At 69.3% G+C, this 115,343-nt stretch carries 85 protein-coding genes (2 of these 85 running past the window's edge); 50 read left to right on the plus strand and 35 right to left on the minus strand.

The window, feature by feature from the left end:
* The 9 genes from J5226_RS15885 to J5226_RS15925 all read left to right on the plus strand — a co-directional run.
* Positions 1-1,096, plus strand: the 3' portion of a protein-coding gene (locus tag J5226_RS15885) for an XVIPCD domain-containing protein (protein ID WP_215835414.1). The gene continues 911 nt to the left of window position 1, outside the view; only the last 1,096 of its 2,007 coding nucleotides appear in the window; the start codon falls outside the window, past its left edge; its stop codon occupies positions 1,094-1,096.
* Positions 1,097-1,277: 181 nt separating this feature from the next.
* Positions 1,278-1,994 (plus strand): hypothetical protein, encoded by a 717-nt coding sequence (locus J5226_RS15890; protein ID WP_215835415.1) that lies wholly within the window; start codon positions 1,278-1,280, stop codon positions 1,992-1,994.
* A gap of 61 nt (positions 1,995-2,055) precedes the next feature.
* Positions 2,056-3,267, plus strand: a complete 1,212-nt coding sequence (locus J5226_RS15895; RefSeq protein WP_215835416.1) for an XVIPCD domain-containing protein — start codon at positions 2,056-2,058, stop codon at positions 3,265-3,267.
* A gap of 380 nt (positions 3,268-3,647) precedes the next feature.
* On the plus strand, positions 3,648-4,157 hold the full coding sequence (locus J5226_RS15900) for a hypothetical protein (protein WP_215835417.1): 510 nt from the start codon (positions 3,648-3,650) through the stop codon (positions 4,155-4,157).
* Positions 4,158-4,193: 36 nt separating this feature from the next.
* Complete coding sequence (locus J5226_RS15905; RefSeq protein WP_255322815.1) at positions 4,194-5,312, plus strand: XVIPCD domain-containing protein; 1,119 nt, start codon at positions 4,194-4,196, stop codon at positions 5,310-5,312.
* A 391-nt stretch (positions 5,313-5,703) separates the two neighbouring features.
* A complete protein-coding gene (locus J5226_RS15910) occupies positions 5,704-6,261 on the plus strand; it encodes an XVIPCD domain-containing protein (RefSeq protein WP_215835418.1) in 558 nt (185 codons plus the stop codon).
* 34 nt (positions 6,262-6,295) lie between these two features.
* Positions 6,296-6,586, plus strand: coding sequence for a hypothetical protein (locus tag J5226_RS15915; RefSeq protein WP_215835419.1), 291 nt, complete (start codon positions 6,296-6,298; stop codon positions 6,584-6,586).
* A 37-nt stretch (positions 6,587-6,623) separates the two neighbouring features.
* Positions 6,624-8,300 carry a type IV secretory system conjugative DNA transfer family protein gene (locus J5226_RS15920; RefSeq protein WP_255322816.1) on the plus strand — a complete coding sequence of 559 codons (1,677 nt, stop codon included), beginning with the start codon at positions 6,624-6,626 and terminating at the stop codon, positions 8,298-8,300.
* A 264-nt stretch (positions 8,301-8,564) separates the two neighbouring features.
* On the plus strand, positions 8,565-9,362 hold the full coding sequence (locus tag J5226_RS15925) for an amidohydrolase (protein ID WP_215835420.1): 798 nt from the start codon (positions 8,565-8,567) through the stop codon (positions 9,360-9,362).
* Positions 9,363-9,577: 215 nt separating this feature from the next.
* On the opposite strand, the gene J5226_RS15930 is transcribed toward J5226_RS15925, so the two are convergent.
* On the minus strand, positions 9,578-10,732 hold the full coding sequence (locus J5226_RS15930; protein ID WP_215835421.1) for an NAD(P)/FAD-dependent oxidoreductase: 1,155 nt from the start codon (positions 10,730-10,732) through the stop codon (positions 9,578-9,580).
* 283 nt (positions 10,733-11,015) lie between these two features.
* Entirely contained in the window at positions 11,016-11,588 is a 573-nt protein-coding gene (locus J5226_RS15935) for a TetR/AcrR family transcriptional regulator (protein WP_215835422.1), read from the minus strand.
* Positions 11,589-11,712: 124 nt separating this feature from the next.
* Between J5226_RS15935 and J5226_RS15940 the strand changes: the two genes are divergently transcribed.
* Entirely contained in the window at positions 11,713-12,180 is a 468-nt protein-coding gene (locus J5226_RS15940; RefSeq protein WP_215835423.1) for a nuclear transport factor 2 family protein, read from the plus strand.
* A 388-nt stretch (positions 12,181-12,568) separates the two neighbouring features.
* On the opposite strand, the gene J5226_RS15945 is transcribed toward J5226_RS15940, so the two are convergent.
* The 4 genes from J5226_RS15945 to J5226_RS15960 form a co-directional block, all read right to left on the minus strand.
* Entirely contained in the window at positions 12,569-13,759 is a 1,191-nt protein-coding gene (locus J5226_RS15945; RefSeq protein WP_215835424.1) for a serine hydrolase domain-containing protein, read from the minus strand.
* Positions 13,760-14,080: 321 nt separating this feature from the next.
* Complete coding sequence (locus J5226_RS15950) at positions 14,081-15,721, minus strand: pseudouridine synthase (protein WP_215835425.1); 1,641 nt, start codon at positions 15,719-15,721, stop codon at positions 14,081-14,083.
* Positions 15,718-16,716: an SMC-Scp complex subunit ScpB gene (gene scpB, locus J5226_RS15955; RefSeq protein ID WP_215835426.1), complete on the minus strand. Its 999-nt coding sequence runs from the start codon at positions 16,714-16,716 to the stop codon at positions 15,718-15,720. Before scpB ends, J5226_RS15950 begins: the two co-directional genes overlap by 4 nt.
* A 124-nt stretch (positions 16,717-16,840) precedes the next feature.
* A complete protein-coding gene (locus tag J5226_RS15960; protein WP_215835427.1) occupies positions 16,841-17,782 on the minus strand; it encodes a ScpA family protein in 942 nt (313 codons plus the stop codon).
* A gap of 634 nt (positions 17,783-18,416) precedes the next feature.
* Here J5226_RS15960 and J5226_RS15965 point away from each other — a divergent pair.
* From J5226_RS15965 to J5226_RS15985, 5 genes are all read left to right on the plus strand, one after another.
* Positions 18,417-18,992 carry a hypothetical protein gene (locus tag J5226_RS15965; protein WP_215835428.1) on the plus strand — a complete coding sequence of 192 codons (576 nt, stop codon included), beginning with the start codon at positions 18,417-18,419 and terminating at the stop codon, positions 18,990-18,992.
* Positions 18,993-19,076: 84 nt separating this feature from the next.
* Positions 19,077-20,480 carry a peptidoglycan-binding domain-containing protein gene (locus J5226_RS25455; RefSeq protein WP_255322817.1) on the plus strand — a complete coding sequence of 468 codons (1,404 nt, stop codon included), beginning with the start codon at positions 19,077-19,079 and terminating at the stop codon, positions 20,478-20,480.
* Between the two features lie 97 nt (positions 20,481-20,577).
* Positions 20,578-20,817, plus strand: coding sequence for a hypothetical protein (locus J5226_RS15975; protein ID WP_215835429.1), 240 nt, complete (start codon positions 20,578-20,580; stop codon positions 20,815-20,817).
* 92 nt (positions 20,818-20,909) lie between these two features.
* Complete coding sequence (locus tag J5226_RS15980) at positions 20,910-21,209, plus strand: YciI family protein (RefSeq protein WP_215835430.1); 300 nt, start codon at positions 20,910-20,912, stop codon at positions 21,207-21,209.
* Between the two features lie 2 nt (positions 21,210-21,211).
* Complete coding sequence (locus tag J5226_RS15985) at positions 21,212-21,499, plus strand: BolA family protein (RefSeq protein ID WP_215840462.1); 288 nt, start codon at positions 21,212-21,214, stop codon at positions 21,497-21,499.
* 263 nt (positions 21,500-21,762) lie between these two features.
* On the opposite strand, the gene J5226_RS15990 is transcribed toward J5226_RS15985, so the two are convergent.
* Positions 21,763-22,653: an acyltransferase gene (locus J5226_RS15990; protein ID WP_215835431.1), complete on the minus strand. Its 891-nt coding sequence runs from the start codon at positions 22,651-22,653 to the stop codon at positions 21,763-21,765.
* A 468-nt stretch (positions 22,654-23,121) separates the two neighbouring features.
* Here J5226_RS15990 and J5226_RS15995 point away from each other — a divergent pair, with 468 nt between their 5' ends.
* The 7 genes from J5226_RS15995 to J5226_RS16030 all read left to right on the plus strand — a co-directional run bounded on the left by J5226_RS15995 (position 23,122) and on the right by J5226_RS16030 (position 35,868).
* Positions 23,122-24,180 carry a LacI family DNA-binding transcriptional regulator gene (locus J5226_RS15995; protein WP_255322818.1) on the plus strand — a complete coding sequence of 353 codons (1,059 nt, stop codon included), beginning with the start codon at positions 23,122-23,124 and terminating at the stop codon, positions 24,178-24,180.
* Positions 24,181-24,282: 102 nt separating this feature from the next.
* The gene (locus J5226_RS16000) at positions 24,283-27,342 is read left to right on the plus strand and encodes a TonB-dependent receptor (protein ID WP_215835433.1); all 3,060 of its coding nucleotides are present in this window, start codon (positions 24,283-24,285) and stop codon (positions 27,340-27,342) included.
* 157 nt (positions 27,343-27,499) lie between these two features.
* Positions 27,500-29,176 (plus strand): glucoamylase family protein, encoded by a 1,677-nt coding sequence (locus tag J5226_RS16005; RefSeq protein ID WP_215835434.1) that lies wholly within the window; start codon positions 27,500-27,502, stop codon positions 29,174-29,176.
* A gap of 28 nt (positions 29,177-29,204) precedes the next feature.
* Entirely contained in the window at positions 29,205-30,575 is a 1,371-nt protein-coding gene (locus J5226_RS16010; RefSeq protein ID WP_215835435.1) for a sugar ABC transporter substrate-binding protein, read from the plus strand.
* Positions 30,572-31,450 (plus strand): sugar ABC transporter permease, encoded by an 879-nt coding sequence (locus J5226_RS16015; RefSeq protein WP_215835436.1) that lies wholly within the window; start codon positions 30,572-30,574, stop codon positions 31,448-31,450. The genes J5226_RS16010 and J5226_RS16015 overlap by 4 nt, the downstream gene beginning before the upstream one ends.
* Positions 31,447-32,283, plus strand: coding sequence for a carbohydrate ABC transporter permease (locus tag J5226_RS16020; RefSeq protein WP_215835437.1), 837 nt, complete (start codon positions 31,447-31,449; stop codon positions 32,281-32,283). Before J5226_RS16015 ends, J5226_RS16020 begins: the two co-directional genes overlap by 4 nt.
* A 339-nt stretch (positions 32,284-32,622) precedes the next feature.
* Positions 32,623-35,868 (plus strand): discoidin domain-containing protein, encoded by a 3,246-nt coding sequence (locus tag J5226_RS16030; protein ID WP_215835438.1) that lies wholly within the window; start codon positions 32,623-32,625, stop codon positions 35,866-35,868.
* Positions 35,869-35,898: 30 nt separating this feature from the next.
* Here J5226_RS16030 and pgl read toward each other — a convergent pair whose 3' ends face one another.
* The 3 genes from pgl to zwf form a co-directional block, all read right to left on the minus strand.
* Positions 35,899-36,645, minus strand: a complete 747-nt coding sequence (gene pgl, locus J5226_RS16035) for a 6-phosphogluconolactonase (RefSeq protein ID WP_215835439.1) — start codon at positions 36,643-36,645, stop codon at positions 35,899-35,901.
* A gap of 511 nt (positions 36,646-37,156) precedes the next feature.
* Positions 37,157-38,146, minus strand: coding sequence for a glucokinase (glk, locus tag J5226_RS16040; RefSeq protein ID WP_215835440.1), 990 nt, complete (start codon positions 38,144-38,146; stop codon positions 37,157-37,159).
* Positions 38,143-39,564, minus strand: coding sequence for a glucose-6-phosphate dehydrogenase (gene zwf / locus J5226_RS16045; protein ID WP_215835441.1), 1,422 nt, complete (start codon positions 39,562-39,564; stop codon positions 38,143-38,145). The genes glk and zwf overlap by 4 nt, the downstream gene beginning before the upstream one ends.
* Before the next feature lie 717 nt (positions 39,565-40,281).
* On the opposite strand from zwf, the gene ugpC reads away from it, so the two are divergent.
* Positions 40,282-41,376 (plus strand): sn-glycerol-3-phosphate ABC transporter ATP-binding protein UgpC, encoded by a 1,095-nt coding sequence (gene ugpC / locus J5226_RS16050; RefSeq protein WP_215835442.1) that lies wholly within the window; start codon positions 40,282-40,284, stop codon positions 41,374-41,376.
* Between the two features lie 447 nt (positions 41,377-41,823).
* Here the strand turns inward: ugpC and J5226_RS16055 are convergent, their stop codons facing one another.
* Positions 41,824-42,612 carry a TetR/AcrR family transcriptional regulator gene (locus tag J5226_RS16055; RefSeq protein ID WP_215835443.1) on the minus strand — a complete coding sequence of 263 codons (789 nt, stop codon included), beginning with the start codon at positions 42,610-42,612 and terminating at the stop codon, positions 41,824-41,826.
* A 583-nt stretch (positions 42,613-43,195) separates the two neighbouring features.
* On the opposite strand from J5226_RS16055, the gene J5226_RS16060 reads away from it, so the two are divergent.
* From J5226_RS16060 to J5226_RS16075, 4 genes are all read left to right on the plus strand, one after another.
* The gene (locus tag J5226_RS16060; protein ID WP_215835444.1) at positions 43,196-43,744 is read left to right on the plus strand and encodes a hypothetical protein; all 549 of its coding nucleotides are present in this window, start codon (positions 43,196-43,198) and stop codon (positions 43,742-43,744) included.
* 122 nt (positions 43,745-43,866) lie between these two features.
* Entirely contained in the window at positions 43,867-45,309 is a 1,443-nt protein-coding gene (locus tag J5226_RS16065; RefSeq protein ID WP_215835445.1) for a DUF2235 domain-containing protein, read from the plus strand.
* Entirely contained in the window at positions 45,309-45,920 is a 612-nt protein-coding gene (locus J5226_RS16070; RefSeq protein ID WP_215835446.1) for a hypothetical protein, read from the plus strand. The genes J5226_RS16065 and J5226_RS16070 overlap by 1 nt, the downstream gene beginning before the upstream one ends.
* Before the next feature lie 166 nt (positions 45,921-46,086).
* The gene (locus J5226_RS16075; protein WP_215835447.1) at positions 46,087-47,118 is read left to right on the plus strand and encodes an aldehyde reductase; all 1,032 of its coding nucleotides are present in this window, start codon (positions 46,087-46,089) and stop codon (positions 47,116-47,118) included.
* Between the two features lie 12 nt (positions 47,119-47,130).
* Here J5226_RS16075 and J5226_RS16080 read toward each other — a convergent pair whose 3' ends face one another.
* The 5 genes from J5226_RS16080 to J5226_RS16100 all read right to left on the minus strand — a co-directional run bounded on the left by J5226_RS16080 (position 47,131) and on the right by J5226_RS16100 (position 58,222).
* Positions 47,131-49,194, minus strand: a complete 2,064-nt coding sequence (locus J5226_RS16080; protein WP_215835448.1) for a TerD family protein — start codon at positions 49,192-49,194, stop codon at positions 47,131-47,133.
* Positions 49,195-49,336: 142 nt separating this feature from the next.
* Positions 49,337-50,596, minus strand: a complete 1,260-nt coding sequence (locus J5226_RS16085) for an MFS transporter (protein WP_255322819.1) — start codon at positions 50,594-50,596, stop codon at positions 49,337-49,339.
* 216 nt (positions 50,597-50,812) lie between these two features.
* Positions 50,813-53,194 (minus strand): TonB-dependent receptor, encoded by a 2,382-nt coding sequence (locus J5226_RS16090; protein ID WP_215840465.1) that lies wholly within the window; start codon positions 53,192-53,194, stop codon positions 50,813-50,815.
* Positions 53,195-53,300: 106 nt separating this feature from the next.
* Entirely contained in the window at positions 53,301-56,318 is a 3,018-nt protein-coding gene (pgmB, locus tag J5226_RS16095; protein WP_215835449.1) for a beta-phosphoglucomutase, read from the minus strand.
* A gap of 890 nt (positions 56,319-57,208) precedes the next feature.
* Complete coding sequence (locus tag J5226_RS16100) at positions 57,209-58,222, minus strand: LacI family DNA-binding transcriptional regulator (protein WP_255322820.1); 1,014 nt, start codon at positions 58,220-58,222, stop codon at positions 57,209-57,211.
* A 305-nt stretch (positions 58,223-58,527) separates the two neighbouring features.
* Here J5226_RS16100 and smc point away from each other — a divergent pair, with 305 nt between their 5' ends.
* The 12 genes from smc (at position 58,528) to J5226_RS16160 (ending at position 75,915) form a co-directional block, all read left to right on the plus strand.
* A complete protein-coding gene (gene smc / locus J5226_RS16105; protein WP_215835450.1) occupies positions 58,528-62,031 on the plus strand; it encodes a chromosome segregation protein SMC in 3,504 nt (1,167 codons plus the stop codon).
* Between the two features lie 287 nt (positions 62,032-62,318).
* Positions 62,319-63,098, plus strand: coding sequence for a cell division protein ZipA (gene zipA / locus J5226_RS16110; protein ID WP_215835451.1), 780 nt, complete (start codon positions 62,319-62,321; stop codon positions 63,096-63,098).
* Between the two features lie 408 nt (positions 63,099-63,506).
* Positions 63,507-65,867, plus strand: a complete 2,361-nt coding sequence (gene ligA / locus J5226_RS16115) for an NAD-dependent DNA ligase LigA (RefSeq protein WP_255322821.1) — start codon at positions 63,507-63,509, stop codon at positions 65,865-65,867.
* On the plus strand, positions 65,864-66,859 hold the full coding sequence (epmA, locus tag J5226_RS16120) for an EF-P lysine aminoacylase EpmA (RefSeq protein ID WP_215835452.1): 996 nt from the start codon (positions 65,864-65,866) through the stop codon (positions 66,857-66,859). Before ligA ends, epmA begins: the two co-directional genes overlap by 4 nt.
* Before the next feature lie 104 nt (positions 66,860-66,963).
* Entirely contained in the window at positions 66,964-67,734 is a 771-nt protein-coding gene (locus J5226_RS16125) for a DUF3011 domain-containing protein (protein WP_215835453.1), read from the plus strand.
* Between the two features lie 204 nt (positions 67,735-67,938).
* A complete protein-coding gene (locus J5226_RS16130) occupies positions 67,939-68,730 on the plus strand; it encodes a DUF3011 domain-containing protein (protein WP_255322822.1) in 792 nt (263 codons plus the stop codon).
* A gap of 106 nt (positions 68,731-68,836) precedes the next feature.
* Positions 68,837-69,895 carry an S-methyl-5-thioribose-1-phosphate isomerase gene (gene mtnA, locus J5226_RS16135; protein ID WP_215835454.1) on the plus strand — a complete coding sequence of 353 codons (1,059 nt, stop codon included), beginning with the start codon at positions 68,837-68,839 and terminating at the stop codon, positions 69,893-69,895.
* 82 nt (positions 69,896-69,977) lie between these two features.
* A complete protein-coding gene (locus J5226_RS16140; protein ID WP_215835455.1) occupies positions 69,978-70,436 on the plus strand; it encodes a hypothetical protein in 459 nt (152 codons plus the stop codon).
* Positions 70,437-70,819: 383 nt separating this feature from the next.
* The gene (gene gyrA, locus J5226_RS16145; protein ID WP_215835456.1) at positions 70,820-73,522 is read left to right on the plus strand and encodes a DNA gyrase subunit A; all 2,703 of its coding nucleotides are present in this window, start codon (positions 70,820-70,822) and stop codon (positions 73,520-73,522) included.
* 408 nt (positions 73,523-73,930) lie between these two features.
* Positions 73,931-74,530, plus strand: coding sequence for a YceI family protein (locus tag J5226_RS16150; protein ID WP_215835457.1), 600 nt, complete (start codon positions 73,931-73,933; stop codon positions 74,528-74,530).
* A gap of 228 nt (positions 74,531-74,758) precedes the next feature.
* Entirely contained in the window at positions 74,759-75,331 is a 573-nt protein-coding gene (locus tag J5226_RS16155; protein WP_215835458.1) for a dihydrofolate reductase family protein, read from the plus strand.
* Between the two features lie 230 nt (positions 75,332-75,561).
* A complete protein-coding gene (locus J5226_RS16160; protein ID WP_215835459.1) occupies positions 75,562-75,915 on the plus strand; it encodes a DUF1428 domain-containing protein in 354 nt (117 codons plus the stop codon).
* A gap of 58 nt (positions 75,916-75,973) precedes the next feature.
* Here the strand turns inward: J5226_RS16160 and J5226_RS16165 are convergent, their stop codons facing one another.
* Together J5226_RS16165 and J5226_RS16170 are read right to left on the minus strand one after the other, a co-directional pair.
* Positions 75,974-76,864: a serine protease gene (locus J5226_RS16165; protein ID WP_215835460.1), complete on the minus strand. Its 891-nt coding sequence runs from the start codon at positions 76,862-76,864 to the stop codon at positions 75,974-75,976.
* 353 nt (positions 76,865-77,217) lie between these two features.
* Positions 77,218-79,122 carry a M4 family metallopeptidase gene (locus J5226_RS16170; RefSeq protein ID WP_215835461.1) on the minus strand — a complete coding sequence of 635 codons (1,905 nt, stop codon included), beginning with the start codon at positions 79,120-79,122 and terminating at the stop codon, positions 77,218-77,220.
* A gap of 360 nt (positions 79,123-79,482) precedes the next feature.
* On the opposite strand from J5226_RS16170, the gene J5226_RS16175 reads away from it, so the two are divergent.
* Positions 79,483-79,656 (plus strand): hypothetical protein, encoded by a 174-nt coding sequence (locus J5226_RS16175; protein WP_215835462.1) that lies wholly within the window; start codon positions 79,483-79,485, stop codon positions 79,654-79,656.
* A 248-nt stretch (positions 79,657-79,904) separates the two neighbouring features.
* Here J5226_RS16175 and J5226_RS16180 read toward each other — a convergent pair whose 3' ends face one another.
* Complete coding sequence (locus J5226_RS16180) at positions 79,905-81,455, minus strand: M4 family metallopeptidase (RefSeq protein ID WP_215835463.1); 1,551 nt, start codon at positions 81,453-81,455, stop codon at positions 79,905-79,907.
* A 776-nt stretch (positions 81,456-82,231) separates the two neighbouring features.
* On the opposite strand from J5226_RS16180, the gene J5226_RS16185 reads away from it, so the two are divergent.
* The 4 genes from J5226_RS16185 (at position 82,232) to pbpC (ending at position 91,985) form a co-directional block, all read left to right on the plus strand.
* Positions 82,232-87,226: an alpha-2-macroglobulin gene (locus tag J5226_RS16185; RefSeq protein WP_255322823.1), complete on the plus strand. Its 4,995-nt coding sequence runs from the start codon at positions 82,232-82,234 to the stop codon at positions 87,224-87,226.
* Complete coding sequence (locus J5226_RS16190; RefSeq protein WP_215835464.1) at positions 87,223-88,293, plus strand: hypothetical protein; 1,071 nt, start codon at positions 87,223-87,225, stop codon at positions 88,291-88,293. The genes J5226_RS16185 and J5226_RS16190 overlap by 4 nt, the downstream gene beginning before the upstream one ends.
* 80 nt (positions 88,294-88,373) lie before the next feature.
* Complete coding sequence (locus J5226_RS16195; protein ID WP_215835465.1) at positions 88,374-89,456, plus strand: hypothetical protein; 1,083 nt, start codon at positions 88,374-88,376, stop codon at positions 89,454-89,456.
* A 135-nt stretch (positions 89,457-89,591) separates the two neighbouring features.
* Positions 89,592-91,985, plus strand: a complete 2,394-nt coding sequence (gene pbpC / locus J5226_RS16200) for a penicillin-binding protein 1C (RefSeq protein ID WP_215835466.1) — start codon at positions 89,592-89,594, stop codon at positions 91,983-91,985.
* Between the two features lie 22 nt (positions 91,986-92,007).
* On the opposite strand, the gene J5226_RS16205 is transcribed toward pbpC, so the two are convergent.
* Together J5226_RS16205 and J5226_RS16210 are read right to left on the minus strand one after the other, a co-directional pair.
* Positions 92,008-92,394 (minus strand): hypothetical protein, encoded by a 387-nt coding sequence (locus J5226_RS16205; protein WP_215835467.1) that lies wholly within the window; start codon positions 92,392-92,394, stop codon positions 92,008-92,010.
* Positions 92,387-93,139, minus strand: coding sequence for a hypothetical protein (locus J5226_RS16210; protein ID WP_215835468.1), 753 nt, complete (start codon positions 93,137-93,139; stop codon positions 92,387-92,389). Before J5226_RS16210 ends, J5226_RS16205 begins: the two co-directional genes overlap by 8 nt.
* Before the next feature lie 244 nt (positions 93,140-93,383).
* On the opposite strand from J5226_RS16210, the gene J5226_RS16215 reads away from it, so the two are divergent.
* Positions 93,384-93,986, plus strand: coding sequence for an NAD(P)H-dependent oxidoreductase (locus J5226_RS16215; protein WP_215835469.1), 603 nt, complete (start codon positions 93,384-93,386; stop codon positions 93,984-93,986).
* A gap of 334 nt (positions 93,987-94,320) precedes the next feature.
* On the opposite strand, the gene J5226_RS16220 is transcribed toward J5226_RS16215, so the two are convergent.
* Positions 94,321-94,962, minus strand: a complete 642-nt coding sequence (locus tag J5226_RS16220) for a ferritin-like domain-containing protein (RefSeq protein ID WP_215835470.1) — start codon at positions 94,960-94,962, stop codon at positions 94,321-94,323.
* 109 nt (positions 94,963-95,071) lie between these two features.
* Complete coding sequence (locus tag J5226_RS16225) at positions 95,072-95,548, minus strand: peroxiredoxin (protein ID WP_215835471.1); 477 nt, start codon at positions 95,546-95,548, stop codon at positions 95,072-95,074.
* A 193-nt stretch (positions 95,549-95,741) separates the two neighbouring features.
* Between J5226_RS16225 and J5226_RS16230 the strand changes: the two genes are divergently transcribed.
* Entirely contained in the window at positions 95,742-96,638 is an 897-nt protein-coding gene (locus J5226_RS16230) for a DnaJ C-terminal domain-containing protein (RefSeq protein ID WP_215835472.1), read from the plus strand.
* 316 nt (positions 96,639-96,954) lie between these two features.
* Here J5226_RS16230 and J5226_RS16235 read toward each other — a convergent pair whose 3' ends face one another.
* The 7 genes from J5226_RS16235 to J5226_RS16265 all read right to left on the minus strand — a co-directional run bounded on the left by J5226_RS16235 (position 96,955) and on the right by J5226_RS16265 (position 105,524).
* Positions 96,955-97,326, minus strand: coding sequence for a response regulator (locus tag J5226_RS16235; protein ID WP_215835473.1), 372 nt, complete (start codon positions 97,324-97,326; stop codon positions 96,955-96,957).
* A 59-nt stretch (positions 97,327-97,385) separates the two neighbouring features.
* Complete coding sequence (locus J5226_RS16240; protein ID WP_215835474.1) at positions 97,386-98,378, minus strand: YhdH/YhfP family quinone oxidoreductase; 993 nt, start codon at positions 98,376-98,378, stop codon at positions 97,386-97,388.
* A 33-nt stretch (positions 98,379-98,411) separates the two neighbouring features.
* Positions 98,412-98,729: a GIY-YIG nuclease family protein gene (locus tag J5226_RS16245; RefSeq protein WP_215835475.1), complete on the minus strand. Its 318-nt coding sequence runs from the start codon at positions 98,727-98,729 to the stop codon at positions 98,412-98,414.
* Positions 98,730-99,139: 410 nt separating this feature from the next.
* A complete protein-coding gene (locus tag J5226_RS16250) occupies positions 99,140-99,733 on the minus strand; it encodes a TIGR00730 family Rossman fold protein (RefSeq protein WP_215835476.1) in 594 nt (197 codons plus the stop codon).
* Positions 99,734-99,855: 122 nt separating this feature from the next.
* Positions 99,856-101,280: a dihydrolipoyl dehydrogenase gene (gene lpdA, locus J5226_RS16255; protein WP_215835477.1), complete on the minus strand. Its 1,425-nt coding sequence runs from the start codon at positions 101,278-101,280 to the stop codon at positions 99,856-99,858.
* 101 nt (positions 101,281-101,381) lie between these two features.
* Complete coding sequence (sucB, locus tag J5226_RS16260; RefSeq protein ID WP_215835478.1) at positions 101,382-102,587, minus strand: dihydrolipoyllysine-residue succinyltransferase; 1,206 nt, start codon at positions 102,585-102,587, stop codon at positions 101,382-101,384.
* A gap of 105 nt (positions 102,588-102,692) precedes the next feature.
* Positions 102,693-105,524 carry a 2-oxoglutarate dehydrogenase E1 component gene (locus tag J5226_RS16265; protein ID WP_215835479.1) on the minus strand — a complete coding sequence of 944 codons (2,832 nt, stop codon included), beginning with the start codon at positions 105,522-105,524 and terminating at the stop codon, positions 102,693-102,695.
* 388 nt (positions 105,525-105,912) lie between these two features.
* On the opposite strand from J5226_RS16265, the gene J5226_RS16270 reads away from it, so the two are divergent.
* Together J5226_RS16270 and J5226_RS16275 are read left to right on the plus strand one after the other, a co-directional pair.
* Complete coding sequence (locus tag J5226_RS16270; protein WP_215835480.1) at positions 105,913-106,380, plus strand: hypothetical protein; 468 nt, start codon at positions 105,913-105,915, stop codon at positions 106,378-106,380.
* The gene (locus J5226_RS16275) at positions 106,377-106,880 is read left to right on the plus strand and encodes a hypothetical protein (protein ID WP_215835481.1); all 504 of its coding nucleotides are present in this window, start codon (positions 106,377-106,379) and stop codon (positions 106,878-106,880) included. Before J5226_RS16270 ends, J5226_RS16275 begins: the two co-directional genes overlap by 4 nt.
* A gap of 168 nt (positions 106,881-107,048) precedes the next feature.
* Here the strand turns inward: J5226_RS16275 and J5226_RS16280 are convergent, their stop codons facing one another.
* The 5 genes from J5226_RS16280 to purB form a co-directional block, all read right to left on the minus strand.
* Entirely contained in the window at positions 107,049-107,969 is a 921-nt protein-coding gene (locus J5226_RS16280) for a GNAT family N-acetyltransferase (protein ID WP_255322824.1), read from the minus strand.
* Complete coding sequence (locus J5226_RS16285; protein ID WP_215835482.1) at positions 107,966-109,213, minus strand: cupin domain-containing protein; 1,248 nt, start codon at positions 109,211-109,213, stop codon at positions 107,966-107,968. Before J5226_RS16285 ends, J5226_RS16280 begins: the two co-directional genes overlap by 4 nt.
* A 91-nt stretch (positions 109,214-109,304) precedes the next feature.
* On the minus strand, positions 109,305-109,703 hold the full coding sequence (locus J5226_RS16290) for a VOC family protein (RefSeq protein WP_215835483.1): 399 nt from the start codon (positions 109,701-109,703) through the stop codon (positions 109,305-109,307).
* A gap of 244 nt (positions 109,704-109,947) precedes the next feature.
* Entirely contained in the window at positions 109,948-110,874 is a 927-nt protein-coding gene (gene bla, locus J5226_RS16295) for a subclass B3 metallo-beta-lactamase (protein ID WP_215835484.1), read from the minus strand.
* 462 nt (positions 110,875-111,336) lie between these two features.
* On the minus strand, positions 111,337-112,713 hold the full coding sequence (gene purB, locus J5226_RS16300; protein ID WP_215835485.1) for an adenylosuccinate lyase: 1,377 nt from the start codon (positions 112,711-112,713) through the stop codon (positions 111,337-111,339).
* Between the two features lie 478 nt (positions 112,714-113,191).
* Between purB and J5226_RS16305 the strand changes: the two genes are divergently transcribed.
* Together J5226_RS16305 and J5226_RS16310 are read left to right on the plus strand one after the other, a co-directional pair.
* The gene (locus J5226_RS16305; protein ID WP_215835486.1) at positions 113,192-114,652 is read left to right on the plus strand and encodes a class II fumarate hydratase; all 1,461 of its coding nucleotides are present in this window, start codon (positions 113,192-113,194) and stop codon (positions 114,650-114,652) included.
* A gap of 544 nt (positions 114,653-115,196) precedes the next feature.
* A protein-coding gene (locus J5226_RS16310; protein WP_215835487.1) for a hypothetical protein crosses the window boundary here: on the plus strand, positions 115,197-115,343 show its 5' portion. Its footprint extends 33 nt past the window's final position; only the first 147 of its 180 coding nucleotides appear in the window; the start codon lies at positions 115,197-115,199; its stop codon lies off the right edge, out of view.

Below are 115,343 nucleotides of genomic sequence, written 5' to 3' on the forward strand. Positions count from 1 at the left end.
CGCCAAGGCCGGCCACACCGTGTTCTCCAAGGACGAGATGTTCTCGCCGGGCTACGACAACGCCGCAGCGCTGGTGCGCAAGTCCGAGCAGCGGTCGGGCGTGATGATCGAAGGCAAGGCGGTGACCGCCGCGGTGCTCAAGGAAGGCATGATCATCGGCGAGGACAACGGCCGCACCTCGTGGGACAAGGGCTTCTACAAGGGCATCGACCACATCACCATGGTGGTGCGCGATCCCAAGAGCGGCGATCTCAAGATCAGCCAGTCGCGCGGCGGCGAAGGCGTGGAGTTGAGCTCGGTCGACGATTACCTCAAGTACAAGCACGGCAAGGGCGTGCAGCTGTACGCGACCGACCCGCTGGCCGAAGCGCGCGAACTGCTCAAGGACCGCGGCCAGACCCGCGGCCAGGCGCCGCATGCCGAAGCCAAGCACGAGGCCAAGGCCGAGCCCAAGCACGAGCAGCCCAAGCCCGCCAACGCCGGCCACGGCGCGCTGGCCGACGGCGTGCTCGACCGCAACGAGAAGGGCCGCGACGTGCGCGCGCTGCAGGAAGGGCTCAACAAGCTCGGCTACACCGACGGCCACGGCAAGCCGCTGTCGGCCGACGCCAACTTCGGCCCGCGCACCGAGGAAGCGGTGCGCAAGTTCCAGCAGGCGCACGGCTTGAAGCCCGACGGCGACGCCGGCCCGCTGACGCTGGACGCGATGAAGAAGTCGCTGGCGCATCCTCAGTTGTGCGATCCCAAGCATCCCAACCACGGCATGTATCAGGACGCGACCCAGCAGTTGCAGAAGCTCGGCGGCTTCAAGTCGGCCGACGAACTGCACCGCACCGCCGCGGCGCTGACCTACGAAGCGCGCGTCGGCGGCATGGACAAGATCGCCCAGGTGCTGCCGAACAAGAGCGGCACCGGCTACTTCGCGGTCGGCGGCGAGCCGAGCGATCCGGCGACGTCGCGCGCTTACGTCGACAAGGCGTCGGCGGCGAACCAGTCGGTCGAGCGCAGCAGCGAACAGCTGCGCCAGGACGTGCCGGCGCAGGCCGCGCAGCAGCAGACCGAACAGCAGAACAAGGCGAAGACGATGGCGGCCTGATCGTCGTCGGGCGCGCCGCGCCACGCCGTTCGCGGCGTGCGCGGCGGCGCGGGGCAGGGCGCGTTCGCCGTCGCGACGGCGAACGCCGCCTCCCGCCGCGCATCGCGCCATCGCTTCACGCAACGCCTTGCGCCACCCGCATCACCGCAATCGTCTTTCCACCGAAATCCGGAACCGGCCGATGAATCTCCAACGCAACGCTCCGTCGCTCCTCGCCGTCGTGCTGTCGCTCGCGCTCGCCGCGTGCGGCCAGCAGCAGGCCGGCGCGCCATCGTCCCCCGTGGCGCAGCCCGACGGCTCGGCCGGTTCCACCTCTACGCCCGCGGCTCCTGCCGCGTCCGCCGACGCCGCGACCGCGGCGCCGTCCTCCCCGCAAACGCAGCCCGCCCCGATGACCACCGAGATCCCGCAAGGCTTTTCTTCCTACGCCTCCGAAGCGATCGGCGACAACCAGCGTTGCATCGCCGGCGCCGCCAGCGACGAGGACGGCATGAACCAGCACCCGGTCGCCTACCTCGCGCAAGCCTCCGGCAAGCCGATCTGGACGCGCACGCTGGACCTGCCCGCCGACACCTACCAAAGCCGCGCCACCCATTGCCTGCGTCAAGGCGATGCGCTGTACGTGCTGCTGCAGTCCGACACCCAGCCCGCGCAGGCGCTTTCGCAGACCTTGCTGCGCGTGGTCAAGCTCAACCTCGCCGACGGCGCGGTGCAGGCCGGCGCCGATGTCGCGGTCGGCGAAGGCGACGGCGCGTTCTCGGCGAGCGTCGCCGAAGGCGCCAAGCATTTGCGTTGGGAGAACGGCGGCGTGGTCGTGTCCGGCCAGTACTTCGCGCTCGACGCGCCCGATCAACGCAAGGATTTCTCCGCCGCGCTCAAGGCCGATCTGAGCCGCTGAGCCGCCACTCATCCCGTTCCATCGCCGCGGCCGCGAGCCGGGCGCAGACAAGGAGTTAGCCATGGGCAATAAGGAAGAATTCATCGCCGATCTGTATCCGGCGGCCGTGCGCGTGTCCAAGCAGACCGGCATGTCGGCCGAGCTGATCCTGGCCCAGGCCGCGCTGGAAACCGGCTGGGGCGAGAAGGTCCTGCCGGGCACCAACAACATCTTCAACATCAAGGACAGCAAGGGCTGGGACGGCCCGACCAAGAGCTTCAACGTGTGGGAGATCGAGGGCGGCAAGAAGGTCTGGAAGGACCAGGATTTCCGCGTCTACGGTTCCATGGACGAAGCCTTGACCGACCGGGTCAAGTTCCTCAAGGAAAACGGCCGCTACGCCAAGGCCGGGCTGTTCGACGAAGGCACGCTCGGCGATCTGAAGAAGGAAGCCGGCGCCTTGCAGAAGGCCGGCTACGCCACCGATCCGCATTACGCCGAGCAGCTGGCCAAGGTGTTCAACGGCCCGACCATGCGTCGCGGCATCGCCCTGGCCGAAAGCCGCGGCGCGCCCGAACTGCCCGAGCACAAGCCCGGCGAACACAAGCCGGGCGAACACAAGCCCGCCGCGCCGGCCAAGCCGGCCGACGCGATGGCCGACGGCCGCCTGCGCCAGGGCGAGGACGGCCCGGCGGTGAAGGCGATGCAGGAGCGCTTGAACGAACTGGGCTTCCGCGACGCCAAGGGCCATCCGCTCAAGCCCGACGGCGACTTCGGCCCGGCGACCAAGCACGCGCTGCAGCAGGCGCAGCGCGCCTACGGCCTGGACGACGACGGCGTCGCCGGTCCGAAGACGCTGGACGCCTTGAAGAAGGCGCCGCCCGAGAAGGCCGCGCCCGAAAAGGCCGAGCCCGGCGCGTTGCTGTCGGATCCGGCCAACCGCGACAACGGCATGTACAAGCAGGCGGTCGCGGGGCTGGAAAAGCTCGGCCCGAACGCGTTCGGCAACCGTCAGGAGCTCGAGCGCGCCGCCGGCACGCTGACCTACGAAGCCAAGGTCAGCGGCCTGAGCAGCATCGACAAGGTCGTGCTCAACACCAACGGCACCGGTTTGTTCGCGGTGCAGGGCGAGCTCAACGATCCGGCCGCGCGCCGCGTCCACGCCGACAAGGCGCAGGCCGCGAGCGTGCCGCTGGAACGCAGCAGCGAGCAGCTGCGCCAGGACGTGCCGCAGCAGGCGCAGACCCCGAACGCGCAGACGCAGGAGCGCGCGCCGAAGGTCATGAGCGCCTGATCGGGCCGCGAGGCACGGAGTAAGACGCGCGCCGCGGGGAGGCGGCGCGCGCGAAGCAAGGACGACAGCGCTGCGCCACCGGTCCGATCCGGTCGCGGCGCCGGCGCAGGATGCGCCGCCAAGGACGGCAAGCCGGGACGCGGAGTCAGGGACGGCGCAGCGCGGGAGCGGGCAGGTCGGGGAGGACCGGCCCGCGCAACGCGCAGCGACGCGACGCGGCCAGGGAGCGGACGCCAAGGACGGCGAGGCCGGGCGCCGGGGCCGAAAGGCCCCGGCGGGCCGGAAGCAAGGCGGATGCGAACGGCGTGCGGCCGTGCGCAGACGCGCGACAGGCTAGCTGCGACAGTGCGGCACGGCAGTTCGAACGAGGAAGACAAGGCATGAAATCGCAAAACACGCGTTGGACCGGAACCTTGCTGCTGAGCGCCCTGTTGGCGCTGGGCGGCTGCGACCTGGCCTCCAACAGCCAGCCGGCGGCGGCCGCGCCCGATCAGGCCGCGGCGGAAAAGCCGGCGCGGCCCGCGGCGGAAACGAAACCGGCCACGGCCTGCCCGTCGCAAGATTTCGACGCGTTCCTGGCGGCGTTCGCCGACGACGCCGATGTGCAACGCGCGTTCACCGAGCGCCCGCTGCGCAGCGAAACCGTCGACGCCAACGCCGACCCCGAGCCCAAGCCGGTGACCGCGATGCTCGACGGCGACGCGCTCACGTTCCCGCTGATGGCCAGCCGCGCCAAGCAGCAGGCCGAAGGTTTGGTGCTGAGCCAGACCGAGCTCAACGGCGACAAGCAGGTGCTGCTGGCCAAGCCCGACACCGATTACCAACTCTCGTTCTTCTTCCGCAAGGGCGAGTGCTGGACCTTGTACCGCATGCGCGACGACTCGCTGTAACCCTCTGGCGCGACCGGTCTTTCATCAGGAGCCGACATGTCTTACCAAGACGTCATGAACACCATCCTGCCGCCGCAGCAGGGGCGTTCGCCGCACATCACCGGGCACTACGGCGAGCACCGCGGCAACGGGCCGCACGGCGGTTCGGACTTCAACTACGTCGGCGGACAGGCCGGCGTGAACCTCACCCATCCGACCCTGCATTCGCCGGTGGCCGGCACGGTCGAGTTCGTCGGCGGCCGCTACGGCACCGTCACCATCGTCGACGGCGAGGGCAACCGCCATCAGCTGCTGCACACGCAGAGCCAGTCGGTCGTGGTCGGCCAGCGGGTCGAGCCGGGCACCACGATCGGCACGATGGGCGGGCGCGGCCCCAACGGCGAGGCGCAATACGCCCAGCACGTGCATTACCAAATGAAGGACGCGCAGGGCAACAACATCAACCCCGAAACCTTCTGGAACCAGCGCGAACACGGCGGCCGCACCGCCGCCGCGCCGGTCGCCGCGGGCGCCGACGGCGTGCTGCGCCAGGGCGAACGCGGGCCGGAAGTGCGCGCGCTGCAGGAAACGCTCAACCGTCTGGGCTATCGCGACGACCAAGGCCGCGCGCTCACGCCCGACGGCGATTTCGGCGAACGCAGCCGGCAGGCGGTCGCGCGCTTCCAGCGCGAGAACGGCTTGCACGAGGACGGCGTCGCCGGCCGCGACACGATGAAGGCGCTGCGCGACGCCGGCCCGCGTCAGGCCGGCGACGAACGCGCGCTGATCTCCAACCCGAACCATCCCGACAACGGCATGTACCGGCAAGCGCTGGCCGGTTTGGAGCGGCTCGGGCCCGAGGCCGGTTTTCGCGGCGCGCAGGATCGCGAGCGCGCCGCCGCCACGCTGACGTACGAAGCGCGCGTCAGCGGCATGAACCGGATCGACCACGTCGTGCAGAACGTCAACGGCAACGGCGTGTTCGCGGTGCAGGGTGGCTTGAACGATCCGGCCCATCACCGCGTATACGCCGACAAGCAGCAGGCGATGAACCAAAGCGTCGAGCAATCGAGCCAGCGTCTGGCCCAGGACGCGCCGGCGCAGCAGGCGACGCAGCAGCAGAGCCAGCAGCAACAACACCAGCAGCACCAGCCCCCGCGCATGACGCTGGGCTGAGGCTGGGCCCGGCTCGGCCGGGAACCGCCGCGCGGGAGGCGCGGCGGGTGTGGAAAGCGGGCGTCGGCCGGCAAGGAGGCCGCGACGGCGCCGCAGTTCGATCGGTACAGGCCGCCGCGCCGTCGGTGGAGGCGGCGGACCCGCGCCGATCGAGGAACCCCGCAGGCCAGGGACGGCGTCGAAGTCTCTGCGGGGTTCGCGACAAGGAGGTCCCGGCTTCGTCCGCGAGGGCGGGGCAGGCACGGCAGGCTCGATCGCTAGGGAGATCGAGCCTGCCGCTGCCGCTTGCCTCGGCCGCGCCCGGGTTCGACCGAACCGGCGGCTGGGGGTAGGCTGCCGGTGTACGGCGGCCAAGGATCGCGACCGGACCCGCTCCGGCAGGGAGACGACGATGAATTCGCAATCGCAAGACCAAACGCTGCGGGTCGGCACCGAAGCCAGCTCGCAAACCCTCGACGAGGTGCGCCGGGCGCAGCAGCGCAATCTGCTCAGCAGCCCCAGCCACCCGCAGCACGAGCAGTTCGCTCATGTGCGCGTGTGCCTCGACCGCAACGACGCGGCACGCCAATTCAGCCCCGGCGAACGCGACAACCTCGCCGGCGCGCTGCTGGCCGAGGCCACCCGCGAACGCCAGCGCGTGGACCACGTCGCCTTCAGCCAGGACGGCAAGCGCGCGTTCGCGGTCGAGGGCGACGCCCCGGCGCAGCGGATCTGCTACGTCGAGGCGCAACAGGCCGCGCAGCAATCGCTGCAGCGCAGCAGCGAACAGACCGATCAGCTGGTGCGCGAGCAGACCTTGCGCGACCAGCAGCGCCAGACCGAGCGCGAGCGCGAGAAGGAGCGCGAAACCGAGCGCCAGCGCCAAACCCCCGATCGCGACGACGAGCGTCAGCAGCAGCAACAGCAGCCGTCGGCCGCGGCGCGCGCGCTGACCCGCGAGCGCGACTGAGCGCGCCGTCGGCGCGCAGGCCCAGGAGGACCGCATGAGTTTGAACAACGAATACCAGCACCACGTCCGCACCAAGGGCAAGTACCAGATCGTCGCCCTGACCCGCGATTCGGATTTCGTCGAAAACGACGTCTACGGCTACGCGGTCCTGTCCTCGGACGGGGTCAAGCTGCGTCACGATCTGACCCTCAGCGACGCCATGAAGTGGGTGGACGAGGAAATCCTGCGGGAATTGTTGTCCAACGGCAGCCTTTCGCCGGATATGATGGCGCAATCGCGCCCGGCGGAGCGTTCCGGGCTCCGGGCAGGCCGGAAGCGACGCTGACCGACAGCGGGTTCGGGGATCAAGCAGGAAGTAAAACGTGAAAGGGAAGGCGATTGGCGCCATCGTGGCGCTGTTGGTGACCGCGGTTGCGGGTTTGTATCTGTCCGGCTACTTCACCCTGATGCTGCTCAAGCTCAGCGCGCCGCTGGCTTGGGACACCTATCTGCAATACGTCAAGGCGCTCGACCTGCCGCAGGTCAAGCCGTACGCCAACAAGATCAAGATCGGCGGCATGCTCGGCTTCGGCTTTCCCGGCGTGCTGTACCTGGGCCTGCTCTATCTGATCTTCAAGCCCAAGAAGCAGTCCATGCACGGCGACGCGCGTTTCGCCAACGCCGGCGACCTGGACAAGAAGGACATGTTCAAGTCGACCCCGACCTCGATCGTGGTCGGCAAGTACAACGGCAAGCTGGTCCAGCTCAGCGGCCAGCAGTTCGTGATCCTCGCCGCGCCGACCCGTTCGGGCAAGGGCGTGGGCATCGTCATTCCGAACCTGCTCAACTACCAGGCGTCGATGGTGGTGCTGGACATCAAGCAGGAAAACTTCGACCTCACCAGCGGCTGGCGCGCGGGGCAGGGGCAGGAGATCTACCTGTTCAATCCCTTCGCCGAAGACCGCCGCACCCATCGCTGGAATCCGCTGACCTACGTGTCCGCCGATCCGGCGTTCCGCGTCTCGGACCTGATGAGCATCGCGGCGATGCTGTATCCGGACGGCTCGGACGATCAGAAGTTCTGGGTCAGCCAGGCGCGCAACGCGTTCATGGCCTTCACCCTGTACCTGTTCGAGGCCTACGACGACGCGCAGAAGGTCGGCTTCCCGTTCGCCACCCAGCCGACCATCGGCGCGGTGTTCCGGCTGTCGTCCGGCGACGGCAAGAGCGAGCTCAAGCCCTTCCTCAAGGGCCTGTCGGAGCGTCCGTTCCTGAGCCAGAACGCGAAGGCCGCGTTCGCCAACATGCTGTCGCAGGCCGACGAGACCTTCGCCTCGATCCTGGGCACGTTCAAGGAACCCTTGAACCCTTGGATCAACCCGGTGCTCGACGCGGCCACCGCGACCGACGACTTCCTGCTGACCGATCTGCGCAAGAAGAAGATGACGATCTACGTCGGCATCCAGCCGAACAAGCTGGCCGAGAGCCGCTTGATCGTGAATCTGTTCTTCAGCCAGATCATCAACCTCAACACCCGCGAACTGCCGCAGAACAACAAGGAACTGAAGCACCAGTGCCTGTTGCTGATGGACGAGTTCACCTCCATCGGCAAGGTCGACATCATCGCCTCGGCGGTGTCGTACATGGCCGGCTACAACATCCGCCTGCTGCCGATCATCCAGAGCATGTCGCAGCTCGACGCGACCTACGGCAAGGACGTCTCGCGCACGATCATCACCAACCACGCGCTGCAGATCATCTACGCCCCGCGCGAACAGCAGGACGCCAACGACTACTCCGAGATGCTCGGCTACACCACGGTGCGCAAGACCAACATCACCCGCGGTAAGGACATCTCGCGCAGCGAATCCGAGGAACGCCGCGCGCTGATGCTGCCGCAGGAACTCAAGGCGATGGGCTTCGACAACGAAGTGTTCCTGTACGAAGGCATCCCGCACCCGGTGAAGTGCGACAAGATCAAGTACTACCAGGACAAGCTGTTCACCCAGCGCCTGCTGCCGAAGGTCACCGTGCCGATGCTCGACATCAAGATCGGGTAAGCGGGCAGGGCGCCAGCGCCAACGAAAAGCCGCCGGTCTCCGGCGGCTTTTTTTATGACCCCCGGTCGCGTCGCGACCCCGACCGCTCCCTGTAGGAGCGGCGTGAGCCGCGACCGCACCACCGCGCCCACGATGAACGTTCGACGTAGTTGTGTGCCCGCGGTCGCGGCTCGCGCCGCTCCTACAGGGACTGCGGCCGGTCCCGTTCCTAACTCGCTTACTCGGGCCATAATGCCCGCAGACCCGAGCCCGCCTTCCGCCCCCATGAACGATCTGCGCATCACCCTGATCCAAGGCGCCACCCGCTGGCACGACCCCGCCGGCAACCGCGAGTACTACGGCGAACTGCTCGGCCAGACCCAGGGCATCACCGACCTGGTGCTGCTGCCGGAAACCTTCACCAGCGGCTTCAGCAACGACGCCATCGGCAACGCCGAAACCATGGACGGCCCGACCGTCGCCTGGATCCGCGAACAAGCGGCCCGGCTCGGCGCCGCGATCTGCGGCAGCGTGCAGCTGCGCACCGACGAGGGCGTGTTCAACCGCCTGTTGTTCGCCACGCCCGACGGCGCGCTGCAGACCTACGACAAGCGCCACCTGTTCCGCTACGCCAAGGAACACGAGCGCTACGCCGCCGGCCACGACCGCCTCACCGTGGAATGGAAGGGTTGGCGGATCTGCCCGCTGGTCTGCTACGACCTGCGTTTCCCGGTGTTCTCGCGCAACCGCTTCGACGTCGAACGCCCCGGCGCGCTCGACTACGACCTGCTGCTGTACGTCGCCAACTGGCCGTCGGCGCGCGCCTACCCGTGGAAGACCTTGCTGCGCGCCCGCGCCATCGAGAACCTGTGCTACGTCGCCGGCCTCAACCGCGTCGGCACCGACGGCAACGGCCTGCATTACGCCGGCGACAGCGCCGTGATCGACTTCCTCGGCCACCCGATCAGCGAATGCACCGACGAGGAAGTGGTGGTCACCACGACCTTGCAGGCGGCCGAGTTGGCCGCGCACCGCGAGCGGTTTCCGGCGATGTTGGATGGGGATCGGTTCGAGCTGGCCTGAGCCGCGCGCTCGATTCCATTCCCCGTCATTCCGGCGAAAGCCGGAACCCATTTTGATCTTTCTCCACGTTTGCCAGCGGACTCGACGACGGCGAAAGCAATGGGTTCCGGCTTTCGCCGGAATGAGGGTTTGAGGGCGAAGCGTCGCCAAGCTATCGCCGTACCGACGGCGCTTCGCGCTCGCTGACTTCTAACGCCTGGTCAGTATTTCCCGCTTCAATAGTGCTCCGAAGCGCGCGACCGAGCCGCGCCTTCCGCGATCTCGTCCTCGCCCATCCCGCGCTTGTGGAAGTACACCTGCTCGGCCGCCCAGCGCAGCGGCGTGGAGTTCAGCAGCAGGTCGAACGGCCAGTCGAACTGGAAGCGGTCGAACGCCCAGCGCAGCGCGCGCTTGCGGCGGAAGCGCGGCGCGGCGTCCTCGGCGATGGATTCCGGCGCGGGGCCGATGCCGCGCGCGTGCAGGGCGATGGCTTGGCCCAAGGTTTCGCCGTGCGCCCAGGCCGAATGGATGCCGCCGGCGGTGACCGGCGAGACGATGCCGGCGGCGTCGCCGGTGAGCATCGCGCCGTCGCGCGCCAGCGGGAACACCGGGCCGCCGCAGGGAATCAGGCCGGCGCGGGTGTGCGCGGGCTGCAAATTTTCCGGCAAGCCGACCGCGCCGCGCACGCGCGCCAGGAAGCCGTCGATGTCGGGCACGCGCGCGTGTTCGGCGTCGTGGCGCAGCGCCAGACCGGCCTGCACGCCGGTCGGGTTCTGCGCGACCCAGCCGATGTAGCCCGGCGCGTAGCGCTTGCTGACGAAGCAGTGCAGGGCGCCGGATTCGGGCAGGCTGGCGCCGGGGAATTCGTACTCGATGCCGTACAGGAACTCCTGCGTGCGGCCCAGCCCGGTGCGCTCGGCGACGCGCGACTTGGCGCCGTCGGCGCCGACCAGGAAACGCGCGCGGCCGACGCCTTCGATGCGCCAGCCGTTGTCCTCGCGCTCGGCGTGGGTGAACGACGCGCCCAGGCGCAGATCCACGCCGTGGCGTTGCAGTTCCTGCGCCAGCCAACGCATCAGGCGCGGCGTGTCGGTGGTGAGGAAGTAATAGCCCGGCGCGCTCAGCGCCATGCTGCGCAGGTTCGGCGAATACAGCCGCACCCGCTCGACCCGATGCGTGCAGCTCTCCGGCGCGCGGCTCAGCCAGGTGCGCTCGGCCGCTTCCTTGACCACGATGCCGGTGGTGCGCAGCTTGTCGCCGGGATCGCGCTTGCGCTCCAGCACCACCACGCGCAGGCCCGCGCGCACGGCCGCGAGCGCGCAGGCGGCGCCGGCGAAACTGGCGCCGACCACGACCAGGTCGCAATCGAAACGGTCGGAATTCGGAAGCATGGCGCGGACCTCGGCTGGGGATTGCGCCGCAGTGTGTCCGCTGAAGGCGAAGCGCGTATGGGGTCTGTGTGAAGTGTCGGACTGGGTCACGCGCGAAGCGCTTACGCGGTCGGCGTAAGCGCTAAACAATCGTAAATCCGCGGTTGCGGGCGCGGCGCTCGATGGGGGAGGGCGCGCTTGTTCGACGACTGCGTAGCAGCGGGCGCGCGTGTCATGAAGGCGCTGACGGCGAGCGCGTTCGTCGCAGGTGCGCGATGCCGAAGGCGTGTTCGCCGAGGATGGATCAGCGCGCTTTTTTCGACGCGGGGGAATCGACGATCGCGCGCAAGGCCGCTAACGCGTCGTCCGGCGAACCGTCGCACACCGCGCGCACGATCGCCCCGTCGACCGCGACGGCCAAGGTGCGCGCGCGCGCTTCCCGCGTCGGCCCGGCCGGCAGCGACTCGGCGATGCGCGCCTGCATCGCGCGCTTGTGCGCGCGCGAGCGCTCCACCGCTTCGGGCAGCGTCGGGCCGAGTTCGGCGACGGTGTTGATGAAGGCGCAGCCGCGGAACTGCGGATGCGCGAACCATTCCGCCAGCGCCGGCGCCAGCGCGTCGGCGCCGTCGCCGTGGCGGCGCAGGGCCGCGTCGAACCACGCCATCCAGCGTTCGTGGCGGTAGTCGAGAAACGCCAGGATCAGATCGTTCTTGCTCGGGTAATGCCGGTACAGCGTGACCTTGGTCACGCCGGATTCGGCGATGACCCGGTCGATGCCGGTGGCGCGCACGCCTTCCAGGTAGAACAGATCGTGCGCGGTCTGCAGGATGCGTTCGCGCGCGCTCGGGGTTGGAGCCGGGGCGGTCTTGCCGTTCATGGCGCGATGGTAGACCGATCCGTCTACTGGCGCCAGGGGTGTAGACAGATCGGTCTACATGGCGTAGCGTGATGTGTAGACAGAGTTGTCTACACACGCTTCGCCCAACAACCGAGGACGTCCCATGGATACCCGCCCGCCGCTGCCCCCGTTCACCCGCGAAACCGCCGCGCAGAAAGTCCGCCTCGCCGAGGACGCTTGGAACACGCGCGATCCCGAGCGCATCGCCCAGGCTTACACGGCCGATACGCGTTGGCGCAACCGCGCCGAGTTCGTCGAAGGCCGCCAGGACGTGGTCGCGTTCCTGCAGCGCAAATGGAGCCGCGAACTCGAGTACCGGCTGATCAAGGAACTGTGGGCGAACGACGGCCACCGCATCGCGGTGCGCTTCGCCTACGAATGGCGCGACGATGCGGGGCAGTGGTACCGCAGCTACGGCAACGAGAATTGGGAGTTCGCCGAGGACGGCCGCATGGCGCTGCGCATCGCCAGCATCAACGACAAGCCGATCGCCGAGAGCGAGCGAAAGTTCCGTTGGCCGCAGGGCCGGCGGCCGGACGAGCATCCGGGTTTGAGCGAATTGGGCCTGTAATCCGGCCGTTCGCGTCGCAGTCGCGCGCGCTTCCTGTAGGAGCGGCGCGAGCCGCGACCGCGAAACCGCGCTTACGCCGCAACCCGCCTAACGCGGTCGCAGCTCACGCAGCTCCTACAGTCGGAAACGCCGCGTCGCAGCTCTGTAGGAGCGGCGTGAGCCGCGACCGAGAAACCACACTTGCGTCGTAAGCCGCCTGTCGCGGTCGCAGCTTGCGCAGCTCCTACAGTCGGCAATGCCGCAACGCAGATTCTTGTAGGAGCGGCGCGAGCCGCGACCGCGACACCGCGCTTACGCCGCACGCCGACTATCGCGGTCGCAGCTTACGCAGCTCCTACCGTCGGCAATGCCGCAACGTGGCTCCTACCGCGTAGACGAAACGTCGATCTCAAGCGTCGTCCAACCCCGCATACACCGCATCGCGCAGATCGAACACGAACGCCCCGTCCATCCCCTCGATCGCCGTATTGGTCAACGCCACCACGCTCAACGCGCGCTGCGGGTCGAGGAACCAGGAGTGGCCGTACACGCCGCCCCAGGCGAGGGTGCCGCGCGATTGCGGCGTGGCCGCGGCGACCGGGTCGGCCAGCACCGCGGCGCCGTAGCCGTGGCCCCAGCCCGGGTCGTTGCCTTCGACGCCGGCGGGCGTATGCGCCTGCATCAGGATCGCCGCCGCTTCGGGCGACAGCGCGCCGTCGCCGCCGCGGCGCAGCGCTTCCAGCAGCTTGAGCACGTCGCCGGCGCTGCCGGCCATGCCGGCGCCGCCGGAGGGGTAGGAGCCGGCCTTTTCGATCCGGCCCGGCGCGTAGCGCAGGACGCCGTCGAAGAACGGCAGCTCGCTGCCGTCGTGCATGCGCAGCGGCCGGCGCGAGCCGTCGGCGGCGCGGCCGTCGGTGTAGTGCGCGACCAGGCGCTTGTAATCGGCGACCTGGAAGCCGGTGTCGGCCATCGCCAGCGGCGCGAGGATCGTCTCCTCGATCAACGTCGGCAGCGGCGTGCCGGTCGCGCGCGCCATCGCTTCGCCGAGCACGTCCAGGCCGATCGAATACTTGAACCCGCGGCCCGGCGCGAAGCGCAGGCGGGTGCGGGCGAGGCGGCGCAGGTTTTCCTCGATGTCCAGGCCGGGCTGGTCGAAGCCGTCGGACACTTCGTGCGCGTCGTAATCGCCGCCGGAGGGTTCGCCGAAGCGATAGCTCAGGCCCGAGGTGTGGGCGAGCAGCTGACGCAGGCTGATATCCGGCGCGGTGCCGTCGGCGAGCTGCGGGCGGAACTGCGGCAGCCAGCGGGTCACCGGCGCGTCCAGGTCGATCCGGCCGCGCTGGGCCAGTTCGACCGCGGCCGCGGCGACGATGGGCTTGGTCACCGAGGCCAGCAAGAAGATCGCGTCCTCGCGCATCAGCCGGTCGGATTCGCGGTCGGCCTGGCCGGCGGCGCGGCGGTAGACGATTTGGCCGTCGCGCGCGATCAGCACCACCGCGCCGACCAGCCGGCGTTCGGCCAAGGCGCGGTCGAGCGCGTCGTCGACGCGGTCGCGCAGGGACAGGGCCGCGACGGGCGCGGCGGAGGCGGCAAGGTTCATGGCAGGCGCTCCTGCGGAGGGACAGGTGGAAAATGGCAGGAATTGTGCAATGCACAAGTGACCGTGGCGAAACACTGCGGTGTCGCCGGCCGGATTGCGCGCCGGGCCGCATGAGCGCAGGCGTTGGGCGCCGTTTGCCGGATGTTGCGGGTGGTTTTGCCGAGGTTGTGCGGAGCCTGCGCGGAAATGCACGGCCCCGCGCGCAACTCCGGCGGATCGGTTCCGGTCGTCCGCGCGGCTCAGATCCCGGATGTTCCCGATCCCGAAAACGACGAAGGGCGCTCGCGCGCCCTTCGCCGGAACCTCATTGGCTAAGCCCGATCAGCCGCGCGGACCGCGACCGCCGCCGGGACGGCCGCCGCCGCGCGGGCCGCCGGGACGCGGCGCGCCGCCCGGACGGGCGTTGCCGCCGGGACGCGGCGCGCCGGCGCGGTTGCCGCCGGGCTTGCCGCCGCCCGGACGGGCGTTGCCGCGCGCCGGACGCTCGCCGCCGTACGGATTGAAGCCGCCGGGGGTGGCGTGATCGGAGGGGAAGCTCGGGGCGTTGCCCGGGTGGCCGTAAGGACGCGCGGCGCGCTGACCCTGGCCTTGACCCTGGCTGCGGCCACCGCCGCCGCCACCGCCGTACGGGCTGTTGCCGCCCGCGCCGCCGCCGAAGCCGCCCGCGCCGCCCTGGGCGCGGCCGCGACCGGCGCCGGCACCGCGCGCACCGCCGCCGCCGGGACCGCCGGCGCCCGGACGGCCGCCGCCGCCTTTCTTGCCGCGGCCGTCGGGATTGCGGTGGCCGCTCGGCCCGGTTTCCACGCCCTCGGGCACGTACCAGGTGCGGAACGCCGCCGGATTGCCCTCGGGCAGTGGCTTGACGCCCTTTTCCTTGCGGGTCTTGAACGGCTTGTTGGACTGCTTGGCCGCGGCCTCGCCGCTGACCGTCAGGCCGCCGTGCTTGCGCGGACCGCCGCGGCCGCGGCCGCCGCGATCCTCGCGCACGTGATCGAAGCGGCGCAGTTCGCGGCCTTCGTCGGCGGTGTTGTGGCCGCCGACGTAGCCGTGCGAGCGCTCGCCGCCGGACAGGTGCACGGTCGACTTGGCCGCCTTGCGCTGGCCGATCACCGGCTGCAGGGTCAGCGCCGAGGGCGTGCCGTCTTCCAGGCCCAGCTCCTTGCGCAGCGCCTCGACCTTGTCGCCGGCCAGTTCCTGCGAATGGCCGCGCAGCAGCTCGCGCGGCAGCGCCACGCCGCCGTAGCGGATGCGCTTGAGGCGGCTGACCTGGCAGCCCTGCGATTCCCACAGGCGGCGCACTTCGCGGTTGCGGCCTTCCTTGACCACGACGCGGAACCAGTCGTGCGAATCGGTGCCGCCGATGCGTTCGATCTCGTCGAACTTGGCCGGGCCGTCGTCCAGCGACACGCCGCGGGCGAGGCGTTCGATCAGGGCGTCCGGCACGGTGTCCTCGCCCTCGGGAGCGCGCACGCGGCAGACGTACTCGCGCTCGACCTCGAAGGAGGGATGCATCAGCGCATTGGCCAGCTCGCCGTCGGTGGTGAGCAGGAGCAGGCCGGTGGTGTTGATGTCGAGGCGGCCGATCGCGATCCAGCGCGCGCCCTTGAGCGCGGGCAGCGAATCGAAGATGGTCGGGCGGCCTTCGGGGTCTTCGCGCGTGGTGACCTCGCCCTCGGGCTTGTTGTACATCAGCACGCGGGAGGGTTCGGTCAGGGCGCTGGCGACGAAACTGCGGCCGTCCAGCTCGATCTTGTCGCCGCCCTTGATGCTCACGCCGACCTGGGCGACATCCCCATTGACCTTGACCAGGCCGTCGGCGATGCGTTGTTCGAGTGCGCGGCGCGAACCCAGCCCCGCTTGCGCGAGCACTTTATGCAGGCGCTCTTCCAGGCGCGGCGCTTCGGGGGCCGTGCCGTCACCGCTGCGCTTCAACGAGAGCTTGCGGGGTTTTTCGTCAGTCATTTCTGTTGCTCCGGCCGGTCGTCTTCGGACTCGGCCTCAAGTTCCGGAACGGTCGTCGTCTCGACGGCGTGTTGGTCTTGCTCGTGATCGTTCGCGTCCGCCGCGCGCTCGCCCGGCGCGGCTTCGGGGTCGTCCGACAGGACGGTGTGTTCGGGGTCTTCGTCCGCCGGCGCGGCAGGCGCGTCGGCGGTTTGGGATTCGGGGGCGGCCTCGGCGGCGGAGTCGTCGCCGTCGGCCTGGGAGTCGGGGGCGGGCGCTGCGGCCGCGTCGCCGGTTTCGGCGTCCGCGTCCGCTTCGGCCTCGTCGCCGGCGGCCGCATCGGCTTCGGCGTCGCTGTTCGCGTCCGCGCCGGCTTCGTCGTTGGCCGCCGCTTCGGCGCCGTCGGCGGCCGCGGCATCGCCGTCGCCGTCGGCGTTCACGCCGGCCGGGATCGGCGCGCCGTCCAGCGGCAGCTGCGGTTCCAGCTCGCCGATGTCCTTGAGCTCCGACAGCGGCGGCAGGTCGTCCAGGCGCTTGAGGCCGAAGTAATCGAGGAAGGCCTTGGTGGTGCCGAACAGGGCCGGCTTACCGGGCACGTCGCGGTGGCCGACCACGCGGATCCACTCGCGCTCTTCCAACGCCTTGATGATGTTGCTGCTGACCGCCACGCCGCGGACCTGCTCGATCTCGCCGCGGGTGATCGGCTGGCGGTAGGCGATCAGCGCCAGGGTTTCCAGGGTGGCGCGGGTGTAGCGGGTCTGGCGCTCGGTCCACAGCCGCGCGACCCAGGCGTGCACGTCGGCCTGGACCTGAAAGCGGAAGCCGGAGGCGACCTCGACCAGCTCCACGCCGCGCCCGGCGCAACCCTCGCGCAGGGTCTGCAGCGCGGTTTCCACGCTGTCCGGCGGCGCCGGCTGGTCCTCCGGGAACAGCGCGTGCAACTGCGCCAGCGACAGCGGCTGGTTGGCCGCGAGCAAGGCGGCTTCGACGATGCGGGTGATGAGCAGTGGGTCCATTACAGCCGGGGGTCGGGAATGGGGGAAAGGGGGCGGTCGGCGACAGCGGCAGCGGGGCGGTGCGGGCGGAGCGGGGGTGCCGGAGCGGTCGGAGTCCGCGGCGCGGACGGGCCGGCGCGCAGGCTCACGCTTCGTCTTCGTCGTTGGCGGCCGAATCGAACTCGCTGCTGAGCTCGATTTCGTCCGGGTCCTTCATCAGCGCCAGCGACTTGACGTAGATCGGCGCCAGCGGAGCGTCCTGGACGATCTCCACCAGCTGCTCCTTGGCCAAGGTCAGCACGCCGAGGAAGGTCACCACCACGCCGAGCCGGCCTTCCTCGACCGTGAACAGCGACTCGAACCGGTAGAACGCGCCGTCCGCCATGCGCGTGAGCAGCTCGCCCATGCGTTGGCGCACGCTCAGCGCGTCGCGCTTGATCGCGTGCTGGGTGTACAGCTCGGCGCGCTTGAACACGTCGTGCAGGGCCAGCAGCAGTTCCTTGAGCTCGACCGGCGGCGGCAGCCGGACCGAGGCGCGGTCGGGCACGAAGGCCTGCACCGGCGCGTTGTCGCGGTCCTGGCGGGGCAGGGCGTCGATGTCCTCGGCCGCCTTCTTGTAGCGCTCGTACTCTTGCAGGCGGCGGACCAGCTCGGCGCGCGGGTCCTCTTCCTCGCCTTCCTCGTTGACCGCGCGCGGCAGCAGCATGCGCGATTTGATCTCGGCCAGCATCGCGGCCATGACCAGGTAGTCGGCGGCCAGCTCGAAGCGCATCTCGTGCATGGCCTGGATGTATTCGACGTACTGGCGGGTGATGTCCGCCACCGGGATGTCGAGGATGTCCAGGTTCTGCCGGCGGATCAGGTACAGCAGCAGGTCGAGCGGGCCTTCGAAGGCCTCCAGGATGACTTCCAGCGCGTCCGGCGGGATGTACAGATCCTGCGGGATCTGCAGCACCGGCTGGCCGTGCACCACCGCCAGCGGCATTTCCTGCTGCTGCGGCGCGGTCGGGGCCGGATTGGGCGCGGCGACGGGTCCGGCGGAGTCGTCCGCGGTGGGTTCGTCGGTGGGCGCGGCTTGGTGGGTCATCAGGAACCGGCCCCTCCGGGCCGTCGGCAAAGCATGTTGCGACGATGCGCGCGGCACGCGGCCGCGCCGGGCCTGCGTTCGGGACGCATGGGAACCAGGTTCCCAAGGCGGCGATCCCCAAAAGCGGGGCTCCCCTGCGTGCCGGACGAAGCGTCCCTACGGGTGCTACGGATCACTCAAAAAAGGTGTGCGCTTGGCCCGAACAACTCCGGCCGGCGCGCCGGTCGGAACCGGGCGGCTGGGGCGAGGAGGCTTGCGGGCGCGGGCCTGAGGACGACAGCGATGCACGCGTACCGGCGCACCGATGGTGTGCGTGGGAGTACGGGTACGGACGTGGCGACGGGCGTGGGGTTCCGGTCGCGACGGGGTTTGCTGCATCCGGCCTGACGGCAATCGGGGTTTAGGGTAAGGGCTGGGCGCGATGGTGTCCAGCGCCGGCATGAACGGCAAGCGGCCGACACCGGGGGCGGGGCGGGCGATCGGCGCCGTTCTAGAGCAATTGATCCACGCGCAGCGGACATCTTTATAGGTATGCGCGCGGCCGCCGAACGGTCGCCGCGCGTTGCCGTCGGGGGGCGGCATGCGGCTAGACTGGCGCCATCGCGGCATTCACGCACGTTTGGGGAACTCTAGGATGAAGCAAGCAAGGATCGCGGCCCTCGCGCTGGCCGTGGCATTGGCGGCCTGCAGCAAGCCGCCGGCCGCCGCGCCCGAAGCGGCGCAACCGGCGCCCGCCGCCCAGCCCGCGGCCGCCGCCGGCGCGACGCCGGCCCCGGCCGCCGAACCCGCCGCCGCGCGCCCGGCCCTGCCCGAAGGCGCCTGCGCCAAGACCGAGGACGGCTTCGACAGCTTCCTGGAGGCCTACATCGGCCAGCCGGACAAGCGCGCCGCCTACACCGCGCCGGACATCGAAGTGCGCGAGCTCAAGGACCCGGCCAAGCTGGTCGCCAAGCAAAGCGCGCAGCAGGCCGGCCCGTTCCGCATCGCCCTGGTCGATTCGCAGTGGTCCTACTTCGACCCGGCCAAGCCCGACGGCGAAATGGCCCGCATCGATCTGAACCGCAATCTCGACGGCGACCGCGTGCGCGTGGACTACGTCAAGGCCGAGTTCTCGCCCGACGAGGAAGTGGTCAAGACCCTCGGCGCGCCGGAAGCCTATGTGTTCGAATTCAAACAAGGGTGCTGGCAGCTGACCCAGCAGCTGCGCTGATCGCGCGCCCGCGACCACCGACGCGGGTCCGGCCCCATCACCCAGCGCGTTCGCGCGCATGAAACATCGACAAGGAGAAGTACGATGCCCAACTACAAGATCGTCGAGTCGGTCGGCAGCAAGGTCCAGAACGTCCACGACTTCGAGGACATCGAGCGTCACCATCCCAGCCGCGGCAACGAGAAGGGCCGCGTCTACGGCACCGTCAACGGCGAGCGCGAGGAACTGCTCGGCGACTACAACGGCAAGGTCACGGTGACCCGCGACGGCGATCATTTCGTGTCCAAGGACTTCGTCCTGCAGGTCGACGGCAACGCCTCGGTGAAGGTGCCGGCGGTGGCCAACGGCTACATCGGCAAGATCGACAAGTCCGACGGCATCGTCCAGATCTACGACAAGCCGGCCAACGACCCCAGCCGCGAGATGATCGCGCAGTACCGCCACATGGACCTGCGCAACACCACGCTGCGCGAAGGCCAGAAGATCGAGTACGGCGAGCCGGTCGGCATCCAGAGCGGCTTCAACAACGGCAAGTCGAACGCGTTCGGCAAGCACGTGCACATCGACATCAACACCAGCTACCTGCCGCAGATGGACCGCTACATCCGCGACATGGACCGCGGCGCGATCACCCCGGACAAGCACCCGCCGCATTCGGAGAACCTGACCGGCAAGGCCCAGGTCAGCGACATCTCGGGCAAGGGCAGCGTGGTGATGAAGCCGGGCGTGACCGCCGGCGAGGCGCACAACCACGACCACAAGCCGGGCGACAAGCACGACAAGCACGACAAGCACGACAAGCACGACGCGCCGGCCGCGCCGATGGCCGACGGGGTGCTGCGCAAGGACGAGCGCGGCCCGGAAGTGAAGGCGCTGCAGGACCGGCTCAACGCGCTGGGCTATCGCGACGCCGAGGGCAAGGCGCTGGTCGCCGACGGCAAGTTCGGCGACCGCACCAAGCACGCGGTCGAGCAGTTCCAGCGCGAGCATCCGGGCCTGGGCGTCGACGGCGTCGCCGGCCCGAACACGCTGCGCGAGCTCAAGACCGCGCAGCCGCGCCACGAGGCGGCCGCGCCGACCCGCGACGCCAACGCCGGCCCGCTGCTGTCGGATCCGAACCACCGCGACCACGCCATGTACCAGCAGGCGGTCAACGGGCTGGAGAAGCTCGGCGGCTTCAAGAACCACCAGGAGCTCGAGCGCGCCGCGGCCACGCTGACCTACGACGCGCGCGTCAGCGGCCTGACCAAGATCGACCACGTCGTGTCCAACGCCAACGGCAACGGCTTGTTCGCGGTGCAGGGCGGGCTCAACGATCCCAGCCACCACCGCGCTTACGTCGACCGCAATCAGGCCGCGAACCAGAGCGTCGAGCAATCGACCCAGCGCCTGCAGCAGGACGTGCCGCAGTCGGCGCAGCAGCAGGAACAGCGCCAGCAGGAACAGCAGCGCAGCCAGCAGCAGGCGCAGCCGACCAAGGTCGCCTGACGGGCGCGCCGGCCCCGCGCCGGCCGCGTCCCACGCGCAGCCCGCATCGCCCGATGCGGGCTGTTTTTTCGCCCGCCCGTGCACGCGGAGACTGCCGGTGGCGCAAACCCGAATTTTCGCCGAGTTCGACAACGCGGCGGCCGACGGCTGCGTGCGTCTGGACGCGCGCGCCACCTTGGACGACGTGCGCCGCCTGGGCGTGCGCTTGCGTCCGGGCTTGGTGCTGTCGTTGTACGACGGCGTCTCGATCGCGCTGGCGCAGGTGACCGGCTGCGACGACGGCGGCGCGCGCCACGCGCGCCTGCTGAGCGACCCGGTCGCGGTGGACGGCGGCTGAGGCCGCGCGGATCGCCGGGTTGGGCAACGACGGCGGGCCGGCGGCTGCCGCTACAATGCGCGATCTCCCACGCCGCTCCGCCGAGGTTCGCCATGTGGTACTTGATCGAGGGTTACGACGTCGCCGATGCGCTGCCCAAGCGCGGCCCGGCGCGTCCGGCGCATTTGCAGCGCTTGCAGGATCTGCGCGATCAGGGCCGCCTGCTGTTGGCGGGGCCGTGTCCGGCGATCGACGCCGAGGACCCGGGCCCGGCCGGTTTCAGCGGCAGCCTGGTCGTGGCCGAGTTCGAATCCTTGGAGGCCGCGCGCGCCTGGGCCGACGCGGATCCTTACGTCGAGGCCGGCGTGTACGCGCGGGTCGAGGTACGTCCGTTCCGCAAGGTGCTGCCGTGAGCCTGCCGCGCGAGCAGCGGGTCGACGCGATCCGCACCGCCATCGAAGCCGCGCTGGCGCCGCTGTCGCTGGAGATCGAGGACGAAAGCCATCGCCACGCCGGCCACGCCGGCGCGCAGGACGGACGCGGCCATTTCCGCGTCGCCGTGATCAGCCGCGCCTTCGCCGGCATGCTGCCGCTGGCGCGCCATCGCGCGGTGTACGCGGCGGTGGGCGAGTTGATGACGACCGATATCCATGCGTTGTCGATCGTGGCTCGTACGCCTGAAGAAGCGCAGACGCAGCAGTAGCCGGCGAGCGCAGGAGTCGGCGGACAGGAGTTAGGCGTTAGCGAGAGCGGCTGTTGCGCTGGCCGCTCCAGGCGTGCTCCATCGCCGGCACGTCGCCTCGTGCGGCTGCGCGGCGCCTACGGCATCGTCGTGGGCGCGTGCGGCCTGTTCGGGCCGAACTTGGTTGAGGCGGCCGCCGCGATCGTGGCGCATGGCGTTCGAGGCGGTCCGACTGGCGCCCGGGCGATGCGCCGCCCTCCGCGAGGCCTGCCCGCTTTCTCGGATCAGGACTGCGCGTCGCCCGCCAGCAACGCCGTCATGTCGGCGTCCTTCTCGCTCCACAACCCATTCATCCACTGCTGGAAGCGCACGCGGAACTCGCGGTCGTTCTGGTAATCGCCGCGCAGCAGTTCGGCGGGGATGGCGCGCCGGCGCACCCGCACGCGCACCTCGGGCACGCGGTCGGCCAGCAGGTCCAGCAGCGACGGCGAGCCGGCCGGGTAGGCGATGCTCACGTCCAAGATCGCGTCCAGCCCCTGGCCCATCGCATCGAGCACGAAGGCCACGCCGCCGGACTTGGGCTTGAGCAGGTGGCGGTACGGCGAACTCTGCGAGGCATGCTTGGACGCGGTGAAGCGCGTGCCCTCGACGAAATTCATGATCGACACCGGAATCTCGCTGAACTTCTCGCAGGCGCGGCGGGTGGCCTCGATGTCGCGGCCGGCCAGCTCCGGCCGCCGCGCGATCTGCTTGGGCGTGTAGCGGCGCATGAAGGGGAAATCCAGCGCCCACCACGCCAGCCCCAGCAGCGGCACCCAGAACAGTTGCTGCTTCAAGAAGAAGCGCATGAACGGCGCGCGGCGGTTGAACAGCTTCTGCAACACCAGGATGTCGACCCAGCTCTGGTGGTTGGCCAGCACCAGGTAATGGCCGTCGGGCGCGGGCGCGGCGTCTTCGCGCACGTGCAGGCGGGTGCGGGTGAAGCGGTCCCACATGCTGCTGTTCACGCCGATCCAGCTTTCCGCCAGGCCCGTCAGCGCCGTATTGCACGCCAGGCGCAGGCGCTTGCTCGGCATCAGCGCCTTGATCAGGGCGACCAGCAACAGCGGCAACACGTGCAGCACGGTGTTGAGCGCGATCAGCAGCGAAATCAGGGCGACTCGCAAAAACAGCATGGAGGCGGCAGGCTCGGGAGGAGCGCCATTGTCACAGGGCAACGCCGCCGGCGTCATCCCGGCGCTGCGTTGGCCGGCTTGGGTCCGTCTTCATTTCCGTGTCCGGGGTAGGGCTGGGCTGCGTCGCAGTGCGTTCGGTCGCCATGCGTTCGCGTGAGGCGGCGCTGCGCGTTCGCCGTCATGCCGCGCTCGCGCGGTGCCGTGCGCCCGCAGTGGCGCGTGCGCAGTGGGTGCGCCGTTCGCGCCGAGAGTCGCAGCGCGTCCTGCGTGCCGATCGGGCGATGCGGCGGCGAGCGGAATCGCGCCGCGCCGACCGCTGCGCGTTGCTGCGTCGCAGCATGGTTTCGCCGGCATTTTCGCCGCTTTCCAACCGGCTAACCGGTTTTCATAACAAGCGCTTTACACTCGTTCCTGAAAACGTTTACAGTCGTCGCACTTTCAGCCGCGAAGGGGCGGTCGAGGACTGTGGTGAGCGTGACGATCAAAGATGTCGCCCGCGCGGCCCAGGTGTCGGTGGCGACAGTATCGCGGACCTTGAACGGTCATGGCAACGTCGCCGAAGACGTGCGCCGGCGCGTTCTGGCCGTCGCCAACGACCTGCGCTACACGCCGCACGCCGCGGCGCGCAGCCTCAGCAGCCGCCGCACCCAGACGCTGGGCGTGGTGCTGCCGGACCTGCACGGCGAGTTCTTCTCCGAACTGGTGCGCGGCGTCGATCAAGTCGCGCGCGAGCATCGCCTGCACCTGTTGGTGTCGAGCTACCACGGCCAGCCGGAAGAGCAGGTCTCGGCGCTGCGCGCGATGCGCGGCCGGGTCGACGGCCTGCTGGTGATGTCGCCGTACGCCGCCGCGCAAGTCTCCATCGCCGAGGAGCTGGCGGCGACCTTGCCGACCGTGCTGATCAACGCGCAGGACGCCGCGGCCGACATGCCCTCGCTCAACGTCGACAACTACGGCGGCGCGCAGGCGATGGTCGAGCATCTCGTCGCCGCGGGCCATCGCCGCATCGCCTTCATCGCCGGTCCCGAAGACAACTTCGACGCCAACGAGCGCCTGCGCGGCTATCGCGAAGCGCTGGCGCGGCTGCTGCCGGACGCGCGCGAGTGGGTGCTGCCGGGCAAGTTCGACGAAGCCTCCGGCCACGCCGCCGGCAATGCCTTGCTGGCCGCGCGCGAACGCCCCGACGCGGTGTTCGCCGCCAACGACATGATGGCGCTGGGCTGCTTGTTCGGCCTGGTCCAAGGCGGGTTGCGCGTGCCCGACGACATCGCCGTGACCGGCTTCGACGACATTCCGCTGGCGCGCTACGTCCACCCGGCGCTAACGACCATGCGGGTCAATATCGCCGAGCTGGGCGCGCGCGCGGCGCGCATGCTGCTGGCCCGGCTCAATCCGGAACCGGCCGCGGACGCGGCGCAGGCGCCGGGCGAGGCATCCGAACACCTAGAAAAACCGCGGCAAAGCGAGCCGCTGCGGCCCGAATTGATCGTGCGCGAATCGGGGCTACGCCGAGGGGGCGGCGCCTGATCGCGGGCGAAAAAAATTTGGCCGCGCGTGTAAGCGATTACAAAACAGGCCGCTTCTCAACGCTGCACCGCAGCGACGTGCTCCTTGGAGGGAGGAACGCAGATGACCCACGACAATAAGACATCACGCCGACATCCACGGCTCCGTTTTCCCGGCGCGCCGGGCCGCAGTTTGCTGGCCTGCGCGCTCGCCAGCTGCCTGATGCTGTCCGCGCCGGCGGCGCTGGCGCAGAGCACCGCGGCGACCATCCGCGGCACGGTCAGCGGCAACGCCGGGCCGTCGGGCAACGCCAGCGTGACCGCGACCAACCTCGCCAGCGGCTTGGTGCGCAAGGTCCAGACCGGCGGCGACGGCAACTACACCCTGGCCGGCCTGCCGCCGGGCACCTACCGCATCGACGTCAACGCCGACGGCCAGAGCAACACTCGCAACGTCACCGTCGCGGTGGGCCAGACCGCGACCTTGAACCTGTCCACCGGCGGCGTCGCCGAGACCGCGCCGAGCGGGCAGTCCGCCACCGACATCGACAAGGTCACCGTGACCGCCTCGGCCCTGGCCGAGGTGCGCACCTCCGAGAACGCCACCTACATCTCGACCAAGCAGATCGAGTCGCTGCCGCAGGGCACGCGCAACTTCCTCGCCTTCGCCGACACCGTGCCGGGCGTGCAGTTCGTGCAGGCCTCCAACGGTTCGGCCTCGCTGCGCAGCGGTGCGCAGAGTTCCAACGGCGTCAACGTCTACATCGACGGCGTCGGCCAGAAGAACTACGTGCTGCCCGGCGGCATCTCCGGCCAGGACGACACCCGCGGCAATCCGTTCCCGCAGTCGGCGATCGGCGAATACAAGGTCATCACCTCCAACTACAAGGCCGAGTTCGACCAGCTCAGCTCCGCCGCGATCACCGCGGTGACGCGCTCGGGCAGCAACGAATTCCACGGCGACTTCTTCTGGGACAACACCTTCGAGAAGTGGCGCGCGCCGACGCCGGCCGAGGACAAGGCCGGGCGCAAGACCGACTCGAAGGAAGAGCAGTACGGCATTTCCTTCGGCGGCCCGATCATCCAGGACAAGATGCATTTCTTCGTCGCCTACGAGGCGAAGGAATACAACACGCCGTTCACGATCAAGCCCGGCGAAGGCGTCACCGCCGCGACCTTGCCGGCGCAGTTCCAGTCGCTGATCGGCGGCGTCAACGCGCCGTTCAAGGAAGACCTGTATTTCGCCAAGCTCGACCTGACCCTGGGCGAGAACCATTACTTCGAGTTGACCGGCAAGTACCGCGACGAAACCGAACTGACCGGCGTCGACGGCATCAGCACGGTTCCCTTCGGCACCGCCAAGGACAACCAGGACAAGCGCGCGGACCTGCGCTACCAATACACCGGCGAGGGTTGGCTCAACGACGCGCACCTCACCTACGAGGACGCCGCCTACAACCCGCGCGCCAACGCCTTCGGCAACGGTTATGTGCTGACCCGCGGCGACATCGGTTCCAGCGGCGACAAGCGCGTGCTCAACGCCGGCCCCGGCGAGAATTTCCAGAACAAGGCGCAGAAGGGCTGGTCGATCCAGGACGATCTGACCTTCACCGACCTGCAGTGGCACGGCAACCACACCGTCAAGATGGGCGTGAAGTACAAGGTCATCGACGTCAGCGCGGCCGAGCAGATCCCGTACAACCCGCAGTTCTTCTACGACATCGCCGGCGATCTGGCTTCGCCGTATCTGGTGCGCTTCGGCGCCGGCCTGCCGGGCATCGCCGACGGCAGCGTGGAGTCGCGCAACAAGCAGTTCGGCATCTACATCCAGGACGACTGGGAGGTCAACGACAAGCTGACCCTCAACCTGGGCGTGCGCTGGGACTACGAGACCAGCGACGTCTACACCGATTACCGCACGCCGGCCGACGTGGTCGCCGCGCTCAACAGCCAGGATCCGCGCGCGCCGGCCGGGCAGAGCTATCGGCAGACCCTGGCCAAGGGCGGCATCGATCTCAACGACTTCATCAGCGACGGCAGCCAGCGCAGCAACTTCAAGGACGCGATCCAGCCGCGCCTGGGCTTCTCCTACGATCTCAACGCCGACCAGCGCCACGTGATCTACGGCGGCGCCGGCCGCGCCTACGACCGCAACATCTTCAACAACCTGCAGCTGGAAACGACCAAGGGCACGTTCCCGACCTATTCGTACCGCTTCAACCAACCCGGCCACACCTGCACGCCGGGCGTGGGCGACTGTCTGGCGTTCAATCCCGGGCTGATGAACCGCGACGCGCTGGAAGCGCTGGTCGCAGCCAATCCGAACTTCGGCCGCGAAGTGTTCCTGCTCAGCAACGATCTGAAGACGCCGTACTCGGATCAGTTCAGCATCGGCATGCGCAACGCGGTGACCATCGGCGGGACCGAGTGGCAGACCGACGTGGGCGTCTCGCGCATCGTCAGCAAGGACGGTTTCGCCTTCCTGCTCGGCAACCGCAACCCGGACGGTTCGTTCTATCCGCCGGGCGCGAAGTGGGGTCCGCCGTGGGGCGCCGGCGTTCCGGGCTTCGGCCGCGCGCTGATCCTGGGCGTGAACGGCATCGAGACCCGCGCCAACGCGCTGCTGGTCAAGATCGACAAGCCCTACACCCGCGAGTCGGGCTGGGGCGTGACCCTGGCGTACACCTTCACCGACGCCGAGGAAAACCGCGAGACCGGCGAATCGTTCTCGCTCGATCATCCGAGCCTGGCCGGCTTCGGCTGGCACGATCCCAAGGGCGTGCCGCGTCATCGCCTGGTCGCCACCGGCATCTACGATGGCCCGTGGGGGCTGACGTTCTCCGGCAAGCTGACCTTGGCGAGCCCGACCGGCTACTACTTCGTCAATTGCTCGCAGTCGCCCAACGGCGACGACGCCGCCTGCTTCACCGATCAGTACAAGGAAGACCGCACCGTCGGCTTCAAGCAGCTCGATCTGGCGGTGAGCAAGGAGTTCGATATCGGCGCCGGCATCAAGTTCCGCATCCGCGGCGACGTGCTCAACGTCACCAACGCGCGCAACTACAACCAGTTCGACACCTTCGCCGGCCGTCTCGGCGCGCCGAATCCGAACTTCGGCGACCATCAGGACGGCATCATCCTGCCGACGCGCATGTTCAAGCTGTCGATGGGTTTCAGTTGGTGAACGCCGCGCGCCGGCCGCTCGCGCAGCGGCCGGCGTCGGCTTAGCAGGGCTTTCGCGCGCCGCGGGAACCAATCGCGGCGACGCGGGGACAAACCGAATGAGGAGTCCGCGCCCGGGGCGCGGACGGGTTCACGAAGACACAGGGGTCTTTGGCTTCATGCGACACGCACAAACGACAACGCGCGCGGTTTCCTTCGCTGTCCTGGGCACGCTGTTGCTCGCTTTGTCCGCGTGCAAGAAGCCGGAGACGCAATCGCAGACGCAGCCCATCGTCAATCCGGAGCCGGTCGTGGTCGAGCCGCTCAAGCAGGAGCGGCTGGAACTGCCGCCGCTGTTCCGCGATATCGAGAAGCGCACGTTCCAGTTCTTCTGGGACACCTCGAACGAGCGCAACGGCCTGACCCCCGACCGCTATCCGTCGCGGCCGTTCGCCTCGATCGCGTCGGTCGGTTTCGCCTTGACCGCGTACCCCATCGGCATCGAGCGCGGCTGGGTCAGCCGCACCCAGGCGGTGGACCGCACCCTGACCACGCTGAAGTTCCTGCGCGATCTGCCCGCCGGCCCGCAGGCCAGCGGCAAGGGCACCTACAAGGGGTTCTACTACCACTTCCTCGACATGCAGAAGGGCGAGCGTTACGACAGCTGGGTCGAGCTGTCGAGCGTGGACACCGGCTTGCTGATGATGGGCGTGCTGTTCGCCCAGTCGTATTACGACCGCGACGACGCGCGCGAGAAGGAAATCCGCGAGATCGCCGACACGCTGTACAAGCGCGTGGATTGGCAGTGGCTGCAGCAGAACAAGCCGCTGATCTCGATGGGCTGGTTCCCCGAATCGGGCTTCATCAAGCACGACTGGATGGGCTACAACGAGGCCATGCTGCTGTACGTGCTGGCGCTGGGTTCGCCGAGCCATCCGGTCGAACCCGAGGCCTGGACGGTGTGGACGCGCACCTACAACGACGTGTGGGGCGTCTACCAAGGCGAGGAATTCCTCGCGTTCGGCCCCTTGTTCGGCCACCAATACAGCCACGTCTGGATCGATTTCCGCGGTATCCAGGACGATTACATGCGCGAGCGCGGCATCGATTATTTCGAGAACAGCCGCCGCGCCGCCTACGCCCAGCGCGCCTACGCCATCGCCAACCCGATGAAGTGGAAGGACTACGGCCCCGAGCTGTGGGGCCTGACCGCGAGCGACGGGCCGCAGCAGACCTTGCAGGAATACCGCGGCGAGCAGCGCCAGTTCCGCCACTATTCGGCGCGCGGCGCCGGCCTGCGCGAGAACTTCGACGACGGCACCATCGCCCCGACCGCGGCGATCGCCTCGCTGCCGTTCGCGCCGGAGATCGTGATTCCGACCACGGTGTCGATGCACGAGCGCTACGGCGAGTACATCTATTCCAGCTACGGCTTCCTGGATTCGTTCAACCCCAGCTTCAACTACGACATCCCGCTCAAGACCGGACGGTTGGTGCCGAACCAGGGCTGGGTGTCGAGCGATTACATCGGCATCGACCAGGGGCCGATCCTGACCATGATCAGCAACTACCGCAACGAGTTCGTCTGGAACGTGATGAAGCGCAATGCCTACGTGCGCGCCGGACTGGAACGCGCGGGCTTCAAGGGCGGCTGGCTGGCGCCGCCGGAGAACAAGAGCAAGGACGGCAAGGACAAGGACGGCGGCAAGGACGCGGACGCGAGCAAGCCGGCCGAGGCCGCCAAGCCGGCGGCCAAGCCGGCCGGTCCGATCGATCCGGCCACGGCGCGCGCGCTCGGCGAGGCGGAGTCGCGCGCGGCGCGCACGCCGCCGAAGCCGGCGCCGAAGCCCGAATGACGGGGCGCGCGACGGCGGGACCGGCGGCATGAGCGCGCGCACGCCGCAGCGCGGCGGTTCGCCGCGCCATCGCGGCCCGATCTCGGCGGCGCGGCGCCTGTGCCGGCTGATCGCGCTGGCCTTGCTGGCGACGCTGCTCGGCAGTTGCTCCGGCAACCGCGACGGCCGCACCGTGGTGAAGTTCTGGGCGATGGGCTTCGAGGGCGAGATGGTCGCCCGCCTGATCCCCGAGTTCGAACGCCGCAACCCCGGCATCCGCGTGCAGGTGCAGCAACTGCCGATCATCTCCGCGCACGAAAAGCTGCTCACCGCGTTCGCCGGCGATTCGCTGCCGGACGTGTGCGCGATCGGCAACACCTGGGTCTCCGAATTCGCCTTGCTCGACGCGCTGGAGCCGCTCGACGGCCGCATCGCAGCGACGCCGTCGCTGCGCGCGCAGGACTACTTCGCCGGCGCCTGGGACACCGGCGTCATCGACGGGACGGTGTACGCGGTGCCGTGGTACGTGGAAACGCGTTTGCCTTACTACCGCCGCGACTTGCTGCAAAAAGCCGGCATCGCCGAGCCGCCCAAGACCTGGGACGAATGGAAGACGGCGATGGCGGCGATCAAGCGCGAGGTCGGCCCCGACCGCTACGCCACGTTGTTCCCGCTCAACGAGCCCGAGCCGCTGTTGAACCTGGGCATCCAGTCCGACGAGCCGCTGCTGCGCGACAACGGCCGTTACGGCAATTTCCGCAGCCCGGGCTTCAAGCGCGCGCTGGCGTTCTACCGCGAGGCCTTCGAGCGCCAGTGGGCGCCGCTGGCGAGCAATACCCAGATCGCCAACGTCTGGAACGAATTCGGCCGCGGCTATTTCAGTTTTTACGTCAACGGTCCCTGGAACATCGCCGAGTTCAAGAAGCGCTTGCCGGCCGATCTGCAGGACACCTGGATGACCATGCCGCTGCCCGGCGAACACGGGCCGGGCGCGTCGGTGGCCGGCGGCGCCAGCTTCGTGGTGTTCCGCGGCTCCCAGCGCCAGGACGCGGCGTGGAAACTGATCGCTTACTTGTCCGAACCGCGGACGCAGATGCAATTCCACGGCCTCACCGGCAATCTGCCGCCGCGGCGCGAGTCGTGGAACGCGCCGGCGCTGGTCGCCGATCCTTATGCGCGCGCGTTCCGCGATCAACTCGAGCGCGCGCGCCCGGCGCCGAAAGTGCCGGAGTGGGAGCGCATCGCGATGGAGATCAAGGTGGTCGGCGAGCAGCTCGCCAACGGCCGTTTGAGCGTCGATCAAGCCGCCGAGGAACTCGACCGCCGCGCCGACCGCATCCTGGAGAAGCGCCGCTGGATGCTCGATCACGCCGCCAAGCCGGCCGGCCAACCAGCGGCCGCGGCCGGGGAGGGCGCATGAAACCCTCCACCGCCGGCTGGGTGTTCGCCGCGCCCGCGCTGACCGTGATCGGCGTGTTCTTCGGCCTGCCGGTGCTGGCCGCGTTGGCGCTGAGCCTGACCGACTTCGACATCTACGCGCTGGCCCACATCGAGAACCTGCGCTTCGTCGCCTTCGACAACTACCTGGGCCTGCTGCGCAATCCGCTGTTCTGGAAGGCGCTGGGCAACACCTTGTACTTCGTCGCGGTCGGCGTGCCGCTGTCGATCGCGGTGTCGCTCGGCGCGGCGCTGCTGCTGAACTCCAAGCTCGGCGTGTTCAAGCCGTTCTTCCGCACCGCGTTCTTCGCCCCGGTGGTGACCACGGTGGTGGCGGTGGCGGTGATCTGGCGCTATCTGCTGCACACGCGCTACGGCCTGATCAATTGGGGCTTGTCGACGCTAGGCATCGACCCGATCGATTGGCTCGGCGACCCGCATTGGGCGATGCCGAGCATCATCCTGTTCGCGGTGTGGAAGAACTTCGGCTACAACATGATCATCTTCCTCGCCGGTTTGCAGGCGATTCCCGAAGACCTATACGAAGCCGCGCGCATCGACGGCGCCAGCGCGACCCGCCAGTTCCGCTACATCACCTTGCCGATCCTCGGGCCGGTGCTGCTGATGGTCAGCATCCTGACCTTGGCCGGCTATTTCCAATTGTTCGCCGAACCCTACGTCATGACCCAGGGCGGCCCGCTGCAAAGCACGGTCAGCGTGCTGTACCTGATGTACGAGGAAGGCTTCAAGTGGTGGAACCTGGGCAACGCCTCGGCGGTGGCGTTCCTGCTGTTCGTGCTGATGACCGCGAGCACCAGCGCGCTGATGTGGCTGGCGCGGCGCAAGGGGGTCGAATGAACCGCGACGGCATGCCGGCGTGGCTGGCCCGCGCTATCGTCAACGGCTTGCTGATCGCGCTGGCCGTGCTGAGCCTGGCGCCGCTGCTGTGGATGCTGGCGGTGTCGCTGATGCAGCCCGGCGAAGCGGCCGCGTTCCCGCCGCCGCTGTGGCCGGCCAATCCGACCCTGCACAACTACCGCGAGCTGTTCTCGCGCATGGGCATGGGCCGTTATCTGCTCAACAGCTTTTTGGTTTCGACCCTGGTCACCGTGATCGCGGTGCTGCTCAACACCTTGGCCGGCTACGCCTTCGCCAAGCTCGCCTTCGCCGGACGCGAGACCGTGTTCCGCCTGTTGCTGGCGGCGCTGGTGATCCCGGCGCAGGTGTCGATGATGCCGCTGTTCCTGATGCTCAAGCAGATGGGGCTGATCAACACCTACGCCGGCGCGGTGGTGCCGGGCATGGCCGGCATCTTCGGCATCTTCCTGGTGCGCCAGTACGCGCGTTCGATTCCCGACGAGCTGCTGGAAGCGCCGCGCATCGACGGCGCCGGCGAGCTGCGGATCTTCTTCCAGATCGTGCTGCCGGCGCTGCGGCCGATCCTGGTGACGCTGGCGATGTTCAGTTTCCTCGGCGCCTGGAACGATTTCATGTGGCCGCTGATCGTGCTCAGCGACGAACACCTGCAGACCTTGCCGGTGGCGCTGGCGTCGCTGTCGCGCGAGCACGTGCAGGACAACGAGATGATGATGGCCGGGTCGGTGGTGACCGTGGTGCCGGTGTTGCTGCTGTTCCTGGTGCTGCAGCGGTATTACCTGCAAGGGCTCTTGGTCGGCAGCGTCAAGGGCTGAGGCCGCGCCGGGCGCTCGCGGGCGTTCGGGGTTGCGATAGTCGCGATGGATGGGCCGCGAGCCGCGGCGGAAGGAGTGCGAGCGATGGCGATGTGGTTTTCCGGGATAGCGCGTTTCCTCCTCACCGTCGTTCCGGCGGAAGCCGGAATCCATTTTGATCTTGCTTCACCGCGCCTCGTGGTGGGGGATGCGGAAGCAACGGCAAAATGGATTCCGGCTTTCGCCGGAATGACGGTGTGGAGGTTCGGGCAGGTGTGGAGGTCTGGACAGGCGAGGAGGTCCCGACAGGTGTGGAGGTTCGGGCAGGTGCGGAGGGTCGGGCAGGCGCGAGGGAGCGCGATGTTGGCGGTGGGTTTGCTGGCGCTCGCCTGTTCCGCCCAAGCCGCTTCGCCCGCCGCTTCGCCGGTCTCGTCCGTCGCCGCGCCGCGCCTGCTCGACGACTTCGAATCCGCCGCGCCGTGGACGGTCGTCGTCTCCGATCAAGTCACCGCCAAGCTGCGCAAGAGCGAAGGCGCCGATGGCGCCGCGCTGTGCCTGGACTACGATTTCAACGGCGTCTCCGGCTACGCCGGCCTGCAGCGCGAACTGCCGCTGGATTACCCGGAGAATTATCAGTTCGCGTTCCGACTGCGCGGCGATTCGCCGGCCAACGACTTGCAGTTCAAGCTGGTCGACGCCAGCGGCGACAATGTGTGGTGGGTCAACAAGCCGCGTTACGACTATCCGAAGGCGTGGACGCCGGTGGTCTACAAGAAGCGCCACCTCTCGCGCGCTTGGGGCCCCGACCCGGATCCGAGCCTGCGCCGCAGCGCCAAGCTCGAGTTCACCGTCTACAACAGCGCCGGCGGCAAGGGCTCGGTGTGTTTCGATTCGCTGAGCCTGCAACCGTTGCCGGTCGATCCGGGCGGCCCGTACAGCGGCCGCGCCAGCGCCAGCGCGGCGTTGCCGGGCGGCGAAGCGGCCAAGGCCATCGACGGCAAGCGCGATACCGCGTGGCGCGCGAAGCTGGATCCGGCGAATCCGCCGCAACTCACCCTCGATCTGGGCCGTTCGCGCGAACTCGGCGGCGTCGTGCTGCGTTGGCTCGGCGACGCCTACGCTTCGTCCTACCGTCTGGCGTTGTCGGACGACGGCCGCCAGTGGCGCGATGCCGTCGCGCTCGGCGACGGCGACGGCGATTCCGATTTCTTCGCGTTGCCCGAAGCGCAGGCGCGCTATCTGCGCTTGACCGCGCAAGCCGGGCCGAAAGCGGAGATCGCGCTGGCCGAATTCGAAGTCGAGCCGCTGGCGTTCGCCGCCACGCCGAACGACTTCGTCCGCGCCGTCGCCGCGCAAGCGCCGCGCGGCCGTTACCCGCGCGGTTTCAGCGGCGAGCAACCGTACTGGACCTTGATCGGCGTCGACGGCGGCACCGATCAGGCGTTGATCGGCGAGGACGGCGCGATCGAAGTCGGCAAGGGCGCTTTCAGCCTGGAGCCGTTCGTGATCAGCGACGGCAAGCTGGCGACGTGGGCGGATGCGCAGACCTCGCAGAGCCTGCAGGACGGCTATCTGCCGATCCCCACCTCGCATTGGCGGCACCCGCACTTCAAGCTCGACATCACCGCCTTCGCCGACGACCGTCGCGACGCCGGCGGCGGTTCGCGGCTGATGGCGCGTTATCGCCTGAGCAACGACACCGCGCAGGAGCGCAGCTATCGGTTCGTGCTGGCGCTGCGGCCGTTGCAGGTCAATCCGCCGACCCAGTTCCTCAGCCAGGTCGGCGGCGTCAGCCGCATCCATGGCCTGCGCAGCGACAAGCACGGCTTCAGCGTCGAAGGCGCCGACGGCCGCTTGCCGAACCGGCGGATTCAAGCGAGCGCGGCCGACGCGAGCCTCGCGGCGACGTTCGATCACGGCGATGTGGTGAAGCTGCTGGCGCAGGCCGATTGGGACAAGGCCTGCGAGGGCTGCACGCCGGAAGGCGATCTTTTGCGCCGCTTCGGCGGCTCGGTCCGCACCGGCGTGGAGGGCGACCGCAACGCGATGGCGTCCGGCGCGCTGATCTACCAGATCACGCTCAAGCCCGGGCAGTCGCGCGAGTTCGTCTGGAGCAGCGCGCTGATCGGCGACGACGACGGCGGTTTCGCCGATGCCGCCGAAGTCGCGGCGCGGCAGGAGCTGGTCGCGCGGCAATGGCGCGAGAAGCTCGACCGGGTCAAGCTGCGCGTGCCCGCCGCCGGCCAGCACGTGATCGATACGCTGCGCACCGCGCTCGCGCACATGCTGATCAGCCGCACCGGCCCGCGTCTGCAGCCGGGCACGCGCTCCTACGCGCGCGCCTGGATCCGCGACGGCGCGATGATCAACGAAGGCCTGCTGCGCCTGGGCCGCGAGGACGTGGCCGAGCAGTTCCTGCGCTGGTACGCGCCGTACCAGTTCGCCAACGGCAAGGTGCCGTGCTGCGTCGACGACCGCGGCAGCGACCCGGTGCCGGAGAACGACAGCCACGGCGAGCTGCTGTTCGCCATCGCCGAGCAATACCGCTACACCCGCGACCGCGCGCTGCTCGCGCAGCTGTGGCCGCACGTGGTCGGCGCGGTGCGCTACATGGACGAGTTGCGCGCGAGCGAACGCACCGAGGCCAACAGCGCGCGCGATCCGGCGTTCTACGGGATGATGCCGGCCTCGATCAGCCACGAAGGCTATTCGGCCAAGCCGATGCATTCGTACTGGGACAATTTCTGGGCGCTGCGCGGTTACAAGGACGCGGTCGAGATCGCGACGTGGCTGGGCAAGGACGAGCAAGCGCGCGCGTTCGCCGCTTCGCGCGACCAGTTCCGCGCCGATCTGTACGCGTCCATCGATCATGCCGCGCGCCGCCACGGCATCGACTACATTCCCGGCGCCGCCGAACTCGGCGATTTCGACGCCACCTCGACCACCATCGCGTTGGCGCCGGGCGGCGAGCAGGGCTTGTTGCCGCAGCCGTTGCTCGACAACACCTTCCAGCGCTATTGGAAGGAGTTCGTGGATCGCCGCGACGGCCGCCGCGAGTGGAAGGACTACACGCCGTACGAACTGCGCACCGTCGGCAGCTTCGTGCGCCTGGGCTGGCGCGAGCGCGCGCACGAGGCGTTGGACTTCTTCTTCAAGGATCAGCAGCCGCGCGGCTGGAACCAATGGGCCGAAGTGGTTTCGCGCACGCCGCGCAAGCCGTTCTTCGTCGGCGATCTGCCGCATGCCTGGGTCGAATCGGATTACGTGCGCTCGGTGTTGGAGATGTTCGCTTACACCCGCGATCTGGATCAGTCGCTGGTGCTGGCCGCGGGCGTGCCGGCGGCGTGGCTGGACGGCGAGGGCGTGACGGTGTCGGGGCTGCGCACGCCGTACGGCGCGCTCGGGTATCGCCTGCGCCGCAGCGGGTCGCAAGCGGTGTTCGAACTGGAGCCGGGGCTGCGCATGCCGCCCGGCGGGGTGGCGTTGAAGTGGCCGCTGGCGACGGCGCCCGGGCGCACTCGGGTCGATGGCGTGGCGCGCGAATGGAAAGACGGCGAACTCAAGATCGAGCGCGCGCCGGCGCGGGTGGTGGTCGAGTTGAAGTAGCGGTGCGGCGAGCGGAACCCACGCGCGCCGTCACGGACACCAATGCACGTCCAGCGGCACCTCGCCCTGCATCGCCAGCAGGATCGGCCAACGCTTCACGTCGCCGTCGGCCAGCGCCTGCCGGAACACCTCGCGCTTGGCCTTGCCCTGGATCAGCAGAAACCGCGATTGCGCGTACGCCAGGCCCGCCGGGGTCAGGCTGATGCGCTTGCTCCATTGCTTCGCGCCGGGCGAGCCGCCGGCGTCGATGGCGACGTAGGGCTGCTTCGACGCCAACACCCGGTCGAGCGCGGCCATGCCCGGGAACAGCGAGGCGGTGTGGCCGTCCTCGCCCATGCCCAGCACCGCGGCGCTGGCGGCTTGGCGGGCGTGGGCGTTGGCGAAGGCGACCGCCTCCTCCATGCCGTGGCCGGTGCGGGTCAGCGATTCGAAGCGCGCCAGCGCGCCGTTGTCGCGCAGCAGGTTGGCGCGCACCAGCCAGGCGTTGCTGTCGGGATCGCCGGGTTGCAGCCAGCGTTCGTCGACCAGGGCCACGTCGACGCGGGCCCAGTCCAGCGGCGCGCGCGCCAGCGCACGGTACACCGGCGCCGGCGTGGTGCCGCCGGACAGCAGCAGGCGCGCGCGCGGACGGCGGGCGAGGTCGCGGCGCAGTTCGGCGGCGATGGCGACCGCGCCGGCCCAGGTCCAGGCGTCGGTGTTGCGGTGCTCGTGCCAGCGGTAGGGCGCGGCCTCGGGCTGGGCGGGATCGTGCGGGACGGGAGTGGGGTCGTCGAGCATGCGGGGATCTTCGCATGCGGCGGTTTAAGCGGGTGTGCTGACTGAATGTGACTGATGCCTCATGTCCGGGCGGTTGGATTGCGCTTGGGGCCGGAGCGGGGGCGGTGGACGCGATGGCGGTCGCAGCGGGCGAGGCGGTTCGCAAGAGGGCGTCGGCGGCTTGCGGCCCTCGTTGGATGCGGCCGTCGTTGCATCGAGTTCGGGGCGCCGCGCTCGTCGTTGCGCAGGTTGCTCGGATCTTCCCCTCCGTCATTCCGGCGAAAGCCGGAATCCATTTTGATTTCGCTCTCGCCGTTGCGGCCGGGACGATCGAAGCAACGGCAAAATGGATTCCGGCTTTCGCCGGAATGACGGGACTGGGGTGTCTGCGGGTGTTGGATCGACGGCGTAAGCGCGTCGGATCGACGAAGTAGGTACGTAGGATCGACGGCGACAAAAAGAAAGGCCGCCCGGTCAGGGCGGCCTTCTCGCAATCGCAGCGATGACGGCGGCTCAAGCCGCGCGCGCCCGCCTACGCAGCGGCCTTGAACGCGCATTGCGCGGCCAGCGCGGCGGCGCCGAGCAGGCCGGGTTGCGGGTGGGTCACTGCCAGGGTCGGCACGCGCGCCATGGTCGGGGAGAAGCGGCCCTTGTGCTCGAAGCGCTGGCGGAAGCCGGAGTGCGCCAGCCACGGCATCAGCTTGGGCACCAGACCGCCGGGCAGGAACACGCCGTCCCAGGCGCCCAAGGTCAGCACCAGATCGCCCGCGGCGGCGCCGAACACCGCGCAGAACACGTCGATCGCGCGCAGGCAGCGGGCGTCGCCTTCGCGCGCCATCGCGGTGATGTCCTGCGGCTGCAAGGGGCCGGGGTCTTCGCCGGCGATCTGGCTCAGCGCGCGGTGCAGGTTGACCAAACCGCTGCCGCTGATCAGGCGTTCGTTCGAGACCCGCCCGAATTCGCCCGACAGGCGCTTGAGCACGTCGATCTCTTCGGGATTGTTCGGCGCGAAGCTGACGTGGCCGCCTTCGGTCTGCAGCGGATAGAAACGCCCGTCGCGGCGCAGCAGCGCGCCCACGCCCAGGCCGGTGCCGGGGCCGATGATCGCGTAGGTGCGGTCGCCCGAATCGGTCCAGCCGTTCCAGCGCACGCCGCCGATCGGCACCACGTCGCCCGTGCCCAGCAACGACACCGCCATCGCCTGCGCGGCGAAGTCGTTGACCAGATCGATCCGGGTCAGCCCCAGCGCGATGCGCGTGCGCTCGGCCGAGATCACCCACGGATGATTGGTGATCCGCGCTTCGTCGCCGTCGACGCGCCCGGCCACCGCGAACACGCCGTGGCTCGGCGAGGCGCCGACCTTGTCGAGGTAATGCCGCGCGGCGTCGGCCAGCGACGGGAAATCGGCGACCGCGTAGACCTGCACGCTGTCCGGCAGCAAGGCCGGCGCGGCGGGATCGGACGTGCCTAGGGCGAAGCGGGCGTTGGTGCCGCCGATATCGGCCAACAACGCGCCGCTCATGCCGCGCCTCCTCGGTAGCCGTTGGTGGGCGGCAGGAAGCGCTCGGCTTCGGTCGGGCCCCACGAGCCGGCGGGATACTCCAGCGCGGGCTGCGCGGTGTCGGTCCACGCGCTTTCGATGCTGTCGATCCACTGCCACGCCGCTTCGACTTCGTCGTCGCGCACGAACAAGGTCTGGTTGCCGCGCAGCGCATCGACGATCAAACGCTCGTAAGCGATACGCCGCTGCGGCGAACCCGACATCGACAGATCCAGCGACATCGGCTTGAGTTCCAGCGCGCCCCATTCCGGCGCGGCCAGACTGCCCATCAGGCCCAGCTCGATGGTTTCGTCCGGCTGCAGGCGCATGCGCAGACGGTTCGGCCGCTCGCGGCCGCGGCGCGGACGCTCGAACAGCCAATGCGAGGTCGGACGGAACGACACCACCACCTCGGTGGCGCGTTCGGCCAGCCGCTTGCCGGTGACCAAACGGAACGGCACGCCGGCCCAACGCCAGTTGTCGATGAAGGTTTCCACCGCGACGAAGGTTTCCACCGGCGATTCGTGCACGAAGCCCTTGACCGCGCGGCCCTCGACCACGCCCGCGCCGTAGCGTCCGCGCACCGTGCGCTGGGCGGCGTCGGCCGCGCTGACCGGACGCAGCGCGCGCAGCACTTTGCGCTTCTCGTCGCGGATCGAATCGGCGTCCAGCGCCGACGGCGGCTCCATCGCGATCAGCGCCAGCAGCTGCAGCATGTGGTTCTGGACCATGTCGCGCAGCGCGCCATAGCCCGCGTAATAGCCTTCGCGGCCGTCCACGCCGGCGGTCTCGCCGACGAAGATGTCGACCGACTCGATCCAGCGGTGCTGCCACACCGCTTCCAGCAAGGTGTTGCCGAAGCGCAGCGCCAGCAGGTTCTGCACCGCGGCCTTGCCCAGGTAATGGTCGATGCGGAAGATCCGCGACTCGTCCAGGCAGGCGCGCAGCGCGGCGTTGATCTCGCGCGCCGAGGCCAGATCGCGGCCGATCGGCTTTTCCAGCACCAGGCGCGACTCGCCTTCGAGCAGGCCGGCGGCCTTCAGGCCCTTGGCGCAGGGCACGAACAAGTCGGGCGGGGTGGCGAGGTAGCTGACGCTGGGGCGGTCGGCGTAACCCGACAGCGCCGCGGCGATCGCGGTTTCGTCGCGCAGATCGACCGACACATAAGCGATGCGGGCGAGCAGTTCCTCGACGATGCCCGGATCGTCGGCGACCTCGGCGGCCATGCGCTCGCGCAGCCAGCCGCGGAATTCGTCGTCGCTGTGCTCCTGGCGGCCGACCGCGACGATGCGCAGCGTCGCCGGCAGCAGCCGATCGCGCCACAGATGGACCAGCGAGGGGAACAGATAACGCTGGGAGAGATCGCCGGTGGCGCCGAACAGCAGCAGAGTGTCGTGCATGGAGCGGACGGACCAAGAGGAAAGGGGGAAGCCGGAAGCCGCGCGGGGCGGCGCGAGGTGGCGTTCGCGGCCGGCGCCCAAGCATAGACGCTGCCCGGGCGGCGGGCGAACTTTGGCCGCCGCTCAGGGCGGGCGCGGCGCCGGATCCCGACGCGCGTCGCGGCGCGGACGGGCCGGGCGCATGCGCGGGGGACGCGGCGAGGGCGGGGCGGACGTGCGATTCTGGGCGGCGCGGTTGCCGGCGGCATCGCTCTGCGCCGCGCGGCGGCGAGCGCTGCGGTTCGGAGGGAGGCGGCCTTGAAGGGCGCGGCGCTGGGACGTGCGGCTTTGAGCGGGGCGGCTTCGAGCGGCGCCGCTTCGGGCCGCGCCGTTCAACGCGACGCGACGGCTGCGGGCGCGATGCTCGAGCGTATGCCCGTCGAGCGCTTGGATGCGCAGCGCGCGGCCGCGACCAGCGCGAACGCGAGGCGCAGCGGCGTTCGCCGTGGTCGCGCGCTCCAGGCCGTTACGCTCGTCGCCGGCCCGCGTACGCGCGCCGCCGCCCACGCGAAGGCGCGGCACGGGCATAGCGGCGACGGCGAAGCGGGCGGTCATGGGCTGGGCAGGCCTGCGAAGCGATCCGGATCGTGGACAGGGCGTGCATGAAAACGTTTACATGGCAGAATAGCCCAGGGCGCGGCCGATTGCACCGCCCCGGTCGCACCATCGGGAGAATTCATGGCGAAGGTCAGTCTGCAGCAACTGCGCAAGGTCTATCCGAACGGCTACGTCGGCGTCGCCGACGCCAGCTTCGACATCGCCGACGGCGAATTGCTGGTGCTGGTCGGGCCGTCGGGCTGCGGCAAGTCGACCTTGCTGCGGATGATCGCCGGGCTGGAAACCATCAGCGCCGGCGAACTGCGCATCGGCGAGCGCCTGGTCAACGAGGTGCCGCCGAAAGACCGCGACATCGCCATGGTGTTCCAAAGCTACGCACTGTACCCGCACATGACCGTGGCCGAGAACCTCGGCTTCGGCCTCAAGCTGCGCGGCCTGAGCAAGGCCGAGATCGCCCGGCAGGTGAGCGAAGCGGCGGCGATGCTGGAACTGGAGCCGTTGTTGGACCGCAAGCCCGCCGCGCTGTCCGGCGGCCAGCGCCAGCGTGTGGCGCTGGGCCGCGCGCTGGTGCGCAAGGCGCAGGTGTTCCTGCTCGACGAACCCTTGTCCAACCTCGACGCCAAGCTGCGCATGACCATGCGCGTGGAGATCGCGCGGCTGCACCGCCAGCTCGGCACGACCATGGTCTACGTCACCCACGATCAGGTCGAGGCGATGACGCTGGGCCACCGCATCGTGGTGATGAAGGACGGCAAGATCCAGCAGATCGACACGCCGATGGCGCTCTACAACCGGCCGGTCAATCTGTTCGTGGCGACCTTCCTCGGCAGCCCGAAGATGAACATCTTGTGGGGGCCGCTGATCGAACGCGACGGCGGCCTGCATCTGAAGATCGGCGAAGGCGTCGAGCTGCGCCTGCGGCCGCCGGGCGAGTTGCTGGAGAAAGTGCGCGGCTACGTCGGCCGCGAGCTCATGATCGGTTTGCGCCCGGAGGACATGCATCTGGCCGAAGCCGGGCCGGACACGTTGCCGGCCAAGGTCGAAGTGGTCGAGCCGGTCGGCAACGAGGCCTTCCTCAATCTGGGCTGCGGCGGCTGCGATCTGGTCGTGCGCTTGCCGCCGTTCCACCTGCCGCAGGCCGGCGATACGGTGCATTTGTCGTATGCGGCCGAGCGCATGCACTTCTTCGACCGCGAGAGCGAGTTGCGGTTGTGAGGGCGCTGCGGGGGAGGGGGCGTTAAGAGCAAAATGGATTCCGGCTTTCGCCGGAATGACGGTGGAAAATCCGCTGGAATGACGATGGAAGATTCGCCGGAATGACGGTGGAAGTTTCGCTGGAATGACGATGGAAGATTCGTCGGAATGGCGGCGAACGAAGCGAAGGTCGAAAAGCCGATTTCGCCGTTTACGCCCCGTCATTCCGGCGAAAGCCGGAATCCATTTTGCTCTTGCCTGTTGCGCGGCCCGCCACGCCCTGGCTAAGCCTCCACCGTCTCCATAATGACGGTGGAAGTTTCGGTGGAATGACGGCGGAAGATTCGCTGGAATGACGGCGAACGAAGCGAAGGTCGAAAAGCCGATTTCGCCGTTTACGCCCCGTCATTCCGGCGAAAGCCGGAATCCATTTTGCTCTTGCCTGTTGCGCGGCCCTCCACGCCCTAGCTAAGCCTCCACCGTCTCCACCGCCCAAGGCGGCAACACTCCCGCCGGCTTGCCCGCGTTCACCGCCTGCGCATCCGCCGCGGCCGCCGCCGCGTCGGCCAGCGACACCACCCGCTCGACTTGAGCGATCTGTTCGCGGTCGCCGAACGGCGCGGTCAGCGTCGGCGAGATCAGGCTGATCAGCCGCGCCAGCATCAGCGCGTCGCTGACTTTTTCGCCCAGGCACAAGGACGCGATCAGCTCGTCGAGATTCTCCCCCGCCAACACCCCCGACAGCGCCTTCAGGCACAAATGCAGGCGCATGCCCAATTCGTTGCGCGACACCTGCGGCAGCGCCCGCGCGAAGGCCTCGAAGAAGCGCCCGAAGATCGGTTCGTAATGCTCGCGCAAGTAATTGCGCACGAACGGCGAGGGATCGCTGTAGACCCGGCCGAGCAAGCGCACGAAGCCGCTGCCGTCCTCGCTGGCGCGGCTCATGCGCAGCGCCGGCACGAACAGCGCGCTGAGCACCGCCGACGCGTCCAGGCCGGCGTCGCCGTATTGGCGTTCGCACACCGCGAGCAAGCGCAGGCGCTCCTGGTTGAGCCGGTCCAGGCGCGCGTGCAGCAGCGCCTGCATCAGGCCTTCCTTGCCGCCGAAGTGGTAGTTCACCGCGGCCAGATTGGTGCCGGCCAGGGTGGTGATCTGGCGCAGCGACATGGCCTCGTAGCCATGTTCGACGAACAGCGATTCGGCGGCTTCCAGCAGCCGCGCCTTGGTGTGGCCGGCATTGAGAATAGGCTTGCTCATTCAACGGCTTGCGCCGGACCTCCGAAGTGGGCTGCGAACGTTTCTTGCGACGCCGAGCGGGTTTTCTTGCACACGCGCCGCGGCGAATCACGCTGCGTCGCAATATGGCATGAGTTCGATGGCGGTCGCAGTTTTGCCGTGAGCGTGCCTGCGCCGCGGCGGCGCCCGGCTTTGCCGAACGCGGCGATCCCGCCGTCGCGGTCGCCGGCGCTTCGCCGCCGCGCGGCCGCCGCGAGCCGCATCGGCAGCGTGCGCGGGCCGCGCGCGCGTCCGCGTTGGTTGCCCGGCGTTGCCGTCCGCAAGCGCGCCGATCGCCGCAGATGTGTTGAGTCTTGCCGCCGATTGCGTGCAAACTGAAGCCGAGTGTTCCGGCGGCACTCGATCGCGGCGCGGAGGGGAGTCCGCGCCGTGGCCGCATCGAACCGGCGAAGGCCGGGGCCGGAACCTTTGGAGGGACCCGATGGACAAACCGTCCGCGCCCGGCCGCCGTCCGGCGCCGCCGCCCCACCGGGGGCGCGCGCGCCGCGTCCGCGCCGTGGCCGCGCTGCTTGCCCTATTCGCCGCAACAGGATGTCAAACCGCCATGTCCAGCTCCGTTCCCGATTCCGCCGCCGCCTCCGATCCGGCCGCCGGCGCGCAGGCCGTCACCACCGCGCAATGGCCGCTGCGCTTCCAGCGCCATCGCTTCGGCGGTTTCTGCTTCGACACCTGGGGCTGCAGCATCGTCTACAACGGCTTCCCGCACGGCCAGGAAGATCCCGAGCGCGCAAGCGCGTCGGCTGCCTCGTTCGGCGACGCCTACCCGCGGCGGATGAAGGCCGCGCAGCTGGACATCGCCAATTTCCCCGCGCCCGCCGAAGTGACCTGGCGCGCCAAGGACAAGAGCGAGCACCGCGTGCGCATCGACATCGCCGCGCTGTTCGCCGACGGCCTGATCCGCCACGAGGTCGCGCGCGAGGACGTGGCCGAAGGCGTGAGCCTCAACGACCCGGAAATCATTCTGGAAGTGAACGACCGCACCATCAACGTCTACATGCGCTGCATGATCCCGTTGAAGCGGCCGCAGGATCCGGCCAACCCGAACAGCGACTTCCGCGCCGATCTGGTGCGGGTGTACTCGAAGACGTACTGAGCGCCGCGCGCGGAGTCCCAGCGCGCATCTGCCCGCGGCGCAGCCTCGCCGCGATCTAGCCGAAGCCGGCCGCCCGCGGGCGCCGCGCGGCACCGCAAGCCAAGAATCAAGGAGAGTTCGCGATGGGCGGTGGCAAGAATCCCGACGGGGTAAAGACCTATCCGGCCGACCAGCACGACCTGGACAGCTACGTCCAGGCCAGCGCGGCGCTGTCGCAGCTGCAATCGCCCAAGCTGCTGGATTCGCAGGACCCGCACACGCGCCTGTACGTGGCTTGCTTCGACGGCACCGGCAACAGCATCCACGGCACCGATCCCAAGAACCACACCAACGTCGCCGAGGTGGCCAAGCAGTTGCAAAGCGGACTGCACGACAACATCGCGGTGGGGTACGTCGAAGGGCCGGGCACGCAATCCAACAAGCTCGAGCGCGGCTGGGACATGGTCACCGGCGCCAGCTTCGATCCGCGCCTGGAGAAGATGTACGCGCAGTTCATCGAACAGGCCAAGGAGTGGAAGCGCGAAGACCCCGACGCCAAGATCCGCGTCGCCGGCATCGGCTTCAGCCGCGGCGCCGAGCAGGAGGCCGCGTTCGCGCGGCTGGTCGACGAGCGCGGCATCCAGGATCCGGCCGGCGCGGTCTACGTCAAGGACAAGGCCGGCAACATCGTCGCGCCGCCGACCTACCGCAACGCGCCGCTGCAGGACCCGGCGGTGGAGAAGGTGCCGCAGGCGGTCGGCCTGTTCGATCCGGTCGGCACCGGCGAGCCGCGCAAGCACGACCGGCGCTTGCCGCCGTCGGTGATGTCGGCGTTCCAGATCACCGCCGAGGACGAGCGCCGCGACCAGTTCAAGTCCACCAGCATCCTGCGCGAGGGCGCCAGCGAGAACGACCGCTTCCTCAACGTCACCGTCGGCGGCGCGCACAGCAACGTCGGCGGCAGCTACGAGCTCAACGGGCTGTCGATCCGCAGCGGCAATTTGATGGTGGACTACCTCAACAGCCTCAGCGACAAGCCGTACCTGGACAAGCGCCCGGAGCCGAACGACCCCAAGCTCAACGTCGTGCACCGCTCGGATCAGCCGTTCTATTACACCTCCTTCGGTTTCCGCGACGGCGAGCGCGACCGGGTCGAGACGGTCGCGAGCAAGGAGCAGGTGCGGCGCCACACGGTCGCCGATCCGAACCACAAGGAACCGATCGACGAGCGCATGAGCGCGGGCTTCGAGCGCCGCCCGGTGCCGATCGGGCCGGTGCCGCCGGGCCGGGAGGCGTCGATCGCGGTCGGCGGCCAAACCGCGGGCGGCGGCGACATCGACCGCACCTTCGCGCGCCTGGTCGACGCCGCGCGCAACCGCGACGAGGGCGCGTTCCGCGCGGCCACGCGCGAGCACGCGCAGGATCCCGACACCCAGCAGCGCTGGCAGGCCGGGCGCGAGCGCTATCAGCAACTCAACGACGCGCAAGCGCCGGCGCAGGCGCAGCCCGATGCGCAGCGCTTGCCGATGCCGCCGCCGCAGGCGGACGGCCCGAACCATTCTTCGCCGCGGGCGCCGGGTTTGTAATGAGCGAGCAACGATTCCACGCAGAGGCGACCTCGACCGTGCAGGACGCGCAAGAACTCAAGCGACTGGCCGCCGATCTGGCGGTGTTCGCGCAACACCTGCAAGAGCAGAACGAACGCGCCGTGCAGCACGTCGACCGCAGCGCCGACGAACTGCACCGCGCCGCGCTGGGCATGGGCGCCGGCGCGCAGGAACTGGCCCAGCAGTTGATCGGCGTGGTCCAGAATCAGGCCCACGAAGCCATCGGCCGCGGCGTCGAGCAGGCCTTCGGCGGCGCCGGCGCGCAGCTGCGCGAGAGCGTCGAGGCGACCCAGCGCGCGGCCAAGGCGCTGGAAGACCAGCGCAAGGCGCTGGAGCGCTCGCAGCAGATCCTGATCTACAAGGCGGTGCTGGCCTTGCTGGTGGGCTCGATCCTCGCGGTCGGCGGCGCCTGGTTCTACATCCAGAAGTCTATGCGCGAGATCCAGCGCGCCGAATTCGCCCGCGACATCGTCGAGGCCACCCGCAACGGCACCTTGACCCGGTGCGACGGCGCGTTGTGCGCGCGCGCCGGCAGCAAGCGGGTGGGGCCGAAGGGCGAGTACGTGCTGCTGGAAGAGCCGAAAAAGTAAGGGACGCTTCCTGTAGGAGCGGCGTAAGCCGCGACCGCGACACCTTAGCTACGACGACGGTTTCGGCGTAGTTGCGTTGTCGCGGTCGCGGCTCGCGCCGCTCCTACAGGGCTAAACCGCCACAGCGCGCTCGCCGGGGGCGCGTGAGCTGCGCTAGTCTGCCGCGATGAACGACCCCGCCACGATCCTCATCACCGGCGGCAGCGGCTTCCTCGGCAGCCGCTGCATCGCCCAGGCCCTGGCCGCCGGCCATCGCGTGCGCGCGAGCGTGCGCGACCTCGCGCGCGAGCCGCAGCTGCGCGCCGCGCTGGCGCGCGCCGGCGTGGACGCGGGCGAGCGGCTCAGCCTGCGCGTCGCCGATCTGCGCCGCGACGAGGGCTGGGCGCAGGCCGCGCAGGGTTGCGATTACGCGCTGCACGTGGCGTCGCCGTTTCCCGCCGACATCCCGCGCGACCCCAACGAACTGATCGCGCCGGCGCGCGAGGGCACGCTGCGGGTGCTGCGCGCCGCGCGCGACGCCGGTCTGCGCCGGGTCGTGCTGACCTCGTCGTTCGCCGCGGTCGGTTACGGCCACCCGCCGCGCGCGCAGCCGTTCGACGAAAGCGTGTGGAGCGACACCGCCGCGCCGCTGGCGCCGTACGTCCAATCCAAGACCCTGGCCGAACGCGCGGCCTGGGATTTCATCGAGCGCGAGGGCGGCGCGCTGGAACTGGCCGCGGTCAATCCGGTCGGCATCTTCGGGCCGGTGCTCAGCGACGATTACGCGACCTCGATCCTGCTGGTGAAGCGCCTGCTCGACGGCGCGCTGCCGGGCGCGCCGAAGCTGTACTTCGGCGTGGTCGACGTGCGCGACGTGGCCGACCTGCACCTGCGCGCGATGACCGACCCGGCCGCACGCGGCCAGCGCTTCCTCGCCACCGCCGGCGATTTCCTCAGCGTCAGCGACATCGCCGCAACTTTGCGCCGGCACTTGGGCGCAGCCGCGCGGCGGGTGCCGTCGCGGCAGTTGCCGAACTGGGTGGTGCGGCTGGCGGCGCTGGCCGATCCGGCGGTGCGGCAGATCCTGCCGGACCTGGGCAAGTTCAAGAACGCCAGCAACGCCAAGGCGCGGCGTGTGCTCGGCTGGAATCCGCGCAGCGCCGAGGAGGCGCTGGTGGCGACGGCGCAGAGCCTGATCGAGTTGGGCCTGGTGCGTTAAGGCGCGGGCCGATCACAGGAACTCGGCGCGGATCCGGTCGACCGCGAACGGATCGACGTCGCCGTCCTGCGCGAACACCGTCCGCGCCTGCGAACGCTCGTCGGCCAAGCCGCCGCGCGCCAGCGCGTGCAGCTCGAACAGCGAATACAGATCCGGCGCCGCGTCGTATTCCATCGCGCGCAAGATCAGCGAAATCCCCGACAACTGATTATTGGCGTTGTTCCAGCGCGGCCGCCCGCCGATGCCGAGATCGCACCACACCGCCTGCGCGCGTTCCAGGTCGAGCAGGAACGGCATACAGCTGGTTTGCTTGGAGGCCAGATCGACGCGGTCGTGCACCGTGCGCGCCTCGAACGGCTCGCCCGAACCGATGTCGGCGCGCGCCATCCAGCCGGCGAAGCACTCGGGCAGGTCGCAATACGGTTCTTGGGTGAAGCTGTGGATGCTCACCGCGACATAGCCGACGCCGCGCTCGCGCAGCAGCGGCAGGTCCAGGTCGATGAATTCGGCCGCGCCGTTCGGCGCATCCACGATATCGCCGCTGTGATGGCCGCCGTAGCCGCGCAGGTTGTAGTACGAAATGGTGTCGATGAAGCGGAAGTCGCGGTCGAAGAACGCCGCCGACAGGTCGATGTCGGTGCGGTCGCGGCCGTTCTTCCACCACAGGAATAGGCGGATGTAACGCGAATCCGGCAGCGCCACGCGGCTGCCGCGGGTCAGCGTGCGCAGCGAGCGCGAGGCCGAGCGCTGCGCCAGCGGCGCGCGCAGCTCGCGCAGGGCCGGGTCGATCCAGCACGGCCCCAGCGGCGCGCGCTCGGCGAAGCGTTCGATCAACACCTCGCGGCAGCTCGCCAAGGCCGCGACGGCAGCGCCGTCCGGCAACGCCGCGCGCAAGTCGCGCCGGCCCCAGGCGCGCGCGGCGTCGCCCTTGGGGAAGAACACCCGCAGCGGTGCGCGGCCGCGGTGGCGCAGGTGGCTGTGCAGTTGCAGCAGCACCGGCGTGGACACGCGCGGCGCCGCGTCGCGGAAGCGGCGCAGCACCTCGTCGGCGCCGGCGCCGCTGCGCAGCAGATGGTCCAGGCGCCGGGCCAGTTCGCCGGGGCGCGCGCTGAGGCGTTGCGCGGCGGCGTCGCCGCGGCCTTCGCGCAGATCGCGTTCGATCGTGGCGTTGAAGCTTTCGAACGGGCGGTCTTCGCGCAGGGTCTGGAACGCGTTCCAGGTCGCCGGCAGCGTTTCGCGGTAATCGCCCGGGTGCAGCCGTTCGCCCAGCCGTTTCCAGCGTTCCTTCCAGCGCAGCATGTCCTCGGTCGGATCGCCGCAGGCTTCCAGCGCCTGCAGCAGCAAGCGCCGCAGCGAACGCGGGAAGCGGGCGAAGCGCGCGGGCTCGGCCAGCGACACGTCGCCTTCGCTCCAGGCCACGGCCACGCGCAGCGCGTCGGTGGCGGTGGCGAGCCGTTCGCGCACGAAGGCCTCGCTGCGTGCGCCGGGGGCGCGCTTGAGCAGCGCGGCGGCGATGACGGCGAAGTTCTCCTTGAACGGAATCCGCTCCGGCAGCATCCGCAGCACGTGTTCGCGGTACTGGCCGACGAACCAGTTCAGATCGTCCTTGTCTTGCTGCGACAGCGAGGTCGGCGAGGCGGCCAGGCGCGTGCAGATGGCCTCGAATTCTTCGCTGTCGCCCAGGCCGATCAGGCGCAGCGCGCGGCCGCCGCGCAACGGCGGCGCGGGTTCGGGGTGTTGCGCGTGCAGTTGCAGGCGGGTGACGTAATGGAACATCGCGCGCTGGTACAGCTCGACTTCCTCGACCCGCAGCACCCCGACCGGAAAATCGGGAAACAGCGGCCGCAGCGTGCGGTGCGCGCCGATCATCTTGGCCAGCGCCGGACGCAGTTCGCGCAGGCAACGTGCGAGCTGTTCGAGCGACTGGGTCTGCAAGCGCTCCAGCGCGTCGGGCGTCAGCGCGAAGCCGAGCTGTTCCAGTTCCTGCTGCACCATCGTCACTTGCGCCGCGCTGGCGCCGCCGGCGCCGGGCTTGAGCAGGAACTTGCCGTTCCTGCGCAGGAAGATTCCGTTCATCGCTGCCTCCACCGGATGCGAAAAGGCCCGCCGAAGCGGGCCGGTGTGGGAAGCGGGCGCCCTAGTTTCCGATGAGAAGGAAGGACGCCCATAGCCACGCCACGAGCATAGCCCGGCGGTCGCGGCGCGCCTAGGACGCCGGTCAGGCGGCAGCGGCGGGCGCGGCGGCTTCGGCCCGCGCCGACTGGCGCTTGAGCAAGGCGATGGTCAGCACCAGCAGGGTCATCGGCAGCAGCGAGAGGTAGAACGCGCCGCCGCCGATGCGGGCGAACAACTGTCCGGTAATGAAGGACCCGGTGGTGCCGCCGAGCGCGGAGAACACCACGATCAATCCGGTCATCGCCGCGTGCCGCGATTTGGGCAGCGAGCTGAGCACGACCGAGTTGATGGTCGGATACACCGGCGCCATGAACAGCCCGATCAGCGGGAACACGAATGCGGCCAGCGGCGCGCTCATCCAGGTCATCTGCGGCTGCGGCAGCGCGCCGCGCGCCAGCGGCAGCGCCAGCAACACCAGCAGGCCCATCGCCAGCACGCAGGCGATCAGCAGCCAATGCCACGGCACCCGGCGCAGCGCCAGCCCGGCGCCGAGCCGGCCCAGCGCCAGCGACACCGCGAAGATGCTCGCCGCCTGCACGCTCATCTTCGCCGGCAAATGCAGGATTTCGCTGTTGAAGGTCGGCAGCCAGGTGCCGATGCTCTGTTCGATCAGCACGTACAGGAACGCCGAGGCCAGGAACGCGGCGACCAGGGGCAGGGCGATCAGGCAGAACATGTCGAGGAAGGACTCGCCCGCGGCGTGGCCGTCGCGCGCGGCGCGTTCGTCGAGGCGCGCGCCGGCGAGCAGGGCGATGATGAGCGCGGCGATGCCGGCGAGCAGCCAATACACGCGCAGCCAGACCGGATCGCCCGGCGACTGCGGATCGATGAACCAGGCGAAGATCCAGTAGCCGGCGAGCACGCCGACCATGAACCAGCCCTCGATGATGCTGGTGAGGCTGGCGTGGGCCTGCTTGCCGTCGGTGAGCAGGCCGATCGAGGAATACACCGACACCTTGACCAAGGCGAAGGCCGCGCCGGTGGCGATGAACAGCAGCTTGGTCATCCAGAAGGCGGCCACCAGCGGCATCAGCGCGCAAGCGACCAACACCATGCCGAGCCCGAGCATCATCGCGCGGCGATAGCCCAGCCGCGGCAGCAGCGAGGCGGTGAGGAAGGAGACCACGGCGATCGGCAGATCCTTGAACGCCTCCAGGATGCTGGCCTGGGCCTTGTCGATGCCGAAGCCGTGGATCGACTGCAGGATCACCGTGCCGACGCTGTTGAGCAGGATCCCGAACATCATGTAGGTCAGGATCATGGCCGCGATCATGCGGCGGCGGTGAGCGGTGGCGACGGTCATGCGGGCTCCGGGGAACGGTGGCGGCGCGGATGGAGGGATCGTGCGGCATGGACGCGGCCGGGGCGAGTGTCTGCCCGCTCCGGCCGCGTTCCTTGGCCCGAACGTGGCGCGTTCGGACGTTCGCCGCCGCGCGGGCCGGCGGCCCGCCTGCGCGGCGGCTCACCCCGTTGGCGGCGGAAGGCGGGGCGAGGCGCCGGATGAGGGCGCTCTAGCCCCTCACCACTTGTACGCAGCCGAGAACAGATACGACCGCCCCGCGATCGGCCGCCCCATGAACACCCCGCCGGTCGCCGCGCCGGGCACGCGCACGTTGCCCTCGGTCAAGCCCAGTTCGTTGCTGACGTTGCTGCCGGTGACCGCGAACTCCCAGTTCTCGCCGACATGCAGGTTCGCGCCCACGTCGAGCGTGTGGTACGAGGGCAGCTTCTGCGTATTGGCCAAGTCCGCGTAACGGTCGCCGATGCGCGAGTAGGTGGCGAACACCTTCAGATCGCCGAACGGCAACGTCCAGTAATAGCTCGGGGTGAAGCGGAACTGCTGCTTGGGCTGGCGCATCACCTGATTGCCGGTGAACTCGCGGTAGTTCTCGTACTTCGCGTCCAGCCACACGCCGGTCAGCGCCAGCTCCAGCCCGCCGACCGGGCGCCACGCGCCTTCGACTTCCACGCCGTAAGCGCGCGAATCGCCGACCGTGGTGAAGTTGGTGCCGTCTTCCAGGAAGGCCTGGAACGGCGAGTTGGTGAACTTGTTGTAGAACGCGGTCAGGTACAGGTCGTAGCTCTGGCTGCCGGACTTGAAGCCCAGTTCGTACTGATCGATCTCCTGCACCTTGGTGTTGCCGTCGCGCAGGTTGTCGAAGGCCGGCAGCTTGTAGCCGGAGTTGGCGCGGGCGAACACGCTGGAGTTGTCGGTGAGCTTGTAGTTCGCGCCCAAGGTCCAGGAGAAATGCTTGTCGTCCTGGTCGATGCGGCGCGTGCCCGGCAGCGAGACCGAGGTGGCGTTGTCGTAGAGCGTGTTCGGATTGCCGTCCAGATCGACGGTGGCGGTGTTGTGCACGGTGCCGTCGACCTGCTGCCACTCGTAGCGGATGCCGCCGTCCAGGCGCAGGCGGTCGTTGACCTGCCATTCGTCGGCCACGAACAGCGCGGTGTTCTGCCCGTCGTAGTCGCCGCGCAGCGAGAAGAACGAGGTGCCGGTGAAGCCGTCGCGGGTGACCTGGCGGCCGTCGGCCAAACTCAGATTGATCCGGCGCGCGTTGTTCTGCGCGGTCAGCAGCATGTTGTTGCCCAGGTACCAAGTGTCCTTGGACGAGTACTTGGCGAAGTACAGGCCGACGGTCAGCGTGTTGCCCTCGAACAGATCCTTGCTGAAGCGCAGATCGTTGGTGAACGACTCGATTTCCTTGTCGACCACCCAGAACCCGGCGGTCAGCACCTGCTGGTTGGGATCGACCGCGCCGCCGCCGTTGACGTAGGTCGCGGTGCCGGTGGTGCCGTAGCCGGCGATGAAGGACGACAGCGTCTGCGGGCTGGCGCCGGTGAACAGGCCGTTGGTCGGCGCCGAGCCGGTGACGAAGTTGACCCGGTCGCTGATAGTCCAGTCGCCGGCGTAGAAATCCATCGACGCGCCGAACACGTCGAGGTTGATGCCGCGGCCGTCGGCGAGATCGCGGCTGATGCTGGTGCCCGGGCCGGTGGGAATGGTGACGTGGCGGAAATCGTTGCCGAGCAGGGTGCCGGTCTGCGCGTCCAGGCCCGGGAAGCTCGACAGGCTCGAACCGTTGTTGCGCGAGAGCAGCGGGATCGGCGTGAAGAACGCGTTCTTGTCGTCGGTGTGGCGGGCGTAGACGGTGATCTCGCCGCTGTCCCAGCTGTGGGTCAAGGTCGCGCTCAACTGGCCGCCTTTGTCGGCCGGGAACTGGGTGTCGCGGACGCCGTCGGTGGTGCGGTAGAAACCGCCGACGCTGTAATACCAACCGTCGGCGAGCTTGCCGCTGTTGAACAGATCGACCCGGCGGAAGCCGTCGCTGCCCAGGCCCAGGCGCACGCTGCCGGCGGGCTCTTCGCCGCCTTTCTTCTGGATGAAGTTGACCGTCGCGCCGGGCTGGCCGTTGGAGAAGATCGGGCTCGGGCCGCCGCGCAGCACTTCCATGCGCTCAATGGTGTCGTCCATGCGGAACAGCGTGGAGTTCTCCAGGAACGACAGGGTCGGCGGCGGGAACAGCGGCGCGCCGTCCATCTGCACGGTCACGAACGGCGCGTCGCCTTCCGAGGGCATGCCGCGCACGAAGATGTTGGCGCCGGTGCTGCCGCCGGCCGATTCGGCCCACACGCCCGGCACGACCTTGAGCGCGTCGGCGGTGCTCAGCGGCACGGCTTCCTGGATCTGCTCCAGCGAGGCGGTGGTGATGGAGAAGCTGGCGTCGCGCTTGCGCACGCCCTTGAAGCGCGCGGTGCCGCTGACCACGACCGCGTCGAGCGTGGTCGCCGAATCGGCGGCTTGCGCGGGCGGCGCGGCCGGCGCGGGTTGCGCGTCCTGCGCCAGCGCATGACCGGGCGCGAGGATCGCGGCGATCGCCGCGGACAGCGCGTAACGCATCAATCGGGTTTGTTTCTGTGCGGCGTACTGCATGTTGTTCTCCCCACCCATTCGATATGGATTGTTGGTTTAGGCGTCCCCGCCGCGACGGTACGTGCCGGCGCGGTCAGGGCGAAACGAAAGCGTTTACGTCGAAAGCGGCGATGTCCGGCAGGCAAGCGTCGGCCTGGGCGAGCGTGCGCGCGTCGCCGATGCCGACCGCGGCCATGCCGGCGGACTTGATCGCGGCCACGCCGGCGGCGGCGTCCTCCAGGCCGATGCACTGCGCCGGCGCCACGCCGAGCGCGGCGGCGACGTCGAGGAAGATGTCCGGCGCGGGCTTGGCACGGGCGACCCGCGCGGCGTCGGCGATGTAGTCGAAGCGCTCGGCGATGCCGAGCCGGTCGAGCAGGGCGGCGGCGTTGCGGCTGGCCGAGGCCACGCCGAGCTTGAGCCCGCGCGCGCGCGCTTGTTCGAGCACGCGGGTCACGCCGGGGAACAGATCGGCCGGCGTCACCTGGGCGATGGCTTCGACGTAGTAACCGTTCTTGCGCTCGGCCAGCGCGTGTTTTTGTTCGGCGCTGAGCGAGCGGCCGGCGTGGCGCAGGATGATCTCCAGCGAACTCATCCGATCCACGCCCTTGAGCTGTTCGTTGACGTGCTGGTCGAACGGGAAACCTTCCTCGTCGGCCATGCGCTTCCAGGCGCGGTAATGGGTTTGCGCGGTGTCGGTGAGCACGCCGTCGAGGTCGAAGATCAGCGCCCGCGCCGGGCGCGGGAAGCGTTCGCGCGCATCGACCTCGGGGGCGGCGAGCGGGCGGCGCAGCGGTGCGCCTTGGCTCAGCTCGACGCGCTGGCCGGCGTGGGCGACGGTCAGCGGCGCGCCGTCGAGCAGCGAGTATTCGACGCCGTCGCGGCGCACGTCGATGCGCAGGCGGCGGCCTTGCCAGCGCAGGCCGAAGCCGAAACCGTCCCAGCGTTGCGGCAGGGTCGGCGCGAAGTGCAGTACGCCGTCGACCGCGCGCAAGCCGGCGAAGCCCGAAGCGAGCCCCAGCCACGTCCCCGCCAACGCCGCCATGTGCACGCCGTGATCGGTATTGCCGTGCAGATCGTCCAGATCCACGCGCAGATTGTCGTGGAAGAAGCGCTCGGCCTGCGGCGCGTGGCCGACTTCGCTGGCGAGGATGCCGAACACCGACGCCGACAAGGTCGAATCGTGCGTGGTCACCGCCGCGTAGTAATCGTAGCTGCGGCGCTTGACCTCGACCGGAATGCCGTCGCCGGCCAGCACCAGTCCCATCACCACGTCGGCTTGCTTGCAGACCTGATAGCGGTACAGCGTGAGCGGGTGGTAATCCAGCAGCAGCGGACGATGTTCGCCCTCGCGCGCCGGGAACGGCCAGCGCGGCTTGTCGAGGAAGGTGTCGTCCTGGGCGTAGATGCCCAGCGCTTCGTCGTAATGCAGGAACATCGTCTCCGCGGCGCGGCGCCAGGTGGCGACTTCGTGCGGGTCCAACTGCAGCCGCTCGGCCAACTCGCGCAGCCGCTGCGGGCGTTCGCGTTCGAGCTGTTCCCACGCCGCTACCGCGCGCCGCAGATGCTGCTGCGCCATGCGGTTGGTATAGAAATTGTTGTCGACCAGCGCGGTGTACTCGTCCGGGCCGGTCACGTCGTGGATGCAGAACGCGCCGCCGCGACGCGGGTTGAAGTGGCCGACCTGCGGCCAGATGCGCGCGGTCTCGAACAACATCTCGGCACCGAAATCGGCGAGGAAATCGCTGTCGCCGCTGGCATCGAGGTACAGGCCGATGCCGTAGGCCACCGCCGCGTTGATGTGGTACGCGGCCGAGCCGGAGGGGTAGTGCGCCGAGCATTCGCCGCCGGTGATCGTGCGCCAGGGGAACAGCGCGCCGCGTGCGTGGTTCATCTCGCGCGCGTGCTTGCGCGCCGGCTCCAGCGCGAGGAAACGCGCGTGCAGCATGGCGCGCGCGACCTCCGGCGCGGTGTAGGCCATCACCGGCAGCATGAAGGCTTCGGTGTCCCAGAAATAATGGCCTTCGTAGCCTTCGCCGGTGAGTCCTTTGGCGGCGGTGCCGTCGATGCCGTTGCGGCCGGCCGATTGCAGCAGATGGAACAGGTTGAAGCGCAGCGCCTGTTCGGACGCGGGGTCGCCGGCGATGGACAGCTCGGCGCCGTCCCAGAACCGCGCCAGCGCCTGCGCTTGCCGCGCGGCGATGGCGTCGAAGCCTTCCAGTTGCGCGCGTTGCAGCGCTTGCGCGGCGGAGTCGGGCAGGTCGGTGGCGTGCGGGTTGCGGTCGGTGACGTAGGCGACGAATTTTTCCAGCACGACCGATTCGCCGGGACGCAGGTGCGCGTCGTAGCGCTGCGCCACGCGTTCTTCGCCCAGATCGTCGGCGGCGAAGCGCAGCCCTTCGAGCCGATGCCTCTGGCTGCACACCACCCGCACGCCGCTGCGGCGGGTGGCCTGGACCACGTGCGCGCCGCGCTCGTCGGCCTGACGCGCGAGCAGTTGCAAGCCCTCGGCCGAGGCCACGCCGATGCGTGGGTCGTCGCCTTGTTCGGCGGCTTCGTGGCCGCATTCGATCGCCGAACTCAGGCTCAGCGCGCCGGTGTAATCGAACGAAGTCGCGCGGTAGCGGATCGCCAGCAGATCGACGCCGGGCACGCCGCTGTCGAACGGCAGCACGCGCTCGGCGCGGATGTCGATGCGCGCCCCGTGGGCGGTGCGCAGCACGCTGCGGCGCGACAGACGGCCTTGGCGCAAGTCCAATTCGCGCTCGAAGTCTTCCGTTGCAACCGGCAACAAACGCTCGGCGCCGGCGAACACCGCGATGCGCTGGCCGTCGGCGACCGGCAGGCGCGTGTCGGTGTGGCGCGGGAAGCCGGTGAAGCGCTCGTGGTAGTGGATCGGGTGCTGCTCGTACACCGCCGCCAGGAAACTGCCGTCGCTGCCGCCGTCGGCCTCCTCCAATCCGCCGCGCACGCCGAGCGAGCCGTTGGCCAGGGCGAACAGGGTTTCGTCGCGGCGGGCGCGGGCCGGTTCGCGCCCGGTGCGGCGCAGGCGCCAGGGGTCCAGGTCGGCGGCGGAGGAGGTCGGAGCGGAAGCGGTGGAGTGATCGGTCACGCGACAGGCCTGCGAAGCGGGGCCGCAGAGCGCTGCGGCTTCGTTGGAGGCGGACCGTAGTGAGTCGTTGTTATCGATGTCAAGTTACCGATAACAGTGGCGCGACGGCGGGCACGCTGCGGGCGTGTCCGAGGTGCCGGGAGTGGCGGACTAAGCTTGCCGAATCAGGGGCTTGGACGAGGGGTGGGATGCAAAGCCCGTCCCGTCCGGGCGGCCGCCGCCTCGCTGCAACGCAACAAGAATTGCGCGGGCTACGGAGCACCCCTGTAGGAGCGGCGTGAGCCGCGACCGTGCCACCGCGACTACGCCGAAACCAATTCGTGCCCGCGTTGCATGCAGCAGAACATCCGACGCGATCCGAACCTCCGCAGTCGCGGCTCGCGCCGCTCCTACAGGGCAAGCCCGCAGCCACGAAGCCTTTATAGGAGCGGCGCAAGCCGCGACCGCGCCAAGACGATTGCAGCGAACTCGGCCCACACCCGCGTCGCGGGCAGCCGAACATTCGACGCGATCCGAACCCCTGCCGTCGCGGCTCGCGCCGCTCCTACAGGGCAAGCCCGCAGCCACGAAGTCCCGCGGTAGGAGCGGCGTAAGCCGCGACCGCGCCAAGACGATTGCAGCGAACCCGGCCCGCATTCGCGTCGCGGGCCACCGAACATCCGACGCGATCCGAACCTCCGCGGTCGCGGCTCACGCCGCTCCTACAGGGCAAGCCCGTAGCCGCGGAGCACCCTTGTAGGAGCGGCGCGAGCCGCGACCGCGCCAATACGATTTCGACGAAACCGGCCTGTACCCGCGCCATGGGCCACCGAACATCCGACGCGATCCGAAACCCCGCAATCGCGGCTTACGCCGCTCCTACAGAGGCGGCCGAAGCAACCAGTCCGGTCTCAAGTCACCCGCGCCACCAAATGCGTCGGCAAAATCTCCGACGCCGCCGGCTCGCCTTCGATCATCGCCAGCACCTTGCGCGCCAGCAGCACTCCGGCGTCGACGAAGTTCTGGTGGATCGAGGTCAGCGGCGGCAGGTAGGTCGCGCCCAGCGGGGTGTCGTCGTAGCCGATCACCGACACGTCCTCGGGCACGCGCCGGCCGCGTTCGATCAGGGCGCGGATCGCGCCGATCGCGAGCAAGTCGCTGGCGGCGAACAAGGCGTCGAACTGCGGGTGCTGGTCGAGCAGCGCGTGCACCGCCTGGGCGCCGGCGCTGACGGTGAAGTTGGCGACCGTCGGGGTCAGCGGCGCGATGCCGTGTTCGCCCAGGGCCTGACGGAACCCGAGCAAGCGCTCGGCGAATTCGCCGTGGGCGTCGTCGCCGAGGAACACCGGCCGGCGCCGGCCCAGGGCCAGGAAGCGTTCGGCGGCGAGCTTGCCGCCGCGCTGGTTGTCGCTGCCGACCACGACCTGCGATTCGTGCCGGCTGACCGCGCCCCACACCACCAGCGGCCGGCCCCAGCGCTGGACCTGATGCATCGCGTCCTCGTGCGCGCCTTGGCCGAGCAGGATCACCCCGTCGGCCGCCTGCACGCTGGGCAGGGCGCCGCCCTGCAGCGAGGTCAGCAGCACGCTGTAGCCGGCCGAGGTCAGCTCCTGGCTGATGCCGCCGAGCAGGTCCAGCGGATACGGCCCGGACATCTGCCGCTCCACGGTCGGCTTCATTTCCACCACCACCGCCACGGTCATGCTGCGGCGCAGGCGCAGGTTGCGGGCGCTGATGTTGAATTGGTAGCCCTGGCGTTCGGCCAGTTCCTTGATCCGCTGGCGGGTCTCGGGATTGACCAGCGGGCTGTCGCGCAGCGCGCGCGAGACGGTGATCGCCGAGACCCCGGCCAGTTCGGCCAGATCGGCCATGGTCAGGTGCTCGCCGGCCTTGCGGGTCGGGTTGGAGGCGCGCGGTCGGCTCATGCGGGCGGATCGTTCCAGGATCGCGGGGAAATAGCGGGCTCGCCTATTTAACACGGCGCGCATGAGGCGATGGTGGGCGGCGTCGGCGGCGGGCCGGGCGAGCCGCCGCGCAGGCCGCGCGCGCCGCGCCCGCGCGGGCCGCGCGGCGCCCGGGGCGTTTCGACGGCGGGCTCGGCCCCGGCCGGCTATACTCCCGGGTAAGCGCGGCCGAGAACCGCGTCTGGCCCAGCGGATTCAACCACTTGGCCGCACTGCCTAACCTAATTTCCACGGCCGCGTCCGCCGCCCAGAGGCCCCAACGCCGCATGCGTCTGTCCACGATCAAGCTGTCCGGTTTCAAGTCCTTCGTCGACCCGACCACGCTGCACCTGCCCACCAACATGACCGGCGTCGTCGGTCCCAACGGCTGCGGCAAGTCGAACATCATCGACGCGGTGCGCTGGGTGATGGGCGAGAGTTCGGCCAGCCGGCTGCGCGGCGACTCGCTGACCGACGTGATCTTCGCCGGCTCCTCCGCGCGCAAGCCGGTGTCGCAGGCGATGGTCGAGCTGATCTTCGACAACTCCGACCACACCATCACCGGCGAATACGGCGCGTTCGACGAGATCTCGGTCAAGCGCACGGTCAGCCGCGACAGCGTCAACCAGTACTACCTCAACGGCGCCAAGTGCCGCCGCCGCGACATCACCGACCTGTTCCTCGGCACCGGCCTGGGCCCGCGCAGCTACTCGATCATCGAGCAGGGCATGATCTCGCAGATCATCGAGGCCAAGCCTGAGGAATTGCGCGTCTACCTGGAAGAAGCCGCCGGCATCTCCAAGTACAAGGAACGCCGCAAGGAAACCGAGACCCGCATCCGCCACACCCGCGAGAACCTCGACCGCTTGAGCGACCTTCGCGAGGAAGTCGGCAAGCAGCTCGAGCATCTGCGCCGGCAGGCGCGTCAGGCCGAGCAGTACCAAGCCATCCAGGCCGAGCGCAAGGTCAAGGACGTGGAGTGGAAGGCGCTGGAATTCCGCGCCCTGGATCAAAAGCTGCAAACCCAGCGCGAGAAGCTCTCGCAGCAGGAAACCCGCTTGCAGCAGCTCATCGCCGAACAGCGCGAGGCCGAGCGCGAGCTGGAAACCGGGCGCGTGCGCCGCGAGGAAGCCGCCGAGGCCTTGAACAAGGCGCAGGCCGCGAGCTACGAAGTGGGCGGCGCGCTGGCGCGGATCGAACAGCAGATCCAGCACCAGCGCGATCTGTCCGGCCGCCTGCGCAAGGCGCGCGAGGAAGCGCTGGCGCAGTTGGAGGAGATCGGCGGCCACATCGGCAGCGATCAGTCGCGCCTGGACGTGCTGATGGCCGCGGTGGCCGACGCCGAGCCGCGCCTGGACGCGCTGCGCGAGGACGACGAAGCCCGCCAGGACGCGTTGCGCGACGCCGAAACCCAGCTGCAGGAATGGCAGCAGCGTTGGGACGGCCACAGCCGCGAGCAGTCCGAAGCCGCGCGCGCCGCCGAAGTCGAGCGCACCCGCATCGAAGGCCTGGACCGGCAGACGCTCGACGCCGACCGCCGCCGCGAAGCGCTCACCAGCGAGCGTTCGGGCCTGGACGTCGTCGCCTTGGCCGCGGCGTTCGAGCAATTGCAGAGCCAGCACGACTTGCAGAAAGAGTCGCTGGACAGCCTCACCGAAGAACTGGAAACCCGTAAGACCGCGCTCGCCGATTTCCAGGAACAGCAGCGCGCGACCCAGAACCAGCTCGCCGAGGTGCGCAAGCAGGCGCAGACCTCGCGCGGCCGCCTGTCCTCGCTGGAAACCCTGCAGCACGCCGCGCTCGGCCAGGAGCAGGGCGCCGCGCTGACCTGGCTCAAGGCGCGCGGCCTGGATTCGGCCCAGCGCGTCGGCGAAGCGCTGAGCGTGGAGGCGGGCTGGGAGAACGCGGTGGAAAGCGCGCTCGGCCAGCTCATCGAAGGCGTGCTGGTGGAAGCGCCGGAAACCCTGGTCGACGCCATCGGCGAACTCGGCGAAGGCCGGCTCGCGCTGGTGTCGCCCGAGCGCGACGGCGCGACCTATCCGGCGACGTCCCTGGCCTCGAAGGTGCAGGGCCCGGCCGCGATCCGCCGCCTGCTCGCGCGCCTGCACGGCGCCGACGATCTGGCCGCCGCGCGCGCGCTGGTCGCCCAACTCGGCCCCGAGGAAACCGTCATCACCCGCAACGGCGAGCGCCTCGGCGCCGGCTGGCTGCGGGTGCTGCGCTCCGGCGCGGCCAAGCAGGGCGCGCTGCTGCGCGAACGCGACATCCAGACCCTGCGCACCGAGATCGAGGAATTGCAGGAACGCGAGCGCGAGCTCGAACAAACCCAGATCCAACTGCGCGATCGCGCCCTGGCCGCCGAGCAGCACCGCGAAGACGCGCAGCGCTCGCTGTACATGGCCCACCGCGGCGTATCCGAGCTGGCCGGCCAGTTGCAGAGCCATCAAGGCCGCCTGGATCAGGCGCGCAACCGCATCGACAAGATCGACGCCGATCTCGAACAACTGCTGATCGCCCTCGACAGCGCCAACGAGCAAGCGCGCGAGGCGCGCCTGCGCCAGGAAGCGGCGGTCGAGCGCATGGGCGAGCTGGAAGACCAGCGCCAGCGTCTGGAAGCCGAGCGCAGCCGCTTGTTCGAGGCGCGCGATTCCTCGCGCAACATGGCGCGCGAATCGCGCGACGCCGCGCACGCCCTGGTGCTGAGCCTGGAAACCCAGCGCGCGCAGATCGCCGGCCTCACCCAAACCCTGCAGCGCATGGGCGGCCAGCGCGGCCAGCTCGACACGCGCTTGAGCGAGCTCACCGCCCAGCTCAGCGACGGCGACCAGCCGGTGCAGGACCTGGAGCAGCAGCGGCAAGTCGCGCTGGAACAGCGCGTGATCGCCGAGCAGGACCTGACCGGCGCGCGCACCGCGCTGGACGGCATCGACAACGACCTGCGCAAGTTCGAGCAGACCCGCCAGCAGCGCGACGAACAAGCCCTGCAGCAGCGCGAGGGCATCGGCCAGCGCCGCCTGGAGCAGCAGGCGCTGGTGCTCAAGGCCGAGACCCTGACCGAAGCCATCGCCGAAGCCGGCGCGGTGCTGCAGGACGTGGTCAACGCGCTCGACGAGGACGCCGACCCGCAGACCTGGGAACGCACCGTCGCCGACCTCGACAACAAGCTGCGGCGCCTGGAGCCGGTCAATCTGGCGGCGATCGCCGAACACGCCGAGGCCGCGCAGCGCAAGGACTATCTGGACGCGCAGAACACCGACCTGACCACCGCGCTGGAAACCCTGGAAGAGGCGATCCGCAAGATCGACCGCGAGACCCGCGGCCGCTTCAAGGACACCTTCGACCGGGTCAATTCCGGCGTGCAGGAGCTGTACCCGCGCCTGTTCGGCGGCGGCCACGCCTACCTGGAACTCACCGGCGAGGACCTGCTCGACACCGGCGTGGCGATCATGGCGCGTCCGCCGGGCAAGCGCGTGTCCAACATCTCGCTGCTGTCCGGCGGCGAGAAGGCGATGACCGCGGTGGCGTTGGTGTTCGCGATCTTCCGCTTGAACCCGGCGCCGTTCTGCCTGCTCGACGAGGTCGATGCGCCGCTCGACGAAGCCAACGTCGGCCGCTTCACCGCGATGGTCAGCGAGATGAGCGAACAGGTACAGTTCCTGTTCGTGAGCCACAACAAGGCGACGATGGAAGCCGCGGCGCAGCTGTCGGGCGTGACCATGCGCGAGCCGGGCGTGAGCCGTCTGGTGTCGGTGGATCTGGCCGAGGCGACGCGTCTGGCCGGAGCCGCGTAGCGCGCTTCGCTCCGCTCGCCGGAAATCGGCAGCGGAGCATCGGGAATCGTTCGAGCGGTTTGGCCTTTCCCGATCTTCGTTTTGAATCCAATCGTGCAGGATCGGGTCGAGGAACAAAGAATCGGACGGCGGCGACGCGCTTTAACGATTCCCTATCTCCCGATTTCCGTTTTGCATACAAGATCAACAGGCATCGGAACGGCGAGTAAGGAATCGAACGGCCGCGTCGCCCCGCAACGATTCCCGATTTTCCGTTCCCGATCCCCAGCACCAAAAGGAGCAACCGAATGTCCGACGTGACCCTGATGAGGATCGGCATCCTGATCGCCGGCCTGATCCTGATCGGCGCGATCGTGTTCTTCGGCCGTCCGCGCAAGCCCGGCCAGGGCAAGCGCATCGCCCGCGAGGACGAGAGCCGTGGCGGCGAGCGCAAGCCGGCGCCGTCGTCGCCGCGCCAGGAACCGACCCTGGGCGAGCAGATCGAAAACGAACTGGGCGAGGGCGGCCAGCCGGCGGGCGAGTCCACCACCCAGGCCGAGCTGGAACTGTTCGACCGCACCTTGGAAGGCGGCGGCAACGCCGCGACCAGCGAGCTGGGCCGCCGCGTCAGCGACGAGTTCGACAAGATCGTCACCCTGTACCTGGCCGCGCGCGCCGGGCAGAAGCTGCACGGCCCGGACATCGTCGTGGCCGCCGAAAAGGCCGGCCTGGTCTACGGCCACATGGGCGTCTACCACCGTCTGGTCGAAGGCCACCCCGAGCGCGGCCCGGTGTTCAGCGTGGCCAACATCATGAAGCCCGGCAGCTTCGACATGGCCCAGATCCAGGCGCTGGAGACCCCGGCGATCGCCTTCTTCCTGACCCTGCCGGCGCCGGTGCCGGCGCTCGACGCCTGGGAAACCATGCTGCCGACCGCCCAGCGCATGGCCGAACTGCTCGACGCGGTGGTCCTGGACGAACAGCGCAACGCCCTGGGCCGCCAGCGCATCGCCCACCTGCGCGACGAACTGCGCGCCTACGACCGCCAGCGCGAAGCGCCGCCGCTGAGCAAGCCGACGCGCTGGTGAATCGCGGCGAATCGACGCCCCGCTTCGGCGGGGCGTCGTCGTTTCAGGCCTCGCAGATGCTGGATCGCTCCCTGTAGGAGCGGCGCAAGCCGCGACCGCGCCAATTCAACTGCGACGAAGCTTCGCGATCCTCGTCGTGCGCGTACATCGGGCTTCCGGCTCGCGCCGCGGTTGCGGGGGCGCGGTCGCGGCTTGCGCCGCTCCTGCAGGGGGATCGATGTTGCGGTGCGGTGGAGGGGGGCGCTTCGGGGAGGTTCGGCGGGGCTGCGTCGCTTCGGTGGGTCGCGGCTTACGCCGCTCCTACGCGAAGCGAACGATGCGAACGTCGCGTTCCCAGCGACTCAAGCCATCCACAATTGCGCGATTCCCGTTCAAAATGCCGCGAACGCCGCGCCAGGACGCCGACCCGTGACCGACAAAAACACCGCGACCCCGCCCGCGCAACGCGCCGCCGAACTGCGCGCGCGGCTCGACGACGCCAATTACCGCTATTACGTCCTCGACGACCCGACCCTGGCCGACATCGAGTACGACCGCTTGTTGCGGGAACTCGAGGCTTTGGAGGCCGCGCACCCCGAGTTGGCCTCGGCCGATTCGCCGACCCAGCGCGTCGGCAACTCGCCTTCGGGCCAGTTCGCCGAGGTCCGCCACGCGGTGCCGATGCTCTCGCTCGGCAACGCCTTCGCCGACGAGGAAGTCGCCGACTTCGTGCGCCGGATCGAGGAGCGCCTGGACCGCGAGGCGCCGGAGTTCTCGGTCGAACCCAAGCTCGACGGTCTGGCGATCAGCCTGCGCTACGAGAACGGCGCCTTCGTCCAGGGCGCGACCCGCGGCGACGGCGCCACCGGCGAGGACGTCACCGTCAACCTGCGCACGGTCAAGGCCATTCCGATGAAGCTGCGCGGCGAGGACTGGCCGCCGTTGCTGGAAGTGCGCGGCGAGGTCTACATGCCGCTGGCCGCGTTCAAGGCCTACAACGAAAAAGCGATCGCCGACGGCGGCAAGGTCTTGGCGAACCCGCGCAACGGCGCCGCCGGTTCGCTGCGCCAGCTCGATCCGCGCATCACCGCGCAACGCCCGCTGGCGTTCTACGCCTACGCGGTCGGCGTGGTCGCCGAAGACTATCCGCTGCCGGCCAGCCATTCGGCCACGCTGAAGAAACTGCGCGACTGGGGCTTCCCGGTCAGCGCCGAAAGCGGCGTGGTCGCCGGCACCGAAGGCCTGCTCGGCTATTACCGGCAGATGGGCGCCAAGCGCGATTCGCTGCCGTTCGACATCGACGGCGTGGTCTACAAGCTCGACGACTACGCCGGCCAGCGCGAAATGGGCTTCGTCTCGCGCGCGCCGCGCTGGGCGATCGCGCACAAGTTCCCGGCCCAGGAGCAATCCACGCTGCTGGAAGGCATCGACATCCAGATCGGCCGCACCGGCGCCGCCACGCCGGTGGCGCGGCTCAAGCCGGTGCAGGTCGCCGGCGTGGTGGTCACCAACGCGACCTTGCACAACGCCGATCAGATCGCGCGCCTGGACGTTCGCGTCGGCGACACCGTGATCGTGCGCCGCGCCGGCGACGTGATTCCCGAAGTGGTGCGGGTGGTACCCGAGTACCGCGCGCCCGACGCGCCGGAATGGCGCATGCCCGAACACTGCCCGGTGTGCGGCTCCGAAATCCTGCGCGAGGAAGACGGCGTGGTGTGGCGCTGCTCCGGCGGCCTGACCTGCGCCGCGCAGCGCAAGCAAGCGATCGGCCACTTCGCCTCGCGCCGGGCGATGGACATCGAAGGCTTGGGCGAGCGCTACATCGAGGATTTGTCCGACCTGGGCTACGTGCAATCGGTCGCCGACCTCTACAAGCTCGGACTCGACGACCTGCTGGCGATGAAGCGCCGCGCCGACGAGCGCGACGGCACCACGCCGGAAACGGTCAAGGCCGGCAAGGTCGCGACCAAGTGGGCCGAGAACTTGATCGAGGCCATCGACCACAGCCGCAACACCACGCTCGAGCGCTTCTTGTTCGCGCTCGGCATCCAGCACGTCGGCGAAAGCACGGCCAAGGCGTTGTCGGCGTGGCTGGGCGATCTGGCGCTGATCCGCTCGCTGCCGTGGCCGGTGTTCAAGCGCCTGCCCGATGTCGGCGGCGAAGTCGCGCGCGCGCTCGGCCACTTCTTCGATCAGAAGGGCAATCAGCAGGTGATCGACGATCTGATCGAGCGCGGGGTCAACGTCGGCGAGGTTCGCTTGCCGTCGGCCAAGCTGCGCGACGGGCTGAATCTGGCGACGCTGCTGGTCGACATGGAGATTCCCAAGGTCACCAAGATCCGCGCCGATCAACTCGCCGCGGCCTTCGGCGACGCGCAGAAACTGTTCGACGCGCCGGAACACGCGTACGTCACCGCGGGCTTGCCGGCGGAAAGCGCGCAGGCGCTGGCGTCGTGGCTGAGCGTCGAGGAGAACGCGCAGTTGCTGACGAAAGTCGGCGAGGCGCTGGCGAAGCTGGATGCGTTGACGCCCGCGGCGCAGGCGTCCGCGTCGGGTCCGCTGGACGGCCAGACCGCGGTGCTCACCGGCAGCCTGGACGCGATGAGCCGCGACGAAGCCAAGGCGCGGCTGGAAAAGCTCGGCGCCAAGGTTTCCGGCAGTGTGTCGAAGAAGACCCACTTCGTCGTCGCCGGCAGCGAAGCCGGTTCCAAGCTGACCAAGGCGCAGGAACTGGGCGTGGACGTGTGGGACGAAGCCAAGCTGCTCGCGTTCCTGGCCGAACACGAATGAGCGAGGCGACCAACCGCGCGCAGTGGCGGCCCTCGGCGCCGTTTGAGGCGCTGCGCCTGCGCGCGCGGCTTAACGCCGAAATCCGCGCGTTCTTCGCCGCGCGCGGCGCGGTCGAGGTGGAAACCCCGGTGATGTCGCGCGCCGGCAACACCGATCCGAACATCGCTTCGTTTTCGCTGGAATTCAGCGGCCGCACCGACGGCGCGCCGCGCGCGCGCTGGCTGCGCACTTCGCCGGAGTTCCCGCTCAAGCGCTTGCTCGCGGCGGGGTTCGGCGATTGCTACGAACTCGGTCGGGTGTTCCGCGACGGCGAAGCCGGCGGCCGCCACAACCCCGAGTTCACCATGCTCGAGTGGTACCGGCTGGGCTGGGACCATCGCCGCCTGATCGGCGAGACCGCCGAACTGGTGCGTGCCGCGCTGGCCTTGGTCGGGCGCGAGGCGAGCCTGCGCGAAATCACCTACCGCGAGCTGTATCGCGAACGCCTCGGCCTGGACCCGTTCGCGGCCGGCGACGAGGAACTGCGCGCCGCGCTCGGCGAGGTGGTCATCGATCCCGAGGGCTTGAACCGCGACGATTGGCTCGACCTGCTGATGACCCATCGCCTGCAACCGGGTTTCGGCCGCGACGAAATGCTGGCCGTGCGCGATTACCCGGCCTCGCAATGCGCGCTGGCGCGAGTGCGCGAGCGCGCCGACGGCCACGCGGTGGCCGAGCGTTTCGAGTTGTATCTGGGGCCGCTGGAGTTGGCCAACGGCTACCACGAACTCAGCGATTCGGCCGAGCAGGGCGCGCGTTTCGACCGCGACCGCGCGCTGCGCGCGCAACGCGGCGCGGCCGCGCCGCCGCGCGACGAGGCCTTGCTCGACGCGCTCGCCGCCGGCTTTCCCGACTGCGCCGGCGTGGCTCTGGGCGTGGACCGTTTGCTGATGGCGCTGCTCGACACCGCGCGCATCGCCGACGTGCTGGCGTTCGACTTCACGCGCGCTTGACCGCGGTGAACGCCGTGCCTGCCCGGATCGGCCGGCTCGGCGTTTTACGTTGCAAGTTCACGGTTCGCGGTTAGAGTGAGGGCACCACTCGCAGGGGGCCGTGCATGGGTAGTCTGAAAGCCGCGATCCAGCTGTGCGCTCTGACCGCCGTTACCGGCGCCGGCGCAGCGTTCGCGGAGCCGGCGTTCGCCGACCCCGCGGGCGAGCGGCTGTACGGCGGCAATCTGCTGCGCTGCGCCTCCGACGGCGAACAAACCGTGCGTTGCCCGGCCGATACCCGCGGCGGCGTGCGCTTGGTCCGGCGCACGTCCGGCAAGCCTTGCGTGGAAGGCACCAGCTGGGGCGCCGATCGCGGCGGCGTGTGGGTCGCGCAAGGCTGCGCGGCCGACTTCGTGCTCGGCAAGGGCGGCAGCGGCGCCGACAGCACCAGCGGCGCGCGCGTGATCAAGTGTGAGTCTTTGGGCGGACGCTGGAACCACTGCGCCGCGCGCACCGAAGACGGCGTCGCGCTGGCCCAGCAGTTGTCCAAACAACCTTGCCTGCGCAATCAAACCTGGGGCGCCGACAACAGCGGCGTGTGGGTCGCCGGCGGCTGCCGCGGCGAGTTCCGGCTGCTCGGCGCGCAACCCGAAGACGAGCCGGCCGCCGCGACGACGGCCGCGGACGACGGCCGCAAGCTGCTCAAATGCGAATCGCTGGACCGCCGTGCGCGCCGCTGCGACGGCGAGACCGGATCGGGCGTGCGCATGGTCAAGCAATTGTCCAAATCCGAATGCGTGGAAGGCCGCAGCTGGGGCTTCGACGCGCACGGCGTGTGGGTCGAGGGCGGTTGCCGCGCCGAGTTCGAGCTGGACTATCGCGGCAACGGCGGTTGAGGCCTTCGCGCCGAGGCGCGGATAGGTCGGAAGTCATGCGACCAACGGCATGCCGGGCGCCTGTAAACGTTTAACAATAAGCCCGCGATGAATGCGTCTTGCGCATTCGCAATCGGCTCGGTCCGCGCACGGAAATCTTGAGCTGGCGTTAAGCGAATGGCGCTAGAGTCCTCGGCAAAACCGATCACGACAAGGAGCACGAACATGTCCGCACGCATGCTTTCCGCCACCGGCTTCGGCCTCGCGCTGGGCTTGGGCCTGGCCGCCGGCGCCGCCCAGGCGGCGCCGCAGTACGGCGACGATTACGGCTATGGCGACAGCGGCACCATCCGCTGCGAATCCGACAACGGCCGCTATCGCCGCTGCAACGCCGATACCCGCGGCGGCGTGCGTCTGTCGCGCCAGCTGTCGAGCTCTTCGTGCATCCAGGGCCGCAGCTGGGGTTACGACCGCAACAGCGTGTGGGTGTCGGAAGGCTGCCGCGCCGAGTTCGACCTGGGCCGCGGCGGTTGGAACGGCGGCGGCAACGGCGGCTGGAACGGCGGCGGTGGCGGCGGCGACGTGGTGCGCTGCGAATCCGACGGCGGCCGCTGGCGCAGCTGCCCGATCAACGGCAACCGCGCGCGCCTGCAGCGCCAGCTGTCGAGCTCCTCGTGCGTCGAGGGCCAGAGCTGGGGTTCGCGTCCGGGCGAGGTATGGGTCAGCAACGGCTGCCGCGGCGAGTTCGTGGCCGGCCGCGGCAACGGCGGTTGGAACGGCGGCGGTGGCGGCTGGAACGGCGGCAACAACGGCGGCGGTTGGGGCGGCGGCGGTCGCGAGATCAGCTGCGAGTCCAACAACAACCGTCAGAACCGCTGCAACATGAGCATCCGCCGCGACGTGCGGCTGATCCGCCAGAGCTCGGGCTCGCCGTGCATCGAGGGCCAGACCTGGGGTTGGGACCGTTCCGGCGTGTGGGTGTCCAACGGCTGCCGCGGGCGCTTCCAGGTCGATTGATCGCCGCGGTTTCCGCAATCGAAAAACGCCCCGGCCGCACGCCGGGGCGTTTGCGTTTTCGGGCGCGGTTTCGAGACCGACACACGCATCCGTTAAACTGGCCGGCATGAACGACGCCATCGATTTCGACCGTTACGACCGCATCCGCCCGATCCGCTGGACCGGGCAGGCCCTGGAACTGCTCGACCAGCGCAAGCTGCCGTTCGCGGTGGAATACGTGAGTTGCGCCGACAGCGACGCGGTCGCCGCGGCGATCCACGCGCTGACCGTGCGCGGCGCGCCGGCGATCGGCATCGCCGCGGCCTGGGGCGCGGTGTTGGCCGCGCGCGGGGTCGAGGCCGCCGACGGCGCGCAGGCGCTGGCGTCGATCGAACCGGCGCTGCAGCGGCTCAACGCCGCGCGCCCGACCGCGGTCAATCTGGCCTGGGCGCTGGCGCGCATGCGCCGCGCGTTGGCCGGCGCCGGCGCGGATTGGCGCGAGGCGCTGGAACGCGAGGCGCAGGCCATCGCCGAGGAAGACCTCGCCGCCAACCGCCGCATGGGCGCGCTCGGCGCGGCCCTGATCGAACCCGGCCGCGGCGTGCTGACCCATTGCAACACCGGCTCGCTGGCCACCGCCGGCTTCGGCACCGCGCTCGGCGTGATCCGCGCCGGCGTCGCCCAGGGCCGGATCGCGCAGGTGTTCGCCGGCGAAACCCGGCCGTGGCTGCAGGGCGCGCGGCTGACGGTGTGGGAGCTGGAGCAGGACGGCATCGCGCCGACGCTGATCGCCGATTCGGCCGCCTCGCATCTGATGAAGAGCGGGCAGGTGGGCTGGGTGATCGTCGGCGCCGACCGCATCTGCGCCAACGGCGACACCGCCAACAAGATCGGCACTTATCAGCTCGCCATCGCCGCGCGCCATCACGGCGTCAAGTTCATGGTGGTGGCGCCGTCCTCGACCGTGGACATGGACACCGCCTCGGGCGACCTGATCGAAATCGAAGAGCGCGACCCGGGCGAGCTGTTCGCCGTCGGCGGCGCCCGCACCGCGGCCGAGAACGTCGGCGCCTGGAATCCGGTGTTCGACGTCACGCCGCACGAGCTGATCGACGCCATCGTCACCGAGCGCGGCGTGATCGAGCGGCCGGACGCAGCGGCGATGAAGGCCGCGTTTTCCGCGTAATCACTTCGGCCGGCAATCTCGGCCGAACGACCGCGCGCCGGCGGCCCGCCGGCGCGCTTCGCCCCTCCAAGGACACGGACCCATGCCCGGCGACCGCACCCTGCTGCCCGCGCTGATCGCGATCGATCACGACGACTACCACGCCGAACACGTCGGCCGTCTCGCCGACGGACGCCAGTTCTTCCTGACCACGCCGTTCGTGGGCGCGATCGCCGGGCGCACCGGCAACGAGTTCGTCGCGCTGTACCTGTTCGACGCCGCCGGCGCGTTGCTGGACGCGCGCATCGACGAGTTCGGGCCGCGCGACCGGATGGACGGCGACGCGCGCAAGCGGTTGTACGAGCAGCGCCTGGCCGAGTTGGGCGAACCCGAATTCGGCCGGATCGAAATCGCGCCGTTCGCGGTCGAGCGTTTCGGCGTCGAGTTCGGCCTGATCCCGAATTGGCCGGAAGACGAGGACGAGCACCTCTCGATCAGCCTGCAGCCGGGCGATTACATGGCGTTCTTCGAGCCCTGGGACAGCGGCGACTACGACACCTGAGGCGGCCTGCGCGGCGCTGCGGCGCGATCGCGCGGGTCGGACGAAGGTTGCCGGGGCAGGGCGCGCGCACGCGGCCAGCGCTCGCAGCGAGCGCTTTTGTCGAGGCCGCGGCGAACCTATCCGCCCGGCTTGCCGCGACGCCCGCCGCGGATGTTGCAGCGCAGCTGAAAAAGCCCGCCAAGTGCTTGTTTCTGCGTGGGAATCGAGCCCATGCCTAGCGGCTTTTGTGCTATGATCGCCTGTCTCTTTGATGCCGCCCCGAGCGAGCTGCAGGACAGGCCCGCCGAGGGCGCGTTTCTGCAGGTTTCGCCGGCGTTCCCGATGGAATGCCGGCGCCGCTCGATCGGGGCGTCCGAATCACAGTACGCAGCAACGGAACCCTGATGGCCGAACTCGCCAAGGAAATCATCCAGGTCAATCTCGAAGACGAGATGCGCCGCAGCTACCTCGACTACGCCATGAGCGTGATCGTGGGGCGCGCGCTCCCCGACGTCCGCGACGGCCTCAAGCCTGTGCACCGCCGCGTCCTGTACGCGATGAACGAGCTCGGCACCCACGCCAACAAGCCGCACGTCAAGTCCGCGCGCATCGTCGGCGACGTGATCGGTAAGTACCACCCGCACGGCGACCAGTCGGTGTACGACACCCTGGTGCGCATGGCGCAGCCGTTCTCGCTGCGCTATCTGCTGGTCGACGGCCAAGGCAACTTCGGCTCGGTCGACGGCGACGACGCCGCGGCGATGCGATACACCGAGGCGCGCATGACGCGCCTGACCCACGAACTGCTCGCCGACATCGACAAGGAAACCGTCGATTTCCAGCCCAACTACGACGAGAAGGAACTCGAGCCGACGGTGCTGCCCACGCGGGTGCCGCACCTGCTGGTCAACGGCTCGGCCGGCATCGCGGTGGGCATGGCGACCAACATTCCGCCGCACAACCTCACCGAAGTGGTCAACGCGGTCATCGCGCTGATCGACGAGCCCGAGATCGACGTCGACGGCCTGATGGCCTACATCCCGGGCCCGGATTTCCCGACCGCGGGCATCATCAACGGCACCGCCGGCATCGTCGCCGCCTACCGCACCGGCCGCGGCCGCGTGCGCATGCGCGCGCGCGCCGAGATCGAGGTCAACCAGGACACCGGCCGCGAGGCGATCGTCGTCACCGAGATCCCGTACCAGGTCAACAAGGCGCGCTTGATCGAGAAGATCGCCGAGCTGGTCAAGGAAAAGCGCCTGGAAGGCATCAGCGAGCTGCGCGACGAGTCCGACAAGGACGGCATGCGCATCTTCATCGAGGTCAAGCGCGGCGAAGCGGCCGAAGTGGTGCTCAACAACCTCTATCAGCAGACGCAGATGGAGTCGGTGTTCGGCATCAACATGGTCGCCCTGGTCGACGGCCGCCCGCAGCTGCTGACGCTCAAGCAGGTGCTGGAAGCGTTCGTGCGCCACCGCCGCGAGGTGGTGACCCGCCGCACCATCTTCGAACTGCGCAAGGCGCGCCAGCGCGCGCACATCTTGGAAGGCCTGACGGTCGCGCTCGCCAACATCGACGAGATGATCGAGCTGATCAAGACCTCGGCGAACCCGAACGAAGCGCGCGAGCGCATGCTGGCCAAGACCTGGGAACCGGGTCTGGTCGGCGCGCTGCTGCAGGCCGCGGGCGCCGAAGCCTCGCGTCCGGAAGACCTGCCGCCGGGCGTGGGCCTGCACGACGGCCGCTATCAGCTGACCGAAGTCCAGGCCAACCAGATCCTGGAAATGCGCCTGCACCGCCTGACCGGCCTGGAGCAGGAACGCCTTACCGACGAATACAAGCAGCTGCTCGAAGCGATCCGCGGCCTGATCGAGATTCTCGAGAATCCCGACGTGCTGCTGGACGTGATCCGCACCGAGCTGCGCAACCTCAAGGAAGAGTTCGGCGACGAGCGCCGCAGCGAAATCCGCGCCAGCGAAGAGGATCTCGACATCCTCGACCTGATCGCGCCGGAAGACGTGGTGGTGACGCTGTCGCATGCCGGTTACGCCAAGCGCCAGCCGGTCAGCGCCTATCGCGCGCAGAAGCGCGGCGGCAAGGGCCGCAACGCCGCCGCGACCAAGGACGAGGACTTCATCGACAAGCTGTGGCTGGTCAACACCCACGACACGCTGCTGACCTTCACCAGCACCGGCCGGGTGTTCTGGCTGCCGGTGCACCAGCTGCCCGAGGCCGGCCCGAACGCGCGCGGCCGTCCGATCATCAACTGGCTGGCGCTGGAAGCCGGCGAGCAGGTGCAGGCGGTGCTGCCGGTGCGCGAGTACGACGAAGACCACTTCGTGTTCTTCGCCACCCGCAACGGCCGGGTCAAGAAGACCCCGCTGACCGAGTTCGCGTTCAAGCTCGCGCGCGGCAAGATCGCGATCAACCTCGACGACAGCGACGCGCTGGTGGACGTGGCGCTGACCAACGGCGAATGCGATGTGATGCTGTTCGCCTCCAACGGGCGCGCGGCGCGCTTCGCCGAATCGACCGTGCGTCCGATGGGCCGCACCGCCAGCGGCGTGCGCGGCATGCGCCTGCTCGCCGCGTCGGCCTCCGAGGCCGAGGGCGACGACGCGCCGGCGGCCGAGGGCGACGGCGATGCGAGCGACGCGCCCAACGACACCGGCACGGTGGTGGTGAGCCTGGTCGTGGTCGAGGGCGACGGCGACATCCTCACCGCCAGCGAACGCGGCTACGGCAAGCGCACGCCGGTCGAGGACTATCCGCGCAAGGGCCGCGGCACCCAGGGCGTGATCGCGCTGAAGACCACCGAGCGCAACGGCGCGCTGGTCGGCGCGATCCAGCTCAGCGATCACCACGAAGTGCTGATGATCTCCGACGGCGGCACCCTGGTGCGCACGCGCGCGGCGGAGATCTCGCAGGTCGGCCGCAACACTCAGGGCGTGACCCTGATGCGGTTGTCGGAAGGCGAGACCTTGCAGACCATCGAGCGCGTGGACGCTTCGCTGGACGACGAGGACGGCGAGGGCGAGGCCGCCACCGGCGCGCCGGCCGCGGACGCGGCGGGCGGGAGCGTGGAGACGCCGACGCCGGAGGCGTGATGCGTTCGCGCGTGGGTTAGCCGGAAAACGCCGCCTTCGGGCGGCGTTTTCTTTTGTGTCGTTTCGGTTGGGTCCCCTGTAGGGGCGGCGTAGCCGCGACTGCGCCAATGGGACGGCGACGAAACGCGTTCGGCCTGCGCTGGGAGCGGTGCTGTGCGTTGGTCGACAGGAGCCTGGGGGGATCGGGGCTTCGGGGTTTGGCGGCGGGGCTGCGTTGCTTCGGTGGGTCGCGGCTTACGCCGCTCCTACAAGGGGCCATCGGAGCCACGTCGTATGTTGCAGCGCACGATGCGCGAATGCGCATCGCTGCACCGCCGATGGGTGACGCCTTGCGATTGCGGCGGCGCGCAGCCCGGTGCTAGCGTGCCCCCGGCTTTCCCGCCACCGCCCGCCACCGGAGACCGCCCCATGAAGCCGTCCGCGCTTTGCGTCCTGACCTCGCTCGTCCTGCTGGCCGGCTCCGCCGCCGCCGAGCCGGTCGTCTACAAGATCGATCCCAGCCACACCTATCCCAGCTTCGAGGCCGACCACATGGGCGGGCTGTCGAACTGGCGCGGCAAGTTCAACAAGACCGAAGGCAGCATCACCCTCGATAAGAAAGCGGGGGCCGGCACGGTGGACGTCAAGATCGACGTGACCAGCGCCGACTTCGGCCTCGACGCGATGAACGAGGAAGCGCAGAAGGCGATCTTGTTCGACACCGCCAAGTTCCCGACCGCGACTTACAAGGGCAAGCTCGCCGGCTTCAAGGACGGCAAGCCGGGCAAGGTCGAGGGCGAACTGACCCTGCACGGCGCGACCAAGCCGCTGACGCTGACCATCACCCAGTTCAAGTGCATGCCGCATCCGATGTACAAGCGCGAAGTCTGCGGCGCCGACGCCAGCGCCACGTTCCAGCGCGATCAGTTCGGCATGGGCGCGGGCAAGGATTGGGGCTTCAGCATGGCGGTGAATCTGCGCATTCAGGTCGAAGCCATCGCCGAGGAAACCGCGCCGGCGAAGAAGTAAACCGGCGTTCGCGCGCGCACGCGGCCCTCGCGTGCGCGCCTCGCCGCGCATGCGCGCAACGCGCGTGCGCACGCTCGTACGCTGCGCGCGCCTGCGCGTTCGCGCGGATCCGCGCATGACAAACCACACTGGGGCGCGCGCGGCGCAGCCCCGATAGTCTGGCCCAACACACGCACGACCCGTCGCCGCCGCGCATCGCGCCGCGCGGCGGACGTTTTCGGAGCGAGCATGGGCAAGGTGGTGATCGACGTCAGCATGTCCCTGGACGGCTATCTGGCCGGCCGCGACGTATCGCCGGCGCAGCCGATGGGCGAGCGCGGCGAAGTGCTGCATCGCTGGCTGTTCGATTCCGCCGACGCGGTGGCCGCGCGCCTGGGCCGCGAATTGCGCGACGGCGCCGGCGCGGTCGTGTTGGGCCGCCGCACCTTCGAGGTCGGCATCGGCGAATGGCGCGACACGCCGTTTCCCTTGCCCAGTTTCGTGGTCACGCGCGCGCCGCGCGAACGCTTGCCGATGCGCAGCGCCAGCTTCGAGTTCGTCAGCGACGGCGCGCTGGCGGCGCTGCGGCGCGCGCAGGAAGCGGCCGAGGAGCGCGACGTGCTGGTCATGGGCGGGGAATTGAGCCGCTCGTTGCTGGCCGCCGGCGCGGTCGACGAGTTGAATCTGCATCTGGTGCCCGTCGCGCTGGGCGCGGGCGTGCGCTTGTTCGACGAAGGCTTCGCCGGCGCGCGGCTGGAGTGCACGGGCATGGTCGAATCGGCCGGCGTGGTGCATCTGCGTTATCGGATCCGGCGCGGCTGAGCGGCGCGCGTCCGGTCGGGCGCGCCCAGCGCCGCCGGTCGAAGCGGTAGGATGGAAACGGACATTGCCGCGACAGGCTCCCGGCCTCTCGCCCGAAACCTCTCGCCCGACGCGGCGCGAGTGCGATCCGCGCGGCCCGATCGCGGCGCCGCGCCGACAACGAGCGCCGCGCCGTCGCGGCGGCGCGAAGCGATTTCCCCACCCTGGGCGCAAGGCCCGCAGGAGGATGCATGAGTTACGTCGACGGTTTCGTAGTGGCGGTCCCGAAGGACAACATCGCCGCTTATCGCAAGCTCGCGCGCAAGGCCGGCAAGATTTGGATCGAACACGGTGCGGTCGCCTATTGGGAAAACATCGGCGACGACGTGCCGCCCGGCAAGCTCACCTCGTTTCCGATGGCGGTCAAGCTCAAGCCGGGCGAAGTGGTGGCGTTCTCGTGGATCGTCTACAAATCGCGCAAGCAGCGCGACAAGATCAACGCCAAGGTGATGGCCGATCCGCGCTTGCAGATGGACATGGCGAATGCGCCGTTCGACGCCAAGCGCATGATCTACGGCGGCTTCAAGCCGTTGGTGGTGCTCTGAGGCCAGCGTCCGCGCGAGTCGCCGCGCCGGTGCGAGCCGGCGCGGCGAGCTTCGACGATTACTTGGCCGGCGCGAACTTCACGCCCTTGCTGAAGGGATCGGCGATGAAGGCCGAGATCTCCTCGTTGGCCACGCGGGTGAACACGCCCGGATAGCCGGTCGCGCCGCAGCCGGCGCCGCGGCTGACCACGCCGACCTGCAAGAAGTTCTTGTCGCCCGGCAAGGCCACGAACAGCGGGCCGCCGGAATCGCCCTGGCAGGCGTCCTTGCCGGTGCGGCCGGCGCAGAGGTCCAGCCCCTGCGCGGCGAGCATGCCGGTGCCGCGATACGCGTAAGCGCATTCGGCGTAGGACACCACCGGCAACTGCACTTCCTGCAAGCGGTTCGGCTGGCGCGTGCCGTTGCCGCCGGGCGGGAACGGGTTTTGCTGGATGGTGTTGCCCCAGCCGATGTTGGTCAGTTGGGTACCCGGACGTTCGAGCGCATCGGTGCCGGCGGTGACCAGCGCGACCGGTTTGATCTTGTCGATCGGCGTCTTCAACACCAGGATCGCGACATCGTAGCCGCCGTCGCCGGCCAGATACTTGGGATGCACGTACGCCGCATCGACTTCGGCCTTGATCCCTTGCGCGTCGTTCTTCAACGCGGTGCGGCCGGCGACCACCGAGTACTGCGCGGCCTCGAAGCCGACGCAATGCGCGGCGGTCAGCACCAGCCAGCGCGAGATCAGCGAGCCGCCGCACCAGTGGTTGTCGTAGGCGTTGGCGCCGCCGAGCAGCTTGAGCTGCACGGTGACCATGAACGGATATTTGCCGTTGCTCACATCGATGCCGCCGATGATCTGCGGACGCACTAAATCTTTCTGCGCCGGCTGCGCGGCTTGCGCCGAAACGCTCAATCCGGCCAGCGCCAAGGTGGCGGCGAGGCCCATCCATTTGAAGGCTTTCATTGGCTGTTGCTCCATAGCGGTGTTGCGCGATGAAAATCGCGGGGACGAGGGATCCCGCTCCGCCGCGCGAACGCGGCGGATCGATGCCGGCGATGAGCCGTGTACGCGCGCTGGCGGGACGTGGGGGCGGTTGCGCGGGCCGCACGTCAGAGATAGCGCCGCGCGCGAGCGCGCGTCAGGCGCGGATCGGCCGCGTTCGCGCCGCGTTGTGCTTATCCGATTCCAGAACCACAACTCGATTACAAGGCATGCACTCGCCGTGCACGCCGTGCGCAACGAAAAACCCCGGCCGAAGCCGGGGTTTTTCGAGGCCGCGAACGGCCCGCGTAGCGTCCTTGCGAACGATCATTCGATCAGAACGTGATGCTCCACTTGTCGATGCGGCCGACGTCGGCATTGGCGTTGTCGTTCACGCGCAGCTTCCAGGTGCCGTTGAGCGGTTCGCTGGAGAGGTTGAAGGTGAAGGTGCCGGTGACGTTGTCGGCGCTGCCGCCCGAACGGTTGCTGATGTTGTACAGCGAGCCGTCCGGCGCGACCAGGTCGACCTTCAGGTCGCCGCGGTAGGTGTGGATGATGTTGACCGAGACCTGCGCGTTGGTCGGCGCGTTGCCGGTACGGCCGGAGACCGTGATCGGGCTGTCGACGGTGGCGTTGTCGTTGATCGCGTAGTCGGTTTCGTTGGTGTAGGTCTGGCCGCCCGGGCCAGGGCCGCCGCCGGGGCAATCCACGCCGACCTGCAGGAACGCGTCGGACACGTCGGCCAGGGTGAAGCCCAGGTCGGTGGCCGCCTGTTCGACGCCGCAAGCGCCTTGGTTGAAGTCGGTGCTCGGGGTCCAGTAGTCCTTGTTCGCCTTGGCGAAGACCTTGAACGCCTTGATCGTGCCCCAACCGGACTTGCTCGCCAGCAGGTAGAACGCCTTGTTGTAGACGCCCGAGGAGTAATGGACGTCCAGGCCGTTGTAGTAATCGGCGGCGTTGCCGATCGAACGGCCGTCCTGCGGCGGGTTGGCCATGTAGCGCAGCGCGCCGGTGCCCTTGAAGATCTGCGCGCCGACCAGGAAGTCGTTGCTGCCGCGCATGTAGAACTCGGCGGCTTCGCCGGCGATGTCCGAATACGCTTCGTTGATGCCGCCGGACTGGCCGGAGTAGGTCAGGCCCGACTGCTGTTCGGTGAAGCCGTGCGAGACTTCGTGCGCGGCGACGTCGAGCGCGACCAGCGGATAGAACGTGGTCGCGCCGTCGCCGAAGGTCATGGCGGAGCCGTCCCAGAACGCGTTCTCGTAGCTGGTGCTGTAGTGGACCTTCATCGCCAACTGGAAGGTCAGCGGCGGGGTGCCGACGTAGCTGTTGTACATGTCGAACACGACATGGCCGAAGTAGTGCGCATCGTTCAGCGGCGAATAGGCGCCGTTGATGGTCTTGACCGTGTTGCGCGGGCAGGTGTACGAGAACGCCGTCGAGCCGCTGGTGCCTCCGTTGAGGTTCACCGTCTTGACGTTGGTGTTGTTCATCGTGCAGGTGCTGCCGCTCTGGGTCACGTCGTTGAACCCGAAGTTCGTGCCGTATTCGTACTGGCCGGTCTTCTGGTTGCCGCCGGGGCCGGTGCCGACCAGGGCGTGGTTCAAGCCGTCCCACTGCTTGAGCACCTTGCCGCTGTTGGCGTCGACGACGACGAACGGACGCATCGGCGAGCCGCCCTTGGCCGAGTCGGCGAAGTAGTTGACGACATAGGCCAGGTGCGCCTTGCCGGCGTCGTCGATGTAGATCATCTGCTGGCTGCTTTCGTTGCGCGTCAGCAGCGCGGCGGCGCTCTTGCCCATGCCGGCGCTCTTGGCCACGCTCAGCGCCTGCGCGCTGTCGAACTTGGCCTTGAGGTTCGGCAGTTCGGCGGCCAGACCGGCGACCGAGCGGCCGAACAGCGAGCGCACGTTGCCCTTGGCGTCTTCGCGCACGACCACGTGCTCGCCGAACACCGGGATGCCGCGGAAGGTCTGCTGATAGCGGTAGTTACGCGAGCCGTCGGCGTCGACGCTGCTCTTGAGCTGGGTCAGCGAGGACTCGGCGTCGAGCGCGATCAGTTCGGCGTGACGGACGTTGGCCTTGGCGGCGGCGCCGGACTTGGCGGCGACGGCCTGGTACTGCTGGTTGAGCTTGGCGACGTCGACGCCATGCAGGTCGACGCGCTGGGCGGCGCCGGCGGCGCCGGCGACGAGGGCGAGCGACAGGGCGAAGGACAGGGCCGATACATTGCGATTCACTGGTATTACCCCCAAACGAGTGTGGATGGTGGCCGCGTTCGCGGCCGGCTCTCAGTGCTCGTGCATCCGCTCCCCCGTAGCCCGCGGCGGCGCTTTCGGACGATCCGTGCCCTTAAGAGCGCACGCGTTGCCGGACTTCGTGCGGATACCGCGCTGGCGCCGCGCGGCGGAGGGACGCTAGGGGCGGGACGAAAAAACCGTCAACGCGGGTTGCGCAGTTCACAGTGCGAATGCGACCTGGGCATGTGCGCGCGCAGCACGGTTTCGTCTGAAAGCATTGCGCCGCCTTGGCTGTGGCGCTTTGTCGCGAAATCGGGCTTCAAAACATCGCCGTAATAATGTTTCACTTATGTTGCTGCGATGCAGCAGGATATTGCGGGCGGATGTAGGGGGTTCGCCTGCTTTATGCGTTCAATTAATGTGACTTCGGTCGGCTGGAAGCGTTTGCAGCGGGAAAAGCGCGCTATCCGCGCCGAAGCGCCGCACCGGTTCTATTTCTCAGTTTCCTTCCGCGCGATTATGTCCATCGGCTGATGTGACCCGTGCACGCGCGGTTTTGCTCGGTCCATTGCAGTCCCCGATCATTATGTTTCTTCATGAGTCCGGGCGCGTTGCGGAAACCGGAACGGTGCCTCATATCGTCGCCGGATCGCCCGGTGCGACGCCGGCGCTGCGTTGCCGGGGCGGAAAATTCCAGAAAAAACCCCGGCCGGGGCCGGGGTCGCCAATGCCGAGGAACGAGCGGACCGGCGCGGCGGCGGCCGCGCCGGTCCGCGCGAGGCTTACTGCGCGGTCACGCCGACCTGATTGAACGCGTCGATCACGTCCGCGGTGCTGTAGCCCAGATCCGCCGCCGCCTGACGCACGCCCTGGCCGCCCTGGTTGAAGTTGGTGCTCGGGGTCCAGTAGTCCTTATTCGCCTTGGCGAAGGCCTTGAACGCCTTGACCGTGCCCCAGTTCGGCTTGTTGGCCAACAGATAGAAGGCCTTGTTGAACACGCCCGAGGAGTAGTGCACGTCCAGGCCGCTGGTGTAGTTGCGGGCGTGGCCGATCGAACGGCCGTCGCGGGTCGGGTCGTCGAAGTAGCGCAGGGCGCGGCCGGAGGCCTTGAAGATGTCGGCGCCGACCAGGAAGTCGTTGCGGCCGCGCGAGAAGAACTCGGCCGCTTCGCCGGCGATGTCGGAGTACGACTCGTTGATGCCGCCGGACTGGCCGGAATAGATCAGGCCCGACTGCTGCTCGGTGAAGCCGTGCGAGGCTTCGTGGGCGACCACGTCGAGCGAGACCAGCGGATAGAACGTGGTCGCGCCGTCGCCGAAGGTCAGCGCGCTGCCGTCCCAGAACGCGTTCTCGTAGTTACGGCTGTAGTGCACGCGCAGGGTCAGCTGGAAGGTCAGCGGCGACAGGCCCAGGTAGGCCTGATAGGTGTCGAACACGACCTTGCCGAAGTAATGCGCGTCGTTGAGCGGCGAGTAGGCGCCGTTGATGGTCTTCACCGTGTTGCGCGGGCCGGTGTACGAATACGCGGTGGAGCCGCTGGTGCCGTGGTTGAGGTTCACCGTCTTCACGTTGGGCGTGCTGAAGGTGTAGGTGCTGCCGTTCTGGGTGACGTCGAGGAACGGGCGGCCACCGCTGCCGTATTCGTACTGGCCGATCTTCTGGTTGCCGCCGGGGCCGGTGCCGAGCAGGGCGTGGTTGAGGCCGTCCCACTGCTTGAGGATCTTGCCGCTGGCGGCGTCGACGATCGCGAACGGACGGCTGGGCTCGCCGCCGCCGACCGCGTCGGCGACGAAGTCGACCGCGTAGGCCAGACGCGCCTGGCCGGCATCGTCGATGAAGACCACCTTGCGGCTGTTCTCGTTGCGGGTCTGCAGCGAGGCGGCGCGCTTGCCGTGCGCGGCGGCCTTGGCCAGACCCAGCGCCTGCGACGCGCTCAGCTTGGCGTCGAGTTTCGGCAGGTCGGCCTTGAGCCCGGCGACCGAGCGGCCGAACAGGGCGCGCACGTTGCCCTGCGCGTCCTCGCGCACCACCACGTGTTCGCCGAACACCGGCACGCCCTGATAGGTCTGCTGATAGCGGTAGTTGCGCGAGCCGTCGGCGTCGACGCTGCTCTTGAGCTGGCGCAGGCTGGAGTCGGCGTCGAGCGCGATCACTTCGGCGTGGCGCGCGTCGGCCTTGGCGACGGCGCCGGTCTTGGCGGTGGCGGCCTGGTACTGGCGGTTGAGCTTGGCCACATCGACCCCGTGCAGGTCGATCACTTGCGCCGCGTCGGCGGCGCCGGCGGCGAGGACGAGCGAAAGGGCGAGGGACAGTGCCGATACGTTGCGATTCATGGGTATTGCTCCGGATGTGAGGGAGAAAGTGACGGCCGTGTCCGCGGGTTTCGCGCGGAGCCGCGGCGTGGTTGCGCGGCGGAATCGACGCTAGGCAGGCGCGGCGGGAGCGGCAATGCGCCGTGCCGCGGTCACATCGGGAACGGGAGATTGTCCGTGGCGGTTTTCGCGGCGGTTTCGGGCGAAACCGTTGCCGCGCTTGGGGTGCGTAAATCCCGGATTCCAAAGGAGAAATGTTGAAAAAAGTAATAGTGTTTCAGTATGAATGCTGCGGTGCAGCATAAATCGAATGAATATTGGGACGCCGCAGGGGCGGTGCGGGCGGGGATTATGTGATGCCGATTTGTTTTGCGGGTCGCGGCAGGCGAATTTCCCGGTTTCTGGCCGTTTTCAATTGCCGGCGGCCCTCGGGAGAATAGCCGGGTCAACCGGCCGCCGTGACGATTTTCGCAACGATTATGAGCCGGCGGCGGGCATTATCGGAAACCGCCTGCGTACATAACCGTTGCTCATGCTTAGGGGCATAAGACAAAAATCGGAGCGGCCGCACAGATCGGTGTTCGGGCCGCGCTAGCCGCCGGGTCGCGTCGGCGCGCGACGCGCGACGAACGCGGCGCTCGCGCGCACGGCCTGCGCAAGCGCGCCCGCCGCGTTCGGCCGCGAGCGTCCGCGCCGCCCCGCGGCCGCATGCATCGCCCTCACATGCGGCCTCATCGCGCGATTACCGCGTGCATGCGCTCGTTCTATACTGCGTCGCAGTTTCCGGAGAGATACGCATGATGCGAACGAAGCCCTTGGACGGACACGCGGCAGGAGCCGCCCTCCCGAACCCAGCGTCCCCCGCGCCGTCGCGGCCGCGCCAGCGCTGGCTGCGCACCATTGCCGCGCTGCTGATCGCGGCCACCGCCGTGGTCGCCGGCTGCAAGCGCGACGGCAGCGGCCAGCTGCCGCAGGCCAGCGGCGAGGCGATCGTGGTCAAGCGCGAAGCGGTCAAGGGCTTCGCCCTGGTCGCCGCCTACCCGGACCAGAAGCGCGGCGACGAGCTCGCCATCGCCCTCGAATTCAGCCAGCCGCTGGTCGGCACCCAGGACTTCGACCAACTGCTCGCGGTGACCGACAAGAACGGCGCCGCGGTCGAAGGCGGTTGGGTGCTCGACGACGGCGGCAAGATCCTGCGCTTCCCGCACGTGGAAGCGAGCAAGGACTACACCGTCACGATCAAGCCCGGCCTCACCGCCGCGGCCGGCGACCGCATCGCCCAGGAGATCGCCAAGCAGGTCTACACCGGGCCGCTCGAACCGGTGGTCGGCTTCGCCTCGCAGGGCAGCGTCCTGCCGGCGCGCGACAGCCGCGGCCTGCCGGTGGTGTCGATCAACGTGCCCGAGGTCGATGTCGAATTCCTGCGGGTCAAGGACAAGGAACTGCCGAAGTTCTTCGCCGAATACCAGCGCGGCGGCCGCAAGGGCAGCTGGGAACTGGAACGCGACTGGGACGACAAGAAGCCGTTGTCCAAGCTGGCCGAGCCGGTCTACGTCAACCGCTTCGTGCTCGGCGGCAAGCCCAACGAGCGCGTGCTGACCTACCTGCCGCTGCAGGAGATCAAGGAACTGCAGCAGCCGGGCCTGTACTTCGCGGTGATGAAGCGCGCCGGCCAGTTCAAGGACGAATTCGAAACCGCGTTCTTCACCGTCAGCGACCTGGGCCTGCACGCGCGCGCCTACAAGGACAAGCTGTTCGTGCACGTGGCCTCGCTGGAGAAGGGCGAGGCGGTCGGCGGGGTCGAGCTGAAGGTGATCGGCGCCGACGGCGAACCGGTGCTCAAGGGTGAGACCGACGGCAACGGCAACGCGCTGCTGAACTACAAGCTCGACGCGGCGCAGGTGCTGATCGCGGGCAAGGGCAGCGACGTGTCGATGCTGCCGTTCAACCAGCCGGCGCTGGATCTGTCCGAATTCGCCGTGGCCGGGCGCGAGCAGGCCTGGTTCGACGTGTTCGCCTGGTCCGGGCGCGACCTGTACCGCCCCGGCGAGACCGTGCGCCTGTCGGCGCTGCTGCGCGATCAGGACGGCAAGCCGATCGATACGAAAGGCAAGGCGATGCAGCCGGTGTTCCTGCGCTACGTGCAGCCCGACGGCAAGACCTTCCTGGAAACCCGTCTGCAACCCGATGCGCAAGGTTACGTGCGCCACGCGCAACTGATTCCCGCCGACGCCGCCACCGGCCGCTGGCGGGTCGAATTCCGCACCGATCCGGCGAGCAAGGAAGCGGTGCAGGGCATGACCCTGCGGATCGAGGAATTCCTGCCCGAGCGGCTCAAGCTCGACCTCGGCGCGCCGGAGGTGCTGCGCCCGGGCCAGCCGTTCAAGCTCGACGTGCAGGCCGCGTATCTGTACGGCGCGCCGGCCGCGGGCAACCGCTTTACCGCCAAGATGACGGTGGCGGTGGAACAGCACCCGCTGGAGCAGATGCCGGGCTATTTCTTCGGCGATCCGACCCTGAGCCTGCCCAAGGAAGCCAAGGACGTGATCGACACGACCTTGGACGAGGCCGGCAAGCTGCAGCAGGACATTGCGCTGCCCGACGAAGCCAAGCCGGTCAGCACCATCGCCGCGATCGTCACCGGCAGCGTGTACGAAACCGGCGGCCGCAGCGTCAACCGCAGCGTCAAGCGGGTGCTGTGGCCGGCCGAGGCGCTGGTCGGCGTGCGTCCGTTGTTCGACGACAAGGACGGCGCCGACAGCAACGCCACGGTCGGTTTCGAGCTGATGCGCGTGGGCAGCGACGGCAAGCCGCGCCCGGCCAGCGGCGTGCGCGCCACCCTGGTGCGCGAGCGTCGCGACTATCACTGGAATTACGCCGACGAAGGCGGCTGGAAGTACGATTTCACCCGCCGCTTCGAGGACGTGGAAACGCGCAGCGTCGATCTCGGCGCGAACGCGTCCAAGCTCAGCTTCGCGGTGGAGTGGGGCGAGTACCGCCTCGACGTGTTCGATCCGCAGACCAAGATCACCACGCGCTATCCGTTCCGCGCCGGCTGGAGCTGGGACGACCAGAACCGCGGCCTCGACGCGCGTCCCGACAAGGTCAAGCTGGCGCTGGACAAGACCGCGTACAAGGCCGGCGACACGCTGGAAGTGACGGTCACGCCGCCGCACGAGGGCCCGGGCCTGCTGATGGTCGAAACCGACCGCATGGTCTACGTGCAGTCGATCGTCGCCAAGGCCGGCAGCAAGTTCAAGATTCCGGTCACCGACGCCTGGGAGCGCCACGACGTCTACGTCACCGCGCTGGTGTTCCGCGGCGGCAGCGCGCCGAGCAAGATCACCCCGGCGCGCGCGGTCGGCGTGGCCTTCGTGCCGATGGACCGGCGCGAGCGCAAGGTCGCGGTCGGCCTCAACGTGCCCAAGCTGATGAAACCGGAGCAAGACCTACCGGTGACCGTCAGCGCGCCGCAGCTGGCCGGCAAGGACGCGTACGTGACCGTTTCGGCGGTGGACGTGGGCATCCTCAACATCACCCGTTTCGGCGTGCCCGACGCGGCCGCGCACTTCTTCGCCCAGCGCCGCCTCGGCGTGGATTCGTACGACGTGTACGGGCGGGTGATCGAGAGCTTCGACGGCGAGACCGCCAAGATCCGTTTCGGAGGCGACATGGCGCTGCAGGCCTTGCCGCAGGCGCGCCGGCCGACCGCGCGGGTGCAGACGGTGGACCTGTTCGCCGGGCCGGTGAAGCTCGACGCGCAGGGCATCGCGCGGATCAAGCTGGCCGTGCCCGATTTCAACGGCACCTTGCGCGTGTCGGCGCTGGTGTACGCCGGCGGCAGCTACGGCAACCGCGACGCCGAGACCATCGTGCGCGCGCCGGTGCTGGCCGAGGCGAGCACGCCGCGGGTGCTGGCGCCGGGCGACAAGAGCAACGTCACCCTCGACGTGCAGAACTTCACCGGCAAGGCCGGCGAGTTCGCGGTCAAGGTCGAGGGCATCGGCCCGCTGTCGCTGAGCGACGGCGAGCACACCCTGAACCTGGGCGTGGAGGCGAAGAAGACCCTGACCTTCCCGGTGGTCGCGCGCGAGGGCTACACCGTCGCGCAAGTGCGGGTGCGCGTGGACGGCAACGGCTACAAGGTCGACCGCCGCTACGACTTGCCGGTGCGTCCGGCCTGGCCGTCGGTGCTGCGTTCGCGCACGCGCGTGCTCGACGAGATCGGCGCGATCCAACTCGGCAGCGACTTCGCCGACGGCCTGATGCCCGACTCGGTCAGCGCGCGCATGGTGGTCAGCGCGTTGCCGCCGATTCCGTTCGCCAGCGCGCTGCAAGGCGCGCTGGAATATCCGTACGGCTGCGCCGAGCAGACCACGAGCAAGGGCTACGCCGCGCTCGAACTCGACGAGGCCACGGCCAAGATGCTCGGGGTCAAGGGGATCGACGCCAAGCAGCGGCGCGCGCGCATGGAAGGCGCGTTCGGCCGGCTCGCGGCGATGCAGATTTCCTCGGGCCACTTCTCGATGTGGGGCGACGGCGATTACGTCAATCCGGCGCTGACCCCGTACGTGGTCGAGTTCCTGCTCGACGCGCGCGACGCCGGCTTCGCCGTGCCCGAAACCATGCTGCAGAAGGCGCTCAAGGCGCTCGGCGAAGACCTGCTGTCGGGCAACGCCTCGTTCTACGGCTACGATCGCCGCGAACACCTCAAGTTCGCCTATCAGGCCCATGCGGGCTATGTGTTGGCGCGGGTCAACCGGGCGCCGCTGGGCACCTTGCGCGCCTTGTACGACAACGACCGCAAGCAGAGCCTGACCGGCTTGCCGCTGGTGCATCTGGGCCTCGCGCTGAGCCTGCAGGGCGACAAGGCGCGCGGCGCGAAGGCGATCAAGGAAGGCTTCGCCCGCGATCCCGCGCAGCGTCCCGAGTACCTCGGCGATTACGGCAGCCGCCTGCGCGACGACGCGCTGATGATCGCGCTGGTGCACGAGCACAAGCTCTCGCAGCCCGAGTACGACGCGCGCGCGGTGGCGATGGGCCGCGACCTCGACGCCCGCCGCAACAGCGGCTGGCTGTATCTGAGCACGCAGGAGCAGGTCGCGCTGGCGCGCCTGGGCAAGGCGCTGATGGCCGACCAGGGCAAGCAGCTGTCGGGCCGCTGGACCGTCGCCGGCGCGTCCACCGACGCCGATCCGGCCAAGCTGATCGGCCGCGCCTTCGACTTCGCCCAGCTCGCTTCCGGCGTGAGCTTCGCGCCGAGCGGCCCGACGCCGCTGTACGCCAGCTTCGAGGTCGCCGGCGTGCCGCGCACGCCGCCGGCCGCGGACGCGTCCAAGATCGAGGTGACGCGCAAGTACTACACCACCGAAGGCAAGGAGTGGTCCGGCGGCAGTCTGGTCGAGGGCGAGGCGCTGATCGTGCAGGTCGCGATCAAGGCGCACAGCGCCATGCCCGACGCGCTGCTGACCGATCTGTTGCCGGCCGGCCTGGAGATCGAGAACTTCAACCTCGGCGACGCCAAGCAATGGGCCGGCGTGGTCGTGGACGGGATCGAGATCTCCGAGCGTTCCAGCGCCGCCGACGTCAAGCACGAGGAGTTCCGCGACGACCGTTACGTCGCCGCGCTCAAGCTCGACGACGGCCGCACCGCGCGGGTGTTCTATCTGGTCCGCGCGGTGACGCCGGGGACGTACACGGTGCCGCCGTCGCTGGTCGAGGACATGTACCGTCCGGAGCTGCGCGGCGTCGGCAAGGCCGCGCCGGCCAGCCTGACGGTGCGTCAGCCGTGACCGCGGCGACGTTCGCGGGAAGCCGCGCGCTTCCCGCGCTGGTGCGCGTGGCGTTGGCGGCGGCGGTGTTGGCCGCCGCCGGCTGCAAGGATCCCGGCGTGGCCGCCGGTGCGAATGCGCCGCGGCCGGCCGATCAGGTCGAGACGCCGGCGGTGGATCCGTCCACCGATCCCGCGCTCAACCACGGCGGCACCACGCCGCACGACACGCCGCCGCTGGCGACGCGCGATCCGCTGCTGGACCGCGCCGACGCGGCGCTGCGCAAGGCCGACCCGAACTTCGACAAATACGAGGTGAACTACGCCGTCGGCGATCTCGACGGCGACGGCCGCGACGATGTCGCGGTCGATTACGGCGTCGGCGAAGAGGGCGCGATGCATCACGCGGCCAAGTCGGTGCGGGTGCTGCTGGCGCGCGAGGACGGTTTGCAGTTGCAGCCGGACCAGACCGATGCGTTCGAGTACTGCCCGGCGGTGCGCGCGATCCGCGACGGCCGCTTGTGGGCCGACGGCCTGGAAGCCTGCATCCTGCCGTTCCCCAAGACGCTGAGCTATTACCAGTTCGAGTGGCGCGACGGCGCGCTCAAGCGGGTGTCCGAGCAGGACGCGCAGGAGCGTTCGCTCGCGCGCCTGCAGGCGATGCGCGAGGCGATCGAGGCCGGCAAGCCGGCGGCGATCGAACGCAACCTGCGCCCGGGCCCGCTGCGCGACCCGCCCGACGGCACGCAGCCGCCGCCGAACCGCGCGTTCGCCGACGCCAAGATCCGCCGCGCTTTCGCCGATACGGTCGGCATGCTGAGCCATCTGGAACTGCGCAAGCTCAACGATCGCGAATTCAGCGCCAGCTTGGTCAAGCCCGGCGCGGGCGAACGCAGCCTGCACATCGATCTGGCGCCGGAGAACGAAGGCGCCGAAGTCGAGGGCTACACTTATCCGGCCGAGGCGGTGGTGACGCTTGCGTGGCCCGACAGCAACGGCGTGGGCTATCGAACGCGCTGGTATCTGATCGAAGGCGAGCTGTACCTGGATCAAGCCGGCCAGTTCGATCCGGAAGGCGTGGAGAGCTGAGCGCGCCGCGCCCGGCGATTTTTTCGGTTTTCTTGCGGCCATTGCGACAACGGCCGCGAACCATCCGCAAGGAGCGATACATGCGTTACACCCGTTTGTCCGCCGCGCTGCTGCTCGGCCTGACCCTGGCCGCGTGCAAGGCCGGCGATAAGCCCGCCGGCGACGCGCCGGCCGCGACCGCCGGCGCCGCGGCGCCGACCGCCACCGCCCAGCCCGCCGATCCCAAGCAAACCGCCGAAGCCGCGTTCGCCGCGCTGCGCAAGCGCGTGCCGAACTTCGAGCGGCTCGGCTACGAGCATTTGGTCGGCGATCTCGACGGCGACGGCGTCGACGATGTCGTGGTCGCGTACGGCGACGGCACGCCCGACGCGGAAATGGCCACGCTGAAGAAGTGGGCCGCGATCATGAGCCGCCCGGGCGGCCCGGAACTGCTGCCGGCAGCCGACACCGCCGACGACTGCGTGTTCCTCGGCAAGATCGCGCAGGGCAAGCTGTACCTGCAGGTGCCCGACATCTGCACCGCGGCGCGGCCCAAGACCACCGAGTACCTGACCTACGCCTGGAACGGCAAGACCTTGGCCCAGGTCGCCAGCGAAAGCGTCGAAGCGCGCATCCAGCAGCGTATCGGCGCGCTCGCCGACGCGTTCGCGCGCAAGGATAAGAAGACGATTCTCGACGCGTTCAAGTTCCCGATGCCGGCGAATCAGGTGCCGGTGTACGGCACGCCGCTGGGCGACGAAGCCGAGCGCAACAAAGACACGATCGACCGCGCGATGGCCGAGCGCCATTTCGAGGACCTGTTCCCGGCCCAGCGTCTGGCCGACTACGCGCTGCTGCTGAGCCAGACGCGCGGGCTCAAGCCCGTCGACGACGAGGAAGGCGGCAAGACCGCTTACGGCCAGCGCCCGCAAGGCGACGAGACCGAGTGGTTCGAGGAACGCGTGGATTGGGATCCGGACGAAGACCGCGACGAAGAGAACAAGGACATCATCCAGGCGCGCATCGACATCAGCGGCGGCATCGGCAAGGACGTGAAAGCCGAAGCGCGCACGCTCGGCGAAGTGCTCGACCGCGAGAAGGCCAGCCGCCGCCAGTACGAAGAGATGCGGTTGTTCCTGATCGACGGCGAGCTGCGGATGCTGCTGCCCAACGGCGCCGGCTGAGTCGCGCCGGCCGTCTTGGCGGGAGGGACTTCGGTTCCGAGGCTCGGGCCCGGTTCGCGGCGAATCCGCTTCGCTTAGCCGCGATCCGAAAGCGACGCCTCGGCGTCGAAGCTCCTCCCACGACCTGAAGTTCCGATGCCGTCTTCTCCCGCCGCCGCCCAGCCCACGCCGCGCGCCCGCCTGCGCCGCGCCGCCTTGTGGGCGGTCTTGGCGCTGGCCTCGCTGGCGACGCTGGCGATGCTGCTCGATCTCGCGTTCCCGCTACCGCTGCCGCGCGCGCGCGACGCCGGCGCGGTCGTGGTCGCGCGCGACGGCACGCCGCTGCGCGCCTTCGCCGACCGCGACGGCGTTTGGCGCTACCCGGTCGAGACCGCACAGGTCTCGCCGCTGTACCTGCAGGCGCTGTTGAACTACGAAGACCGCTGGTTCTGGAAACACCGCGGCATCAACCCGGTGGCGATGGCGCGCGCCGCCGCGCAGTGGCTGCGCAGCGGGCGGGTGGTGTCGGGCGGTTCGACCTTGACCATGCAGGTCGCGCGCATCCTCGACGCCGAGCCCGGCGAGCGCCGCCGCAGCCTGTGGGCCAAGAGCCGGCAGATGCTGCGCGCGCTGCAGCTCGAAGCGCATCTGTCGAAGGCGCAGATTCTCGCGTTGTATCTCAACCGCGCGCCGTTCGGCGGCACCGTCGAAGGCGTGGAAGCGGCGAGTTGGGCGTATCTGGGCAAACCGTCGTCGCGTCTGTCGCACGCCGAGGCCGCGCTGCTGACCGTGCTGCCGCAATCGCCGAGCCGGCTGCGCCCGGACCGCGAGCCCGAACGCGCGCGCATCGCCCGCGACAAGGTGCTCGCGCGCATGGCGCAGTTGGGCGTGTGGACGCGCGCGCAGGTCGCCGACGCCAAGGTCGAGCCGGTGGTCGCGCGCTCGCTGCAGCCGCCGCGCTTCGCGCCGCTGCTGGCGCAGCGCCTGCGCTTCGCCAATCCGCGCGCGGGGCGGGTGGTGTCGACCATCGACCCGCAGTTGCAGCGCACCTTGGAAGACCGCGTCGCCGCGTACTTCTCGACCTTGCCCGAGCGCACCTCGGCGGCGCTGCTGGTGATCGACAACGACACGCTGGAAGCGCGCGCCTACATCGGCTCGGTGACCTTCGGCGATCCGGCGCGGCTGGGCCACGTCGACATGGTCCAGGCCTGGCGCTCGCCGGGCTCCACGCTCAAGCCGTTCCTGTACGGGCTCGCGCTCGACGACGGTTTGATCCATTCGGAAAGCCTGTTCGTCGATGCGCCGCAATCCTTCGGCGGCTACCGGCCGGGCAATTTCGACACCGCGTTCAACGGGCCGGTCGGTGCGGCCAGCGCGCTGCGTTTGTCGTTGAACATTCCCGCGGTGGATCTGCTCGACCGGGTCGGCCCGCTGCGCTTTTCCGCGCGGCTCGCCCACGCCGGCATCGATCTGCAATGGCCGCGCGGCGCGCAGCCGAATCTGGCGATGATCCTCGGCGGCACCGGCGCGCGGCTGGAGGATCTGGTCGGCGCGTACGCGGCGTTCAATCGCGGCGGCATCGCCGGACGCGTGCGCTATCAGCTGGATGCGCCGAAAACCGAGCGCCGCTTGTTGTCGCCGGGCGCGGCCTGGATCGTGCGCGAAATCCTCGAAGCCAATCCGCGTCCCGGCAGCGTCGAACAAACCTTCGACGCCGGCGGGCGCCCGCGGGTGGCCTGGAAGACCGGCACCAGCTACGGTTTCCGCGACGCCTGGGCCTTGGGCAGCACGCGCCGCTACACGGTCGGCGTGTGGGTCGGCCGGCCCGACGGCACGCCGTTGCCGGGCCAGTACGGCGCGGTGACCGCGCTGCCGCTGCTGTTCGAGGTGGTCGACAGCCTGCCGCGCTTGCGCGGCGACGCGGTGCCGTTGCCGCCGCCTTTGAGCGTGCGCCAGATCGAGGTGTGCTGGCCGCTGGGCCTGCCGCCGGACCCGGCGCAACCGCAGCTGTGCCAGCGCCGCCGCGAGGCGTGGACGCTCGACGGCTCGGTGCCGCCGACCTTCGCCGAGCGCGACGCGCGGCTGTGGAGCGCGGGCGTGGAGCGTTACGAGGTCGATCCGCGCAGCGGCCTGCGCCTGTCGGCCGAGTGTGCGCGCGAACACGGCCGCGAACCGCGCGCGTTGGCGCGCTGGCCGGCGCTGGCCTCGCCGTGGCTGCCGGCCGACACGCGCAAGGCCTCGCGGCTGCCGCCGCTGTCGCCCGATTGCGTCGCCGACGGACGCGACGCCAGCGAGGAGCTGCGCATCGAAGGCATCGACGACCTCGCCACGCTCGCGCGCGCGCCCGGCAGCGCCGCGCCGCTGCGCTTGTCGGTGCGCGCGCTCGGCAGCGACGTGCGGGTGCGCTGGCTGCTCGACGGCCGCTGGATCGGCGAAAGCGACGGCCGCGGGCGCTTCGATTACGACTTCGGCGAACCCGGCGAACACACGCTGACCGCGTTGGCCGATTCCGGCGCATGGTCGCGGGTGCGGTTCAAGGTGCTGCGCTGAGCGGCTTTCGCCGCGGCCGCGATCAGTCCGGCGAATACGGCGGCGGTTCGATCTCCGCCTCGAGCCCGCTGCGCGCCAAGGCTTGCGCATAGCGTTCGGCTTCGATCGCGGTCAGTTCGGTCAGGCCGCCGTCCTCGCGCAAGGCGCGCAGCAGATCGGCGGCGGCTTGCCCGCTTTCGGCGGCGAGACAAGCGGCGGCGCGCAGGGTGTCGGCGTCGTTGCGATGTCGCGGCGCGAGTGCGAGGCGGTGACGCATCGCGACGATTCGCGCGAAGTCCGGCCGCGTGGTGACGGCGGACAGGCCGCAGTGCAGGCAGGTCACGATCAGGCTCAGGCCTTCGGTGCGCGAGCTCATCGCGCCGTTCGCGCGCTCGCAGAACGTCAGGCAGGGCGCGGCGGTTTCAGCCATGCGCGTCGCGGTACGCGGCGATCACGTCGCCGATGGAATCCGCGCCCGGCACGCTGCGCGCGCCGACGAATCCGAGCGCGGCCGCGATCAGCGCGAGCAGCAGGAACGGCACGGCGGTGCGGCGCAGCGCGGTCGACAGCCAATGCTGCGCCTCGATTCCGCGCAGGCGCCGGTACAGTCCGCCGGCCAGGGTCACGTCGAGCAGCACTTCGGCCATCAGCGCCGGCGCGGACCACAGCGCGAAGACCGTCGCCAACACCGCGGCGGCCAGGGCGATGATCGCGACCACGATCCAGCCGAAGACGTCGGCGTCGTCGAGCGAGGGGATGTCCCAATCGCCGCCGCCGCTGCCGGAGCGCGGCAACGACGGCGAAGACGGCGCGTCGTAGCTGGCGCTCGCGCCGCCGCCGCCGCTGTGGCCGCCGCTGCCTTGCCAGTCCGAACGCGACGACCGGCCCGAGCCGCCGCCGAATTCGGGCAGATCAAAGTCGAAGTCGGAGTCGGATTTCTTGTGCCCGTGGCTGCGCGCCCAGCTCCACAGCAGCAGCAAGAACGCCGCGTAGGCGATGCAGGCGGCGAGGGGATAGCGCAGGGCCATGCTGTGCACGCCGGCGTGCAGCAGGCCGAAGGAGGCCAGGAAGCCCGCCGCGCCGGTCAGCAGCACGATCAGGCTCATCTGCAGGCGGGGCCAGTGGTCGCGTTCCAGGCGTGCGCGCAAGCGCGCGATTTCCATATCTCGGCTCATGGCGGCGAGTGTAGGCGCGCGTCCGGGCGGCGACGCAAGCCGGTCTGGAGCGGTGGCGGGGGAATGGTTCAGTTCTCGTGCGTTGGGTGCTGGGCGGCGACACGCGCGGTGTGCCGGTGTTGCCGATGCGTTATCGAGCGTAGGCAGGGCGGAAACCAGGCCGCGCGGTCGCCTTGACAGGGCTGGATACGAAAAGTAGCTTACGATTAGTAAGTTACTTTTCGTAATTAATCTCGGAGCCGCCATGCACGCCCTGATCGTCCTAGCCCATCCCGACCCGAAGTCGCTGACCCACGCCGTCGCCGCGTGCGTGGGCGAGGGCGTTCGCGCCGCCGGCCACAGCGTCGAGTTGGCCGACCTCGCCGCCGAAGGCTTCGACCCGCGCTACGGTCAGGCAGACCACGACGCCTACCGCGAACTCGCGCCGCTGCCGGCCGACGTGCGCGCCGAACAGGCGCGGATCGAGCGCGCCGATGCCGTAGTCCTGGTCTATCCGGTGTATTGGTGGTCGATGCCGGGGCTGCTCAAGGGCTGGGTCGACCGGGTGTTCTCCAACAACTGGGCCTATGCGACGCGCGACGGGCGCGTGGTCGGCCAGTTGCAGCGTTTGCGCGTGCATCTGCTCGGCTTGGGCGGCGCGGACGAGCGCAGCTACGTCAAGCACGCTTACGACGTGGCGATGAAGACGCAGATCGATCACGGCGTGTTCGATTACTGCGCCGCGTGCGTGGTCAGTTCGACGATTCGTTTCGATACGCAAGAGCCCGACGGGCGGGCGCATTTGGATGCGGCGTTCGAGTTGGGGGGCGGGGTGTTCGGCGAACGGGAACGTTGCCGCGCGGCGTGAGCGGGCCGCGACGGCGAGTGGGGTTTTCGTCGTGGGCGGAGTGTTGCGGTCGCGGCTTACGCCGCTCCTACAGGGCGAGGCCGTAGCTGCGATTCTCTGAGCGGGCGGTGTGGGGTTTTCGTCGTGGGCGCGGTGTCGCGGTCGCGGCTTGCGCCGCTCCTACAAGGCGAGGCCGTAGCTGCGATTCTCTGAGCGGGCGGTGTGGGGCTTTCGTCGTGGGCGCGGTGTCGTGGTCGCGGCTTGCGCCGCTCCTACAGGGCGAGGGCGTAGCGACGATTCCGGCTGTAGGAGCGGCGCGAGCCGCGACCGCGACGCCACGATTACGACGCGGGCTTCAACGCCCCGTCCACCCATCGAGCATGTCCGCCAATTCGTCGGCATGCTCCTCTTCCTGCGCCAGGATGTGCTCCATCATGCGCTTGGTCGTGGTGTCCTGGTCGCCGAGGTAATCGATGATCGCGCGATAGCTGTCGATGGCGATGCGCTCGGCGATCAGATCCTCCTTGACCATGTCGCGCAGATCGCTGCCTTCCACGTACTGCGCGTGGGCGCGGCCGCTGAGCACGTCGGGATTGAGGTCGGGTTCGCCGCCGAGCTGGACGATGCGTTCGGCGATCAGGTCGGCGTGCGCCTGCTCTTCGTTGGCGTGTTCGAGGAATTCGGCCTTGATCGAATCGGCCATCAGGCCGCTGGCCATGAAGTAGTGGCGCTTGTAGCGCAGCACGCAGACGATTTCGGTGGCCAGCGCTTCGTTGAGCAGCCGCACCACGGTGTCGCGGTCGGCGCGGTAGCTGGCGGTGATCGCGCCGTTCTCGATGTGCCGACGGGCGCGGGCGCGGATGGCGTCGAGGTCGGCGACGAAGGCCGAGGATCCCGCAGCGGGTTTGCCCGCGGACGGTTTGTTCGACGACGGCTTGCTGGAGGCCGGTTGGGCGGCCGGCGCGGCCGCGCGCTTGCTGACGGGCTTGGTGGACATGGCGTCTCCTGGCGGGTCGGGGAAGGGGCGGTTACCTCATGCGGATGAAGTGGAGAAACGATCGGTCGGCCGGGCCCGCGAACGGGCCCGGCCGCGGAGCGGACGCGGATCAGACTTGCTCGAGCATGTACTCGGCCGAAGACACGCGGTATTCGCCGGGTTCTTCGACGTGCAGTTGCTTGACCACGCCGTTCTCGGCGTACAGCGCGAAGCGCTTGGCGCGGGTGCCCATGCCGTAGGCGCTGGCGTCGAGTTCCAGGCCGAGCGCGCGGGTCAGGTCGCCGTTGCCGTCGGACAGCATCAGCATGCCGTCGGGCACGTGCTGGCTCTTGGCCCAGGCCTGCATGACGAAGGGATCGTTGACGGCGAGGCAGGCCACGTCGATGCCCTTGTCGCGGAACTGCTGGAAGTGCTCGACGAAGCCGGGCAGGTGCTTTTCCGAACACGTCGGAGTGAACGCGCCGGGCACCGCGAACAGCACGGCCTTGCGGTCGTCGAACAGGGCGCGGGTATCGACCGTCTCGATGCCGTCGGTGATGCGCTTGAGCGCGACTTCGGGCAGGCGGTCGCCGACCTGGATGCTCATGGGATTCTCCTGGGGTGAGGGTGAAGTCTAGGAAGCCGGGACTAAACTTTGCGTCAAGGCGGCTTGAACGGACGGTTTGGCGGCCTCTTGAAAAACCGCGCAACGCCGCCATGCTGGAAACCTTAATGATGCGTCAAGGCGGCCTGTGCGGACAGCGCCGCGCTTGGCGCTTGCGCCGTGGGAGCGAGCATCGATGCAGTTCAAGGACTATTACGACACCCTGGGCGTGGAGCCCAGCGCCGGCGAGGCGGAGATCAAGACCGCTTACCGACGTCTGGCGCGCAAGTACCACCCCGATGTCAGCAAGGAAGCGGGCGCGGAAGAGAAGTTCAAGGCCGTCAACGAAGCCTACGAGGCGCTGCGCGATCCGCAAAAGCGCGCGGCCTACGATCAGCTGCGCGCGCGCGGCTATCGCCCCGGCGACGAAGTGCAGCCGCCGCCGGGCGGCTTCGGCGGCGGCCAGGGCGGCGTGGATTTCGAGGAGATCTTCGCCGGCGGCGGCGCGGGCGGCGGTTTCAGCGATTTCTTCGAGACCTTGTTCGGCCGCGGACGCGCCGCGCCCGGCGCGGGCGGCTTCGGCCAACGCGGCGCGCCGCCGCGCGGCGACACCCGGGCCAAGCTGGCGGTGTCGCTGGAGACGGTCTACCAAGGCGGGCAGGTGCGCATTTCGGTCAACCACAAGACGCTGGACGTGCGCGTGCCCAAGGGCATCCGCCCGGGCCAGCTGATCCGCCTCGCTGGCCAAGGCGCGCACGGCGATCTGTTGCTGGAAATCGAATACGCCGCGCATCCGCAGTTCGAGGTGGACGGGCGCAACGTCATCCACGTGCTCGAACTGGCGCCGTGGGAAGCGGCGCTGGGCGCCGGCGTCAGCGTGCCGACCCTGGGCGGGCCGGTCGAACTGAAGATTCCCGCGAACTCCGAAGCCGGCCGCAAGCTGCGCTTGCGCGGCCGCGGCTTGCCGGGCACGCCGGCCGGCGATCAGATCGTCGAGTTGGAAGTGTTGGCGCCGCGCGCGGACAACGACGCGCAGCGCGAGGCCTACGAAGGTTTGCGCGCGGCGTTCGGCGAAGACTGGCGGCGCGATTGAGCCGACGGACGGGGCGCGTTTCGCGCCCATGAACGGGCGCGAACGGCGCTGAGCGGCGGGTTTGCGCGGCAAGTGCGCGAGCGTTCGCGCGCGCATCGCGCGGTTCGCGAAGCGTATACGCCAATGCGGCGATGCGCGGCGCGTTCCGCGAGCGCGTCGTAGCGACTGCGAATCGTCGCGCTGCGTTCGCTGCGGCGAACAGAGTCCGTTGATCGGCCGCGGGCGGCTTCATCGCTTTCGCTCACCCCAAACGCAAGAATCCCGGCTTTCGCCGGGATTCCGCAGGCACTGCGCGAGCGCGGCGAACCGCGCCGGTTCAGCCGGCCGAGGGCAGCAACTGGCCGATGATCTCGGACAGGTCCGTCTCGCTGAACGGCTTGGTGATGTACGCCTTGGCGCCCTGGCGCATGCCCCACACCCGGTCCGTGTCCTGGTCCTTGGTGGTGACCAGCACGATCGGGATGTGCTTGGTGGTGGCTTCGCGGCAGATCGAGCGGGTGGCCTGGAACCCGTTGAGGTTCGGCATGACCACATCCATCAGGATCAGGTCGGGCAGCTCGCGCTTGGCGGCCTCGACGCCGGCGGCGCCGTCTTCTGCGGTGAGGGCCTCGTGGCCCAGCTTCTCGACGATGCGACGGATGCCCATCAGCTGGGACGGCGAATCGTCGACGATCAAAATACGCGCCATATCTTTCCCCTGGAACTTGCGGCCGATTGTAGCGACGCGCCGCGCGGCTGCAATGCCAACTAGATCACGACCAGGGTCCGGCCCAGCGAGCCCCCGGCCAGCATGCCCGGAAACGCCTGCGGCAGCTCGCTCAGCGTCACTTCGCGGGTGCAGATGCGGTCCAGGTGCGCGGGCTTCCAGTCGCTGGCCAGACGCTGCCAGATCTCGTCGCGGATCGCGCGCGCGGTGCCGGCGGAGGCCACGCCCAGCAGCGACACGCCGCGGATGATGAACGGCATCACCGTGGTGCCCAGATCGTGGGTCGCGGCGAGGCCGGCGGTGGCGACGTTGCCGTAGGGCGCGGTCTGCGCGAGCAGGCTGGCGAGCATCGGCCCGCCGACGTTGTCCAGGCCGCCGCCGAAGCGCGCGGATTCCATCGGCCGTGCGGTCGCCAGCGCGTCGCGGCCGAGCACTTCGCTGGCGCCGATGGACTTGAGGTAATCGGCCTGTTCGGCCTTGCCGCTGATCGCGTGCACCTCGAAGCCGGCGCGGCTGAAGATGTCGACCGCGAGCGAGCCCACGCCGCCGGTGGCGCCGGTGACCGCGAGCGGGCCGAGTTCCGGCGCCTGACGGTTTTCCAGCATCCGGAACAGCGCCAGCGCCGCAGTGAAGCCCGCGGTGCCCAGCACCATGCTCTCGCGCAGGCTCAGCCCGGCGGGCAGCGGAATCGCCCAGCGCGCTTGCAGGCGCGCGTACTCGCTGTAGCCGCCGTCGCGGGTCTCGCTGAGGCCGCAGCCGGTGACCAGCACCGCATCGCCTTCCTTGAACTTGGCGTCGCTGGAGGCGACCACGTGCCCGGCCACGTCGATGCCGCCGACCAGCGGAAACGAACGCAGGATCTTGCCTTCGCCGGTGCCGGCCAGCGCGTCCTTGAAGTTGATCGAGGAATACGCCGTTTTGATCACGACTTCGCCGGGCGCGAGATCGTCGATCGACACGGATTCCATGCCGCTGCGGTAACCGGCGGCGTCGTTGTGGATGCGGAAGGCGTTGAACGCGTGGGGGACGGTCATGCGGGAATCGCTCCTGGAGCGCGCCGTCGCGGCTCAGCGCGCGGACGGGGCGGAAGCGTCGATGATAGCGGAGTAGAGGTCGCGCCAATGCGGGTTGGCGGTCTCGATCAGCGCCAGTTTCCAGGCGCGCTTCCAGGATTTGATGCGTTTTTCGCGGGCGATGGCCGACTGCATGTCGGGATGCAGTTCGTACCAGACCAAGGCGTGCGCACCATAACGGCGGGTGAATCCTTCGACCGCATCGTTGCGATGTTGCCAAATGCGTTGGATCGGGTCGGACGTGACGCCGACATACAGCGTGCCGCGCGGCGCGCTGGCCAACAGATAGACGCAGGGGGTTCGGGTTCGCATCCATGCGAGCTCCTAAAGGACGTCGCCTGATGAGAACACGCGGCGAACTGTTGCGAGCGAGCGCAAAGGCGGGCGCGGCGGATTCCTACTTGCGGTGCGCCGATAGTCCTACCCGGTTCATGCATTAGGTCGGCGTCGTCCTGCGTTTCCATCGCAATTCGTTCGGCAATGAATTGCCGGCGTTCTCTCATCCCATCATTCCGGCGAAAGCCGGAATCCATTTTGCTCTTGCTCTTGCCCTTGCGCCGACAGGCGAAAAGCAACGGCAAAATCAAAATGGATTCCGGCTTTCGCCGGAATGACGGGGTTAGGAGGGATTCGGGGAGTTAGGAGGATGCGGCGAGTTAGGAGGGATGCGGCGAGTTAGGAGAAAGCGGGAAGCGGATGGGGGCGTGCAAGCCGCTTGCGCCTCACCGCAACGCGCTGCGCCGCTTCTCGTCCATCCACTTCGACGACGACGCCGGCTCATAAGCGCGCATCCACGCCAGCATCGCCTCGATGTCGTCGCCGTGCCACAGGTCGCGGCGCTGGTCCGGGTGCAGGAAGCGCTCGTCCACCATCCGGTCGAGCATGCCCATCAGCGGCGTATAGAAGCCGTCGATGTCGAGGAAGGCGCAGGGCTTGTTGCCGATGCCGAGCTGGCGCCAGGTCAGCATCTCGAACATTTCGTCGAGGGTGCCGAAGCCGCCGGGCAGGGCGACGAAGCCGTCGGCGAGGTCGAACATGCGCTGTTTGCGCTCGTGCATGGAGCCGACGATCTCCAGCCGGGTCAGGCCACGGTGGGCGACTTCCCAGTTGACCAACTGCTCCGGGATCACGCCGATGGCTTCGCCGCCGGCTTCCAGCACCGCATCGGCGACCACGCCCATCAAGCCGACGTTGCCGCCGCCGTAGGCCAGGGCGATGCCGTCGCGGGCCAGGCGGTAGCCCAGGGCCATCGCGCGGTCGGTGTAGATCGGCTTGGAGCCGGAGTTGGAGCCGCAGTACACGCAGATCGTCTTCATGGTCGTCGTCGCCTTCTCGGTTTTTGTTTTTGTTGTGGGTGCCGCGGGCGGCCGCGCGATCGCCGCCGCCGAAACGAAGAACGGCGCACCAGGTGCGCCGTTCTCGTTGCCTTGCGGGCCGATCAGTTGGCCTTGTGGATCGCGCGCTTGTCGACCGCCATCGCCGCGTCGTGGATCGCTTCCGACAAGGTCGGGTGGGCGTGGCAGATGCGGGCGAGGTCGTCGGCGGAACCCTTGAACTCCATGGTCAGCACGCCTTCGTGGACCAGCTCGGAGACGCCGACGCCGACCAGATGCAGGCCCAGCACGCGGTCGGTTTCGGCGTGGGCGATGACCTTGACGAAGCCGGCCGGCTCGCCCATGGCCACCGCGCGGCCGATCGCCGCGAACGGGAAGCTGCCAGTCTTGTACGGCACGCCGTCGGCCTTGAGCTGCTGCTCGGTCTGGCCGACCCAGGCGATTTCCGGCTCGGTGTAGATCACCCACGGAATGGTGTCGAAGTTGACGTGGCCCGGCAGGCCGGCGATCAGTTCGGCCACCGCGATGCCTTCCTCGAAGCCCTTGTGCGCCAGCATCGGGCCGCGCACGCAGTCGCCGATCGCCCACACGCCGTCGACGCCGGTGTGGCAATGCGCGTCGACTTCGATCTGGCCGCGCTCGTTGAGCTTGACGCCGGTGCCCTCGGCCAGCAGGCCCTTGGACGCGGCGCGGCGGCCGACGGCCACCAGCAGCTTGTCCACGACCAGTTGCTGGTCGGCCTTGCCGTCGTTGTAGGTCAGGTGGACCTCATTGCCCTTGATCTCGGCCTTGGAGACCTTGGCGCCGAGCTTGATGTCCAGGCCCTGCTTCTTGAATTCCTTGGCCGCGGTCTTGGCGACTTCGGCGTCGGCGGCGGCGAGGAAGTCCGGCAGCGCTTCCAGGATGGTGACTTCCGAACCCAGGCGCTTCCACACGCTGCCCAGTTCCAGGCCGATCACGCCGGCGCCGATCACGCCCAAACGCTTCGGCACTTCGGTGAAGTCCAGCGCGCCGACGTTGTCGACGATCTTGTCGCCGTCGAACTTGGCGAACGGCAGTTCGATCGAATCCGAACCGGCGGCGATGATGACGTTGGTGCCCTTGAGCTCGATTTCGCTGCCGTCGTGCTGCTTGACCTTGACGATGTTGCCCGGGTGCAGGGTGCCGAAGCCGTAGTACGGCGCGATCTTGTTCGCCTTGAACAGCATCGCGATGCCGCCGGTGAACTGCTTAACGATCTTGTCCTTGCGGCCGACCATGGTCGCGACGTCGATCTTGGCGTTGTCGGCGCTGATGCCGTGCTCGCCGAACAGGTGCTGCAGGTTCCAGAACTGGCGCGAGCTGTCGAGCAGCGCCTTGGACGGGATGCAGCCCACGCGCAGGCAGGTGCCGCCGAGGGCGGGCTTGCCGTCCTTGCCGAGCGCCGCGTCGATGCAGGCGGTCTTCAGGCCGAGCTGGGCGGCGCGGATGGCGGCGTGATAGCCGGCGGGGCCGGCGCCGATGACGACTACGTCGAATTGTTCGCTCATTCTTCGCTCACGGGAATGGGGAATGGGGAATAGGGAACTGAACAGACGGGCCGCGGCAGGGAACCCTCAGTTCCCCAACCCCGCTCCCGCTTTTCCGCTTTTTACATTCCCAACAGCATGCGATGCGGATTTTCCAGCTGATTCTTGATATCGACCAGGAACAGCACCGCGTCCTTGCCGTCGATGATGCGGTGATCGTAGGACAGCGCGATGTACATCATCGGCGCGGCGACGACCTGGCCGTTCTCGACGATGGCGCGCTCCTTGATGGCGTGCATGCCCAGGATCGCCGACTGCGGCGGGTTGACGATCGGGGTCGACATCAGCGAGCCGAAGGTGCCGCCGTTGGTGATGGTGAAGGTGCCGCCCTGCAGGTCTTCCAGCGCCAGCTTGCCGTCGCGGGCCTTCTTGGCGTAGTCGCCGATGGCCTTTTCGATGTCGGCGAAGCCCAGGCGCTCGACGTTGCGCAGCACCGGGGTCACCAGACCCTTGTCGGTGGACACGGCGATCGAGATGTCGGCGTAGCCGTGGTAGATCACGTCGTTGCCGTCGACCGAGGCGTTGACGATCGGGTGGCGCTGCAGCGCGTTGGCGGCGGCCTTGGCGAAGAAGCTCATGAAGCCGAGCTTGACGCCGTTGGCCTTCTCGAAGGTCTCGCCGAGTTCCTTGCGCATGGCCATGACCTTGCCCAGGTTGACTTCGTTGAACGAGGTCAGCATGGCGATGGAGTTCTTCGACTGCATCAGGCGCTCGGCGATGCGCGCGCGCATGCGGGTCATCGGCACGCGCTCTTCCGGACGCGCGCCCGCGGCCGAACCCACGCCGCCGGACTTGGCGTAGTTGAGGATGTCTTCTTTGGTCACCGCGCCCTTGCGGCCGGTGCCTTCGACCTGCGCGGCGTCCACGCCCTGGGTGTTGGCGGCGAAGCGCGCGCCCGGGGGCAGTTGGTCGTTGGCCGACGCGGCGGCGGGCTTGGCGGCTTCGGCCTTGGCCGGAGCGGCGGCCGCGGCGGCGGCCGGAGCCGGGGCGGCTTCGGCCTTGGCGGCCGGAGCGGACGCGGCGGCAGCGGCGCCGGCCTCGACGATCGCGATCAGCTGCTGGCTGGTCACGGTCGCGCCTTCCTCGAACTTGATTTCCTTGAGCACGCCGTCGACCGGCGAGGGCACTTCGAGCACGACCTTGTCGGTTTCGAGGTCGACCAGATTCTCGTCGCGCTTGACCGCGTCGCCCGGCTTCTTGTGCCACGTGGCGATCGTGGCGTCGGAGACCGACTCGGGCAGAACGGGGACTTTGATCTCGGTGCTCATGGGGCAGGCATCCTGGAGTGCTTGAAGGTTGGAATAGCGAATCTTGAGTGTTCGGCGAAGCGCCGGCGCCGATGCGGCGCCGGCCTTCCGCGGCGAGCCGGCGCCTTATTCGGCGCTGGACTCCCCGTGCAGCGAATTGACCAGCGCGTCGGCGACCAGCTTGGTCTGCTCGGCGACGTGATCGGCCAGGTGACCGGCCGCCGGCGACGGCGAACGGGCGCGGCCGGCGTAGTGCAGGGCCTGCTTCGGCGCCAGGCACGCGGTCAGGTGGTGGCGGATCTGGTACCACGCGCCCTGGTTCTGCGGCTCTTCCTGGCACCACACCACGTCCTTGGCGCCGCTGAAGCGCTTGAGCTCGGCGGCCAGGGCTTCGCGCGGGAACGGGTAGAGCTGTTCGACGCGGACGATGGCGACGTCGTCCACGCCGTCCTTCTGCGCCTGTTCGAACAGGTCGTAATAGACCTTGCCCGAGCACAGCACCACGCGCTTGACCTTCTTGACGTTGGCCGCGGCGTCCGGGATCAGGTGCTGGAACTCGCCGTTGGCCAGTTCGTCCAGCGTCGACACCGCGAGCTTGTGGCGCAGCAGCGACTTCGGCGTCATCACCACCAGCGGCTTGCGCGTGCTCATGCGCATCTGCCGGCGGATCATGTGGTAGGCCTGGGCCGGCGTGGTCGGCACGCACACCAGCATGTTCTCCAGCGCGCACAGCTGCAGGAAGCGCTCCAGGCGCGCCGAGCTGTGCTCGGGGCCCTGGCCTTCGTAGCCGTGCGGCAGCAGCAGCGTGAGCCCGCACAGGCGGCCCCACTTGGCTTCGCCCGAGGACAGGAACTGGTCGATCACCACCTGCGCGCCGTTGGCGAAGTCGCCGAACTGCGCTTCCCAGATGTCCAGGGTCATGGGATCGGCGGTCGAGTAGCCGTATTCGAACGCCATCACCGCTTCTTCCGACAGCAGCGAGTCGATGATGGTGACGTCGGACGGATTGCTGACCAGACGGCGCAGCGGCATGACGTATTCGTCGGTGCTCTGCTCGTGCAGGATCGCGTGGCGGTGGAAGAAGGTGCCGCGGCCGCTGTCCTGGCCGACCAGACGCAGCTTGTAGCCTTCGCTGATCAGGGTGGCGTAGGCCAGGTTCTCGGCGAAGCCCCAGTCGCCCGGCTGCTCGCCGGCCGACATCTTGCGGCGGTCCTCATAGATCTTGGCCACGCGCGGGTGCAGCTTGACGCTGTCCGGGATCGCGTTGATCTCGACCGCCAGCTGGTCGAGCTTGGCGCGGTCGAAGGTGGTGTCGACCGGATCGCTGAGCTTGCCCTGCAGGTACTTCGACCAGTCGATGGTGAACTCGTCGGGCTTGACCTCGACCAGCTCGGTGGTGACCTCGCCGGCGTCGAGCTTGTTGCGGTAGCCGTCGACCAGCGCCTGCGCGTCCTCGGCCTTGATCGCGCCTTCGCCGACCAGCTGCTCGGCGTAGAGCTCGCGCGGGGTCTTGTGCTTGCGGATGATCTGGTACATCAGCGGCTGGGTCGCCGCCGGCTCGTCGGCCTCGTTGTGGCCGTGGCGGCGGTAGCAGACCAGATCGATGACCACGTCGCGGCCGAAGCGCTGACGGAAGTCCAGCGCCAGCTCGGCGCAGAACACCACCGCTTCGGGGTGGTCGGAGTTCACGTGCAGGATCGGCGCGCCGACCATCTTGGCCACGTCGGTGCAGTACAGGGTCGAACGCGCGTCCTGACGCTCTGACGTGGTGAAGCCGACCTGATTGTTGATGACGATGTGCACGGTGCCGCCGACGGCGAAACCGCGCGCCTGCGACATCTGGAACAGCTCCATGCCCACGCCTTGGCCGGCGAACGCGGCGTCGCCGTGCAGCAGCACCGGCAGCACCTGGGCGCGGCCGTTGTCGCCGCGGCGGGTCTGGCGCGAGCGCACGCTGCCGGCGACCACCGGGTTGACGATTTCCAGGTGCGAGGGGTTGAACGCCAGGGCCAGATGGACCGGGCCGCCCGGCGTGGCGACGTCGGCGCTGAAGCCCATGTGGTACTTCACGTCGCCGGTGTGGGCGTGTTCGTCGTGGTCGAACTTGCCTTCGAACTCGTCGAACAGCTTGCGCGGCGGCTTGCCCAGGGTGTTGACCAGGACGTTGAGGCGGCCGCGGTGGGCCATGCCGATGACCACGTCCTGCACGCCTTGCTCGCCGGCGCGGCGGATCGTGGTGTCCATCAGCGGGATCAGCGCGTCGCCGCCTTCCAGCGAGAAGCGCTTCTGGCCGACGTACTTGGTGCCCAGGTAGCGTTCCAGGCCGTCGGCCGCGGTGAGGCGCTCGAGGATGCGGGTCTTCTGCTCGGCGCTGCGGCCGAACTTGCCGCCGGCCGCTTCCAGGCGCTCGTACATCCAGCGGCGCTGTTCGGCGTCGGCGATGTGCATGAACTCGGCGCCGATCGGGCCGGTGTAGGTGGCCTTGAGCAGGGCGACGAGGTCGCCGAGCTTCATGCGCTCCTTGCCGGCGACGCCGCCGGTGGAGAACTCGACCGACTGGTCGCTCTCGGACAGGCGGTGGAAGCCCAGCGCCAGATCCGGCGCGTCGGGCTTCTGCAGCAGGCCCAGCGGATCGATGTCGGCGGCGAGGTGGCCGCGCGAACGGTAGGCGGTGATGACCTTGCCGACCATGCGCTCGCGTTCGTCGCTGCCCGAGGAGGCGCCGGCGGCGGCGACCGCGCCGCGCGCGGCGGCCTTGCCGGCCGCGGTGATGCTTTCGATCGCGGCCGAGTGCGGCACGTCGCCGGCTTCGCGGCCCTTGAAGCCGTCGAAATAGGCTTTCCATTTGGGCCCGACGCTGTCGGGATCGACCAGGTACTGCTCGTACAGGTCTTCGATGAAGGCGGCGTTGGCGCCGAGTTGCGAGGACTGCGAGAACTGCTTCAGGAGACTGTCCACGATGGCTATCGGGAAACTCTAGGGGACGGGAGTGGGGTCGGCGCGCGCGGGCAAGGCGCCGGGCGCAGACAAGGCTCGGAATTATAGCGGCAGTGTTAAGCGCAAAGGCATAACTACTTACGTCTATGTGGCGGTTTTGGTTCGATTTCCGGTGCCGGCCCGGGCCGGACCGCCGAGCCGACCGTTCCGGCAAGGCCCGCCGCGCTGCATCGCCGGCGGGGAAATCCGCTCAAAAATCTTGGGATGGCGTCGCGGGTTTCAACCGCCGGCCCCGGCGGCCGCGGTTTAGCGTGCGCTCAGCCCGGCGCGCGCGTGCGCGCCGGCCGTATGATCGGTGCCGGTCGACAGGGAGTCCGGCGTCATGTCCGTGAGCGCATCGCGATGGAGTTTGCTGCTGGTGGTGGCCTTGGCGGGCTGCGCGCCGAAGGACGATCCCCAGCGGCGCACGGCCGAGGCCGAGGCGAAGGCGGCTGGAATCGGTTTCACCACCGAGGCCGCGCCCGCGGCCGATCCCGTGGCCGATCCGGCTAAGGCCTCCAAGTCCGCCGAGCCCCCTGTCGCGGCAGCGGTCGCGCCGGCCTCGCCGGAGAAGCTGCGCGAGCGCTTCCAGGCCTTGGCCCCGGAGGCGTGCCGGATCGAAAGCGCCCGCGCCGAGGGCGACTTGGTGCGGGTGATCGGTTCGGCCGACAGCAACGCGGCCATCGCCGCGGCCATGCGCGCGTTCGGACGGGCGGCGGACGGCGCCGAACCCGTCGGGCGATCGTCCGCCATCGATCTGACCCTGCTCGAACAGAAGCCGGACGGGCGCTACCACTTCGAAATGAACGTGCGCTCGGCGAAGTTGGCGACGCCATGAGCGGCCGCAACCCGACCGGCGAACGTCCGTCCGCACGGCAGCCGAAGCGGCGTCCGCGCGACCCCCGCCGCATCCTCGCGCCGGGGCTGGGGTGGCTGGCCGCGCTGGCGGCCGCATCGACGCCCGTCCTCGCGCAGACGCCGGCGGTGGCGCCCAACGTCGAGGCGGTGGTCCAGGCCGGCCGCTGGAGCGAGGCCGGGGCGGGCGAGGGTGCGTATCGGGTGATCGTCGCCAGCCAGGGGTTCGAGCACGTCTCGACCCGGGTGCTGGCGCAGTGGAAGGCCGACGGCGGCGAGGACGGGCAGGCCCGGATCGTGCACGAAGCCGAACTCGTGGCGCCGGACCGTTACTCGCTGAGCGCGCCGAAACTGACGCCGACCGCTGCGGGCGTGCGGGTGGAATTGCGCGGCGTCGCCACCTACGACAGTCGGCGCAAGGTGCTATGCCGGTTCGATCTGGCGCCGGGCGGCAAAGCCACGGTGGTGCGGGCTTGCGAGTGATGCCGCGGCGACGGTACGCGGGCCGGCGGCGAGCGGATTCGGTTCGGGCGGATCGGTTCGGGCGAAGCTGAGCCCTAGCCGCGGGGGCGCCGCGGCCGCGCTGCTTTCATCGGCGCGCGCGGCGATCCGGGAGAGCCGGCGCCGTTGCCGCGACCGCCCGCGCCGCGCTCAAATCCCCAGCGCCCGAAACTCCGTGCACGGCCGCGCGCGCTCCCACACCGGCTCGAACCGGGCGCGCAGCTGGCGCGCGCGCGGGCCGCCGTCCAGGCGGGTTTCGCCGTCGAAACGATGGCCCAGCGGCCGGTAATACCAACCGTCGCGGTCGTTGACGAAGTACGCCGCCGGGTCGTTCTGATCGACGGTTTCCTCGATCGCGCGGAACTCGAACGCGGTCGGCAGGCGCTGCGACAGCCCGATCAGCGGCGCCAAGGCGCGCTGCGGCGCGGCCGGATCGTGCAGCAGGATCCGCACCTGTCCGCCGCCGACGGCGAAACGGCGCAGCGCGGCCACCGCGTCGGCGCGGTCGAGCAGGCCCGGGTCGAGCTCGCGGCTGCAGATCCACAGCCCGCGCCGGGCCTGGGCGAGCAGGCCGATCAGCGCCGCCGACGCGGCCTCGCGGCCGTCGACCGGATTGGCCGCGCCGAGCAGGCGGTACATCGCCAGATGCTCGATCCCGGCCTCGAAAAAGCGCGGGCCGAACGGCAGAAAACCGTGGCGGGCGTAGAAACCGATCGCGCTGGCCTGACTGTGCAGCGACACCTCGCGCCAGCCGAGTTCGGCGGCGCGCCGCAGCAGCGCTTCCAGCAAGGCCTCGCCGACGCCGCGGCCGCGCCACGCCGCCAGCACCGCCATGCGGCCGATGCGCCGGTCCGGAGTGAGCCGGCCGGTGCCGATCGGCGCGCCGTCGGCGTCGAAGGCCAGCACGTGCTGGCAGTGCGGGTCGCGCTCGGCGTCCAGCTCCAGTTCCAGCGGCACGTTCTGTTCGCGCACGAACACGGTCTCGCGCACCGCGCGCAAGGCCGGCTGGGCGGCGGCGTAGTCCTCGACCGCGACCACGCGGAAACCGGCCGCGGGCGCGAGCGCGCTCATTCTTCTTCGTCCGCGTAGCCGCCTTCGTCCTCGCCGCCGTCGTCGCGGCCGAGGCGGTAATGGCCGCCGGCGACCAGCTCCAGCACGCAGGCGCGGCCGTTGTCGGACAGCGCGCCGTAGCCGGCCAGATCGAGCTCGGCCGCGGCCGCCAGCGCCTGCGCGTCCTTGGCCGGCAGCGCGTACTCCTGGCCGCTCACGTACAGGCGCGCGGCGCGGCCCTTGGCATGGGCGCGGCGCCAGGCCATGCGCGACCACGGGTGGCGCCACAGCGTCGCGCCTTCGTTCAAGGCGAATTCCAGTTCGATCCGCGACGGCGCCGGAGCGCCGCCCGCCGACACTTCGCCGGCGGCGCGGTACACGGTGATGAAGCGGCCGAACCAATCGCCGAGGCGGTCGGGGTCGTTCATGCGCAGCGCGTTCAAGCCTTGCACCACGCGCTCCATCGCCGCGGCGTCGATCTCGTTGGGATCGCGCGGCGGGGTCAGGTCCGGGTCGGTGTAGCGCAGCGCCTCGTCGGCGTCGGCGGCGAGGGTGTCGATGTAGTCGCCCATCAGCTCGGCCGCCGACGGCGCGCGCATGCCGACCGAGAAGGTCAGGCACGCGTCCTCGGCGACGCCGTGGTGCGGCACGCCCGGCGGCAGGTACAGCATGTCGCCGGGGCCGAGCACCCACTCGTGGCTCGGCTCGAATTCGCGCAGCAGCTTGAGTTCGGCGTCGGCGCGGAACCCCTGCGGCGGGTTGGGCCGCGCATCGATCTGCCAGCGCCGGTGGCCCTGCGCCTGCAGCAGGAACACGTCGTACTGATCGACGTGCGCGCCGACCGAACCGCCCGGCGCGGCGAAGGAAATCATGATGTCGTCGATGCGCCAGCGCGGCAGGAACGAGAACGCCGGCAGCAGCGCGGCGACGTCGGCGTCCCACTTGTCGACGTCCTGCACGAGCAGCGTCCAGTCCTGGCGCGGCAGGCCCGGGAACTCGGATTCCTCGAACGGCCCGTGCCGCACCGAATAATGATCGCGCGCGCGGTCGTGCTGGATCAGCCGCGCCAGCACGCCTTCCTCGCAGGCCAGGCCGGCGAGGTCTTCGGGTTGCAGCGGCGACTGCAGGTCGGGGAAGGCGTTGCGGATCAGCAGCGGGCGTTTTTGCCAGTAATCGCGCAGGAACTCGGCCGCGGGCATGCCCAGCGGCGGGCGCCGGGCGGCGTCGATTTCGATCGGGAAGGCGGGAGCGGATTTCTTGGCCATGGGCGAACGGCGGCGCGGCGAGCGGAAAGCCGCATTGTCGCTCATCGCGCGCGGCGGCGGCGCGGCCCGGATCGGCAAAACGCGCCGCGGCTCAGCCGGCGATTTCGTCGTAACCGCGGCCGAGGAACTGCAGCAGGCACCAGCCGTGGCCGAACGGATCGGACAACTGCACGATCCGGCCCCAACTGGCCCGGCGCGCCTCGCCCTCCTGGCGCGCGCCGGCGGCCAGCGCGCTGGTCAGCGCTGCGTCGAGGTCTTCGACCACGATATCCAGATGCAGCGGCGTCCAATGCCGCGCATAGCCGCGCGCCTGCCGGCCGGCGCCGAGCGAGCCTTCCGGCTTGTGCAGCAGATAGAACGGCGCCGGGCCGCCGAGCAGTTCCACCGCGTCGCCGCCGATGCGGCGCCCGACGTGCAGGCCGAACGCGCGGGTGTAGAACGCCAGCGCGGCGTCGAGGTCGGGGACGTCGATGTTGATGAGCAGTTGCATCGCGGCGCTCCGCGGACGGGTGCGGGCAGTGTGCGGGGAGAGTTGCTAAGGCGGCGTGGGCGGCGGCGTGAAAGGGACGGCGCGGAATGTTTGCGAGGTCTCGGATCGGGGGCGCGCGTCGACGCGTCGGAAGAGGCATCGGCCGGCGCCGCGAGCTTCGGTCCCGATGTTTTCGTTTCGCGTCGCAGCGACCTTGCGCGAAAACATCGGGACCTTGGCTTTTGTGCGGGCCGGCGCTCGCGACTCAGTGCGCGGCCGCGGGCATGGCGCGTTCTTGCTGCAGACGCGCCTCGAGCTTGGCCGCGCCCTCGGCGGCGTAGGCGCGGCAGGCGCCGGCATCGACCAGCGGCTTGCTCGCTCGCGGCCCGATGCGCTCGAACATCGCGCTGGCGCCCGGATGCGGCGTCAGCAGGATCTCGCACGGCAGCGCGGCGATGGTGTCCAGCCCGCGCCGGTGCGCGGCCAGCGCGCCGGGATGCGCGGCGTCGTCGCCGTAGCGATAGACCTTATCGGTGTAGGGCACGAGGCTGTCGGCATAGACCAGGTCGCGGCATTGGCCCGTCTCGTCGCAAGAGCGCCACGTCCACGTGGTGCCGCCGGCGGTGTGGCCCGGCGTCGCGTGCGCGGTCAGTTTCAAGGCGCCGAGCGCGAGCGTTTCGCCGTCGCCGATGCGCTGCACGTCCGGCACCGGCGGGAAGTCCGGCACGCTGAGGAATTGCGGATCGCGGCGGTCGGCGCGGCCGCGCTCCAGCGCCGTCGCCGCGGGCTCGCGCGCGACCGCGCGCGCGCCGGTGTCGCGCGCCAGCCGCGCGATGCCGCCGGCGTGGTCGATGTGCTCGTGCGAATTGAGGATGTAGCGCACTTGCTTGGGGTCGAAGCCGAGCGCGCGGATGTTGGCTTCGATGTTCGGCGCGGCGGTGTCGGTGACGCCGTCGATGAGGACGTGGCCGGTGTCGGAAGTGATCAGGATCGCGCTGATCGCGCAGGTGCCGACGTACCAGGTGTCGCCGAAGATGCGGCGCGGCGCGGTGGGTTCGTCCCAGTTCGGTTCGGCGGGGCAGGCGGTGGTGGCGACGGCGACGTCGTTGGCCGCGTCGCGCGGCGCGCTCGCGCAGGCGGCGAGCAACAGCGACGCGATGGAAACGGCCAGCAATCCGGGGGATGAGCGCATGCGCGAAGTCCTTGCGAGAAAGTGGTTGGCACTATCCCCGATTCGGATGCGGCGCGGATCAAAAAGAAATTGTGGCAACAGAAAGGTGGATTTTTGTTTCTGTTGGCGAGACGGGTTTCGTCGCGGTTGCGGATTCGCGGTCGCGGCTCGCGCCGCTCCTACAGGGAGGAACGAGGCCGCATCGGAGCGGCTGTAGGAGCGGCGCAAGCCGCGACCGCGCCATTGCGATAACGGCGCGGGTTTCGTCGTAGTTGCGGATTCGCGGTCGCGGCTTACGCCGCTCCTACAGGGAGAAACGAAGCCGCGTCGCAGCGGCTGTAGGAGCGGCGTAAGCCGCGACCGCGCCAATGCGATAACGGCGCGGGTTTCGTCGTAGTTGCGGACTCGCGGTCGCGGCTTACGCCGCTCCTACACGCAAGAGGCGGCCGCGAAGAGCGGGGAGCGCGGTGCTCCCCGACGGCATCAGATCTCGCGCGCCAACCGCTCGGCCAAGCCGACGTAGCTGCCCGGGGTCATCGCCAGCAGGCGCTGCTTGTCCGCCGCCGGCAGGTCCAGCGAGGCGATGAACTCGCGCATCGAGGCTTCGTTGATGCCCTGGCCGCGGGTCAGCGCCTTGAGCTGTTCGTACGGGTTGGGCAGGCCGTAGCGGCGCATCACCGTCTGCACGGCTTCGGCCAGCACTTCCCACGACGCGTCGAGGTCGGCGGCCAGGCGCTCGGGGTTGGCGCTGAGCTTGCCCAGGCCGCGCAGCAGCGCGTCGAAGCCGATCAGGGCGTGGCCGAAGGCGGTGCCGAGCGCGCGCAGCACGGTCGAGTCGGTCAGGTCGCGCTGCCAGCGGCTGATCGGCAGCTTGGCGGCGAAATGCTCGAACAGCGCGTTGGCGATGCCGAAGTTGCCCTCGGCGTTCTCGAAGTCGATCGGGTTGACCTTGTGCGGCATGGTCGAGCTGCCGACTTCGCCGGCCTTGACCGCCTGCTTGAAGTAGCCCAGCGAGATGTAGCCCCACACGTCGCGGCACAGGTCGATGCAGATCGTGTCGATGCGGCGCTGCGCGTCGCAGACCTCGGCGACGCCGTCGTGCGGTTCGATCTGGGTGGTGTAGGGCTGCCAGTCCAGGCCCAGCGAGGCGACGAAGCGCTGCGAGAACGCCGGCCAATCGATGTCGGGATACGCGGCGACGTGGGCGTTGTAGTTGCCGACCGCGCCGTTGATCTTGCCCGGCATGATCGCGCCGGCCAGGGTCTCGCCCTGGCGCTGCAGGCGCGCGACCACGTTGGCGATTTCCTTGCCGACGGTGGTCGGCGACGCGGTCTGGCCGTGGGTGCGCGAGAGCATCGGCAGCGCGGCGTGATCGTGCGCCATCGCGCGCAGCGTCTGGATCAGTTCGTCGAGCTTGGGCAGCAGGACGTCCTGGCGCGCCTGATTGAGCATCAGCGCGTAGCTGAGGTTGTTGATGTCCTCGCTGGTGCAGGCGAAGTGCACGAACTCCAGCGCCGGGCCGAGTTCGGCGTCGTCCTTCAGCCGCTCCTTGATGAGGTACTCGACCGCCTTGACGTCGTGGTTGGTGGTGCGCTCGATCTCCTTGACCCGCGCCGCGTCCTCGACCGACAACCCGTCGGCCAGCGCGCGCAGGCGCGCGGCGGCGGCGGCCGAGAACGGCTTGAGTTCGGCGATGCCGGGTTCGGCGGCCAGCGCCAGCAGCCATTCCACCTCGACCTTGACCCGGGCCTTGATCAGGCCGAATTCGGAGAAGATCGGCCGCAAGGCGTCGACCTTGCCGGCGTAGCGGCCATCGAGCGGGGACAGGGCGAGCAGGGTGGTCTGAGTATCGGCGGGCATGGCATGCGGCGGGGAGGAAAACAGTCGCGCATTCTACCCCCTGCGCCCCGCACGTGCCGGTTGGCGCCGCATGGGGCCCGGTAGGAGCGGCGCGAGCCGCGACCCACCGAAGCTGCGTACGCAAGCGCAACGTCCCGAAGCGCCGTCTCTCCGGGCGATTTTTCGGGGCAACGCCGGCTTCGGGCGGCGGCGCGGCGGTGAACCTCTGCGGTGGGTCGCGGCTCACGCCGCTCCTACACGGGCCACCGCCGCCAACCCCTACACGATCGGGCGAAAACCCCGCGCGCCCTCGACGCTCGCGCCCCTCGCGGCGATCATGGGCGCCGCCAGCGGAATTCAGCCAGCACGGGCCGGCGCGCGCGGGCTTGCGAAAGCCCCCGCGCGCCCCGACCCGCACGCAACGTGTACGGGCGAGCGCGGCGAAGGCGCCGCGCTCGCCTCCTTTACGACGTCCCCTACGACTCAAACGGAGTTGGCAATGGCGAGCAAACGCAAGACCCCGGCCCGCGCTGCGGCGGCCGGCAAGACCGGCGGCGCGGCCGCGGAATTCCGCCGCGAACACGACAGCATGGGCGAACTCAACGTCCCGGCCGCGGCGCTGTGGGGCGCGCAGACCCAGCGCGCGGTGCAGAACTTCCCGATCTCCGGCCAGCCGATGCCGCGCGAATTCATCCGCGCCCTGGCCCTGATCAAGGCCGCCGCGGCGCAGGCCAACGGCGGTTTCGGCCTGCTCGACCCGGGCGCGGCCGAAGCCATCGCCGCGGCCGCGCGCGAGGTCGCCGAGGGCGGTTTCGACGCGCAGTTCCCGATCGACGTCTATCAGACCGGCTCGGGCACGTCGAGCAACATGAACGCCAACGAGGTGATCGCGACCCTGGCCACGCGCGCGGGCAAGCACAAGATCCACCCGAACGATCACGTCAATCTCGGCCAGAGCTCCAACGACACCATCCCGACCGCGATCCGGGTCTCGGCCGCGCTGGCCGTGCACGAAACCCTGCTGCCGGCGCTGAAGCACCTGCGCAAGACCATCGAACGCCGGGCCAAGGAACTCAGCCGCACGGTCAAGACCGGCCGCACCCATTTGATGGACGCGATGCCGCTGACCTTCGGCCAGGAATTCGGCGCCTGGGCCGCGCAGCTGGATTCGGCCCAGCAACGCATCGAGGACGCGCTCAAGCGACTGCGCCGGCTGCCGATCGGCGGCACCGCCATCGGCACCGGCATCAACGCCGATCCGCGCTTCGGCAAGGCCGTGTCGAAGGCGCTCAGCGCCGCCGGCGGGGTGCGGTTCGAATCGGCCGCGGACAAGTTCGAGGGCTTGGCGTCGCAAGACGACGCGGTCGAACTGTCCGGCCAGCTCAGCGCGCTGGCGGTGGCGCTGACCAAGATCGCCAACGACCTGCGCTGGATGAATTCCGGCCCGCTGGCCGGCTTGGGCGAGATCGAATTGCCGGCGCTGCAGCCGGGCAGCTCGATCATGCCGGGCAAGGTCAATCCGGTGATTCCCGAGGCCGTGGCGATGGTCTGCGCGCAGGTGATCGGCCACCACACCGCGATCACCGTGGCCGGGCAGAGCGGCAATTTCCAGCTCAACGTGATGCTGCCGCTGATCGCCTACGACCTGCTCGATTCGATCCGCCTGCTGGCGCGCGCGATGCCGCTGCTGGCCGACAGCGCCATCGCCGGGCTCAAGGTGCGCGAGGCGCACGTGCGCGAAGCGCTGGACCGCAATCCGATCCTGGTCACCGCGCTCAATCCGATCATCGGCTACGAAAAGGCCGCGGCCATCGCCAAGCGCGCCTACAAGGAAGCGCGGCCGGTGCTGGAGGTGGCGCTGGAGGACAGCGGCCTGAGCGAGAAACAACTGCGCAAGCTGCTCGATCCGGCCGCGCTGACCCGCGGCGGCATCCACGCCGGCGGCGGGGGCGGCGGCTGAGGCGGCCGCGACACATTCGCAAGCCGCGGGATTTGCTGCACAATCGCCCGGCCGCCGAACACCGCCGCGGCCGGGGGCGCCGCGGCGAGAATGTCCGAGGATTTTGTTTCGCGACCGGCGTGGGGGTTTGAGGCGCGTGCGCCTGGATATCCTCGGCGCACGGCAGGGGATTATCGGCGCGCGAGCGCGGATAATATCCGCCCGCCGCGGGTGGGGCGTCGCGACAGGTCTCGCCGGATTTTCCGGCCGGGCCCAGGGCCGTGCGAGGGCGCGGACCGCGTCGTGCGTCTTGCGTCCGCGGTGCCCGCATCGGCCCGGTAAACCGGCGTCGGCGCGGAAAATCGGTGGTTTCGGCCACCGCGATGTCCGCCGCGGTCCGTGGCGGACGCACGGTTATTGAGCGGTAACCGTGCGGTCATTACGGATCGGCCGTGGCGGGTATGTAGTAACTACTGTCGTGCGCGCGCTACAGGAGGTGACGCGCGTACGAGTTTCCCCGCAGCCCCTGGCCGACCGGCCAGCCATAATTAATGGAGCCTCGCTCATGAAGTCCACTCGCTTCCTTCGGTACGCAGTCGCCGCCTCGTTCCTGGTTTGCGCCGCTTGCCGGCCGACGTTCTTCCCCATCGGCGACAACGCCCACGTCGATCTGAGCGGGCGCGCCGCGCCGGCCGCGGTCGATGCGGCCAAG

Origin of the sequence: Lysobacter sp. K5869 (genome assembly GCF_018847975.1) — a bacterium.
Lineage (GTDB): Bacteria > Pseudomonadota > Gammaproteobacteria > Xanthomonadales > Xanthomonadaceae > Lysobacter.

Coding starts and splice junctions, on each gene's coding strand:
- J5226_RS16090 (WP_215840465.1), bottom strand. CDS start 53,194: ATGCGTTACGCGCTGTCCGCGGCGATCGCCGCGATCCTCGCGCCCGGT.
- J5226_RS15890 (WP_215835415.1), top strand. CDS start 1,278: ATGAATCTCCAACGCAACGCTCCGTCGCTCCTCGCCGTCGTGCTGTCG.
- J5226_RS16085 (WP_255322819.1), bottom strand. CDS start 50,596: ATGACCGTCGCCACCGCTCACCGCCGCCGCATGATCGCGGCCATGATC.
- J5226_RS16060 (WP_215835444.1), top strand. CDS start 43,196: ATGTCCAGCTCCGTTCCCGATTCCGCCGCCGCCTCCGATCCGGCCGCC.
- J5226_RS15950 (WP_215835425.1), bottom strand. CDS start 15,721: ATGACTGACGAAAAACCCCGCAAGCTCTCGTTGAAGCGCAGCGGTGAC.
- J5226_RS15925 (WP_215835420.1), top strand. CDS start 8,565: ATGAACGATCTGCGCATCACCCTGATCCAAGGCGCCACCCGCTGGCAC.
- J5226_RS15910 (WP_215835418.1), top strand. CDS start 5,704: ATGAATTCGCAATCGCAAGACCAAACGCTGCGGGTCGGCACCGAAGCC.
- J5226_RS16155 (WP_215835458.1), top strand. CDS start 74,759: ATGGGCAAGGTGGTGATCGACGTCAGCATGTCCCTGGACGGCTATCTG.
- J5226_RS16250 (WP_215835476.1), bottom strand. CDS start 99,733: ATGAAGACGATCTGCGTGTACTGCGGCTCCAACTCCGGCTCCAAGCCG.
- J5226_RS16275 (WP_215835481.1), top strand. CDS start 106,377: ATGAGCGGCCGCAACCCGACCGGCGAACGTCCGTCCGCACGGCAGCCG.
- J5226_RS16175 (WP_215835462.1), top strand. CDS start 79,483: ATGCAGCAGGATATTGCGGGCGGATGTAGGGGGTTCGCCTGCTTTATG.
- J5226_RS16150 (WP_215835457.1), top strand. CDS start 73,931: ATGAAGCCGTCCGCGCTTTGCGTCCTGACCTCGCTCGTCCTGCTGGCC.
- J5226_RS15905 (WP_255322815.1), top strand. CDS start 4,194: ATGTCTTACCAAGACGTCATGAACACCATCCTGCCGCCGCAGCAGGGG.
- zwf (WP_215835441.1), bottom strand. CDS start 39,564: ATGCACGACACTCTGCTGCTGTTCGGCGCCACCGGCGATCTCTCCCAG.
- J5226_RS15935 (WP_215835422.1), bottom strand. CDS start 11,588: ATGAACGGCAAGACCGCCCCGGCTCCAACCCCGAGCGCGCGCGAACGC.
- bla (WP_215835484.1), bottom strand. CDS start 110,874: ATGCGCTCATCCCCCGGATTGCTGGCCGTTTCCATCGCGTCGCTGTTG.
- J5226_RS16065 (WP_215835445.1), top strand. CDS start 43,867: ATGGGCGGTGGCAAGAATCCCGACGGGGTAAAGACCTATCCGGCCGAC.
- J5226_RS15965 (WP_215835428.1), top strand. CDS start 18,417: ATGAAGCAAGCAAGGATCGCGGCCCTCGCGCTGGCCGTGGCATTGGCG.
- J5226_RS25455 (WP_255322817.1), top strand. CDS start 19,077: ATGCCCAACTACAAGATCGTCGAGTCGGTCGGCAGCAAGGTCCAGAAC.
- J5226_RS16185 (WP_255322823.1), top strand. CDS start 82,232: ATGATGCGAACGAAGCCCTTGGACGGACACGCGGCAGGAGCCGCCCTC.
- J5226_RS16005 (WP_215835434.1), top strand. CDS start 27,500: ATGCGACACGCACAAACGACAACGCGCGCGGTTTCCTTCGCTGTCCTG.
- J5226_RS16290 (WP_215835483.1), bottom strand. CDS start 109,703: ATGCAACTGCTCATCAACATCGACGTCCCCGACCTCGACGCCGCGCTG.
- J5226_RS16230 (WP_215835472.1), top strand. CDS start 95,742: ATGCAGTTCAAGGACTATTACGACACCCTGGGCGTGGAGCCCAGCGCC.
- J5226_RS15980 (WP_215835430.1), top strand. CDS start 20,910: ATGTGGTACTTGATCGAGGGTTACGACGTCGCCGATGCGCTGCCCAAG.
- J5226_RS16125 (WP_215835453.1), top strand. CDS start 66,964: ATGGGTAGTCTGAAAGCCGCGATCCAGCTGTGCGCTCTGACCGCCGTT.
- J5226_RS16100 (WP_255322820.1), bottom strand. CDS start 58,222: ATGAGCCGACCGCGCGCCTCCAACCCGACCCGCAAGGCCGGCGAGCAC.
- J5226_RS15900 (WP_215835417.1), top strand. CDS start 3,648: ATGAAATCGCAAAACACGCGTTGGACCGGAACCTTGCTGCTGAGCGCC.
- J5226_RS15915 (WP_215835419.1), top strand. CDS start 6,296: ATGAGTTTGAACAACGAATACCAGCACCACGTCCGCACCAAGGGCAAG.
- J5226_RS16020 (WP_215835437.1), top strand. CDS start 31,447: ATGAACCGCGACGGCATGCCGGCGTGGCTGGCCCGCGCTATCGTCAAC.
- sucB (WP_215835478.1), bottom strand. CDS start 102,587: ATGAGCACCGAGATCAAAGTCCCCGTTCTGCCCGAGTCGGTCTCCGAC.
- J5226_RS16000 (WP_215835433.1), top strand. CDS start 24,283: ATGACCCACGACAATAAGACATCACGCCGACATCCACGGCTCCGTTTT.
- J5226_RS15895 (WP_215835416.1), top strand. CDS start 2,056: ATGGGCAATAAGGAAGAATTCATCGCCGATCTGTATCCGGCGGCCGTG.
- J5226_RS16075 (WP_215835447.1), top strand. CDS start 46,087: ATGAACGACCCCGCCACGATCCTCATCACCGGCGGCAGCGGCTTCCTC.
- J5226_RS16305 (WP_215835486.1), top strand. CDS start 113,192: ATGGCGAGCAAACGCAAGACCCCGGCCCGCGCTGCGGCGGCCGGCAAG.
- J5226_RS16285 (WP_215835482.1), bottom strand. CDS start 109,213: ATGGCCAAGAAATCCGCTCCCGCCTTCCCGATCGAAATCGACGCCGCC.
- J5226_RS16195 (WP_215835465.1), top strand. CDS start 88,374: ATGCGTTACACCCGTTTGTCCGCCGCGCTGCTGCTCGGCCTGACCCTG.
- J5226_RS16130 (WP_255322822.1), top strand. CDS start 67,939: ATGTCCGCACGCATGCTTTCCGCCACCGGCTTCGGCCTCGCGCTGGGC.
- epmA (WP_215835452.1), top strand. CDS start 65,864: ATGAGCGAGGCGACCAACCGCGCGCAGTGGCGGCCCTCGGCGCCGTTT.
- J5226_RS15960 (WP_215835427.1), bottom strand. CDS start 17,782: ATGACCCACCAAGCCGCGCCCACCGACGAACCCACCGCGGACGACTCC.
- J5226_RS16030 (WP_215835438.1), top strand. CDS start 32,623: ATGTTGGCGGTGGGTTTGCTGGCGCTCGCCTGTTCCGCCCAAGCCGCT.
- J5226_RS16210 (WP_215835468.1), bottom strand. CDS start 93,139: ATGAGCCGAGATATGGAAATCGCGCGCTTGCGCGCACGCCTGGAACGC.
- glk (WP_215835440.1), bottom strand. CDS start 38,146: ATGAGCGGCGCGTTGTTGGCCGATATCGGCGGCACCAACGCCCGCTTC.
- J5226_RS15930 (WP_215835421.1), bottom strand. CDS start 10,732: ATGCTTCCGAATTCCGACCGTTTCGATTGCGACCTGGTCGTGGTCGGC.
- J5226_RS16235 (WP_215835473.1), bottom strand. CDS start 97,326: ATGGCGCGTATTTTGATCGTCGACGATTCGCCGTCCCAGCTGATGGGC.
- J5226_RS16180 (WP_215835463.1), bottom strand. CDS start 81,455: ATGAATCGCAACGTATCGGCACTGTCCCTCGCCCTTTCGCTCGTCCTC.
- J5226_RS15990 (WP_215835431.1), bottom strand. CDS start 22,653: ATGCTGTTTTTGCGAGTCGCCCTGATTTCGCTGCTGATCGCGCTCAAC.
- J5226_RS16225 (WP_215835471.1), bottom strand. CDS start 95,548: ATGAGCATCCAGGTCGGCGACCGCCTGCCCGAAGTCGCGCTCAAGCGC.
- J5226_RS16220 (WP_215835470.1), bottom strand. CDS start 94,962: ATGTCCACCAAGCCCGTCAGCAAGCGCGCGGCCGCGCCGGCCGCCCAA.
- J5226_RS16205 (WP_215835467.1), bottom strand. CDS start 92,394: ATGGCTGAAACCGCCGCGCCCTGCCTGACGTTCTGCGAGCGCGCGAAC.
- J5226_RS16215 (WP_215835469.1), top strand. CDS start 93,384: ATGCACGCCCTGATCGTCCTAGCCCATCCCGACCCGAAGTCGCTGACC.
- J5226_RS16280 (WP_255322824.1), bottom strand. CDS start 107,969: ATGAGCGCGCTCGCGCCCGCGGCCGGTTTCCGCGTGGTCGCGGTCGAG.
- J5226_RS16165 (WP_215835460.1), bottom strand. CDS start 76,864: ATGAAAGCCTTCAAATGGATGGGCCTCGCCGCCACCTTGGCGCTGGCC.
- gyrA (WP_215835456.1), top strand. CDS start 70,820: ATGGCCGAACTCGCCAAGGAAATCATCCAGGTCAATCTCGAAGACGAG.
- J5226_RS16245 (WP_215835475.1), bottom strand. CDS start 98,729: ATGCGAACCCGAACCCCCTGCGTCTATCTGTTGGCCAGCGCGCCGCGC.
- J5226_RS16070 (WP_215835446.1), top strand. CDS start 45,309: ATGAGCGAGCAACGATTCCACGCAGAGGCGACCTCGACCGTGCAGGAC.
- smc (WP_215835450.1), top strand. CDS start 58,528: ATGCGTCTGTCCACGATCAAGCTGTCCGGTTTCAAGTCCTTCGTCGAC.
- pgl (WP_215835439.1), bottom strand. CDS start 36,645: ATGCTCGACGACCCCACTCCCGTCCCGCACGATCCCGCCCAGCCCGAG.
- J5226_RS16010 (WP_215835435.1), top strand. CDS start 29,205: ATGAGCGCGCGCACGCCGCAGCGCGGCGGTTCGCCGCGCCATCGCGGC.
- J5226_RS16080 (WP_215835448.1), bottom strand. CDS start 49,194: ATGAACGGAATCTTCCTGCGCAGGAACGGCAAGTTCCTGCTCAAGCCC.
- J5226_RS16160 (WP_215835459.1), top strand. CDS start 75,562: ATGAGTTACGTCGACGGTTTCGTAGTGGCGGTCCCGAAGGACAACATC.
- J5226_RS15940 (WP_215835423.1), top strand. CDS start 11,713: ATGGATACCCGCCCGCCGCTGCCCCCGTTCACCCGCGAAACCGCCGCG.
- zipA (WP_215835451.1), top strand. CDS start 62,319: ATGTCCGACGTGACCCTGATGAGGATCGGCATCCTGATCGCCGGCCTG.
- J5226_RS16055 (WP_215835443.1), bottom strand. CDS start 42,612: ATGAGCAAGCCTATTCTCAATGCCGGCCACACCAAGGCGCGGCTGCTG.
- lpdA (WP_215835477.1), bottom strand. CDS start 101,280: ATGAGCGAACAATTCGACGTAGTCGTCATCGGCGCCGGCCCCGCCGGC.
- mtnA (WP_215835454.1), top strand. CDS start 68,837: ATGAACGACGCCATCGATTTCGACCGTTACGACCGCATCCGCCCGATC.
- scpB (WP_215835426.1), bottom strand. CDS start 16,716: ATGGACCCACTGCTCATCACCCGCATCGTCGAAGCCGCCTTGCTCGCG.
- purB (WP_215835485.1), bottom strand. CDS start 112,713: ATGCCCGCCGATACTCAGACCACCCTGCTCGCCCTGTCCCCGCTCGAT.
- ugpC (WP_215835442.1), top strand. CDS start 40,282: ATGGCGAAGGTCAGTCTGCAGCAACTGCGCAAGGTCTATCCGAACGGC.
- pbpC (WP_215835466.1), top strand. CDS start 89,592: ATGCCGTCTTCTCCCGCCGCCGCCCAGCCCACGCCGCGCGCCCGCCTG.
- J5226_RS16140 (WP_215835455.1), top strand. CDS start 69,978: ATGCCCGGCGACCGCACCCTGCTGCCCGCGCTGATCGCGATCGATCAC.
- J5226_RS16015 (WP_215835436.1), top strand. CDS start 30,572: ATGAAACCCTCCACCGCCGGCTGGGTGTTCGCCGCGCCCGCGCTGACC.
- J5226_RS15945 (WP_215835424.1), bottom strand. CDS start 13,759: ATGAACCTTGCCGCCTCCGCCGCGCCCGTCGCGGCCCTGTCCCTGCGC.
- J5226_RS16240 (WP_215835474.1), bottom strand. CDS start 98,378: ATGACCGTCCCCCACGCGTTCAACGCCTTCCGCATCCACAACGACGCC.